Source organism: Comamonas kerstersii (genome assembly GCF_008801935.1).
In the GTDB taxonomy this organism is placed as follows: domain Bacteria; phylum Pseudomonadota; class Gammaproteobacteria; order Burkholderiales; family Burkholderiaceae_C; genus Comamonas; species Comamonas kerstersii.
In genome coordinates this window covers 1-112129 of sequence record NZ_VZOT01000010.1, presented here as the reverse complement: position 1 = coordinate 112129, position 112129 = coordinate 1, and the positions used below count along the sequence as shown (strand labels likewise).

Here is a 112129-nt window from a genome sequence, read left to right as displayed (position 1 = left end):
GCCCTGCCGAAGCCAGCCCATTTACGCTGGAAGCCAACAGCAGCAGCACCTCGGCGACTTACACCGTGCGCTACTACTCTGAATCGACTGCACCTACCGTTGGTCCTGTTTCCGGCGCTGTGATGTATGCAGTGCGCTACGAATAAGCTCGTAAAAGTTATCGTCTTTCGATAAGAGGCGAAAAAGTACCACAGCCGGACCTCAGGTTCGGCTGCATAATTTTTTTCATTTTAGGGGGTGTGAAATGTCAGTATTAGCTTTAAACCACTGTGCACGCGGCTTGTCATATGCTTGTTTCAAGATGTACAGGCTGCTGTCTCTGCTGCTACTCCCTTTGCTGTTGCTATTTTTAGTGCTCCCTGCTCAGGCCAGTCTTGTGATCAAGGGGACGCGTGTGATCTATAACGCGGATAGCAAAGGTGCTACCGTAGAAATCTCTAATACCGACGATTTTCCCAATATTATGCAGGCCTGGATTGACACAGATCCCGAGAACAAAAGTCCAGAAAATGCAAAAGCTCCGTTTATTATTACTCCTGCGGTTGCAAGATTAGACCCTAAGTCCAGTCAGACACTGCGCATTATTTATACCGGCGATGAACTGCCTAAAGATCGGGAAAGCGTTTTTTATCTGAATGTTCTGCAGATTCCTGCTCAAAACAGTGCGAATGCATCGGCGAATCAGTTGCAGTTTATGCTGCTTAGTCAGATCAAGCTTTTCTATCGGCCATCCATCTCAAATAGCAGTGCTATTGATACAAAGAATAAACTCAGCTTTTCTGTGAAATCACCCGAAGGGACTGATTGGTCGATTGAAGCCAAAAATGCAGGGGCCTATTATGCATCCCTTAGCAACGCGCAGCTGATTGCTGGCGGCAAGGAAATTCCACTACAAGCAGAAATGCTGGCTCCTTACAGTGAGCAGGTATGGCATCCTGTGAAATCTTCTCCACTTCCTGCAGGCAAGTTGATGCTGAAAACATGGCTGATCAACGATTATGGTGGGCGTGAAGAAGTAACTTATGAAATTTCCCGCTAGCATAATGATGAAAAATAAAACAGTATTTTTTCTGGTGCCGCTTTGTTTTTGGATTGGTTCTGCGTATGCACAAGAAGAATATTTTTTTGATGACTCCTTGCTGAAGGGATGGGGGCTTCGTCAAGATCAAATCGCGCGCTACACCCAAAGCGGGCATTTTGAGCCTGGAACCTATGAAGTAGAAGTCTTTGTCAATGGGAAGCATCGCTCCCGCATTCCTGTTCAATTTTTGGACGACCCAAAGACTGGACGTCTGGAGCCATGTTTTACACCTGAGCAACTGGTCAAGACGCTGAAAAGCAAGTGGGAAGATGAATCCGCTCAAGAGGGTGCTACGCAATGTCTATTGCTGGAACAAGCACTACCAGGTGCCAGCTATGACGCTCAGCTTAACAAGCTTCAGCTGCACTTGAGCATTCCCATGGCATTGCTGTTAACAGAAAGGCTTGATCACGTTGATCCATCCGAATGGGATCCTGGAGAGACAGCTTTTTTTGCTAACTATGATCTGAACTGGTATCAGTCCAAGTACCGCAATGGTTTTGATGGAAGCTCAGACTATGGATTTGCCGGTCTTAACTCTGGCTTCAATATCGGTCTCTGGCGCTTCAGACATCAATCCACCTATAGCTATTCACAATTTGGCGGGCGCTCTAACAACAGATGGAATAATTTGAGGACCTATGTGCAGCGTTCTATTCCAAGACTGCGCAGTGAACTGACGGTTGGTGAAAGCTTCACGACAGGGCAGCTTTTTGGCGGCATGAGCTACCGAGGGGTGAACATTAAGTCAGATCAGCGGATGTTGCCACCCAGTCAGCAATACTACGCTCCAGAAGTGCGAGGAACAGCAACTACGACTGCACGGGTGCTTATTCGGCAGCGTGGTCAGATTATTCGTGAACTTACCGTTCCGCCTGGCCCTTTTATTGTTGATGATCTGCAAAGTACTTCATACAGCGGTGACTTGGACGTTGAAATTATTGAAGCAGACGGCAATGTGACACGTTACACCGTGCCCTTCGCGGCCGTCCCGCAGTCTATCCGGCCAGGCCTGTCTCAGTACAGCCTCACACTGGCGCAAGCTTCTCAATATGATGAACCATGGTTTGCTGAAGCAACGTATCAGCGCGGCTTGACCAATAACTTGACGGTCAATCTCGGCAGCAGATTGGCCAAAGACTATGTGTCATTGCTGGCTGGAGGCGTGGTCGCTGGGCGCATGGGGGCTCTGGGTGTGAATTTCACATCCTCCCACGCACGTGTGGAAAATGGAACCCGCAAGAATGGCTGGCGACTGGGTGCTGATTACAGTCAGACATTTGATGGGTCCAATACGACGCTGACGCTGGCCGGTTACCGTTACTCTTCGGCTGGTTATCGTGAGCTAAGCGATGTTCTGGGCATTCGTTACGCTGAAGGTCGTTATGGGAGCTGGAATTCTTATAGTTATCAGCAACGTGCTCAATATTCGCTCATGCTGAACCAGAACCTGGGGCGGTACGGATCGCTGTATTTTTCAGGATCAACCAGTGATTATTATCAGGGGAAGCAGAAAAATACGCAATTCCAGCTGGGTTATACCAATAGCTGGAAGAGTATGAGCTATACGCTTTCATGGTCTTATCACAAGAATGCTTATTACCAGTCTTATTATGAGTTTGCAGGAGCGCCTCAGATTTCCAATGTGCAAAAAGGCAATGTCATCTCTTTGACGGTGTCTTTCCCATTGGGTTTGAGTCCGCGTGCGCCATCTTTGACCAGTACTTACACCTCGAGCTCAGGTGAAAACAGAGGCAATACGCTGCAGACTGGAATTACAGGTGCTTTTGGTGAAAACAATGCATATAGCTATGCAATTTCCACTAGCAAGGATAGTGAGCTGGATGGCCTGAACTGGAGTGGTAACCTGCAACGTCAAGGCCCGTATGCATCCATGACACTGGGCTATGGCCAAGCGCAGGACTACCGTCAGTACAACGTCGGGATACGTGGTGGCCTGGTGCTGCACAAAGGGGGGCTGACACTGGGCCCATCGCTGGGTGACACATTTGCGCTGGTGCATGCTGCCGGCGCTGAAGGCGCGCAGATTCACAATGGCCAGATCACCCGCATTAACAGCCGTGGTTATGCCGTCGTTCCTGCATTAAGCCCTTACCGCTATAACACCATTCGAATTGATCCTCAGGATCTTCCTGCATCTACAGAGTTGCTCGAAACTGAAAAACGTGTCGTGCCTTATGCGGGCGCGATTGTGGCCATGTCTTTTGCAACCCGGTTTGGACAGGCGCTTCTGATCGAGGCAACTCAGGAATCTGGTCAACCCATCCCCATGGGGGCAGCAGTATCCGCAGCAGACGATCCAGAAATTGGTGTGGTTGGACAAGGCGGTCAAATTTATGCACGTGTTTCTGAAAAAAGCGGCAATCTGACAGTGCGCTGGGGTTCTTCGGATGAAGATAGCTGCGTGCTTTCATATGACATCTCTAATGCAGACTGGAATCAGGATCTGGTGCGCCGCAAGGATATTTGCCGACGTGCAGATGCCAAAGTGCAGTAATTCTGAATCATCAATTATTGAACGCATTAAAAGTAAAAAATATGAGAATCACAAAATCATTTTTATGGCCTGTGCTCGCTTTGGTGCTTTGTAGCGCGGCACCTCATGCTTTTGCAAGATGCCACAAGGTCATTGGTACTAATAATAATCCAGGGGTCACTTCCGGCTATATCAAGCCAAGTGAAGGCGTCGCAGCAAGTTGGGCAGGTGCATGTGACACTTGTAATGGAAATTTGGGAATTCCATCGGTGATTAACTTGAGCAGTGGAGATTTTATTCCGCCCGGAACAATGCTAGCCAGCAGTGTGGCTCCATTTGTTCAATATGGAACGACTGGTGGTTATGACCCAGAGAGGGTTTTTTTTCGCTGTGCACCGGAAGATCCTGTTTATGAAATGTATTCGACGAATGGTGATAACTATTACAGTGGTCACCCAACGCGGGATAAGACAGGGCTGGCACTTGGCCTTGAAGCTGCCTATGAGACAGCATGGGAGCAATATTCTGCTCAGGCTCACTAATGTGACAACGGGTGAGTATTTTACGGACATCTGGAAAGAAAGACTTTTAACGGATCTTGATACTGATAGCCATGGCTACCGCTTGGTAAAGGCTAAAAATCTATCAACAGTGCGTGCAGAAGTCTATAGTTCTGGTGGAAATCAAAGTCATTATTATGCAAACACAAGATTAAGCCAGATCTATGCCTATACGCAGCCAAGTGCGTACATTGCGATAAAAGGACCAGGCCTGGCCGCTCCTACAACCGGCAATTCACACGTGAATGACTTTAACGGATGGGCTGGCAACTGGCCAGGTGCGATTGGCATGTACAGGAATGTTACGCTCAAGCGTTATCCAACGTGTGTGGTGCTCAATGCCACTCCTTATGTCTTTCTTCCGTCAGTGAGTCGTAACGACATAGAAAATGGTACGGCGACCAGTGAGGTGCCATTTCAGATCAGCTTTAAATGCCAGAACGCCATGGTCTCTGGAACGGGTAATAATCAAACTGCTTTAGGTATTCTTGCTTCGCCGGGGGCATATGCTGCGGCCCAAAAACTGGGACTGGTTAATGCACAATCAGGTATTTCGCATCTGGTTTCAGACAACTACGGCAGTTATGGCTATGCGGAAGGGGTAGGGATAAGAATTCTGAGAGACAACAACCCTATCAACCTGCTTTCCAGTGAAAACTCCGCACTTGGAGGTGCCAATGCCAACCAAATGGGCTGGTATCCCATAATTGGAAACAATACGGTGCTGACCGGAAATCGCAATGGCGTTGATTTCTATACTGAAAACTTTCGGGCCAGACTGGAAAAATTACCCCAGGCTGCTGCTGTGACACCAGGACGTGTCCGAGCGACAGCTACGGTCGTCATTCGTGTTCAATAGCAGTTTTCACATGAAAAAAAGCAGCTTTATCTCTTTGCTTCCTCTGGCTTGCATGGCGCTGATGTCTACGGCATTTGCCGGAGTAACGGCAGAGCGCACCAGAGTCATCTTCCCTCAGGACAAGAGAGAAGTATCTTTAATGCTCGCCAACCTGAACACGTACCCAGTTATCACTCAGGTCTGGGTCAATGACGGACAACCAGGAAATACGCCTGAATCTGCCAAGGCACCGGTCATGCCTCTGCCACCTATTTTCCATATGGACCCGCAGCAGACGCAGACATTGCGCCTGCTGCAGCTCGGTGACAAATTGCCCAGTGACCGCGAGTCGCTGTACTGGCTGAACATTCATGAGGTTCCGCCTACGCAGCAGGGGCCTGAAGGAGAGGACAGCACGCAAGTGACAGTCACCATGCAAACCCAGATGAAGCTGATATTGCGGCCCCAAAAGCTACCCCAGTCTCTGGAACGCACGGCTACATCTCTGCAATTTCGCATGGATGGCGATCGCATCACTGTCACGAATGAAGGGCCGCACTATATCTCGCTGGCTTATCTGCAGATTGATGCAGGTCTGGCGCCCCTTGATCTTGAAGACGGCACCTTGGCACCTTTTTCGACCAATGAACTTCGCTTGCCTCAACCAGGTTCAGGAGCACAACCTGTTCGTGTACGTTATGGCTGGATAGATGACGATGGTGTTGTGCACGATGCATCACGGACGCTGGAGAGCTCAGAGCAAGCACGCTGAAAACTTCGCTTGCAGATGCGTCAGAAAGCTTGGCGCCTGACATACGAAGAAAGCCTGCAATGCAGGCTTTCTTTTTGTGAGCTGGGATGAATTTACATGCCCGAGTAGTTGGGCCCGCCGCCGCCTTCAGGGGTCACCCAGACGATGTTCTGTGTGGGATCCTTGATGTCGCAGGTCTTGCAGTGCACGCAGTTCTGCGCATTGATCTGCAGACGCTTACCGCCCTGAACTTCATCATCCACAAATTCGTACACGCCAGCAGGGCAGTAGCGCTGCTCAGGGCCAGCGTATTTAGCCAAGTTGACATTCACAGGCACAGACGCATCCTTGAGTGTCAGGTGTGCAGGCTGGTCTTCGCTGTGGTTCGTATTGCTGATGAACACGCTGGACAGGCGATCGAAGGTGATCTTGCCGTCAGGCTTGGGATATTCAATGGGCTGGCACTCTGCAGCAGGCTTCAGATATGCGTGATCTGGCTTATCGCGGTGCAGCGTCCATGGGATATTGCCCTTGAGCAGAAACTGCTCAATGCCATTCATGATGGTGGCAGTAGACAGCCCCTTCTTGAACCAGGTCTTGAAGTTGCGAGCCTTCCACAGCTCGTCGTACAGCCAGCTTTGTTCGAATGAGGTTTCGTAGGCTGTCAGCACGTCGCTCTGACGGCCTGCAACGATGGCGTCATAGGCAGCTTCTGCAGCCAGCATGCCGGTCTTGATGGCGGCGTGGCTGCCCTTGATGCGGGAGGCATTCAGGAAACCTGCATCACAGCCCACCAGTGCGCCACCGGGGAACACAAACTTGGGCAGGCTCAGGATGCCGCCAGCGGTGATGGCACGTGCACCATAGGAAATGCGCTTGGCAGGCTTGATGCCCTGAGATTCATCTCCTTCGAGGTAGTAGCGAATGTTGGGGTGGGTCTTCCAACGCTGCATTTCCTCAAAGGGAGACAGATAGGGGTTGGCGTAATCCAGGCCCGTCACAAAGCCCAGCGTGACCAGATTGTCTTCGAGGTGGTAGAGGAAACCGCCGCCATAGGTCTTGCTGTCCATGGGCCAGCCACCGGTGTGGATCACCATGCCGGGCTTATGGCGGGCAGGGTCAATCTCCCACAGTTCCTTGATACCGATGCCGTAGGCCTGAGGGTCCTTGCCATCGTCAAGCTTGTACTTGGCAATCAGCTGCTTGCCCAGATGGCCGCGTGCGCCTTCGGCAAAGATGGTGTACTTGCCGTGCAACTCCATGCCCAGCTGGAAGTCACCTGTGGGCTCACCATCCTTGCCCACGCCCATGTTGCCGGTAGCAATGCCTTTGACGGAGCCATCTTCGTTGTACAGCACTTCAGCGGCTGCAAAGCCCGGGAAGATTTCTACGCCCAGTGCCTCGGCCTGTTCCGCCAGCCACTTGGTGACAAAGCCCAGACGTACGATGTAGTTGCCTTCGTTGTGGAAACACTGTGGCAGCAACCAGTTCGGGGTGCGCATAGAGCCTTTTTCGCTCAGGAACACCATGGCGTCTTCTGTCACAGGCTGGTTCAGCGGCGCGCCTTTTTCCTTCCAGTCAGGAATCAGCTCGGTCAGTGCGCGAGGATCCATGATGGCGCCAGACAGCGTATGCGCTCCGGGCTCACCGCCTTTTTCCAGTACGACCACCGAGACGTCCTGACCCTTTTCCGCAGCCTGCTGCTTCAGGCGAATGGCTGTGGCCAGGCCGCCGGGGCCACCACCGACGATTACGACGTCGTATTCCATGGCCTCTCGAGGGCCGTATTGCGCCAAGATTTCTTCGTTTGTCATCGGGGATGTCTCTCTGGGGAATATAAAAATCGAAATGAGGTGCTCACGCGCGTCAAATTGCGGCTGATTCTATGCGGGCTTGTATCAACTCCCAAAGAAAACTGGGGTGGCATGCTCTGATTGGGCGAGCAATGCATGTTTTTAGAGACATTGTTGGCAAGGCGACAATGCATCAGCATGGCTTGAATCCAGCTATTAAAGTCTCGCATGGCACGGTGCTTTGGCTTCCTTGTAACTCAGCAAGTGCTCTTGCTGGAGCAGGCGGCGATCAGCTGCATCGTTTTTTGCGAGGAGCAAGACAAGGGCTTATGGCCTCTTTGACGCTGATTCCTCTCCCCACTGCTGCAAAGCGCGGCGCAAGCTGGCGACCAGCTCCTGATGCCATGCCACATGGCTGCAAGATGCGCACATGGGGCAGCCAGTAGCGCACCACGGGCAGCAGCTGGTACATATGGTTCACATGGGTGCTGACCAGCAGGGAGCCATCACGGTCCTGTCTCTGCTGCTGGTGAGGCAGCAGCGCACGCCGCAGAAAGTAGTGCGCAACTTCCGGAGCAATACGCAGCAGCACTTCTGTGGTGTCTTCAGTGAACCATACATCCTCTTTGCCATTGATGTATTCCGTGTGTTCACGCTTGGGGCAAATTGCTGCGTTCTGTCCAGTTGCAACGCCTGGATCAGTGAGATGCTGAAGTTCTTCAGCCGACCGTCCTCTTCGGCAGCCAGATACCAGACACCATTTTGATGAATCAGCTTGTAGGGGTAGACCAGGCGTGCCTTGCTCTTGTAAGCAAAGTGGCAAGGGTGCTTGTGCGTGATCGCAGCCTGCAGTAATGCAAACTCTTGCGCGTAAGCTTGCATGTCCTCATGAGAGACAGGGTGTACCTGTGTCGTTCGCTGTGGCTCGGGCGTGTGCAGCTGTTCCAGCAGATAGGGCAGGCTCCCATCCGGGAAAAGATGCTCTGTGCCTGACAGCCGTGCGTAGGCATAGAGGTACTTGGCCGGAATATTGCTGCGCACCGCATGCTTGATCTGCCACTGACCATTGGTTGCGCGTTCGATGATGCCCCCCAGACGTTCACTGAGGTCTCGTTCAAACACGACGGCAGCATTTGTATTGCCCGCTGCACCAGCGGGGATGCATTCAGCATGGTCACGCGTTGCAGGATGTCGTTCCTGAATTGCTCGATGCGCCAGATGGCCAGGTGGCCATACACCTCCAGAAACTGCATTTCCAGCGGGTCTTGCAGCTGCAGCGCCTGTATTTGCGAACCCAAGTGGGCGAGTGCCTCGGTGATGTGGAGGCGCAGATCTTGATGTGTACGGCACTCGCGCGCATACAGGGCCTTCAGTTGTGCGATGAGGATGGGTACGACAGTCTCACACATAGTCATGGCGTTGAAACAGAACGCACCAGACTGTAGAAACTGCAGGCGACAGGCTATGTCGCCTTACTCTTGCCTCATTCTTTGTAGGCCTGCACTTTTCCGGCCTGCAGCAAATAGCCGCTCACGCCCATCTCGGAATGCTTGCGGTTCAGACCTAGCCTGCCGCTGACCCACACGGCACTCATGCTCTCAAAACCACGTACCGGCTTGCTGGTCGTGACGTGGATGATCTGGTTGGCAGGCGGTGGCGGCGAATGGATGCAGGCTCCGAAATAGGGCACAAGCAAAAATTCCGACATCCCTTGCCTGTCGCCTTCCAAAGGTACGACATAGCCGGGAATCCGGATGTTTTTGCCTTCCAGCGCTGCCACGGTGGGGGCTTCGTCCCAGACCTTGCGCATTTGCTCGTAGAGCTTGGCTACGCGCGGATCCGTATCAGGCAAATTGGCCAGATCCTGGAGATTGCTGAAGGACTGCATAGGGTCCCAGTCAGCAGGGACCAGTGCTTCCCAGTCCAGCTTTTCGAACGACGCGGCATGCAGCCATGAGGCATTCATGCCCATCAGGGCAGCCGTGGAGCACTGAAGCCATCGGCGGCGTGTCAGCAAAGAAGCAGAAGCAGGCATAAGAATCAGACTTTGGGGGACAGGCCATCTGCCAGAGAAAGCCGGTAGGCACGCAAGCCAGGCAGCAGGCTGGCCAGCCATCCTGTCAGTACCAGCCCAGCGAGCAGCAGCATCTGCATGGAGTTCAGCTGACTCCATTGCAGGCGGAGGCCAAAACTCGATTGCAACCAGGGTGCGAATGCCCAGCCGCAGAGGGTGAATGTCAGCAGCCCCAGGGCGCAGCCCAGCACGGTCAGCAACAGGCCTTCGAGTGTCAGCAGTATCAGAATATGGCGCAAGCTGGCGCCAACGGCACGCAGCACGGCCAGCTCCCTGCGGCGTTCATTGAGGCCAGCCAGAATGACCGACATCAGTCCGGCCATGCTGACCAGCGCAACGACACCTGACATCAGCAGCAGAGCCTGTTCGCCCATACCCACAATGCCCCAGAGCTCATCCAGCGCCACACCGGGCAGGATAGACATCAGCGGCTCTGCGGCAAACTGGTTGACCTGACGCTGCACGGAAAACACCGCGGCACGGTTGTGCAAACCTACCAAAGCCGCCGTCACAGACTTGGGCTGCAGGTCGTGCTCACGCGCCGCCTGTGCATTGACCCGCATCTGGGGGAGCGGCGCTCCCGCCACCCAGTCCAAGTGCAGCGCTTCCATCGCCTCCAGACTGATGTGCACGGTACGGTCTACAGGTGTTCCTGTCCGCGCCAGAATGCCGGTGATGGTGAATGGCTTGTCGCTATGGTCGTTGCCCAGTCTGACTTCGCTATTGCCATGCGTCAGTGTGATGCGCTGGCCCAGCTGGTAGCCCAGTCGCTCCGCTACCTCTGCACCAATGACTGCGTCATACAAATCTTCAAAGCGCTGGCCCTGCTGCAGTTGCAGAGACTGCTTATTGCCATAGCGCATGTGGTCGAAGTACGCGGCCGATGTTCCAAGCACGGGAAATCCACGGTGCGAATCTCCCAGAGACAGCGGTACCACCCATGCGACGCCACGCATGGACTGCAGTGCCTGCACACTGCTCCAGCGGATATTGTTAGTAGGGCTGCCTACCCGAAAGACAGCGTACAGCAGAAGCTGTACCGAACCAGTGCGTGCACCCACAATCAGATCGGTGCCTGAAACCGCCGAGCTGAAGCTGCTGCGCAAGTCTGTGCGCATGCGCTCTACACCCATCAGCATGAAGGTGGAGAGGGCGATGGAGCAGATGGTCAGCAGCAGGGTCGAGCGGCGGTTCCAGGCGCTCAGGGCGGCCAGCTGCATCAGATAGCGAAGCTTCATGCCACCCCCTCGCTGCTGCGCTGTGCTCGGTTCAGTGTGGGTAGTGAGATCTGGCGCGAAAAGCGGCTGGCCATGCGTGGGTCATGGCTGACCATGACGAGGGCCGAACCCGCCTGTGTACATGCCTGCAGCAATACATCCAGAAAAGCATTGCGCCGCTCTTCATCCAGTGCAGAGGTTGGCTCATCGGCAATCACCAGGTCCGGGGTGCCAATCAGGGCTCGGGCAGCCGCCACACGCTGCTGCTGACCAACGGAAAGCTGGTGTGCGGGCTTGTTCCACAGGCTGCTGTCCAGATCCATGTTGCTAAGCCAGATCTGGGCCGCAGCCTCTACCGAACCTGCCTGCTGCAGGGCAGCCTGCAGGCGCTGCTGTGAAAAGCGGCAAGGCAGTATGGCGTTGTCCAGCGCAGACAGATAGGGCAGCAGGTTGAACTGCTGGAAGATATAGCCTACGTGGTCTACGCGCCACTGGTCTCGTGCCGTAGCGCGCAACTGGTTCCAGGGCGTACCCAGCAGTGCAACATGCCCGGACTGTGGCAGCAGTACCCCTGCCAGCAATGACAGCAAAGTGCTTTTGCCACAGCCACTGGGTCCGTGCAGAAATACGGTGTCGCCACGATCCACGCTCAGTGCAGGAATATCTATGCAGTCTTGTGTTGCACCAGGCCAGGCAAACCGCAGCTGGTCAACTTGGAGTACAGCTTCAGCCATGTGGACCTTCATCGAACCAGACGAAGCCGTGTCTCGCCGCCGTGCAGCTGGCGCTTGAACTGCCCCTGCGGTGCAGCCACTTGCACCGCTACATGCTCCAGGCGTGGAAACGCACGGAACAGCTGCTGTACATCCAGAAATTGCGCTTTATGGGCATGCGCACAGGAGAAAACCACATACACATCCATGTCCGCATGTTCGTCATGCGCGTGGTCGTGCGCATGGTCTGCATGGTGGTGATCATGCGTGTGATCAGACAGGATGGGGGATTCCACATCCACGCTGTCCAGCGCGCATTGCGCTGCAGGGTCAGGCTGTATCAGCTGCTGCGCTGACTGCAGCGTAGCGAGCAGCTGTTCAAGCTGTTGCTGCTCTGCTTCTGTGCGTGGAGCACGTTCAAAACCCAGAAAAGTGTCCAGTGGGCTGGAAAGTGTGACGGTGATAGCCCGGGCATCTACTGCCACATCCATGTGCATGCGGCCATGCGTATGTGCATGCTGCTGGGCAAGGCTTTCTGAAGGGGAGAGTAACAAGACAGCCAGCATGGCGCTGGCGGGGATGGCAGCTTTCAGATTTCCCAACATAGGCAGTCCGGTTGCAAGTTCCTCGTGGCGCAGGCTGCTTGCTGTTCAGTGCTATACAGAAAGTGAACCGGCCAGCACCATGTTGTGGAGCATAGTGCTGGCCGTGGAGTGCACCTCAGTGTACACAAGGTGCGGGCTGCTGCTGCCGTTCAGCGACTGGCGCCAGACGGCATCTGAAAGACATTAAAAGTCCCAGTCTTCGTCCTCAGTAGCCACTGCCTTGCCAATCACATAGGAAGAGCCCGAGCCAGAGAAGAAGTCATGGTTCTCGTTCGCGCTGGGGCTCAGCGCCGCCATGATGGCGGGGTTCACCTGGCACATGTCCTCGGGGAACATGGGCTCAAAGCCCATATTGCTCAGCGCCTTGTTGGCGTTGTAGTGCATGAAGCGCTTGACGTCTTCGGTCAGGCCCACGGGGTCATACAGCTCGGCGGCGTAGTGGCATTCCAGGTCGTACAGGTCGTACAGCATGGCGTAGGCCTCGCCCTTGATGGCTTCCTGCTGGTCTGCAGGCAGCTTGGCAAAGGCCTGTTGGAACTTGTAGCCAATGTAGTAGCCGTGCACCGCCTCGTCACGGATGATCAGCCGAATCAGGTCGGCCGTGTTGGTCAGCTTGCCGCGGCTGCTCCAGTACAGGGGCAGGTAAAAGCCGCTGTAGAACAGGAAGCTTTCCAGACACACCGAGGCAATCTTCTTCTTGAAGGGGTTCTCTTCGGCCTTGTACTCTTCGAGGATCAGCAATGCCTTCTTCTGCAGCCAGGGGTTCTCTTCCGACCAGCGGAAAGCTTCGTCGATTTCCGTGGTTGAGCACAGTGTCGAGAAAATCGACGAATAGCTGCGCGCATGCACCGCTTCCATGAAGGTGAAGTTCGACAGCACGGATTCTTCGTGCGGTGTCACTGCGTCCTGCATCAGCGAAGGTGCGCCCACCTGGTTTTGCACGGTGTCCAGCAGCGTCAGGCCGGTGAACACGCGGATCGTCAGCTGCTGCTCGTTGGGGCGCAGCGTGGCCCACGAGGGGATGTCGTTGGACAGTGGCACCTTCTCAGGCAGCCAGAAGTTGGCCGTGACGCGGTTCCAGATCTCCAGATCCTTGTCGTCTTCAATACGGTTCCAGTTGATGGCTTGGGTCAGCTTGGTCATGACTAATCTTTCTTACAGAGTGCAGGACACGCAGGTCGCATTGACTTCCGTGCCTTCCAGCGCCAGCTGACGCAGGCGGATGTAGTAGATGGTCTTGATGCCCTTCTTCCAGGCATAGATCTGGGCCTTGTTGATGTCGCGCGTGGTGACGGTGTCGGGGAAGAACAGCGTCAGCGACAGGCCCTGGTCCACGTGCTCGGTGGCTGCGGCGTACACGTCGATGATGGCGTTGGGGCCGATCTCATACGCATCGCGGTAATACTCCACGTTGTCGTTCGACAGGAAAGGCGCGGGGTAGTACACGCGGCCAATCTTGCCTTCCTTGCGAATTTCAATGCGCGAGGCGATAGGGTGGATCGACGAGGTGGAGTTGTTGATGTAGCTGATCGAACCTGTGGGCGGAATCGCCTGCAGATTGCGGTTGTACAGGCCGTGCGCCATCACGTCCTTTTTCAGCTGTTCCCAGTCTGCACGGGTAGGCAGCTGCACGCCGGTCTTGGCAAACAGGGCTTTCACCGTTTCAGAGGTGGGCAGCCAGTCGCGGGACACGTACTTGTCAAAGTACTCGCCCGTGGCGTACTTGCTGTCTTCAAAGCCCACAAAGCGCTTTTGCTTTTCCTGGGCCAGCAGGCAGGAGGCACGCAGGCAGTGGAAAGTCACGGCAGCAAAGTAGACACTCGTGAATTCCACCGCCTCAGGGCTGTCGTAGTGAATGCGTTCACGTGCCAGATAGCCGTGCAGGTTCATCTGGCCCAGGCCAATGGCGTGGCTGTCCTCATTGCCCTGGCGCACCGAAGGCACGGAGTTGATGGAGCTCATCTCCGACACGGCAGTCAGCGCTCGGATGGCGGTTTCCACGGCCGCGCCCAGATTGCCGCCGTCCATGGTCGTGGCAATGTTCAGCGAACCCAGGTTGCACGAAATATCGTTGCCAATGTGCTCGTAGTTCAGGTCTTCGCCCAGCACGGACGGTGTATTGACCTGCAGAATCTCCGAGCACAGGTTGGACATGTTGATGCGGCCCGCAATCGGGTTGGCGCGGTTGGCCGTGTCCTCGAACAGAATGTAAGGGTAGCCCGACTCAAACTGGATCTCGGCAATGGTCTGGAAGAACTCACGTGCCTTGATCTTGGTTTTCTTGATGCGGGGGTCGTCCACCATCTCCTTGTAGTGTTCGGTCACGGAGATGTCGGCAAAAGGCTTGCCGTAGACGCGCTCGACGTCATAGGGCGAGAACAGGTACATGTCCTCGTTCTTCTTGGCCAGCTCGAACGTAATGTCCGGAATCACCACGCCCAGCGACAGCGTCTTGATGCGGATCTTCTCGTCCGCGTTTTCACGCTTGGTGTCCAGGAATCGCATGATGTCAGGGTGGTGGGCGTTCAGATACACCGCACCTGCGCCCTGGCGTGCGCCCAGCTGGTTGGCATAGGAGAAGCCGTCTTCCAGCAGCTTCATCACGGGAATCACGCCCGAAGACTGGTTCTGGATGCCCTTGATGGGCGCGCCTTGCTCGCGCAGATTGCTCAGCAGCAGGGCCACGCCGCCACCGCGCTTGGACAGCTGCAGGGCAGAGTTGATGCCGCGGCCAATGCTCTCCATGTTGTCTTCCAGACGCAGCAGGAAGCACGACACCAGCTCGCCACGCTGTTTCTTGCCAGCGTTCAGGAAGGTAGGCGTTGCAGGCTGAAAGCGCCCGGCAATGATCTCTTCCATCATGCGCATGGCCAGCTTTGCATCGCCACGGGCCAGCGCCAGTGCCGTCATGACGACACGGTCTTCAAAGCGCTCCAGATAGCGCTTGCCGTCACGGGTCTTCAGGGTGTAGGCCGTGTAGTACTTGTAGGCACCCAGGAAGGTAGGGAAGCGGAACTTCTTGGCAAACGCGGCCTTGAAGATCTGTTCAATAAATTTCGGCGAGTACGCATCCAGCACTTCGCCTTCGTAATAGTTTTCAGTGCGCAGATAGTCCAGCTTCTCCTGCAGGCTGTGAAAGAACACCGTGTTCTGGTTCACGTGCTGCAGAAAGTACTGGCGCGCGGCCATGCGGTCAGCATCAAACTGGATCTTGCCCTCGGCATCTGGCAAGTTCAGCATGGCGTTCAGGGCGTGATAGTCCAGTTCAGTAGGGGTTTGGAAGGTCATGGCGATGCTTGGAAAGCAGAAAATTCAAAGTGTTCAGAAAAATGCTGGTCAATGGCCTGCAGGCGCAGCCAGTCTCTGGCCGTGCCGCTCATCTCGATGCGCAGCAGCAGGGGCACGCCACATTTGCGTGCCACAACTTCTGATGCCTGCGCAAACAGGGCCCCAAAGTTGCGGTCGCCACAGCCAACGACTGCGCGCAGCCACTGGCGGCGCTGCGGGTCATTCAGAAAGCGAATCACAGGCTTGGGCACGGCACCTTTGCCGGTGCTGTCGCCAAACGAGGGGGTGACCAGCACGAACGGACCATCTACCGCTGGCATGGGCGCGTCTACCTCCTGCGGAATGCGCAGTGCGGGCAAACCGGCCTGGCGCAGCAGCTTCTCGGTATTGCCAGAGCGGGAGGAGTAGTACACCCAGCGGGTCATGGCTCAGGCGATAGCGCCCAAGGCAGCCAGACGGTCGGGGCGAAAGCCGCTCCAGTGCTCATCACCCGTGAACACCACGGGCACCTGGCGGTAGCCCCAGGCTTGCACTTGTGCGGCCGCTTCCGGGGTTTGCGAGACGTCGATGACCTCATAGGCCACGCCCTGGCGATCCAGAGTGCGTGCAGTCATCGAGCACTGGGGGCAATTGGGTTTGGAGTAAAGCGTAATCATGAAGCCGACAAGTCCAGCAAACACAGGCAGGACGTCGGGCTTGCATATCACAAAAGAAAAGTGAGCACGCAAGCCATGCAGGCATGCGCGACAACCACAAAATCTTCAAAAACATATGCATACCACCCAGGCGTCCCCGCCTGTACGGTTGAGGAAATACATGGAGGAACCAGGTCGTTCCATGTGGTTAGTTGGCCGGTATCCAGACTGGTGGGCCTGGGCAGCACGCCTTCCCAAAGGCTTTCAGGCTTCAGTGGCTGTGTGTGCTACCTTGCACCGCGGTTTGACGCAGCGCGCCTCACTTACTGTTGCGGGGGCAGTTCAGGTTGGCACTGTGAAAAAGTGCGCCCTGATTCCCGTTTAACCTTGCTCAAAGCACTCGAGCAAGTGCACCAACGGGCTCAATTCTACGGCCGTTAACCGAGCGAAATATTGCGCTGCATGCCGTGCTTGAATGGCAAAAAAATGCTAGGCACTGAGCACCCCGGAGGGTGGCCTTGTGATCTGAGGATGTGCCGCCCAAGAAATCAAAGACTTAGGCCTTCGACCTTGTCGCATGCCGGCATGCAGGTAGTGCGGCTAAAACACCACACACACTGTATGTATGGGCCAAGAACCATGGCAGACCCTAGGGGTATGGGGCGAAGCGCTTTAATTGCAACGCCATGTAACAGCGTCATAATGCAGCAGACAAGAAAAACACACGGAGCAATGCGGGTGAGCAATTTCGAGTTTTTGCAGGCACATTCCAACGCCTTGGCCACACTGGGCGCCACGGCGGAAAAAATCTTCCCTCACGACCCGGTCAGCTGCGTGGCCAAGCTGCGCCTGCTGGCCGAGGCCATTGCCAAAGACATGGCCAACCGGCTCGGCATCCAGTTGCTGCAGCCCACCCAGGCCGAGTTGCTGCGCGCCATCGATGCCCGCCTGGGGCTGGATGCACAGGTGCGGCAAATGTTTCACTTGTTGCGCACCCGTGGCAATGAAGCCGCGCATGAAGTCGATCACCGCATTGGCTACCGCGAAGCGCTGGAAAGCCTCAAAGTCGCGCGTGAAGTGGCCCTGTGGTTTCACCGCACCTTTGGCAAGGACCCGCACTTCAAGCCCGGCCCCTTTCAGCTGCCCGATGACCCCAGCCAGAAGCTCTACGCCCTGCAAAAGCAGATAGAAGATCTGCAGCGCAAGCTCAGCAGCACCGAGGCTGCCAGCAGTGACACTGCCGCGATGGCCGAGCTGCTGCGCCAGCAGGCGGAGCAGGAAAAAGCGCTGGCCGAGCAGGCCCAGCAGGAGCGCGATATTTACGAACAGCTGGCCGAAGAAGCCAGCCAGACCATTGCAGCCCTGAAGGCCGAGCTGCACAAAGCCCAGGCACAGGCCGCGCAGCAACAAGCACCAAGCAGCCAGTCCATGCGCAGCTGGAGCGAGCGCTCCCGCAAGGCGGCCAGCCTGGTGCACATGGACGAAGCCAGCACGCGCCTGCTCATCGACCAGATGCTGCGCGACGCAGGCTGGGAGGCCGACACCGTCCACCTGACCCACGCCAAAGGCGCACGCCCGCAGCGCGGCAAAAACCAGGCCATTGCCGAGTGGCCCATGCAAGGCATGCAAAGCGCAGACTATGTGCTCTTTGCCGGGCTGGTGCCTGTGGCCGTGGTGGAGGCAAAGCGCCTGAACCAGAACGTGGCGGGCAAGATCAGCCAGGCAGAGCGCTATGCCCGTGCCTTTTTACCGGCCGATGGCGTGCAGGCCGCGTGGCAGCTGGCCCAGCGCGTGCAGCCCTGGGAAGACGGGCAGGGCGCGCACTTCACCATTCCCTTTGCTTATTCTTGCAATGGCCGCCCCTTTGTGAAGCAGCATGAAGAAGCCAGCGGCACCTGGTTTCGCGACCTGCGCCACAGCTCCAACCTCGCCAAGCCGCTGCAGAACTTCCACTCGCCCGAAGGGCTGCTGGACCTGCTGCAGCGTGACATTGCCAAGGCGCAGGAAATGCTTGCCGCCGAAGGCCACGCCTACCTGGGCCTGCGTGACTACCAGGTCAAAGCCATCAGCGCCGTAGAAAGCGCGCTGGCGCAGGGGCAATCCAACTGCCTGCTGGCCATGGCGACTGGCACGGGCAAGACGCGCACCATCATTGGCTTGATCTACCGCCTGCTCAAGGCGGAGCGCTTCAAGCGCATTCTGTTTCTGGTGGACCGCACGGCGCTGGGTGACCAGGCGCTGGAAGCCTTTGACGACGTGCTGCTGGAGCAAAACCTGCCGCTGTCCAAGCTCTACAACGTGGCCGATCTGGGCGACATGGCGGCGCAGGCCGAAGACCGCGTGCAAGTCGCCACCGTGCAGGCCATGGTCAAGCGCATCTTTGCCAGCGACAACCCGCCGCCCGTGGACCAGTTTGACTGCATCATCGTGGACGAAGCCCACCGTGGCTACACGCTGGACCAGGAAATGACCGAGGGCGAGCTGGAACTGCGTGACCAGGCCCAGTACCTGTCCACCTACCGCCGGGTGCTGGACTACTTTGATGCGGCCAAGGTGGGGCTGACCGCCACCCCTGCCAAGCACACCAGTGATATTTTTGGCAAACCTGTGTATACGTACAGCTACCGCGAAGCCGTGGCCGATGACTGGCTGATCGACCACGAGCCACCCATTCGCTACACCACGCTGCTCACGCAAAACGGCATCCACTTTGACAAGGGCGAAGCCGTGGAAAGCATCAACCTGCACACAGGCGAGGTGGACCAGGCCGAGCTGGAAGACGAGCTGCACTTTGACGTGGCCAGCTTTAACAAAGGCGTGCTCAACGACAACTTCAACCGCGTGATCTGCAACCAGCTGGCCATGGAGCTGGACCCCTTCAGCGACGAAAAGGCCATGATCTTCTGTGCCACCGACACCCATGCCGACAAGGTGGTGCGCATGCTGGGCGAGGCGTTCAAGGAGCTGCATGGCGATGCCTACAACCAGGCCACCGTGGTCAAGATCACCGGCAAGAGCGACAAGGTGGACCAGCTGATCCGCCGCTACAAGAACGAGCCATTTCCCAAAGTGGCCGTCACCGTGGACTTGCTCACCACCGGCATTGATGTGCCCGCCATCTGCAATCTGGTGTTCATGCGCCGCGTGCGCTCGCGCATCCTGTACGAGCAGATGATTGGCCGCGCCACGCGCCGGTGTGATGGCATTGGCAAAACCGTGTTCCGCATCTACGACCCCGTGGACTTGTACGCCACGCTGCAGGATGTGAACACCATGCAACCGCTGGTCAAAGACCCCAAAGTCAGCATCGAACAGCTGGTGGCTGAGCTGGACAACCCCGCCGCTTACACAGCCGCAGGCAGCAGCCCTGAGCGCCGCCATGCCGACGATGTGCTGGACCAGTTGAACCAGAAGCTCATGCGCGTGCTGCGCAAGGCCGAGCACATGGCGCAAAAGAAACCCGCCCTGAAAGCGCAGCTGCAGCAGCTGGAACAAAGCTGGGGCGTGCCACCGGCCCAGCTGCACCAGCACCTGCACACCATGGCCAAAAAAGAGGGCACACAGGCTGCAGCCAGCTTCCTGCGCGAAAACACCCGCCTGCTGGCCCAGCTGGGCGAAGTGCAGCAGCTCATGGGCACGGCCTACCAGCCCGTCATTTCCACCCACCATGACGAGTTGGTGGCCCGCGAACAAAGCTGGGGCCAGTACGCCAAACCGGCAGATTATCTGGACAGCTTTGCCCGCTTTGTGCGCGAGCAGGTCAACCAGTCCGTGGCGCTGTCCGTCGTGGTCAACCGCCCCAAGGACCTCACGCGCGAGCAGCTGCGTGAAGTGCGCCTGCTGCTCGATGGTGCAGGCTACTCGGAAGCCGCGCTCAAGGCCGCGTGGCGCAACCAGAGCAACCAGGACATTGCCGCAGGCATCGTCGCCTACATCCGCCAGGCTGCGCTGGGCGAGGCGCTGCTGCCGTTTGAAGAACGCGTCAACCGCGCCATGCAGCGCATCTACGCCATGCACGCCTGGATGCCTGCGCAGCGCAGCTGGCTGGAGCGCATTGCCAAACAGCTCAAGCACGAAACCGTGGTGGACCAGAACTTTCTGAACGAAGCCTTCCGCCAGCAAGGCGGCATCAAGCAGGTCAACAAGGTGCTGGACGGCAAGCTGGACAGTGTGGTTGCCACACTCTCCGAAGCCCTGTGGCAGAAAGCCGCCTGAATGCCTGCGGTCGCTTGACCCCTTGCCATCCCTTGCTATGCTGCATGGCAAAACTTTTCATATTTCAGAAAAAAGAGCGGCTAGCGCTGGATTTATAAGCATTTCAGGCATAAAACATGCTCAAACCCATATAAATCCAGCGCTGGCAGCTATCAAAACTACAACACACCCTCTATGACCACCTCTGACATCGTCCAGAAACTCTGGAACCTTTGCGACGTGCTGCGTGACGACGGCATCAACTACAGCGATTACGTCACCGAGCTGGTGCTGCTGCTCTTTATCAAGATGGAGCACGAGAATGTGGAGTCCGGCGTCATCACCGCACCGCTGCTGCCCGAATACGCACGCTGGGAGCAGCTGCGCAGCAAGTCCGGCCTGAACCTGCTGAACTACTACAAGGAAACGCTGCTCAAGCTCTCGCAATCCACCGATGTGCGCATTGCCGCCATCTATGCCGATGCGCAGACGCGCCTGAAGGAACCGCGCCATCTGGAGCAGCTCATCCGCAGCCTGGACCAGATTGACTGGTTTGACACTGACAAGGATGGCCTGGGCGACCTGTACGAAGGCCTGCTGGAAAAGAACGCCTCCGAAACCAAAAGCGGCGCAGGCCAGTACTTCACACCACGCCCGCTGATTGACGCCATGATCACCGTCATGCGCCCGCAGGTGGGCGAGACCGTGCAGGACCCGGCCGCAGGCACCGCCGGTTTCCTGATTGCCGCAGACCGCGCCATCCGCGCCCAGACGGACGATTTGCTGGAACTGACCGAAGCCCAGCGCGCCTTTCAGATTGTGGATGCCTATGTGGGCATGGAGCTGGTGCCCAACACCCGGCGTCTCGCGCTCATGAACTGCCTGCTGCACGGCATTGAAGGCCGTGGCGAAGGCGCGATTCGTCTGGGCAACACGCTGGGCAGCGCAGGCAGCCAATTGCCCAAGAGCGACATCATCCTCAGCAACCCGCCGTTTGGCACGGCCAAGGGCGGCGGCGGCCCCACACGCGATGACCTGACTTTTGCCACCAGCAACAAGCAGCTGGCCTTTGTGCAGCACATCGTGCGCCACTTGAAGGACGGTGGCCGCGCCGCCGTGGTGCTGCCCGACAATGTGCTGTTTGAAGCCGGCGTGGGCACGGACATTCGCCGCATGCTCATGGACAAATGCCGCCTGCATACCATCCTGCGCCTGCCCACCGGCATCTTTTACGCGCAGGGTGTCAAGACCAATGTGCTGTTCTTTGAAAAAGTGAGCGAATCTGCCACCGGCAGCACCGACAGCGTCTGGGTGTACGACATGCGCGCCAACGCCCCCAAGTTTGGCAAGCGCACCCCGCTGACCGAGGCGCACTTTGCGGACTTCATCACAGCCTATGGCCAAGACCCGAACGGCCGCAGCCCCCGCCAAGACCAAGGCGAGCAGGGCCGCTGGCGCTGCTTTACACGCGAATGGATTGCCACGGAAAAGCAGGACAGCCTGGATATTGCCTGGCTCAAGGACGATAGCGTGGAGGACGCGGCCGATTTGCCTGAGCCTGCGGTGCTGGCGCGTGAGATTACGGATGAACTCAATGCTGCGCTGGAAGAGTTAGAGGGGATTTTGGCGGAGTTGGGGGAGGAATTTTAAATGTATTCTTCTGAAGAAATACCTCCAACGTGGCTAAAAATAAGTTTAGGCGATGTTGTTAATTATGGTTGGGCTTTAAAGTCTGAACCTACTGAAATTGCAGATGATACTTGGGTGCTAGAGCTGGAAGATATTGAGAAAAATTCTTCTCGAGTGCTGCAAAAAGTCAGGTTTTCAGAACGTCAATCAAAAAGCACAAAAAATAAATTTGAAGCTGGTGATGTACTTTATGGCAAATTGCGCCCTTATCTGAATAAAGTTGTTTATGCAGATGAAGCTGGCGTATGCACTACAGAAATAGTTCCTATTAAAGGTAATCAAGCAATTAATTCAAAATATCTATTTTATTGGCTTAAGCATCCAGTTTTTATTAATTACGTCACTGAGGTAAGTCATGGTGTAAACATGCCCCGCCTTGGTACAGATGCAGGCAAGCAAGCTCCCTTGGTTTTAGCGCCACTGGGAGAACAACGCCGCATCGCCGACAAACTTGACACCACACTGGCGCGCGTCGATACCCTGAATGACCGACTGGCGCGCATCACCCCCTTGCTCAAGCGCTTTCGCCAGTCTGTGCTGGCTGCTGCGACTTCGGGGAGGTTGACGAAGGATTGGCGGCTATTAAGTAGCGTGAGTTCAGAACTTTCTTCTGGCTGGTCTATCGCTAAATTGGGTAATGCTGCTTTTAACAAAGATAGCTTGCGCATCCCAATTTCTGAGGCTCTTAGAAATGAACGTAGAGGGGATTACCCCTACTATGGTGCATCAGGTGTAATTGATAGAATTAATGGCTATACGCATGATGGCGAATTTTTATTGATAGGTGAGGATGGTGCTAATTTGCTAGCCAGATCAAAGCCTATAGCATTTCGTGCATCAGGGAAAATATGGGTTAATAATCACGCCCATGTTTTAACCTCGGATTGTAAAAATAGACTTAATTATCTTTCTTATGCAATTAATTCTCTTGATCTAACGCCTTGGATTACTGGCTCGGCTCAGCCAAAACTTACGCGAAAGGCACTGGATTCAATTCCAATAAATTTACCACCAGATGATGAACAAGCCGAAATCGTCCGCCGCGTTGAAATCCTGCTTGCCTTTGCCGACCGCCTGGAAGCCCGTCTGCAATCCGCCCAGACCGCGGCCGAGCACCTGACCCCTGCGCTGCTGGCCAAGGCCTTTCGCGGCGAGCTGGTGCCGCAGGACCCCAACGACGAACCGGCGGCCGAACTCCTGCGCCGCCTGCGCGCGGCGCGTGTGGCGCAGACACCTCCCAAGCCTAAGCGAGGTCGTAAGGCGGCAGCTACTGAGTCGGCCCTGCAAAACTCAAAAACCCGCACCAGCATTGGCTTTGCACTGTTTCCTAGTTGACTGAATCCCGCAAAAAACCACTGCAAAATATTCAAAAACTGAGGGATTTGAAGACATCTGCTGACCTTAACAGTTGCAGGTGTTGCAGTTCAGATTTGAATCCGCCCTGGCTTTGCATGCTGCAATGGCTTTGAGGTGCCCAAAGGCATCACGGAACCAGTCCTGCGCTACGGCTTCCCGGGCCAGTTTTTCGCCGGACTCCATGGGCATCACAGAGGCTACGGCATCAACCATGGCAGAGGATAAGTTCGGCCATAAGGACGCACTTTTCTAGAACTCCAGATTGTCAATCAGCCGTGTGTTGCCTAAACGCGCAGCGCCCAATGCGACCAGGCTGGAAGCTTGAATGTCTGCTGGCGCAGGCGGCACAAGATCATTGCGACGGCGAACGGTCAGATAATCAGGCTCCCAGCCCAGGGCCGATAGCTGTGCCATGGCCTGCGCTTCCAGCTCGGCCAGCGCAGAAGTGCCCTGCAGAGCCTGTTCGGCGAGCCACTGCAGCTGTGCATACAGTGCACGGGCCTGGTTGCGTTGCTCCGGTTCCAGATAGCCATTGCGTGAGCTCAGCGCCAGTCCGTCTTCAGCGCGCTGGGTATCAACGCCAACAATCTCTATCGGCATGGCAAACTGCTGCACCATGTGGCGGATGACCAATAGTTGCTGGTAGTCCTTTTTGCCAAATACGGCAACGCCCCCCACCGAATGACCAAAAACGCAGTGAAACAGCTTCATGACGACAGTGCTCACGCCGGTAAAGAAGCCTGGACGGAACTGTCCTTCGAGGATGTCGGCCAGTGCAGGATCTGGGTGGACCTTGAATGTCTGGGGTTGAGGGTAGAGGTCAACCTCCTTAGGGGCGAACAGCACATCACAGCCCAGTGAAGCGAGCTTGGCACAATCAGATTCAAACGTGCGTGGATAGCTGTCGAAGTCTTCGTGCGGCAGAAACTGCAGACGATTGACGAAGATGCTGGCAACCGTCACGTCTGCAAGTGTTTGCGCATGGCGCACCAAGGAAAGGTGCCCCTCATGCAGATTACCCATGGTCGGGACAAAGCCGGGGCGGCCGCGGCCGGCCAAAGCCTGGCGCAAAGCATCAGTGGTGTGAACGATTTGCATAGGTGAAATATCTCGAAGATGCTGAGCCTGTGTTTACCAAGCGTGCAGAGCGTTGTCGGGAAAGCTGCCTGCTTTGACCGCCTGGACATAGGCTTGCATGGCTCCCTTGATGCTGTCTGTGCCTTCCATGAAGTTGCGCACAAATTTAGGCATCTTGCCCAGATTCATGCCAAGCATGTCATGCAGCACCAGCACCTGGCCTGCAGTTCCATTGCCTGCGCCAATCCCTATGGTGTGGCAATGTACCAATTCCTGGGTAATGCTGGCTGCCAAGCTTGCAGGAACCATCTCCAGCACCAACATGCTTGCACCAGCCTCCTGCAGCTGTAGTGACTGCTCGCGCAGCAATTGCGCGGCCGACTCGTCTCTGCCTTGAACACGATAGCCGCCCAGAGCGTAAACGGTCTGGGGCGTCAGGCCAAGATGGGCGCAGACGGGCACGCCTCGAGCGACCAGGAACTCAACGGTTTTGACAGTCCAGCCGCCACCTTCAAGCTTCACCATGTGAGCGCCAGCCTGCATCAAACTGCACGCGTTGCGCATCGCCTGCTCGGGACTTTCTGCATAACTGCCGTAGGGCAGGTCGGCTACCAGCCAGGCGCTACCCTGGCTGCGATGAATGCCTCGAGCGACGCTAGCCGTGTGATAGACCATGTCTTCCATGGTGACACCCACCGTGCTGTGGCGTCCCTGACATACCATGCCCAGAGAGTCTCCGATCAAGATGCAATCTACGCCTGCGGCATCGGCGACTGCTGCAAACGTTGCATCGTAGGCTGTGAGCATGGCGATTTTTTCACCCTGTGCACGCATCTGTGCCAAGCGAGGCAGGCTGACCGGCTTACGCCCAGGCATGGGTGAGGCTGGGGGAATGGTGCCGTAAGGTGTCCCAGAAGAAACGCTGGCCTTGGAGTCCGTCGTATTGCTCATGTCCGTACACTTTCATTCAGAAGTTAACGGCCGCTAACCAATCCCTTGATCCAGCACTGCTCAGTCAGCGCCTTGAGGGTTTGGCTTATTTCTTGAACTGTCAGCGGCTTTCAAGTGCGGAGCCTGCCGTGCTGGCAGGCAAGATCCACAGGGCGCTTATGCCCTGTGCGTAGCTGTCAGGTGTGGGCGACAAAGTCTTAAAGAGACTGTGTAGGAACTTTATGGCGCAGCTCTGTCTGGCGGTTGTTGTCATCCACAAAAACCAGTTGCGGCTGGTGATTGGCGACATCTTTTTCATGAACCTGGGCAAAAGCGGCAATGATGAGCAAATCACCCACCGCAGCACGGCGAGCGGCCGAGCCATTGACCGAAATCATGCCGCTGCCACGTTGCCCCTTGATTGCGTACGTGACAAAACGCTCACCGTTGTCAATGTTCCAGATGTGAATCTGCTCGTTTTCTGCAATATTTGCGGCATCGAGCAAATCCTCATCAATGGCACACGAACCCTCATAGTGCAGCTCGCACTGCGTAGTTTTGACGCGATGAATCTTTGACTTCAAAAGTGTACGAAACATATATCTCCCTGCTTATTTATTTTGGGTAGTCACCAGGCAAGGCTAAATTGAAATGCCGGTGATTTTGAGCGTTTGCGCACAAGGCGCGGATTATGCGGAGTCTGCCCAATGAACTCGGCATCTGGAATGGCGAGTAGCCCATTCGTGTATTGGAACTGCTTTGCCGTGCACCAAATACCAGCTCCTGTCTTTTACAAATCAGGGGCGGGAGCAAGTGAAAAAAGCCAGGATCAGGCCCAAGGTTGAACATGCCCTCAGGGTGATCAAATGCCAATTCGGACACCGCAAGGTCCGCTATTGAGGTTTGCAGAAGAACACCCCGCAGCTACACACCTTATTAGCCTTAGCCAACTTGTGGATGGTTCCTGGAGCGTGTCATCAATTGAGCCATATGGCGATTGCTGCCAGATGGATGCTTCCCAAGAACGCATCTGCAGTTTTGTCGTAGCGTGGTGCAATACAGCGGTACTGCTTCAAGCGTGCAAAGAAGTTCTCGATCAGGTGAGGTGCTTTGTATAAGTGTTTGTCGTACGGGCGTTTTTCTTTGCAGCACCTGCGACTGGAAATAACCACTTGTTTGCCTTGTCGCAAGTGCGGTTCAACGACTCGCTCTTGTGCGTCATAGCCCTTATCGGCTAAGACGGCTGCAGCAGGAATGGATGCGATTAGATGACACACCCTAAGCGCTTGCTGAAAACACCAGAAAACAGGGCTTAAATGCATGGCCTCAAAGGCCAATGCCCGCCAAAAGGCGGGCATTGAAGCTGGCTTGAAGATGAAAACCACCTCTGTTTGGACACATCGGGGGCTACAAGCACACCCGAGCACTATTTGTGCAGAGCTTGCTTAGGGTGTTGTTGGCTCATGTCAGGGAGCTGTCTCATCCGGCACATAGATGATCTCGCCACTTTCCAGCCGGTAGGCCGTACCCACGCGCTGGCCCTGGCGGGCGCTGTTGCCTTCGGCCTGGGCGTCACCGGCCACGTAGCGTGAGACTTTACCGCCTTCGCGGGTGATGATTTCCATGTCTGGCTGGCCGGGGTTTTTCACCACGGTGAAGTCCTTGGCGGTGAGCATGTCGGCAATGCGCAGGTTGGACACCAGCGCAATCATCAGCGCCAGCGCAAATACCAGGGCCACATCGAACAGGTTGATCAAAAAGCCCATGGGGTCCATGTCGTCGCTGTCGCCACCGCGCAGCAGGGAGCGGCGGCGCTTCATGCCTTGTCTCCGCGCAGGCGGGCGCTGACCAGATCCAGCAGCGACAAATCGTCCATGGCCCAGCGCTGGGTGGTCTGGTGCAGCATGAAGCCAATGGCACCAATCACCAGCCCGACCACGGTCGTGGCAAAGGCGACTTCCATCTTGCGCGCCAGCACAGCAATGTCGCCGCCTGCCAGGGCTACCAGTGCGGGGCCCAGCGGAATCAGCGTGCCCATCAGCCCCAGCAGGGGGCCAATGCGTGTCATGGTGCGAAACAGCGCCAGGCGCTGGTCAACAGCCAGTTCAAACTCGGTGACTACGCGCTCATGCCAGACCGGGTCAGCAGGTGCTTTCCGCAGTGCCTGCAGGGCCTGACGCAAGGCATCTTTGGGGCGAACGCAGGCTTGCTCCAGTGTGTCGAGCAGCTGCGTTGCGGGAATGTCTGCCAGCGTGCCCATGTGATGTCTGCGGCGCAGGCGGTCGCTCCATTGGCCATAAAAGCCGCCCAGTGCCAGCAGGCCGCGCGCCAGCAGGTAGAGGATGGCGACCACCACCGGCACTTGCAGCGCGGTGGAGATCCAGGACAGGGTGTAAATCAACGATTCCATAAAACTTGTGTGTCAGAGAGAGTTGTGTATTCAGAGAGAAAAGCCGCATCAGCGGCGGCGCTGCCACCACCAGCCCACAGCGGCCAGTGCCAGCACCACGCAGGCCGTTGCGGCCAGCCGTTCGCCCCACAGCGGCACCGGATCAACGCTGGGGGGCAGCGCCGGACGCGCCAGCCACAAGGCAGCCAGCACCTGCACACCATGCAGACCCACGCGCAGCACATGGCGCACGCTCATCTCCGGCAAGGCCCAGTGCAGCAGCGCGCTGATGGCAGCCAGCACCAGTGCAAAGCTGAGGGCGCACAGCCAGCCCAGCTGCTGGTAGTCCCAGCCATCGACCAGCAGCATCACGCCCACCTGCGCAAAAAACAGCATCAGCACGGCCGAGGGCAGGGGCAGCCAGCTGAGCAAGCGCCACCACCAGTTACTTTGGCCCTGCGCGCCGCATATGGCCTGGCAGCCGTAGAGCAGGGCTTCGGCCAGCATGAGGGCGGCCAGATCCTGGCGACGCTGCGGGTTGGCCGCCCATTGCAGGATGCTGGCCATGCTGGTGTGGCTGGCCAGATCGCCCGTAGCCAGCAGCAGGGCTACGAGTGCCAGCGGCGCAGCCAGCTGCAGCCAGCGCGGCCACTGACTGGCCTGTAAGGAGAGCAGCACCCAGCAGCAGACGGCCAGCAGGAGCAGCAAGGTGGCATCGACACTCATGCGCCAACCCCTGCATGGCGGCGGCGCAGCCACCACACCAGTGCGCCCAGTGCCAGCACCACGCCCGTCAGCACAGCCAGCAGAGCACCGCTGGGGCGCAGGCTCAGCGTGGTTTGCTCATCCTTATTGGGCTGCTGCGCCTTATTGGTGGGCTGTGCCTGCGCTGCATCGCTGCTGGCAGCAGGCTGGGCGGGATTGCCCAGGGGGCCATCGTTGGTTTTTTGCAGGACCAGTGCCTTGTCGGTGTTCACGCTGACCCCGGTGTTGGCGGTCTGCAGCGCGTCCTGATAGGCCTGCCGCACATCCTCATCGCCCAGCTGCTGCGCAATAAAGGTGCGCAGCGCCCGGTTGTCGTTCACAAAGCCGGTGCCACTGGCGCCAAAGCGGCCTACCAGGTCGGCGTGCAGCATGCTCAGCTCCTGCAGGCGTTCATCGCCAGGCAGCCAGTAGCCTTTGCGCGCGGTTTCGAGCATGACGGCGGTCATCTCCTGCAAGGCGTAGGGGTTCACGCGCTCAAAAAATGCCTGCACGCCCAGCTGGTGGCGGTCACGCACATAGGTGTCGTGCAGCGCATCCCACATCTCGGGGGCAAAGGCATCGGTTTTCATGACGTTCCAGCCGTAGAGGTTGCGGGTGATTTCCGCCAGGTTTTCTGCTGCAGAAGCGCCGCCTTGGGTCAGCGACTGGATGTAGGACGGGTTGAGCACCGTGGCGCGTGCCTCCACCGCAATGGCGGCCTTGGCCTCGCGCATGGTGGGGCGACTGGGGCTGCGGTAGTCGCTGAAGTAGGCGTCCGGCTCCTCGCCGGTGACTTCACGCACAGCCAGATTCAGGCCGCCCATGAACTCATAGACGTGGTCCAGCGAGATCGGCCCCCAGGTGTTGGACTCCAGCGGTTGCACCACCAGCTGCGTGCCCGCCAGTGCGGCTTCAAAGGCACCGGCCTGGAAGTCGCCCCAGATTTCGCCTTCGCCATAGCTTGCGCCCATGTTGGCGATATAGGTCTGGGCCACTTCAGAGCGGTCTTGCCAGCGGTCACCGGCTTCCACCATGTCCATGATGCCGCTGCCGTAGCCGCCATTGACGCCACCGAACACGCGCACATGGGCCAGTTTGCGCGCCTGCGCCGGGGCTGCACCGCGCTCTTTCAGGGTGCGCTCCACCGCCTGCACGCCCTGAGCGACGGCATTGTCCGCTTCACGCGCCTGTGCCGCCATGGCCACGGCCTGGTTGATCAGGTACAGGCGTGAGGCGGCCAGATCGCGCAGCTGGCCCGAGGTCTGCACCACCACATCAATGCGGGGGCGGCCCAGCACTTCACGGTCGATCAGGCGCAAACTGGAGACACGGCCAAAGGCATCGCGCACCGGTTCCACCCCCAGCAGGTAGAGGATTTGCGCCACGCTGGTGCCTTCGGTGTGGATGAAGTCACCCGCCCACAGCGTGAACGCCACTTTGCTGGGCCACTGGCCCTCATGGGCAGCGCGGTGCTGGGCCAGCATCTGGTCCACCATCTGGCGTGCCACACGCCAGGCCTGCTCGGATGGGGCCTTTTCCGCATCAATGCTGTAGAGGTTGCGGCCCGTAGGCAGCGCCTGCGGGTTGACCAGGGCATCGCCCCCCGAAGACGGCTCGGTAAAACCGCCAGAGAGCGCATTGCTCAGCGCCGCCAGTTCACGCGCAGGGCTGTGGGCCAGCTGCTCGCGGTAGTCGGGGATGGCCTGCAGGCGTGCGCGCAGCGACAGCACGGCCTGGGCAAAGCGGCGCTCGCTGTCCTGCTGCTGATCTTCTGCTTTTTGTAGCGCTTTGCGCAGATGCTCTAAGCCTTTCAAAGCATTTTGTATTTGAAATGCTGATGTATCAAGCGCTGGCTGCTCTGTTTTTTGCCAGAACGCCAAGGCAGCGTGCAATTGCGCACGGGCCGCTGGATTGAGTTGCTGCACGTGCTGTTGCGCCTGTTCTGCACTGGTGATGGCAGCTGCCGTATCCAGCGTGCCTTCATACTGCTGGGCCTGTGCCAGCCATGCCTGCTGCGCGCGCTGCCTGGCCTGCAGTAGTTCAGCTTCTACGCTGGCCTGCAACGTGGGGTCGGCCAGCCAGTCGAACACTTTCTGGCGGCCTGCCGCGCTTTGCATGACTTGCAGCAGGGGCAGCACATCGGCATCAGTGGCGATGTCCAGCGCCTTGCCCATGACCGGAATGGCCTTGGCGATGCTGCGTGCGGTTTGCAGCGCCTGAGGGTCCAGCGCCCGCAGTGCGTGCTTGAGCTTTTGCTCAGAGCGCAGGCTGTGCAGAAATTCCTGTTTGTCAGGGTCGGCCAGTGCGCGGGCGAGGTGCTGGCGCAGCACGGCATCATCCACAGCCGGGGCTGCGGCAGGTGCTGCAGATGCGCGCTGGCTGCCCAGTGCGATAAAGCCGCGCACCAGGTCGTCATCGCTGGGGCGGTGCTGGCTGTGCTCCCAGTCCAGCGCGCGTTGCAGCTCGCCGGGCTGCAGCACTTGCTCCAGCAGTTTTTGTGCAGGCTCGCCTTGCTGGGCCAGCTCGATCAGCGCCTGCACACGCGGGCGGTAGGTCTGTGCCAGCCATGCGCTGTGCTCCAGCTGGGCCCGTGCAACGCTGCCGCGTGCTACGTCCAGCTCTGCCAGTGCGTGCAGGATGGCGTCTTCCCCCATCAGCTGGGCCATGCTGTCCAGCGCGCGGTCCGAATAGGGCGTGCCCAGTGTGTAAAGCCCATCGGTGATGTTCGCGCTGGTCACGGTTTCCATGTGGTCGGCCAGCTGCTGCAGCTGTGCTTCGCTCCACGGGGCATCGGCGGTCAGGGACAAGTCCTGGTGCAGGCCCAGTGCCACCGCCTGCTGCTGGATGTCCTGGGCGTACTGGTGCTTGAGCGCGCCACTGTCTGCGCTGCTCCATGCCAGCAGCAGATCAGCCAGCTGCTTATGTGCAGATTGGGCACCTGCAGCACGCAGTGGCGGCGTCAGGTGCGAAACAGTGGTGGCATAGCTGCGCCGTTTGGCAATCATGGCTTCACCCACATTGGCCATGGTGTACAGGTACAGATGCGGCACATTGCCAATCAGGGCATCGGGCCAGTCGTGGTCTGACAGGGCCATCTGCTTGCCGGGTGTGAATTCCAGGCTGCCGTGGGTGCCAAAGTGCATGACCACATCGGCGCCAAAGACTTCGTGCGTCCACAGATACGAAGCCACATACGGCCAGGGCGGAGCCTGCTTGGTGCCGTGCACGATTTTGAAGCTGTCGTCACCCACGCCAGACAGGGGCTGCGGCAGCAAGACCACATTGCCCAGCGGCACACGGGCCACGGCGACGTGGTTCTGGTGGCTCAGGTAGTTACCGGGCGCAGGGCCAAACTGCTGGCTGACTTGCTCACACAGTGTTGATGCAATGCGTGCGCCGCACCATTGCTGCAATTGCGTGGCAGACACCAGTGCAGGGTCTGCATGCTGCAGAAACTGGGCAAAGTCGCCCTTGGCGTAGGGCCCAATATTGGGGCCGCGCTGTTGCAGCAGGCGGGCAAACTCCGCTTCAGTGGCAGGCAGGCCATCCACTCGGTAGCCCTGTGCACGCAGGTGCTGGAGCAGGGCGTACAAAGAGGGCACGACCTCCAGATCACCTGCCGTCAGCGCACTCTGGCCGGGGCCTTTGTAGTAGTAAATGGCCATTTTTTTCTCGGCATTGGGCATGGTTTTGAGGGCCACGCTGCGCTGCACCAGATCGGCAAAGCGCTCCAGTCGCTGGGGCAGGGCGCGGAAAACACGCAAACCCGTGCTGTCGCGAAACTGTGCGGCAATCGCCATGGGGGTGGTGGCGCCGTCCAGCTCTGGCAAGGTGATGGACATGGTCAGCAGGCTGCCGTCAAAGCTGCGCGGCTCATCCAGCCATGCTTGCTCTTCCGCAAAGATGCTCACGGGAGCAAACAGCGGAATATTGCGCTGCGCCAGCCACTGGCGGGCCTCATCGGCCTGGCCCAGCGTCAGCCGCCCATGGGGCATGTAGACCACGGCGTCGGGCTGGACCTGCTGTAAAAAAGCCAGGCGCTGGCGCACCGCTGCCATGGGAATGACTTCAAAGCCACGCGATTCAAATGCGCGGATGGTGGCATCCACATGGTCACGATTGGCATTGAAAGGTCCGGGCACGCTGGTCAGCAATGCCAGACGTGGGCGCTGTGGCTGCCAGCCGGGCTGCTGTTGCAGGTGTTGCTCCAGGCTGGGTAAATCAGCGAAGACAGCTTCATCGCCCAGGTGAAAAAACACATCCTGCGGCATTTCCTGCGCAGGCTGTACGGCCTGCGTAAAAAAGCGCTTGCCATCGATCATGCTGCGTACGTAGGCCTGCAGGCGTTCGTAATTGGCAGGGCCACCGCTGTGCAGGTAGCTGGAGACGGCGTCCAGATCCTCACCCTGCAAGTTGGTGAGGGTGTCGTGCTGCGGGTTGCTGGCCCCATCCACAAACAAAGGGGTGCCTGCCTGCGCAGCTTCGCGCAAATGCTGCAGCTGCGTGTCATCCAGCTTGAGGCCACGGCCAAAAACCAGCACCAGGTCATAGTCCTTGACCTGCTGCAGGCGCTGCAGTGGCAACACGCTGATGCGATGAAAAGCATCAGGGCTGGCCTTGACCAGGCGTGCTGCCTGGAACTCCGGGTAGTTCACCAGCGCGATGCGTGTGGGTGCCAGCCATGTGCGCCAGCCTATCCACAGCCACACAGCACATGTCAGCAACAGTAAAGCGCCCAGCGCAATGCGCTGCCAGCGCCGGGCAGTAAAGCGTGAGCGAAAAGCTCCTGTCATTTTTCTTGACCTGTTCAGAAAATCAATTTGTGATGTTATAACATTCTTTGTTTCGCATTTGGTTCAAGGTGAAGTGAGATGTTTCGTATGACTGCGCTGCAAGCAGCGATCTGGGGGGTATGTGCCAGCATGGGAGTGGCCTGGGCACAGCAAGCACAGGGGCAGATGCATACGCACCCCGGCGCACAAGACAAGGCCAGTGCCAGCCTGGAAGCCGTCACCATTACGGCAACCCGCAGGCCCTCCGCAGCGTTAACGGCGCCTGCGACGGTGACCGTGATTGACAGCCAGCAGCTGCAGGAAGACCTGGTGAGCGATCTGCGCACCATGTTTCGCCACGAGCCCGGCGTGGCTGTGGGGCGCGATCCACGTGGCCGAGGTGGAGAGGCGCATATCGAAGTGCGTGGCATTGGCAGCCAGCGACTGGGCTTGATGGTTGATGGCGTGCGCCAGCCAGGCGGTTATGTGGCCGCAGGCGCCAACCATGGGCAGTTAAAGCTGGATGTACGGTCGCTTTCGCGTGTGGAAGTGCTCAAAGGGCCGGCATCCAGCCTGTATGGCAGCGATGCGCTGGCGGGTGTCGTGCTGTTTCGCACGCTGGAGCCACAGGATTTTCTGGACGATGGTCAGCACCTGGCAGGCTCTGCATCTGCAGGCTTTGATGGTGCTGATGACAGCCGCTGGGCCAATGCCAATCTGGCATTTCGCGCGGGTGCCGCGCAAAACCTGGTGTCGGTTTCATCCAGCCGTGGGCATGAGCTGCAAAACCACCCTGACAGTGCACTGCAGCCAGACCCACAGGATTGGCGCATGCACAACGTGTTGCTCAAGTCTGTGCTGGGCATAGATAGCAGCCAGAGCATGACGCTTACGGCAGAACACTTTCGCAAGGAAAACAGCGCCTATCTGCAATCGCTGCTAGGCCCTATCGCAGGTGGTACACGCATTACGCGCAGTGCGGCCGATGACAGCAGCCAGCGCGATCGCCTGGGGCTGGCTTATCGCTACACACCCGGAGGGGCATGGTTTGAAAACCTGTCTGCGCAAATTGATGTGCAGCACAGCCGCAGCAACGAATTCACCGACGAGGCACGCCAGCCGCCGGGCGCACAGCCTGCCCAGCTGCGCGAAAGCACACTGGCACACAGCGAAAAGCAATGGTCTGGCAGCCTGCAACTGGATGGCCAGCACCAGCAGGGCGCACTGACCCACCGCTGGGTACTGGGCGCAGACATGCTGTACAAAAAGCTGGAGGTGCGCAATGACGCACTGCAGCGCACTGTGGGCAGTCAAGTGGTGAGCAAGATCGTGGATGGTGACTTGTACCCGCGCAAAATCGCACCAGACACCACGGTGCAAAACCTTGGCGTTTTTGTGCAGGATGAAATTGCGCTGCTGCATGACCGCCTGCGCATCACGCCCAGCCTGCGCTTTGACACTTACCGGATTACGCCACACCCCGATGCGCTGTTTGCCAATGCCAATGTGGCTGGCAGCAAACCCGTGGGGCAATCCAAAACCGCATGGACGCCGCGCCTGGGCCTGAGCTACAGTTGGCTGCCCCAGCAGGTGATCTATGCCAACTTCGTCACGGGCTTTCGCATGCCCACCTATGACCAGCTCAACCGCATAGGGCGCGTGCCTGTCGCCAGCTTTATTCACGACTTTATCCCCAACCCCAACCTCAAACCTGAGCGCAGCAGGGGATTGGAGCTGGGCATGCGTGGGCAGTTTGAGCGCGGCTCCTATGAGGTTGCGGCTTTCTACAACCGCTATACCGACTTTATCCAGACGCAGATGATTGCCTTCATTCCACCAGGGCAAAGCGGCGATGCGCGGGCCATCCGCACGTTTCAGTCACGCAACATTGGCGAAGTAGAAATCTACGGCATTGAAGCCAAGGGGCATTTGTCAATCGGGCAGTGGCTGCACGCCAAGGACCACTGGAAGTTGCTGGGCGCGCTGCAGTTTTCTGTGGGTAACGACAAAGTCACCAACCAGCCACTCAACAGCATTCAGCCCGCACGGCTGGTCGCTGGTCTGCGCTGGGATGAGCGCAGCCGCCGCTGGGGCGCAGAACTTACCGCCAACCTGGTTGCCGGTAAGCGCCGTGTCAATGAAGCTTTGGCGCAGACTGGCCCCACCGCACCTGTGCCGCTGAAAACCAGCGGCTATGCCACCGCAGATATCACGGCCTACTGGAGGCTGGGCAAGCAGGTGACGCTTCATCTGGCGATCCACAATATGTTCAACCGCTCGTATTACGACTGGTCCACCGTGAGCCACCTGACAGGGAATGATCCACGCCTGGCTGCCTACAGCGCACCGGGGCGTACAGCCGCAATGAGCCTGCGGCTGGATTTTTAAGGGCGAAAGAGGCAAGCCGAGGGCTCAGGCCCCGGCTGTCGGTTCAGGTTCAGGCTCTGCCGCAGCCGTTTGGTGGCACTGGTCACAGGTGCCATGCATTTCTACCGTCGCCGTGTGCATGTGAAACGCATTGCTCTTGGACCAGTTTTTCAGACGGCGCTCCACCGTCTGGTCGGGAAACTCATTGACATGCCCACACTGGTCACAAATCGCAAAGACGACCAGGCCATGCTGATGATCATGGGGGTGGGCACATGCCACATAGGAGTTCAGACTCTCTACACGGTGCACCAGGCCGTATTCGATCAACTTGTCCAGCGCTCTGTAAATCTGCTGTGGAGCACGCAGACCTTCACCACGCAGCTGATCCAGCAGCGTATAGGCGCTCGCCGGAGCTTCCTCACGCGCAAGCGCGTTGAGCACGAGTGACTGGTGCTTGGTCAGCTCATGGTGGTGCGTCTTTGCTGTGGATGACATTGCTTGCATAAGTGATGTTGTAACGCCAGAGAGTTTAGCCTTTATCGCAAGCACGCATGACTGACCCCAAGTGCAGGAGCGTGTGCGTCCAGCAAGGGCAGGGGAAAGCTGCAGATGTGCAGAACGAGGGCATGAACGGGTAGCCCATGAAAAATACAGTGCACCTGGCTACACCAGCCACTAATGCAAAAAGCCTGCTACTTTTCCAGTAGCAGGCTTTTCTTTATTTCATGGTGCCGGTGACATGAGTCGAACACGCGACCTTCTCATTACGAATGAGCTGCTCTACCAACTGAGCTACACCGGCAACGAGGAAAAATTATAGCGCTTTTTGATCCGCTTCGAGGTGATATTGCGTCACGCGTTCCACTTCGTTCTTGGAGCCAAGGATGACGCTCACGCGCTGGTGCAGCTCGGTGGGCTCGATTTCCAGAATGCGCTGGCGGCCGTTGGTGGCCATGCCGCCAGCTTGCTCAATCAGCCAGCTCATGGGGTTGGCTTCGTACATCAGACGCAGCTTGCCGGGCTTGTGGGGCTCACGCTTGTCCCATGGGTACATGAAGATGCCGCCACGGCACAGGATGCGGTGTACGTCTGCCACCATGGCTGCCACCCAGCGCATGTTGAAGTTCTTGCCTCGGGGGCCTTCTTCGCCTGCCAGGCACTCGTCCACATAGCGCTTTACGGGGGCATCCCAGTGGCGCATGTTGGACATGTTGATGGCAAATTCCTTGGTGTCTTCAGGAATCTTGACGTTTTCTTCAATCAGAATGAAGGAGCCTTGCTCGCGGTCCAGCGTAAACATGGCCACGCCATCGCCCACGGTCAGCACCAGTGTGGTCTGGGGGCCGTAGATGCAGTAACCTGCCGCGACTTGCTCGGTGCCAGGCTGCATGAAGTCGTTGTCGTGCACGCCGGGGTGGTTATCAGGTTTTTTGAGCACGCTGAAGATGGTGCCAATCGACATGTTGATGTCGATGTTGGAGGAGCCATCCAGTGGGTCAAACATCAGCAGGTATTCGCCCTGGGGGTAGCGGTTAGGCACCACATAGATGCCTTCCATTTCTTCCGAAGCCATGGCTGCCAGGTGGCCACCCCATTCGTTGGCTTCGATCAGGGTTTCGTTGGCGATGATGTCCAGCTTCTTCTGCACTTCACCCTGAACGTTTTCACTGCCAGCGGTGCCCATGACATCGCCCAGTTCACCCTTGTTCACGGCAAAGCTGATGCGCTTGCAGGCGCGTGCCACCACTTCCAGCAGCAGGCGCAGCTGGGGGGGGATGCGTCCGTCAACGCGTTGTTGTTCGACCAGATAGCGGGTCAGGCTGACACGACGTGTCATGGGGTCTCCTTCGGGTAGAAGTGAAAAATAAATATCAAAAATGCTAGCTACTAGCGCTTGCTGCACAAGCGCTAGAGGCCAATTTCTTATTTAATCGCCAATCGCGCGGGTGATGACTTCACGCACATCGTTGCTGAGGTCGGGCTTGGCAGCCACGCGGCCCAGTGCTTCACGTGCGGCAGTGCGGTAGGGCTCGGCCAGCTTGCTCCAGCGGTCCATGGCACGCGCAAGGCGGGCGGCAACCTGTGGGTTGATGGCATCCAGCTCCAGCACACGCTCGCTCCAGAACACATAGCCTGCAGCATCGGGACGGTGGAAGGCGCCGGGGTTGGCTGCGCAGTAGCTGAAGATCAGGCTGCGTGCGCGGTTGGGGTTCTTGAGGCTGAAATCAGGGTGCTGCATCAGCTGCTTGACCGCAGGCAGCACCTGGCCACCACGGTCGCAGGCAGCAGCCTGCAGGCTGAACCACTTGTCAATCACCAGCGGCTCGTTCTTGAACATGGCGTGGAAGCGCTCCAGCGCAGGCTGGGCCAGCGCCGCGCCGCTGTGCACCAGGGCAGACAGGGCATTGAAGCGGTCGGTCATATTGCCTGCCACCTTGAAGCGCTGGTAGGCCTTGCCGGGCCAGACCGTGTCGCCCGTGCTGCGAGCCGCCAGGCACAGCATCAGCAGGGCCAGACCAGTCAGCGAGCGGCGACCTGCAGACACAGGGTCTGGCCGGTATGCGCCGGTGTCCTGATGGGTCTCATAAGCCCATTCCCAATCCGCTTGCAAGGCCAGTGCCAGCTGCTGGCGCATGGATTCGCGCACGGCATGGATACGCTGTGGGTCCACCACGTCCAGCTGTTCGGCAATGTAGGCTTCAGAAGGCAGCTGCAGCACGAGTTCCTTGTAGGCCGCGTCCAGTTCAGGGTGACGCAGCACATCGCGCAGGGCGCTGACAAAAGCTGCGGGCAGGATGTCGGCAGCCACTTCACCTTCAGTACGGATGGCTTGCAGCGCGTAGCGCAGGGCCAGGCGCTGGCCCGCTTCCCAGCGGTTGAAGGCATCGCTGTCGTGCGCCAGCTGGGTCAGCAGCTCTGCATCGCTGAAGTCGTAGTGCAGCACCACAGGGGCGCTGAAGCCACGCAGCAGCGAGGGCACGGGCGCTTGTGTCACACCGTTAAAGACCCAGGTCTGCTGGTTTTCTGTCAGCACCAGCGTCTTGCTCAGGCTGCTGTCTGCTTCGCCTTGCAGCTGCAAGGGCAGGGCGGTGCCGTCCTGACCCAGCAGCCCCATTTGCACAGGAATCACAAAAGGCAGCTTCTCGCTCTGACCTGCAGTAGCAGGGCAGCTTTGCGACAGGGTCAGGGTATAGGTCTGTGCAGCGGCATCGTACTGGCCCACAGCCTTGACCGCAGGAGTGCCAGACTGGCTGTACCAGCGCTTGAACTGCTCCAGATGCTGAGCCAGTGGGCTGTCGGGGTTGGCGTCTGCCATGGCCTGCACAAAGTCGTCACAGGTCACGGCGTTGCCGTCATGGCGCTCAAAGTACAGCTTCATGCCCTTGGCAAAGCCTTCGCGGCCGACCAGGTTGTGCTGCATGCGCACCACTTCGGCACCTTTTTCGTAAATCGTGACGGTGTAGAAGTTGTTGATTTCGATATAGCTGTCCGGGCGCACGGGGTGGGCCATGGGGCCTGCGTCCTCAGGGAACTGCACGGTGCGCAGCACGCGCACGTCTTCAATGCGCTTGACGGCGCGGGCCGAAGGTGTACCCGCCATGTCCATGCTGAATTCCTGGTCGCGGAAGACCGTCAGGCCTTCCTTGAGGCTGAGCTGAAACCAGTCACGGCAGGTGATGCGGTTGCCGGTCCAGTTATGGAAGTACTCGTGCCCCACCACGCTTTCGACGTTGGCAAAGTCCACGTCGGTCGCTGTGGACTGGCTGGCCAGGACGTACTTGGTGTTGAAGATGTTCAGGCCCTTGTTTTCCATGGCGCCCATGTTGAAGTCGCTGGTGGCGACGATCATGAAGCGGTCCAGGTCCAGGCTCAGGCCAAAACGTGCCTCGTCCCATGCCACAGAGTGCATAAGCGAGTTCATGGCATGCTCGGTTTTTTCCAGATCGCCGGGGCGCACAAACACCTGCAGCAGGTGGTCACGGCCTGCACGGCTCTTGATCAGCTGCTCGCGAGCCACCAGCTTGCCAGCCACCAGTGCAAACAGGTAGCTGGGCTTTTTGTGGGGGTCTACCCACTTGGCAAAGTGGCGGCCATCCTCCAGATCACCGGCTTCCACCAGGTTGCCGTTGGACAGCAGCACGGGGAAGGCTTCCTTGTTGGCGCGCAGTGTCACGGTATACATGGCCATGACATCGGGGCGGTCCAGGAAGTAGGTGATACGGCGAAAGCCTTCTGCTTCACACTGCGTAAAGAACGTGCCCTCGCTCACATACAAGCCCATGAGCTTGGTGTTCTTCTCAGGCGCGCAGGTGGTGAAGATTTCCAGCTCGATAGGGTCATCCCCTTCTGGGAGGTTCTCCAGCACCAGCTGGCTGCCATCCATCCTGAACGAGGTGCCGCCACCGTTGACCAGCACGCGTGCCAGATTCAGCTCGTCGCCATCCAGACGCAGTGCCTGTGCAGGCACGTCGGGGTTGCGACGGATGCGCATCTTGTTGAGCACACGGGTCTTGGCAGGGTCCAGGTCGAACGTCAGATCGACGGTCTCAATCCACCATGCAGGCGCCTGGTAGTCGGCGCGGTAAATGGCAGTGGCTTGTCCTTCACGCAGCATGAAAGCTCCTTACAGGCCTTGCTTGAGCGAGGCTTCAATAAACATGTCCAGATCGCCGTCCAGCACCTTCTGGGTGGCCGAGACTTCAACGTTGGTGCGCAGGTCCTTGATACGGCTGTTATCCAGCACGTACGAGCGGATCTGGTGGCCCCAGCCCACATCGGTCTTGGTGTCTTCCAGCTTTTGCTGCTCTTCCTGGCGCTTGCGCATTTCGTAGTCGTACAGGCGCGAGCGCAGGCGTTGCCATGCCACGTCACGGTTGCTGTGCTGCGAGCGGCCGTCCTGGCACTGCACCACAATACCCGTAGGAATGTGGGTCAGACGCACGGCAGAGTCGGTCTTGTTGATGTGCTGACCACCAGCGCCGGAGGCACGGTAGGTGTCGGTGCGCACGTCAGCAGGATTGATGTTGATCTCGATGGAGTCATCAATCTCTGGGTAGACAAACAGCGAAGAGAAGCTGGTGTGGCGGCCGCCCGAGGAGTCAAAAGGCGACTTGCGCACCAGACGGTGCACGCCGGTTTCCGTGCGCAGCAGACCGTAGGCGTATTCGCCTTCAATCTTGATGGTGGCGCTCTTGATGCCAGCCACGTCGCCGGGAGTTTCTTCTTCCACGGTAGCCTTGAAGCCCTTGCGCTCCGCGTACTTCAGGTACTGGCGCAGCAGCATGCTGGCCCAGTCGCAGGCTTCGGTGCCGCCGGCACCCGCCTGGATGTCGATAAAGCAGTTCAGAGGGTCTGCTTCATGACGGAACATGCGGCGGAACTCCAGCTCCTCGATCAGGGGCTGGAGCTTGGCGGTTTCTTCTTCGATGGTCTCCAGACCAGCGTCGTCGCCTTCTTCCTTGCTCATCTCGAACAGCTCGGCATTGTCAGCCAGTTCTGTGGTGAGCTTTTGCAGGGTCAGGACGACGGAGTCCAGCGACTTCTTTTCCTTGCCCAGTTCCTGAGCCTTCTTTGGGTCGTTCCAGACGGCAGGGTCTTCCAGTGCCGCGTTTACGGTGCGCAGACGTTCGTACTTTGCATCGTAGTCAAAGATACCTCCGTAACTCTTGGGTCCGGGTGGACAGGTCTTCAAGAGTTGCTTCGATTTGATTGATGCGTTCGGCTTCCATGTCTGATTCCTGTTGTTTGGGGTTTGTATAGCCGAGTGCAGTCCGCATAGGAGCTGTAGGCTAGTCAAAACGGGGATTTTCGCATGTCCTGACCGCTCATGGCTTGAATGCTGTCCAGCAAAAGCAGTGAATGGCTGCTATTGCCTGTGGCGCACACCAGCGAGCCATCCAACAAAAACGCCACCAGCAGTGTGGTGGCGTACAGATGCCGGCAATGGCGTGCCGTAAATTAGCGATTCTTGGTTGCAGGTGGCAGATCACGCTCATCCATGATGAACGCCTGCAGCTCCAGGTCCATCGCCTGGGCTTCAGGGTCGCGCAAAGGCTTGACCGTCGCTGCGGCAGGCACAGCTGGCGGGCTAGCTGCTTCACTCAGATCCAGAGAGAGCACTGCGACCAGCGCCTCGTCAGGTGCAAAGTGCTGCACAGGCTGGAAGTGCGACTGGCCCGATTGCTGTTCCAGCGGTTCATGCACGGGCATGGTGCTGAGCAGGTCCAGATGCGCTTCATCAAGCGACAGTACAGGGGGAGCTTCAGCGGCAGGCGCTGCCGCAGTCTGCACAGGAGATGCTGCACCAGGCACTTCCGGAAGAGGGGGAACGGCTTGCCCCGGCGTCACCTCAGGTGCAATCTCCGGCAAGGGCGCTTCGCTGGGAGCGGTGCGCCTGCGACCAGGCATGGCACCGCGGCTGGCGGCTGGCGTGCTCTTGGCCACGTTGTAGAGCAGCAGCAGCTCATCAAACGCGGCCAGGTCAAAGCGCTGCGCTGCTTCGTTCTTGCGCAGAATCAGATTGCGCAGCAGCTCCTGCACTTCATCTGTGGGCCACAGCGCTTCAATCTGCGCCAGTACGTCAGGGTGGGCGCTCCACAGATCACGCCCCTTGCGTGAAAAGCCCAGAAAGTCAGGGATGTGCACATTGAAGTGCTTCTGGAACTGCTGGCGCACTTCTTCATAGGCGTCCATGCGGCCAAGGCGGAAAAGCAGCTGCAGCAATTCCACATAAGCCAGCGGGGAAGAGTTCTCATGCTCCGCAATATGGGCCTGCAGAATTTCAATGGCCTGATCGTTTTCGCCAATAGAGGCATAAAACTCAGCCTGCTCCTGCACATCGAACAAGGCCTGGGCAGTCAGCACCTCGGTGAGCGGGAACATGGTCGCAGGAGCGAGCGAAGGCGGCTGAATGCTGGATTCAGCAAACGCCGTATCCGGGAACTGCGTGAGTGCCTGCGCCTGCGGCACGCTGTCGCGCGTGTGCAGGGAAGCTGTGGCCACGGAAGCCACAGGCTTTGCCACTGGTTCCGCCTTCGCCGCAGCCACTGGGGACGTAACTGGTGCAGAAGGCAACGGGCCCTTGCCGGTATGGACTGCGGCGCTGTCAGTATCAACGCGCGTAAGGCTTGCAGAGTTTTCCACTGCCAGCACGGTGTTGGCCCAGTCGTTCTGCGTTTTCAGGCGCTCCTGGCGCAGGCATTGCAGCAGCCAGGCAATACAGGCCAGCGCCAATGCCAGCAGGCCCAGTGCTGCATGGACCCAGACTGGCAAGCCTGCGTTCTGCGCTTCGACCAGTTGCCGCTGGAGGGTAGAAATTTCTGTGAGATTGCTGGTCAGCTGCTTTTTAAGCGCCAGCAACTGGCCTTCCAGCGCATCAATGCGTTCCGTATTGGCCTGCAGCAGTACCTGTGTTGCTTCAGCAATGGGCGACTCTGCCTCTGATGCTGTATCCGGCAATGGCGCGGCAGCAGCAGCTCCAGTTCCAACTGCAGCAGCATCTGCGACTGCGTCTGTAGCGGGGGGCGTGCTTGCATCAGCAGGTTTTGCATGCAAGCCTTCCAGGCCGTCGAGTGGCTCCATGCGCTGGCGAGAGCGGCCGATATCAGCGGCCTGTGCATCTGCTGTACCTGAGGGCACCGCAGCTGGCTGCGAAGCAGACTTGGCGGGTGTTTCTTCAGGCGCAGGAATATCTACCGTATCGGCAGACGCAACCATGGAGGGCACAAAGTACGCTGGCAGGCTGTTGTCCTGCACCGCCCGTGGGTTGACGGCGTGTTTGGCAGGGCGACGAGGTGTTGCCGCAGCGCGTGTTGCAGTGCTGGCGCCTGCGCTGCCTGCCACAAGCGCAGCGGGCAGAGGGGCAGCCGCCTGAAATTTGCTCAGATCAATGGGCTGCACCGACGCTGCCATAGAGCCTGGCGGGTCCGCAAAGAAGGTGTAACTGCGCGTCATGGTGGCGGAACAGCCAGCACTGAGCTTGACGGTAAGCAAAGGCTCGTTCACCGGAATGGTGGTTTGCACACGCACAGAATTGCCTTGCGGCACGAGTGTGAAGTCTCCGCGCGCGAGCGGGACGTCGCCCATCAGAATGTCAGCAGCAACGCAGCTGGTTTCTGCCGTATGGCCAGCATCCGGCTTGAGCTGAAAGACCAGATCCATGGGCGAGCCAAGCTGCACATTGCCCTGGCTGTTGCCAAGCGATAAGGCGCTGACTTGCGAAGCAGCAGCCACACCGCTGAGCAAAACGAGTAGATCACGAAGTTTCACGGTCATTCTTTGCCGTCAGAAGTTGACAAGCGCACTGTGCGCTGCGAATGCATCTCCCCCCCCCTATGCGATCGCTGCCGTGCGAGAGCTGAAAATGTATCAAATCGTGAAGCACAAATGCCTTGCCTCAAAGCAGTCCAGTGCGAAAAACTCCGAATGTGGTGCAATGAGAACTAAATGTTAATTAATGCCAACTATCTAGAAGGCGTCTGAATAGCTTGCATCGACAGAGCCTGCAAGTGTTCTGCCAGACGCTGGATAGAGCGTGGCGCACAGCCTTCCGCATCGTTACTGATAGTGACAAAGGCCGATTGACCGGCACCTGTGATGCCTTTCACGGTGCGCGCCAACACCGCCAAGGTGTGCGGGTCTGGCGTGCGGATTTCGTGAAACGGCTGGTGCTTTTCCTGTGCAGCAGGGTAGCCAAAGGGACCAAATGCCGTATTCAGATTCCACCTGCAGACCAATGGCGTGGGCCAGAGGCGGCGCAGCATGGGGAGTTGCTGCTCAATGGGAGGCATCTTGCCGTGCAGGCCCAGGCACAGCGCAGCTCCATGCTGCTTGAGCACCTGCACCAGCGCCTCTTCCAGCAGCAGCGGATCTCGCACCTCGACAGCCACGATCACATCCGGGGCCTGTGTCAGTGCTTCACGCGTGGCTTGCAACAGGCTGGCGAGCAGGTCATAAAGTGGCGCTGTGTGCGAGAGCATGTCCCACGGCAGGGGACTGAGTTGGTAGACCAAGACCCCCAGCTTGCTACCCAGCCCCTGCAGGGCAGGCTCTACAAACTGCTGCACAGCCAGCCCCGCGTCCAGAAAAACCGGATTGCGCTGCTGGCCCTTGCCGTCCTCGCCGCGCACCAGCGCATCGGTCACTACGTTCGGACATTTGACGACGAAGCGAAAGTCCTCAGGCACCTGCGCCGCCATCTGCGCGTACTGCTCCACGCTCAAGGGCCGCCAGAAGCTGCGGTCTACACAGACCGTGCGCATCAGCGGGTGCTGGCTCAGTGCCGTCAGCCCCTTGCGAGAGAGCACGCTGGGGTCGTATGCACCGTCCCACACCAGCCCATCCCAGCCAGGATAGGACCAGGTCGACACACCCATGCGCAGCTGGGGCGGCATGGCCTGCGCCAGTGCCAGCAGGGCTTCGGACGGCACAACCGCCTGCACGCCCCTGGACTTGCGCACAGACTGCGCGGCAGGCGTGGTGGAGGGCGGTGGCGCATCTGCGCCAAACAGATCGTCTTGCATAGATGATGAAATTTTGAGCGATTTTGGCCTCCAGGGCAGATCCTGCCTGCGCGAACAGCTATCAAATGTGAGGATATGTTTTTGTCTATGGGCACGGCTGCGGTCTATGGCAAACTTGCGCGCTTTCGGAGCTACAGCGCCAAGGGGCGCGCAACGCATGCAAAAAATCATTGGGCAGATTGCCGCAGAGATCAAAGTCAGTGCGCAGCAGGTGACAGCTGCCGTGGAATTGCTGGACGGCGGAGCCACCGTCCCTTTCATCGCCCGTTACCGCAAGGAAGTCACAGGCGGGCTGGACGACGTGCAGCTGCGCGAGCTGGAAGCGCGTCTTGCCTATCTGCGCGAGCTGGAAGACCGCCGTGGTGCCGTGCTCAAGGCCATTGACGAGCAAGGCAAGCTCACGGACGCGCTGCGTCTGGCCATTGCCAATGCGCCCACCAAGCAGGAGCTGGAAGACATCTACCTGCCATTCAAGCAAAAGCGTCGCACCAAAGGGCAGATTGCCAAAGAGTTCGGCATTGAGCCCCTGGCCGACAAGCTGTTTGCCGACCCAACGCTGGACCCGCACGAAGAGGCGAAGGCTTTCTGCAAGCCTGCCACTACGCTGGATGACGGCAAGCCCGGCCCAGACTTTTCCACCACTTTTGCCGTGCTGGACGGTGTGCGCGACATCCTTTCTGAACGCTGGGCAGAAGATGCCACCCTGGTGCAGAAGCTGCGTGAATGGCTGTGGCAGGAAGGCCTGCTGCGCTCACGCAAGGTGGACGGCAAGGACGAAAACGACGCTGAAGTCTCAAAGTTCCGCGACTATTTTGATTACGAAGAACCCATCTGCCGCGTGCCATCGCACCGGGCGCTGGCTGTGTTCCGTGGCCGTGCGCAGGAGATTCTGGAAGTCAAGCTGGCGCAACCTGAAGAACCGGTGGTGGGTCAACCCAGCCTGGCCGAAGGCCGTATTGCCCTGCATCTGGGCTGGAGCCACGCCAAGCGCCCCGCAGACGATCTGATTCGCAAATGCATTGCCTGGACCTGGCGCGTCAAGCTCAGCCTCTCGACGGAGCGTGACCTGTTCAGCCGCCTGCGTGAAGATGCCGAGCAGGTGGCCATCAAGGTGTTTGGCGACAACCTGCGCGACCTGCTGCTGGCCGCACCTGCAGGTGCCCGTACCGTGATGGGTCTGGACCCCGGAATCCGCACCGGCGTGAAAGTGGCCGTGGTAGACAGCACCGGCAAGCTGGTGGATACCGCCACGGTCTACCCCCACGAGCCCCGCAAGGACTGGGATGGCTCGCTGGCGGTGCTGGCCCGTCTGGTGGAAAAGCATGGCGTGAACCTGATTGCCATTGGCAACGGCACGGCCAGTCGCGAAACCGACAAGCTGGCCGCTGACCTGATCAAGCTGGCTGCCAAGGTCGACAAGCAGTTGGAAAAAGTGGTGGTCAGCGAAGCCGGGGCATCGGTCTACTCGGCCAGCGAATTTGCCTCGCAGGAGCTGCCGGATGTGGATGTGAGCCTGCGAGGTGCGGTCTCCATTGCCCGCCGCCTGCAGGACCCACTGGCAGAGCTGGTCAAGATTGACCCCAAGAGCATTGGCGTGGGTCAGTACCAGCACGATGTCAACCAGAGCGAGCTGGCACGCAAGCTGGATGCGGTGGTGGAAGACTGCGTGAACTCCGTGGGCGTAGACCTGAACACGGCTTCTGTGCCGCTGCTCACCCGCGTGTCGGGCCTGAGCGGCTCGGTAGCCAAGTCGGTGGTGCGCTGGCGTGATGCGAACGGTTCGTTCCGCAACCGCAAGCAACTCATGGAAGTCTCAGGACTGGGCGCCAAGACGTTTGAGCAGGCTGCAGGCTTTTTGCGCATTCGCGGGGGGGACAACCCACTGGATATGACCGGCGTTCACCCTGAAACCTACCCCGTGGTGGAGCAGATCATTGTGGCCACCGGCAAGCCTGTGGACCAGATCATGGGCCGTCCCGAAGTGCTCAAGCCCCTGACGCCAGAGCTGTTTGCCAACGAGCAGTTCGGCCCCATCACGGTCAAGGACATTCTGAGTGAGCTGGAAAAGCCCGGACGTGACCCACGCCCTGACTTTGTTGTGGCCCGCTTTAACGATGGCGTGGAAGACATCAAGGACCTCAAGGAAGGCATGATTCTGGAAGGCACCGTGAGCAACGTGGCGCAGTTTGGCGCCTTTGTGGACCTCGGTGTGCACCAAGACGGTCTGGTGCACGTGAGCCAGATGAGCCACAAGTTTGTGGAAGACGCGCGCGAAGTGGTCAAGACCGGCCAGATTGTGAAAGTGAAGGTGCTGGAAGTGGACGTGGCCCGCAACCGCATCAGCCTGACCATGAAGCTGGACGCTGCCCCCGCACGCCGCGATGGCCCACGCGACAACCGCTTTGAAGCTGCAGGCCGCAACCAGCAGGGCCGTGGCGGCTACGCCCAGCCCCAGCGCAGAAACGATGCCCAGCCACAAAGTGCCATGGCATCGGCCTTTGCCAAGTTGCAAGGGCTGAAGAAATAAGGCTTGGGCCTTGGCTGCAAAGAGCTGCTTCGGCAGCTCTTTTTTATTGCTGCAGAGGCGGTAAAAGCGATGGTTTACGGCCTGGATTTGCTCAAAATTCATAGCTGCCAGCGCTTGATTGACGGACGCCACATTCTGAAAACACTCATAAATCAGGCAAGGGATGACGTATAAGCCTGACAGCCTGCAGCTGCATGGCATCTACGCGACCTGTGCCAGCCATGCACTGACGGCGACAGTGGCGCAGGAAGCAACCCAGGGCTGGGGCGATGTGCAGTGGCTGGTGGTTTCCGTCTTTCATGCCCAGCCACAGACCATGGTGCGCCAGCTGCGCTGCCAGACAGCGATGCCGAACGCGTGCAAGCCCTGCAGCGCAGCGGGTTGCGCTCTCCCAGTCTGCTGCCTGCGTACAAGGAAGCGGTGCTCAAGGCCGCCAATGCCTTTCATGTGAAAGATGCACAGGTGTCGTTGGTCGATCACGAATGGGTGCATACCCCCGGCAGTCTGCTGGCGCATGACCATGCGCCCGATGAACTGCCCGGCCTGGCACGCGATATATCCATTTGTTCCTATGTGGTTCACGATGGCGAAGCGCTGGTTGTGGAAGACGTGGCACGCAATCCACGCTTTGCCGATAACCCGGCCCTGCAGGAGGCCGAGGTCAAGTTCTATGCCGGTGTACCGCTGCGCAACAGGCAGGGCCATGTACTGGGCACGCTGTGCATCATGGATGAAGCCCCTCGGCAAATGGCTGAAGGGGAAATGGATGTCCTGCAGGAAATGGCCAAGGAGCTGGAGGAGGCATTGCGCATAGCCTCGCAGGACAAAGGCAGCACGGCCAACCCATGAAACCACGGCACTGCAGCTCGTGCATCAAGCACTTGTTGCCATATTTTTGATTCCCCGCTTTTCGCGGATGCCGAGCTTGCACCCAGCAGAGTGCGCATGCCACGAAAGTGCCAGCGAAAACTCACTTGTAAACATCTACTCACTCGCATTTCGATAGCTTCAAAGCCATATAGCATCAACGCTTTCTCGTGAGTGTGGCGCTGCATCAGGAAAAACCACACTGCTTACAGTGTGTAACAATGAGCGCATCTTTATCGAAGCCACTGGCGTATTGCCTGTGGCTTTTTTTCATTAGACCTTATGCAATTTCAAAATATTTCAGTTGCCAAAAAAGTTTGGGCATTGGTCATCGCCATTCTGGTGTTACTCGTTGCAGCCAGCCTTGGGCTGGCCCGCCACATCAGCAATCTGGAGCAGGAGGTACGTGAAAACACCAGCCTGATGGAGCATCGCATCTTGCTGGCTTCCAAGCTGAGAACAGGTATGGATCTGGGCGGTGCAGAAAATGCGGCCTCCAACCTGGGCAAGGACCTTGCCACGCAGGACTTTTTCGACGCACGCTTTGCGCGGACCAAGCAGCGCAATGCGTCCATGATGCAGGAGTTTCTGAAAGTGGCCACTACGCCTGAATCGGAAGCACTGATGGGCAGTCTGATGGCCCAGCTCAAGAAGTGCGACGCCTTGATTGATGAGTCCGACAACCTGCGCAAGCGTGGTGTGGACGTGGACGACCGCGTGCGTGGCGTGAACATGGTCTGTACTGACGAGTTCACGGCCAAGTTCGACGAAATGGTGGATCTGCAAAACCAGATGAAGCAGGCCTATCTTGCCAAGGCAGACGAGCAGCGCCGCACCGCATGGCTGGTAGCCAGCCTGTGCTTTGCCGTGGTCATCATTGTGTCCTTGCTGGTCGCTTCCTGGCTGGTGCGTCAGCTGACCGAGCCTTTAGGCCATGCCGTGGTGCTGGCGCAGGAAATTGCCAAAGGCAATCTCACCCATGAACTGAACGACAGCCGCCAGGATGAACTGGGCGTGCTGCTGCGTGCGCTGAACACCATGACACAAAAGCTGCGTGCCCTGGTGGGTGAAGTGCGCCATGGCGTGGACTCCGTACAGACGGCAGCAGCACAGATTGCGGAAGGCAACCAGGACTTGTCGGTGCGCACAGAGCAGACCGCCGCCAACCTGGAGGAAACTGCTTCCAGTCTGGAAGAGCTGAATGCGCATGTGTCACAGGCTTCGGACACTGCACGCCAGGCCAGCCAGCTGGCAGCTACCGCCGCCAAGGCGGCCGAGCATGGCGGAGACGTGGTCAGCCAGGTGGTGCACAGCATGGAGCAGATCAATACCTCCAGCCGCAAGATCAGCGACATCATTGGTGTGATTGACGGCATTGCCTTCCAGACCAATATTCTGGCGCTCAATGCAGCGGTGGAAGCCGCACGCGCTGGCGAGCAGGGTCGTGGCTTTGCCGTGGTGGCCGCAGAGGTGCGCTCTCTGGCCGGGCGCAGTGCCGAGGCTGCCAAGGAAATCAAGGAGCTGATCACCAGCAGCGTGGCCAATGTAGACACGGGTACCCAGCAGGTGGCCGAAGCCGGCAAGAGCATGCAGGACATTGTGGACAGCGTGCGCCGCGTGACCGATCTGATCAGCGAAATTGCTGCTGCCGCCACCGAGCAGCGCGATGGTTTTGGCCAGGTGAACCAGGCCGTCAACAATCTGGACCAGATGACGCAGCAAAACGCGGCCTTGGTGGAAGAGTCCAGCGCTGCTGCACTGGCCATGAAGGAGCAGACGCAGCGTTTGGCAGAGCAGGTGGCACAGTTCAACCTGGGAGCACGCCAGAACGTGATGTAAGACGGCTATAGCGCTGCGGCATACGCGGCGCTTCTAAAAGCAGAGCTGCCTGCGCTTATGTATTCTTGATTTCAAAGTTTTAATGCTTTGAAATCCAGCAAATACAAGCGCAGGCAGCTCTTTTTTATGTAGCTTCAGAAGAAAAAATGCGCTGTTTCCAGCGCATTTTTTAGGTGCTTTGTGCTTTGTGCTTTGTGCTTTGTGCTTTCAGCCCATTAATTTCCGCTGGAGAAAGCATCACTATTGCTCGGCCTGCGCATGCAGCCTGCAATATTGTTGTTCCAGTTGTAGCCATCCGGCGCGCACTTCCAGAAGGTGGCAGGTCCTTCCAGCATGCAGACCGGGCGCGACAGGAAGTGCGCCTCGCTGCAGCTGCGCACCTGAACGGCAGGCTGTGGAGCAGGGGCTGGCGCAGCTGGAGGAGGGCTACTGCGTTGCGCCGCCTCACGTTCCCGGCGCTCTCTGGCTTCTGCTTCACGTTTGGCCTTTTCAGCCTCACGCTTGGCGCGCAGCTCTGCATCGCGCTTGGCCTTGGCTTGCGCCTCTGCCTTGGCTTTGGCTTCATCCTCTGGCGATGTGCTGGGGACGCCTGCAGCTGGGGGAAGTCCAGCTGTGTCAGGCTGGGGTGCTGGCTCAGATGCAGGAGCAGGCGCTGGCAAAGACTGCGGAGGAACGGAACCTGTAGAGGAGGTGGCCTTGTCTGCCTTGTCAGACTTGCCATCAGCACTACCCATCAGGTAATACGCAGCACCACCAGCTGCCAGCAGCAGCACCAGAACGCCTGCAATGATGTAGCGCCACATCTTGCCCGGAGGAGGCGGAGGTGGTGTAGTGCCAGACTGGCCACCACCCGTCGCGGGCTGGGTCTTCAAGCTGGTATCCAGAGGCGCTGAGTGGGGCGTGAAGGGCGGGACACTTTGCGGCTGCCCCACACCTGCTGGTGATGGCTGCGACTGGCTCGCTGCTGCAGCGCCTGCACCTGCAGTAATGGCAGTCACTGCTGCGCCGGTGCCGAACAGATCGTCAGCATCAACACCTGCTGCATCAGCAGGCTGGCTTGTGTTTGCGGTGCTTTCAGCAGTAGCTGCCTGCGCAGCTGTGGGCTGTGCGGCAGCCGCACCAGTATTCACAACCACGGGAGCAGGTGTGGATTCGCCAGTGCCAAACAGCTCATCCACTTCAGCAGGGGCTGGTGTGACAGCAGCAGGTGCAGAAGCTGCAGATGGTGCTGCCGGCTGTGTCACCTCAGGCTGAGAGCCTGCAGCATCCGTGCCGAACAGCTCATCCACATGGGTCACAGCGGCTTCGGCTGCCACTGCAGCAGTGGTTGTGGCAGTAACAACAGCCGCCGCGACCAGCGCATCATCGGTCTTGGAAGCTGTGTCTGCTTCTGCTGGGGGTGTATCGGAGCCAAACAGCTCATCCACATCCAGCGGCTTTGCTGGCTCAGCGTTGACTGGGGCAGGCGTCACAACGGGGTCAGTAGCAGGTGCGCTCTCAGGCTGGGGCTGCTTGCTGCCGCAATGGCTGCAGAAGCTGGCATTGCCTCTGAGGGGGCTATGACATTCCCAGCAGGTGGGTGCCGTCGATGCTGCGCTGGGCGCAGGCGTGGTTTTCTGTCCGCATCCGGAGCAGAACGCCGCGCCGTCCGGTAGTTCTTTATTACAGTGTGGGCAATGCATGGCTCAAGCTCAACGAAGTTTGTGACCGCAGGAAGTGTAGAAGGCATCGCCTGCGCCTACCACCTGGTGGCATGCAGGGCAGCTGATTGTTGCAGCTGCTGCAGGCTGGGCCACGGGCGCAGGGGGCGTACTGGTGCCTGTGCAGCAGGAGTTGGCACGGGGGCAGGTGCCGCAGCTGGAGCCGCTGAAGGAACCGGCGCGGCAGGGGTTTGCACAGGTGCTGGCGCAGTGGCAGCAGCATAGGGCTGACGGTTAGCTGTGTTGATTGTCTTGACCGCAGCCTTCAGCGCTTGCAGCTGACCGCCTTCCGTGGTTGCCACATAGACACGCATGCCTGCTGCAGGAGGAACTTCAGACATCCATTCCTTTTCCAGCGTGAACAGGTATTTTTTGCCTGCGCAGATCACCAGCCCGGGACCGTTCTGCGCATCACGCAGCACAGTGCCTACGGTCAAGGCGCTGTCTGGATCGCCGGAATACACCCGGAACAATTGACCCGCGCCATTGAGCTCAAAGCTCACACGCATGCCCGCAGCTGGCACTTCCTCAGACGACCAGTGATCTTCGAGCCTGAACTCATATTTATTGCCATTGGAATTAATCAAGCCTGTGCCGTGCTGACAGTCGCGCAGGATAGTGCCTTGGTGCATGTTTGTTTGCATGGTGTAGTTAGTGGTTATAAACAAAGCTTTATTGCACAAAAGCACAGCAATGCATCTAAACCGGGCAATATATCGCGATGAATGATCTGCAATGTGCTTAAAGCACAGTATTTACTTGGCTGAATGTTTTATTTTTTCTTCTCAAGACAGCACATCACAACTTCTGGAATCACCGCTTTGGCGACTGATTTTGTGAATGATGCTGATCTACGCACCTGCATTCGTGCGAATACTTGGCCAAAAGATAAAGAAAACTGCGGTCAGCAAAGCTGAAACCGCAGTTGACAAAAGCTGGCTTACGCATCAGAGGCTTGCATGAAGCAGGCCAACAGCCTGCGCATCAGGCATAGACATGGTCAAAAAACTGTCGCTCCAGTTGTACGGCACGCTGAAAGTAGCTGGCAGCTTCAGTGCGCTCTGCCTCGCTCAGATCTGTTGCAATGCGATCCAGCTCACTGCGCAGCCAGCCGACAAAGCCACGGAAAAAGTCATTCGCGTGCAGCGTGATCCATTCTGCATGCTCAAATCGTGCAGGCAGGGGCAGATGCTTTTTGGCGGGCTGATCAGCCCAGTCCAGGTACAGGCCTTCAGCCACGGCCAGCACCGCAATGCAGTTGGCGTACTTCTGGCTTTGCGCCGCTTCATGCATGAGCTGCTGAAATGCCTGGGTAGGTGCCGTCAGCGCAGGCTGCAGGCGTTCTGACGCGGGAACACCCAGCGCATCGAAGCAGCGCAGAAAATAAGTGTTCTCATCGCTGGTAATCATGGCTGCAAATTGCGACAGCGTAACGCGAGGTGCAAACACATCGGCACTGGCAACATAGCTTCCACCGCTTGATGAATCTTGATTTCGAAGATGCTTCACCTTGAAACCAAGATGAATCAAGCGCTGGCCGCTCTCTTTCTAATAGAAGTCGCAAACACTGCCAGCGCTACTCCTCATCCATCAGATTCGCGGCCTGGTTGTGGATCACGGATTCCGCGCGGAAGTAGCCCAGCACGGTCGCCACGCTCTGGTGCCCCGTCAGTGCCATGGTCTCCGCCAGCGGCACATTGCGCTTGCCAGCTTCCGTCACAAAACCCGAGCGCAGGGAGTGCGCTGAAAAATCACCTTCCACTCCCGCCAGAGCGCAGCGTTCCTTGACGATAGCGCGTACTGCGGGTGCCTGCAGGGGCTCGCCCACATGGCCACCTTTGCGGATACGGCGAAAGATGGCGCCTTCCGTGATCCCGCTGGCCTGCAGCCAGTCACTCAGCGCTTTGCCTGCCGCTCCCAGCACCGGCTTGGTGTTCTCTGGCAGGTCTGCACCGCTCTGGTTGGTTTTGGAGACAGCCAGTTCATACAGATATTGATCCGGGCCAATTTGCCGCAGGTACTGCATGTCTGCTGCACTGACTTCAGAGCGGCGACGGCCGCCGCTGCTCCAGGCAAACAGGAGCAGGGCGCGATCGCGCTTGCCGCGCAGGCTGTCGTCACAGGTGGCCAGCAGCTTTTGCAGCACATCTTTGGTGATCGCCGCTTTTTTCTGTGCACGCTCGCCACGTTTGGCGTAGGCCTTGCGCGTGCGTGAGAGCAGTTCGCGCACGCGCTCGTCATGACAGGGGTTGGGCAGCCCGCGGTTCTGGTGCGCCTTGGACATGACAGCCACACGGTGCACCAGGGTGTTGTGTGAGGGCGGACCTAGCCTGGCCTTGCAGCCGGACTGCACCAGCGCAGCGTCAATCGATGCAGGTAGCTCACAACGCAAGCCATAGGGCGTGCTGCGCAGGGCGTGGTCCGCAATAAACAGCAGCACAGTTTCCACGGGCAAAGGCAGGGCAATGGCTTGCCCCATGCGGAACTGGTGCCAGCCTGCCCAGTAGCGCATGGCGCTCTGGTAGCTGCGCACTGTGTTTTCTGCTTCACCTTCTCTGAGCAGTTCACGCAGGGCATTCAGCGTGCTCTGGCTGAGCTGCGTGAGGCTTTGCGCCCCAGATCCGGCGAGCAGTTGGTTTTTACCTGACATATGTTGTATTTTTTCTATGTTGCGTATTAAATATTACATGTTATGTATGTTGTTATATAATAATATTTAACAACTCACGATAACAATCTCTTATCGATGGTAATCTACTTCCTATGCAACCAGTAGCACCAAAAACATCGCGTGGCATTCAAGAGGCAGACGTCTGGGCTGCCGCAGACGCCTTGCTGGCCGATGGCCAGAAACCCACGATTGAAAAAGTCCGCCAGCGCATGGGGCGCGGCTCCCCCAATACCGTGGCCCCCATGCTGGACGCCTGGTTCGCCACACTGGGCGCACGCCTGGGGCTGAATCAGCAGACGCAGGAGCTGCGCAATTCCGTGCCCAACGAAGTGCTGGAAGCCGCACAAACCCTGTGGAGCAGTGCACTGGAGCAAGCGCAAGAAATTGCGGTGCAGGCATTGCAGTTGCGCGAAGAGGCCGCGCAGGCCGCGCAAAAACAGCTGGAAGCGCAGCAAGCCAAGCTGCAGCAGCGCGAAGAGGCCATGCAGCAACAGAAAATGGTCATGGATTCGGCGCTGAAGTTGGCGCAAGACCAGCGCGAGGATTTATCGCGTCGCCTTAATGAAATGCAGCAGCAGCTGAACGAGCGTGATGTGTTGCTGGAAAAGCAGCGCTTGGAGCAAGCTGCTTTGCGCACAGCGCAAGAGCATCTGCGTGAGCAGCATTCCAAAGAGCTGGAAACCGCCGCCCAAGAGCGCCAGCGCCTGGCCGAGCAGTTCGCAGGCAATGAGCGCCGCATGCTCTCTGACGTGGATCGCAGCCGCCAGGAAGCGGAAAAGCTCAAGAAACAAATACAGGATGCAGAGCGCGCCGCCGCTGCACGCTATGAAGAGCTGCAAAACCGCCATCTGCAGACCGAGGAAGAATTGCTGACCACCCGTGCTGCTCACATCAATCTGCAGCAGGCCCTGGACATGGCCAATGAGCGCGTAGCTGAACTCAAGCTGCTGCTGCAGGCTCGTACTGCTGCCCCTGCAGAGTTCGCAGCAGCCGCCGAAGCACCAGCCGACAAGCAGCGCAATAGCCGTTCGTTGCAGCGCCGTGCACTGTCGCAGCGCTCGCTACGACTGGGGCGCAAATCCATCTGATGGCCGTACCGTGGGTGGCTGCAGCGGCACAGCCATCCACTTTTGAGCTTTGTCCTACAAACAAGGCCCTGCACAGCGCCGCAACTGCTGGACAATAGTTCTTTGAAGGTGAGCACCGTGGCCTCACCTGCAAGGATTCGCTCTTTCCCCATGACTGCTGCAGCAGCACATCCCCATCCATCTCTGTCATCACTGAAAGTTCTGGTACTTGCGGCCGGGCAGGGCCAGCGCTTTACAGCCAGTGGTGGGCGCACGCACAAGCTGCAAGCTTCTTTATTCGATAAACCAGTGCTGCAGCATGTGCTGGATACGGTGGCCGATGCAGGCTTGCAGGCCTTTGTGGTTCGCCCTGACGGCGCAGCCACCGCGGGCATGGGTGACTCGATTGCCAGCGGGGTACGCGCAACCTCTGATGCCTCAGGTTGGCTCATCCTGCCTGGCGATATGCCTCTGGTACACGCGGCCACACTGCGCACCATTGCGCAGCAACTTCTGAGTACTGACCGCTTTGACGCTGTGCAGCCCGTCTGCAATGGCCAGCCTGGCCACCCCGTAGGTTTTAGCGCCCCATGTGCTGCGGCGCTGCAGCAGCTCACTGGCGACCAGGGCGCGCGCTCGGTACTGCAACAGCTGCGCTGCCAGGGCAGGGTGGTGCAACTGCCCGTCGAAGACCCAGGCATCCTGCAAGACATAGACACGCTGGACGATTTGCAGCGCGCGCAAGCCGTGCTGGAGCAAGGTGCTTTGGTGCGCCCGCTGTCAACCCCATAGAAAGACTCCCCGATGGACGCTGTAGATATCACCGTATTGCGCGCACTCAAGGCCTGGCGAGAAGCGGGTGAAGACGCCTTGCTTGTCACCGTCGTCAAAACCTGGGGCTCCTCACCGCGCCCTGTTGGGGCCATGCTGGCGGTCAGAGTGGGAGTGGAAATGGTGGGCTCTGTCTCGGGTGGCTGCATCGAAGACGATGTGTTCCAGCGTTTTGCCGATATACGCGACATGCCCGCCACCACATTGCTGCGTTATGGCGTAAGCGCCGAGGAAGCACATCGCTTTGGCCTACCATGCGGTGGCACGATTGAACTGATGGTGGAGTGCAATCCCAGCCTGCAGTCCATCGATGCCTTGCTGACACAGCTGGATGCAGGGCTGCTGGTGCAGCGCAGGGTAGACCGGGCTTCCGGCAGTGTTGAACTGGAGCCTGTGAAAGCCTATGTGCCTTTGCAGTTGACGGAGCAGGCCATGTCCTTGTGCATTGGCCCACGCTGGCGCATGCTGCTCATTGGCGCAGGGGTGCTGGCCCAGTATCTGACCACCATTGCACACAGCACAGGCTTTGCCGTGACGGTGTGCGACCCACGCTCCGAGCACAGCTTCAGCTGGGATGAAAGCCTGGCACCGCTGATGCGCTGCATGCCAGACGACGCCGTACAGGCCTTCAAGCCTGATTACAGCAGCTGCATCGTCACCCTGAGCCATGACCCCAAGCTCGATGACCTGGCTATTCTGGAAGCATTAGGCAGCCCGGCCTTTTATGTCGGAGCCATTGGCTCCCGCCGCAATAACGAGGCCCGACGCGCCCGGCTGATGGAGCATTTCGATGTCTCGCCTGCAGTCATGCAGCGCCTCAGAGGCCCGATTGGTCTTTTTATTGACAGCAAAACCCCGGCAGAGATTGCGGTGAGCATCATGGCCGAAATCATTGCCGTGAAAAACGGGGTGCCCTTGCTGCCGGAAATGCAGGTCTGCGCTGGCAAAGCGCTGCACGAACTGCGTGCCAGGGCCGATGCCTAACAGCGAAAGAAACCGCTGCAGCACAAACCTGAGGGCAAGATTCAGGTATGCCGACCTCAAGGTGTTGGATTTTTTACGCCCACCTCAATAATCCAAGACTATTGGCGTAGGAATTTTCCTTCATGCACGTAGGAATTCAAGAAATTCAGGACACAACTTCAATCAATAAAAACAATAAGACATTGTTTTTATTGAGTTTATTTTGTTTGAAAAATGTTTGATTCATCTAGCACTGACAAGACTTGCTGAATTGAAAAGTGCCATTTCTTTGGCACACTCATCACAGCACACAGATATTCATGCTCCACGAATCACCCAATACATCAGCCCATGTGCTTGAGTATGTCTTGCGGTGAGGTCCAGACAGGAAAAACAAATAATGGCTGCAGGTTTTAGTCGCCGCGACTTTATCAAGTTAGGCACATTTGGCAGCATCACCGTCATGCTGGGGCGCCTGCCCGTGACGCAGGCGACGGAGGTGCATTCTGGTCCCCAGACCAGTGAGTGGATGGCGCCCAACGGGGATGTCAAATACCGCTGGGATGCCATTCGCAAGGTGACGGGGGAGAAAGTGTTCGCACGCGACTTCCGCGCCAAGGATCTTGCGGGCTGGCCCCAGGAACAGGCCCATGCCTTTTTCCTGAAAGCCACTGATATCGAACACAGCTTTGAGGACATTGATCTTTCCGTACTTGGGCAAGATCTGCAGCCAGACCAGCTGGTACGTCACGAAGACATGGCGCGTGACGGCATCGCCGTGCCAGAACTGCAGGATCTGGGCATTGGCTTTTACGGCTACAACTTCCTGCTGCCCAAAGGTGAAACATCGCCCATGTATGGCCATCCTGTGGCTTTGCTGGTCTACAAGGATTTTGATCGCTTTGAGGCAGCCAAACGCCTGCTGCGCTTTGACAAGAACGTTGTCAAATATGGCAAGCACACAGGCCCCAAGCCACCACCCAACTATGGTGCAGCCCGCTATGTGCGCATTGGCGGTGAGACGCCATCTGCAACGCCCGCCTTTTCGCCCATGCAGGATGCAGTGATCTGGGGCAATTTTGACGGCGACACGCCCGTGTGGCCCAGCCCGGATGCAGAAGGCTTTCTGGTGCCGCGCTCCGTCATGCTGCGGCATCGCGGGGGTGGGGCAGTGCGTGATCCAGAGCAGGTGGCCCACGAAACCTATGAACCCATGCGCCGGGGCATGGCAGCAGCCAAGGCCCTGGAAGCAGAAATCGAGGCAGCACGCCAGAACCCGAACAAGCTGGTGCTGCAGCGCCAGGGTTTTTCGCAGTCTATTGACCCCAGTGCCATGGAGCCGGACAACGGCAATGCCTGGTACGACGCGGCCAGCAAAACGCTGCACATCATGATTGCAGCGCAGTCGCCCTACGAGGTGGCGCGGGTGGCAGCCTTCATGATGAAGGACAACAAGCGCTTCCCCGTAGAGAACATCGTGCTGCTGTCTGGCTCGACGGTGGGCTATGGCTCCAAGGACCACTCCATCTTTCCGTTCTACGTGATTGCTGCCTGCTTCTACGGCAATGGTTTGCCCGTGCGGCTGGCCAATGACCGCTATGAACAGTTCCAGATGGGCATGAAACGCCACAGTATTGAGGCAGACCTGACACTGGTGGCAGATCGTGCAACCGGCAAGTTTGAATTGCTCAAGGCTTTCTACAACTGCAACGGAGGAGGGCGGGCCAACTTCTCTTTCTCTGTGGCACAGGTAGCGGCTACTGCCGGGCAGTCTATTTATTACTTCCCCAAGTCCGACATGTCCAGCGCCGCTATTGCAAGTGCAGCAGTGGAAGCAGGTTCCATGCGCGGTTACGGCACGATTCAGGCCATGTCCCTGACGGAGCTGCTGGTCGATGAGGCGGCTGCCGAGCTGAAGATCGACCCGATTGAACTGCGCCGCCGCAACGCACTGCGTGCAGGCGATGCCAACACCCAGGGTGCAGTGCAGCTGGGTGATCCACGCAATGTGGAAATGCTGGAACTCGCGGCCAAGCATCCGCTGTGGACCAACCGTGACAAGGCCAAGGCAGCCTACGAGGCACAGCACCCTGGCAAGCGCTACGGTGTGGGCTTTGCCCAGGTCCAGAAGGACTACGGCACAGGCGCTGATACCTCGGCACTGGTGCTGGAGTTTGATGCCCAGGGCCAGATCACCATGCGCCATTGCGTGCAGGAAATTGGCACAGGCGCCACCACAGCGCAGCAAGTCATGGTGCAGCGCATGCTGGGCAAAGCACCAGACGTGACGATCTGGGGCGAAACCGACTTCCCGCAGCTGCCGCTCAAGAGCAATTTCGAGCCTTTTACCATTACCCAGGAGCAGCAGGACGAGCTCTCACGCGACCCGCACTGGGTACCGTGCATTCTGCCGGCCATGAGTGCCTCCAACAGCGCTTACTTTCTGGGCTTTGGCACACGTCAGGCTGCACAGTTTCTGCTGGAGAACACCATCTGGCCTGCCGCCAAGGCCATCTGGAGCAGTGGCCCAGCAGGCGGGCAGATCGCCAGTGGCAATGTGACCCTGCAGGATTTGCGTGCCGTGCCCGGCGGCATTGGCGGTGGCGGCATGGCCACCATTGCTTTTGCGGACATTGCCCGCAAGGCACATGAGATGGGCCTGGTCACCGGTGTGGCCGTGCACTGCTTCAGCCGCTGGGAATGGGCAAGGGCGGACTTTGACATCCCCGGTGTTGGTAAGCGCCATCTGGCAGTCGATGCGCTTGCCGTGCGCTACGGCGATGGTGCACCGCAAGCCCTCAAGTCGCGCATGACGACTGGCGGCTATGACTTTATTGCACGCAGTCAGGTGCATTTCCCCTCTGCCCAGCGCAACAACGCAGGTGTGACGACCTACACGCCTGCTGCCTGTCTGGTGGAGCTGAACGTCAACACCTTTACCGGTGAAGTGCAGATCATGAGCCACCACAGTCTGCTGGACCCCGGCAGCGTCATCGTTCCCGCGCTGGTCTCCGGCCAGCAGCAGGGTGGGGTGGCAATGGGCATTGGCCACGCGCTGATGGAGGAACTGCCGCTGTACGCCGATGGCCCCGGCAATGGCACCTGGAATTTCAACCGCTACACCTTGCCCCGTGCACGGGATGTAGCGGTCTGGACCCAGACTGCAGACTATCTGCAGCCCTTGACCGAAACCTCCCCACCCAAAGGCATGGCTGAGGTGGTGATGATCCCCGTCGTCGCTGCAACCGTGAATGCGGTGACGCACGCGACCGGCACACGTTTTTATCGTCTGCCCGTGACCCCTACCAAAATCAAAAAGGCGCTGATGCTATGAGTCTGGAAAAACGCCCCCTTGCACTGACGATCAATGGTCAAAGCATTGGCCCTGTGGACGTACCCGTCGGTATGCCCATGATCGACTTTCTGCATGACTATCTGAACCTGACAGGCACACGTTTTGGCTGCGGCCAAGGCATATGCCATGCCTGCACGGTCATGGAGCTGCGCGAAGGCAATACACCCATAGAGACGCGTACCTGCGTGTTTGATGCCCATTTCTTCAATGGCAAGAAGATCATCACCATTGAAGGCCAGGCCAAGCGTGACGAAAAAGGGCAGGTGCAGGAACTCACACCCGTGCAGCAAGCCTTTATCGAGCACTTTTCCTTCCAGTGCGGCTACTGCACACCGGGCTTTGTGACGGCTGCCACCGTCTTCATTGAGTCCCTCAAGCAAAAGCCGGTAGCGCGCGCTGAGCTGCGCAGCCGTATTGAGGCATCGTTGAACGACCACATCTGCCGCTGCACGGGCTATGTCCGTTACTACCAGGCGGTAGAGGAAGTGGCGCTGAAGACACCAGGCTGCGTAATCGGCTGAAGGAGATGACGATGAAAAGCCATACCTTGCGCAACAGCCTGCTGGGCATTCTGATTCTGCTGATCGTCTTGTCCATTGCCGTGCTGGTTGGCGTGTTTCGTAGCAGCAGCGTCGCCCCGCAGGCCAAACAGCCGCTCAGTGATGCCCAGATGCATGACCTGATCCCCACAGGCCGGGAACTGGCGCTGGCAGGTAACTGCATGGGCTGCCACTCGCAGGCCCAGGGTCCCATGGGAGCAGGGGGCGTGCCCATTGACACACCTTTTGGCACGTTGCACTCCACCAACATCACGCCAGACCCCACCTACGGTATTGGCAAGTACACGCGTGAAGACTTTCACCGCGTGATGCGTGATGGCATTGCACCCGGCAATCGCAATCTGTATCCCGGCATGCCGTTTGTGTTCACGCACATTACGCGGCCTGACGATATCGACGCCCTGTATGCCTACATCATGAGCGTGCCGCCCATTGCACAGCCCAATGTGAACAACACCGGCGTGTTCACCTTGCCCGTGCGTCCGTTCATGAACTTCTGGGCGCTGATCAACTTCCCGGACCGTGAACCACCCACACGCCAGGGCGCTTCCGAGCAATGGCTGCGCGGTGCCTATCTGGTGGAAGGCCTGGGCCACTGCGGTGCCTGCCATACGCCACGCAATATCACCATGGGGGTGTCGTTCTCGCGCTCCTTGCAGGGCGGTGATGCGATTGACGGCTTGACGGTGCCCAACATCACGGCTGAAACGCTGGCACAGCGCGGCTTTGATGCGGCATCGCTGAGCCAGTATCTGCGCACAGGCACTTCGGCGCAGGGCACATCGTTTGGCAGCATGTACACAGTGACGCATTTCTCCACCAGCGCCATGCAGCGCGAAGATGTAGATGCGATTGCTACCTATCTGATGACCGACAAGCAAGGCAAGCTGCTGACTGCAGCACCTGCTCCCGAAGCATTGCCGATAGCTTCTGATCCACTGCTGCAGCCAGGCCGCCTGAGCTATATGTCTGCCTGCGCGGCATGCCACGGCGTAAGTGGTGAGGGCATTCCCAATGTCGCGCCGCCCATGCGTGGCAATACTGCCGTCATGATGGAAGACCCGAACAATCTGGTCACAGTCATCCTCCATGGCGTACAGACGCAGACCTTTGCTGGCAACGAGCGCATGTATGCCATGCCTGGTTTTGCCGACCGCATGAGTGCAGAAGACGTTGCAGGACTGGCCACCTGGATGCGTGCGCAATGGGGCGCTCAGGCGCAACCCGTGACGGCAGAGCAGGTGCAAAAGCTCATCCCCAAGACATACGACTGACGCGCTTTGCACCTTCGAACCATCCAGCCGTGCTGAGAGCAATCTCAGCACGGCTTTTTCATGCATGTGGCACACACGCCAACGCACAAGCACTTCACAAAAAATAGCTGCTAGCGCTTGCAAAATCTTGTTTTCAAAGTCATATGCCATTAAAAACCATATGAATTCAACGCAAGCAGCTCTGTTTTCAATAGTGCAGTACCCAAGCTATGCTGCGATGACTGGATAGCTTCATACATTAGTTATTTAACATAATATACATTGTATATCTATGACTTCTACAAAAAAATAGCTCGTAAGCTATTGATTTATAGAGAACTTCGTCAAAGCAACGCCGCAAAACCTCGTTGATGCACGGTTCGAACTGTATGTTGTTCCCTTGCAACTGTCAACTGTCAATCTGACCAGCATCCACGTAGATGATTGAAATGAATCAGCTTTTACGTGCAGATCTAGGCCGGCAAGTGTTAGGTTTTGGTGAGAAAAAGTTAACATAACCACAATCTCGATGCCCGAACATAGCCTAGCTCTTAGCCAGAGCTGGATTGTTCGGAGGCACCGGCTGGACCCAGCGGAACGGTTCAAGCAAGACAACGCACGACAAATTGCCCACGACATCTCCACCGCGCCCCTGGATGGCGTACTTGACGATGTTGGTCCGATTGGGCCCAGGCAAATGCCAGCCACACTTGATCAGCTCGCGCTGGGCCTTGCTGGCCAGCTCGGTCAAGTTCGCATCACCATCGACAGCAGCTGCGTAGTCCTTGAAGATCCTCGGCGACACCAGCGCCATACCCTCCGGCACAAAATGCACCACGGCTCCAGCTTCGTTGTATTTGAGTTCACGGCTGACCAGGCCTTGCTGAACCCACTGCATAAAGTCCACCACCAGATCACTGGGTTCTTGCGCCGCTGCAGCTTCCTCTTGGCCAGGCAGATCCGGCAGCTGCTGCACCAGCAGCACGGGCTCATTGGGATGCGCGGCGGCCGCCGGCTTGACCGCTGTGCGCGGAAGAATCGCCGGGATGTCGTCCAGCTCCATGAGGTCACGGAACTCTTGACTCACCCGCCTGACGGGTGTGGGAATCTGTTCCACCGGCTTGGGCTTGCTCTGAATTGCTGCAGTTTGATGTGATTGGATGGAAGGCTGCTGGTGCGTTTGCTGCCGTGGCGAAGCCGGAACAGTGCTTGCGCCAGTTTGGTGTGATTGCACGGTTGGCGCCGCAGCTCCTGCGGCCTTCTTGATTGGGCGTTGTGGAGCTCGCGTTGCTGGCCGGTTGTTCGCGGCCGCGCTTTCTGCCATGTCCAGGTAGAGGTTGTCGTCCAGCAAATACGCATCATCGCCTGCCTCATGTGCATTGCTGTTGGTGGAAACTGGCCCAGCATTAGAGCCGCTGCGTTCAGTTGAATCAGCCAACGTGCTTGTAGCGGCAGCAGGCCGCTGCTTGGCTTCAGGCCTTGGTTCTAGCTTGGCTTCAGGCTTTGGCTCAGGTGATTTGCCGTTGGACTTCGCAGCTGCAGCAGCTTGAGGCGGTTTGCTGAAGGCCGGCTCACGCATGACAAGTGCAAGCTTCCTGTCTTGCGCTGTCGCAGCTTCTTGCCGGTTGGCTTGCTTGACTGGCGCAGCTTCTGGCGGGTTGGTGGAATCTGGCGCAACCTCATGCAGATTGCTTTGTGTTGCAGCATCCTGATGACTGTTGCCCTCCGCTGCAGCAGTTTGGTGCTCATCTGGCACCGTCAGTGCTGGCGCCAGGTCCTGCTGGTCATCGGCACGAGCTTTGCGCTTGTCCTTGATCACCAGGTGCCCGCGCATAGGGGCTGGGTACATGCCTTCTTGGGCATACAGCTTGGACAGCGGAAAGCGCAGCATCGCAAACTCATGCGTGTAGCCCCCCTGCTCTGCCTCATTGCCGTGGACCTCGACGTACCAAATCGCCTGACCTGTCGCAGGATTGAGATCGATGACGCCGTATTCCTGCCAGGTGTCAAACAAACGGTCGTTCTTGGCCTGGCCAGGAATCGCCTCCTCCGGCTCATGGGTCTTGACCCACTCGCGCACGCTGTCTGCCAAGCGCTTAGCAACAAACCAGACTGACCCTTCAAACACCCATCCTGCAGCACCATTGCGATTGAGCGGCAACACCGTTCCAGCTTGCAGCATGCTGGTCATGGCCTGCATCAGCAGATCCACCAGCGGAACCGCCTTGGCTGTGGCAAACCTGGCTTTGCTGCCGATTTGCAAAGCTCGCTTGGTCGAGGCCTGGTCGGCCTTCTTGACGATGGTGGCCACCAGGCTGTCTTTGTCCTGGCCACACAGGTATGCCTCCAGCACTCCCAGGGCCTTCGGCTCTCTGGCCAGGAACGACAAAGCTGAAGCAGGTGCAACGCGAGAGATCAAGGTCTGCGCCAGTCTGGTGTGCGCGCTGTAATCGCGCTGGCTCTTGGGGGCAAAGTCCACCAGGTACTCCCCCGCCCTGCGCTGGTCCATGATCTGCAGCAGGCTGCCGCCACTGGGCATCCAGCGCACCGAGTCGGCCATGCCATCGCAGCGCCATTGAATCCGTAGATCCGTCATCGGCTTGGCGATGTCGTGCAGCAAGGCCGCAAAGAACACCACATAGGTCCACTGGTCGCGCTGGCTGTCGATCACCTCAATCGCAGACCCTTCGGGCAGCAGATGCGCGTTGCGCCAGGTCATTGCCGCCAACAGCATCTCGATGGTGTGGGACAGCAATCCCCCAGCATGCGCGTGGTGGTGGGCTTCAGAGGCCGGCATCAGTTGCACAAACTCCGCGTACCGATGGATTGCCGGCAGCAGATCACGCTGCCAGGTGGCTTCAGATTGCCTGGACTGACGCCAGATTTCAGCGAGCGCTTTGTCGGCCTTTACGCACTGCAGCAGTTGTGAGGCGGTGAGCACGCGCAGCCAACCTGGCTCTGTGCCTGCAACGACCACGGGCTCTGCAGCAGCAGTCTGCGGCGCAGCATCCGCCGGCGGCGGCCGCTTACCCAGCCATCGCGTTTGCACCTGCTGCAGCAAGCTGTTGATTCGACCAAGGAGTTGCATCAGAAATAGCCCGTCAGCAAGGCTGCAGCACTTCGCCTGGCCAGGTCCGGGTTGCCAGAGCCAGGCAGCCAGGTGGTCAGGCTTTCCCCAGGCATGCCCTCCTCCAGGAACTCCAGCCAGGTCTGGCCCATCGGGTCCCACTTGATGCGCGACTTCGTATGGATGCCCCAGCTGCTGTGGGTGTGGACGAAGTCAAGCCGCATGATGGACGAAACCATGCGCTCCCATGCATCGTCGGGTGACTCGTTGGCCGTGGATCTGCTGACCCGTGCTGCCACAGCTGCCATCAGTAATGCGCGCACGCACAGCAGAGGATCTTGGTCCTCTTCAAGGTGCGCTTCCATGCCATCAAAACGCCCCAGCCACCGCAGCAATGTGCTGGTGCGCGAGGCCTGGCCCAGCTGATTGAGTGTGTCCGTGATGGTGAAGATCGCACGCTGACGATCCAGCGTGTCCCGGCCAAGGTATGGGAAATGCTGCTGTGCCCGATGCTCTTGGAGGGCGCTTTGCTTGATAGGGGGAAACGGGCCGTTTTGCATAGCAGCACACCATAGGTATGCTGTAACAGGCTGTCATTGGAAAAACGTTTGGTGTATACCAACCGTTTTCCGCTTGACAAAAAACACATAATGAGTTAACTCATTCTAAGTTGGTGGAATTTCAATGCAATTTTTCGTCCTACAAAATAACCAATCAACGCCGTCAATTTACACGAATACAGCGTTTCTTACTATAGATAGATGGAACGATTATTCATTTGTCACACAGTTTTATCTTGAGGTTTTTGATAACCATGGAGTGAAGCATTCTATAGGTCAAGTAAAAATTGGTTTTAAAGGTCAAACTACTTCGGTACCAACGCATACTCATTTAACTCACCATTTTAGTAATTTGGATTCAAATTTTGTTTCTTTGGGTCAAGATGTCGATTATTACAAAAAAATATACGATCTTCCACAAGATTTGAGAGAGCAACTATTAATAGGTTTAAATGATATCGTTTATAACATTAACAGAATTGTCGAATTTGAGAGTGAGGATTTTTTTACTACATCGCTTCTTCGATATGTTAGCCTAACTACTATCCATGGGCAGTTCAGTAATGTATTAAATGGCAGGGCAGTTCTTACAAACTATAATTTTAAATTTGTTAGAGATGAGGGAGGTAATCTATCCCCTGTAGATATCGTTTTTAATGTGATTGTTGGATCAACTCCAAGTACTAATGTTCATGCGATTATTGGTAGAAATGGTGTTGGAAAAACAAAGATACTAAATGGAATGGTTGAAATTATTAGTTCTACTTCCGCTCAATGTAGATTTGAAACAGCTTTATTTCCAGGTGCCTATTCTCAAATAGATTCTAATTTTTTTAGTAGCTTGATCTCAGTTTCTTTTAGTGCCTTTGATCCATTTGTACCTCCTGCTGATCAACCTGATCCAGCTAAAGGTCCATGCTATTTTTATGTTGGACTTAAAGAATTAGATGGTAGAGGTAAAGATATAAAAACAATTCGATCAGAAATAATTAAATCCTTTCACGAGTGCCTGTCTTTAGACACTAAGAAAATAAGACTTATCAATGCAATTAAAACTTTAAGTTCTGATGTAAATTTTGCGCAAATGGGTTTTGATAAACTAATAGTCGATAATAAGAATGATTTTTTAAGGCATTTGGAAAATAAAGTTGAGAAAATGAGTTCTGGTCATGCTGTCGTATTTCTGACTATAGCAAAATTGATTGAAAAAGTAGAAGAAAAAACATTGATCATTATTGATGAGCCAGAAGGTCATTTGCATCCTCCTTTGCTATCTGCTTTTCTGAGAGCCTTGTCAGAATTAACGCTTGATCGCAACGCTGTAGCGATAATTGCAACTCATTCTCCGGTAGTGCTCCAAGAAATACCTAAATCCTGTGTCTGGAAAATATCTAGAAGTGGGCTATCCCTAAGAGCAACAAGACCTGAAATAGAAACATTTGGTGAGAATGTTGGTATTTTGACAAGAGAAGTTTTTGGTCTTGAAGTAATAAATTCTGGCTTCCATGACTTGTTGGTTAAAGAGGTGGATGCTGGAGGGACATATGAATCTATAGTTAATAAATATAACCATCAACTTGGGTTGGAGGCTAGATCTTTACTTGCGACCCTTTTGGCGAACAAAAGGTGATTAAATGCTTCGATTAGATATACCTAAGTACAATTATTCGTATTCATTTAACGAATCTGTTGTAGGGATAACTGGAGATGAATGTTTAAAACAAAAAATTTTAAAAATTCAGCAGGCTATTCCAGTCTATGAAAATGCATATTTAAACCTTGGTAAATCTGGGTCCTTATACAATCTTGCTCAAAACTTGATTCCATTAAATTTTAGTTATTTGGCTGAGTTGGGTGCTAATGATTTAATTAAGTTATACACTAATTATTTTGCAAAATCTGGTAAGCCTGCTAGAGCCATTTATGATTCATTACTCACGGCAGCTAATGAAAAATGTCCATATTGTGGTGGTATAGGTCGTCCACGAAACTTGGACCATTTTTTAGCTAAAACTCACTATCCTTATTTATCAGTTCTTCCTCTTAATTTAGTCCCAGCATGTAGAGACTGTAATATGGATGGTAAAGGTGACTCAATAAGCCTTAAAGAAGAAGATCAAATTATTCATCCATATCTTGATAGTGACATATTTTTTTCAGAACAATGGATACATGCAAATTGCTTATTTTCTCATACGACAAAATGTTTTGAGATTGAATATTTCGTACAACAGCCAAGCAATTGGACATTAGTAAATAAGAAACGCGTTCAAAAGCATTTTGATGATTTCGATTTGAAAATTAGGTATGCTAAAGAGGCAGCAGTTAGAATTGATATTTATGTTGGTCAGATTAAGAATCTGATTAGATCGTCAAGTATTGATTTGAATACAGCCAAATTGATAATTTTAGAGCCAGTTATTAAGCAAAATCCTTTCCCGAATCATTGGGAACGAGTTATGTGTTTGGCTTTGATGAATATGCTTGACAGCAACCTTTTAAAAGCCATTTCCCAGTCCCCGTAAATCCTTTGCGCCTCCGACGAATGTTGAGGAGGAGGCGCGCCCTTTGGGTTGGGCCTGTAGCCGGTAAGCCCCCCTTTTCCAGTTGCAAGACGCCCCGGCTTGCTTCCCTTTTACACCTGCTAACCAACAGACACATATCGCAACGCTTGTCAAGCGGAAACCGTGCGGTGCATACCTACCGATTTCCGGTTGAGGGTTTAAGCCCACAAAACGAACATGCGACCCGGCGACGCTTTTGCGTCAACTTCCCGGGTCGCATGTTTTGTTTTCGTTCTCCTCCTTGGTGCGGCCCGGGTCTTTTTGACCAACAGGAAATTCATGTACCGCACCTTTGCTTGCCTATGTCTGGCATCCGTTGCAGCGACAGCCCATGGCACTACGCTGGTGGACGGCAATACACGGGTCATGCTGGGCCGCTACACCACGGCAGAAGCAGAACCCGCCAAAGTCATGTTTGAGCCACTCGATTTGGTGGCACAGATCACGTTTCCCCGTGAGCACGTAGTCAACGTGGGTGATGCCATCGAGCACACCTTGCTGCGTACCGGCTACGTCCTGGTCGAACGCAGCGCCTTGAGCGCGGATGCAGCTCGTTTCTTGCAACTGCCCCTGCCGGAGGCGCAGAGATCACTAGGCCCCTTCTCGGTGCAAGGCATTCTTGACGTGCTGGTGGGCCCCGCGTGGAACTGGCATCGGGACAACGTGCGACGCAAGGTCTGGTTCACCCTGGCCAAGGAGTACGGCCCCCGCACCTTGACACCCATTGTGTCGACAACCAAGGAGTGACCGATGAACACCGTCGCTCCTGATACCGCATCGCATACACCAGAGCAGTCTCCCGCTGATGCTGGGTTGTTGTCTCCCGCCCCCCCCTGGCCACAGGAGCCAGACTTGGATGTTGCAGGTCTTCATGCCGCAGCTGCAGGCCAAGCAGCTGGCCAAGCAGCGAAGCCCATTCCTCGGGTGAAAGACCAACGCAAACGGCAGCTGGGCAACAGGCTTGTTCGCCGCTGCGTCCTGGGAGGAGCAAGCCTGGGCATTTGTGTGCTGGCATACCTCAATTTTTGGCCCAAAACGACTGTTCCTGACCTGCTGGGCACCAGCCTGCCCAGTGTGCCTGCTGAGGTGATTGCGTCAGCACTGCCCAAGGTTGAGCCAGTTGATCCGCGTTTGTCCGATGCATCAGCCGACATGCTGGGTGACTTCTCTGGGTTTGTTCCAGCTCCTGAACCCGCCAGTGCTGGAACTGACTTGGTTTCATCGCTGGATGGACAGCCAGTGCTGCATACGCCGGCAGCTGGGGCGGAGCCCGCGGCTTCGGCAATGACTGTTGCTGCTGCAGTACCAGCACCTGAATCCACACCTCCCGCTGAAGCGCACCGCCCTCCTGCAGGCCCTGACAACACGGAATTGCTGCAGCGTCTGCAGCGCATGGAACTGCTGCTCGCCCAACTGCAAAAGCAGCTGGAACAGCAAGCAGCGGCTACTGTATTGTCGGCTCCTGCTGAGGCTGGCGTCGTTGGACCAGTGCCAGCGGCACGCCCTAAACCTGCGCCAGTGCAAAAGGTGGCCAAGGCCACCACGCCAAAGGCACCAGCCGCGTCCAAGGCTTCCCAGCCTGTGAAAGCTGCTCCTGTGCAGGTTGCCAAGCAGCCAACTGCTCCAGCACAAAAACTGTCGGGTCAGCTGGTTTCTGTGGACATGTGGAATGGCCAGCCTTCGGTCGTGGTCGCCTCTGGAATCGCTGGTGACCGGCGGGTGCGTGTGTTGCGCCCTGGTGATGTGATCAACGGGTTGGCGTTGCGCTCTGCAGATCCAGTCACGCAGTCGGCCACTTTTGCAGTGCCTGGCAGCGCTGGGCTGACTCTCTACGTGAGCCAAGGGGGCTGAGCATGCGTGTTGCACTCCAGCTCGCCGCATTCGTGCTCCTCTCCTCTGCTGCACATGCCCAAGTTCGTACCGGCAGCACGACGGAGGCCAGCACACAGACTGCAGCCTCCAGCAAAGGCCTGACCGAGCTGGACGCTGCTGATCGCGTGGCCCAGGAAGTATGGGGGCTGACGGCCGACGAAATGCGCCGCGCCAAGGTCTTGGCGCAGGGCCCCCGCAAGAACTTTTCGGTGGCCAACCTCTCACCCCTGGAAATTTTGGGCATCCATGCCCGCAACGACGCAGAGCGCCGCCAGTATGCAGAGCGCTTTGCACGCATCTTCCGCGCCGATGTGGAGCGCTCCATCGCCTGGGACAGGGCCTACCAGGAAGCCATGGCCAAGCTCTACCCCAATGACCCAATGATCAGCTACGAAGGCATGCCCAAGGTGCAGTCGCCTGTTGGTGCTGCGGACATGCTGAACGTGCCACGCACCCAGATCGTGGAAAAGCCCGCCCCCTCCTCACAAATCCCAGCCCGGAGGAGCAAGTGATGGTGCGGATGATCGCTGCGCTGCTGACAAGCATGCTGCTGGTGCATCAGGTGCAGGCGCAGGGTGCTGCGCCCACAGTGCTGCATGACAGCGGTCGCAGCGTGCCGTTTTCCCCTTTGGTGGCCCTACTGGTGGCCGGAGACGAGGCCGAATCGGTGCTCCAGGGTCTGTCCTTTCCCTTTGGCACCAGCCTGCAGCCCAAAGTGCTTGCACGCGATGGTGTGCAAGTCCTTGACCCCACCTGGCTGACCCAACCTCTGGCGATTGTGGCCGCCGAGGATCTGTCCATGCGCTGGCTGCAATTCAACCGCAACACGCTTCTCCAGCTTGGTGCTGTGGTGTTGGTGGTGCAAGCACAGCACGCACAGGGGTTCAAGCAGCTGCAGGAGCTGGTGCAGCCCATAGGGATTGCACCCGAAGTCAGCCCTTGGCTGGCTGAGCGCTTGCACGCTGCAGGCGCAGGTGTCTACCCGGTGCTGGTGCATACCGATGGCCGTGCCTACCAGGTGATGTTCCAAATTTCTGCAGGAGAAGTGCAATGACGACAAGCACTTGCAATGCAATTGGACGACTTGGAACATTTGTGCACAGGATTCGTCCACTTTCTGTTCCAGCGGAGCTGCAATGAGCGATGCTGTGATGGAAGGGCTGCTGCGCCCACCTGTGGAGGCATACAGCGCTGCTACAGCCTTCGGTATTGCTGGCGTGGCCGCAGCTGCTCCATGGGCGCTGATGATGCCGCACTCGCTGGGCCTGGTCGCCGCGGCGATTTCCGCCGGCTTCGGAGCCAAGCGTTGTGGTCAGGCGTTTGGTGTGTACCGCTACCAACGTGGCCTGAAGTTCACCAAGATGACCCGGGTGCCGCCCCACCGTCTGCCCGTGACCAAGGAGCATCTGTACCTGGGTGAAGGCTTTGAATGGACCCAGGTGCACACCCAGCGCAAGCTGGATACCCGAGATAAGCGGGTACAGGAATATGTTCGCCCTTCACTGCGGGAGTTGCGCCTGGCCCGCCTTGGCGAATCCTTGCGTAATTGGACCGATGAGCGCAGCGATTTGACCAGCCGCCTTGTGCGCACAGCCATTGATGCCGGTGGTCCTGCCAATCCATTTGCGTCAGGCGTGGACTTGGGAGGCTCCCCCATCTTGCACGGCGTTGGGGTACTGGAAGAAAAGCCCGTCAAGCTACGCCAAAGCGCCCGCTCCGGCCACATGCTGGTGATGGGCACCACCCGAGTGGGCAAGACCCGGCTGCTGGAGCTGCTGTGTACGCAGGACATCCATGCCGGCCACGTGACCATCGTCATCGACCCCAAGGGGGATGCCGATCTGATGCTGCGCATGCAGGCTGAAGCGCGCCGCGCTGGCCGTGAGAGCAGCTTTTACCTGTTCCACCTGGGTTACCCCGAGATTTCTGCCCGGTACAACGGCATCGGCAGTTTTGCGCGGATCACCGAGGTTGCAGGACGTGCCACGAACGCACTGCCCTCCTCTGGCAACAGCGCTGCTTTCAAGGAATTCTCCTGGCGTTTCACGAACATCGTGGCCCAGGCCCAGGTCGCCCTGGGGCGGATTCCAACCTACGAGACCTTGCTCAAGGACGTGACCGGCATCGATCCGCTGTTCATGGACTACGCCAACATGGTGTTTCGCCGCCATGCGGCCGAAGGCCGGTTCGTGGATTACGAAGCGCGCATCGAGCGCATCATCAGCCAGATCGCAGCCAAGAAAGCCCCCGTTCCTCGCAGCTTGGCAGACCGTGCACCTGAATTGGTGGCCATGTTCCTGTGGATCAAGGAGTCGCGCCTGGATGACAAGGTGCTGCTGGGCCTGGCGGCAGCGTTCAGCTACGAGCGCTCCTTCTACGAAAAGATCGTGGCCAGCTTGGGGCCCTTCTTAGAAAAGCTCACCTCTGGCGCGGTGGGCAAGCTCATCAGCCCGGACTACTTCGACCCTGAAGACACCCGCCCGATCTTCGACTGGATGACGGTGTTCCGCCAGGGCGGCATTGTGTATGCAGGCCTTGATGCACTGTCCGACGCGGTTGTGTCGTCTGCAGTCGGCAATTCGATGCTGGCCGACCTGGTCTCGGTGGGCGGCAAGCTCTACAAGACAGGCCTGGACCCGCACAACCAGGATGGAAAGCTCAAGCTGCCCAACGTCTGCTGCCACTTTGACGAGGTCAACGAGATCGCAGGCCCTGAGTTCGTGCCCATGGTCAACAAGCTGGGTGGCTCGGGTTTCAAGATCACGGCCTATACCCAGTCGATGTTCGACATCGAGGCCAAGGTGGGCGACAAGGCCAAGGCCGGCCAGATCATGGACAACTTCAACCACCTGGTCATGCTGCGTGTGCGGTCCGTGGCCACAGCCAACTTGCTGGCCGAGCAGGTGCCCCAGGTCAACGTGGTGCAGCTGACCCCCATGTCCGGGGTCACGGACACGGCCGCACAGGGCAACGGTGTGGACTTCGTCTCGCGCAATGACGACATCGCCACGCAGATCAAGGTGCCACTGATTGAGGCCTCCGACATTCTTGAGCTGCCCCAGGGGCAGGCGTTTGCGCTGCTGGAGGGCAACAGGCGCTACAAGATCCGCATACCTTTGGCCGACACCACCGGCGATCCGTTCGTGCCGCACTCCCTCAAAGCTGTGGCCGAGGACATGAAGCGCCGCTACCGAACCAGCGAACGCTGGGCCGCCGAAACGGACTGGCTGGGCAGCCAGCCCCTGGGCCGCGACCTCATCGATACCACCCTGGCCGCCGACGAGGAAGACGGCGCTTCAACGCTTGCAGGCGCTGGCCAGACGCCTCTGGGCCACGGCGCTGTGATTGGAAGTGTGATGGGAGGCCGAGGATGAGCGCAGCGAAAAGTGCTCCAGCCAAGGCCAGGACCATCGGCCCGGTGGAGCTGGTGTTTGGCGCAGTCTTTGGCCTCATCGGCGCAACGCTCAGTGCATGGGTGATTGGCTGTCTGATTGAGATCGGCGGTGGCTATGTGCTCTGGAAGGGGCAAGGCATTCACCATGCCCAAAGCATCGTGCTACAGGACCTGGGGTACATCTCAGCCGCACCGCGCAGCCTGCTGGTCAGCGACACCGTCAAGTTCTCCCGTGAGGTGGCCACCTGGGTGCGTTGGCCTTATGAGCGCCTGGGCATCCTGCGTTGGTACCAGCACCTGCGCAGCAACACAAGCTTGCCGCAAGCACAGGCCGCTGACCCAGTTTTTAGGAGCGTCAAGGACTCCAGCAAGGGGCTGATGCTCATCGTCAGTGAATGGCTGGTGATCAGCATGTTTGTGGCCCAGGACGTGGTTCTGCGCCTTTGCATCGCCGCTTTTGCAGTTCCCGCCTTCGCGCTGGCATGCCTGCTGGGAGTGATCGATGGCCTGGTGCGCAGAGACATTCGCCGCTGGACTGGCGGGCGCGAATCCTCCTTTGTCTACCACCACGCCAAACGCTACACCTCCTGGGCTTTGACAGGCGGGTTTGGCATCTACCTAGCCTGGCCCTTCGGTGGCTTCAACCCGGCCTACATGGTCCTGATCTTCACTGTCCTGGTCGCTGCGGCACTGTCGACCACCGTGGGCAGCTTCAAGAAATACGCCTGATTCAAGAAAGCACGATATGCGCACACAACCTTCCCCCCTCTCCCGCCCCTGGGTGGCCCTGCTGGCTGCCGTGATCCTGGCCACGACCGCCTCGGCCTGGGCCGATGTGACCGACGACGAGCTGGAGCGCGAAAAGCTCGCCCGCATCGCCCATGAGCTGGACAGCGTCAAAGCGCTGGTCAGCGATGCCGAACGCACGGCCCCCACTGGCCAGCGCGTGAAGTTCCGCTACGACTGGCTGCTGCGTGACTTGGAGCTGCTGCGCCAAGGCGTGGTCTCGCATGCCGATGCTCCTCGCCAGCCGCGCCCTGTTGCCCCACTGCGCGGCGACTACCGCCAGTAAAGGCCTCGGATGAAAGGCGCAATGGCCGTTGGCTTTGTCAGTGGCTCAGGCATTGAACCAAGCCAGCTTCGGACCGTGATGCTTTCGATTGCTCTGGGGTTCGTTTTTGTATTCGGCGCCTGGGTTTTGACAAAAGTGATTGAGGCACTGAATGACGACCATACAGACAGCACCAAGATTTTCCGTTCAACGATTTCTCTTGGAATCATTATTTCTTTTCTGACCTACCTTCTATTGAAGAATTGATATTGGAGCCAAAACATGATTATTACCCCAAAAAATACCACCCGCTGCTTGCAAATCATTATTTTGGGTGTCATGGCATACATGACTATGTCTTCTGCTTTCGCAGCCTTGCCTGTAATTAATCCGCCCTCTGGCGGTGGCATCGGTGGTGCTCAAGTTGCGAATAACGATATTCTCGCCATTATTGGTGCATATTTTAAGCAAGGGATAACCATCTTTGCTTATATCCTGGTGGCTATCTCTGGCCTGGTGGTTATTATCGGCTCGATGGTACGCTGGAGAAAGTATTCGGCAGGCCAAATGGAGCTGGGCGATGTGAAAGAGTATTTGATCAGTGGTGTGATTCTGGTCATCTTTATCGCACTGTTGGCCAAATGGGGCCTTGATGCAATGGCCTAAAGCTTGTGAAGAAAAACGAATCGCCCCCTATTCAAGAAGGTGTGCGCACGCCATTGACTGACCGAGTCAATGTAGAGCCCCCCATCTTGCACGGCATGGCTGCCAGCGAAGCCAAGTACATCGGAATTGCTGCTGGCTGCCTTGGCTTGCTGGTCGCAGGGCTGCTCCAAGTAATGACAGGACTGGGCACCTTGCTGCTCATCGTTGTCGTCGTCATTCCGCTGGTCGTTTTGTGGTTCAGCTCTCTCTTTCTGATGAAGATTAAGCGGGGTCGTCCTGACGGCTTTTACATCCAGAACATCCATCTTTATCTTGTAGAGAGAAATCTTATGGCACCGAAATTCATCAATCATTTTGATTTTTGGGATTTGGGCCGTTAAAACGGTTGTGCTTGATTACGCTGAGATTTAAAACCAATGAGCAGTCAAAAATTTACGAATGCTTTGGCATCCAGTCATGCGCACAACAAACAGTTGTTGCTTGTGATTTTGGCAATTGTGTTTCTCGCCAGTTTTGGCATTTACTTTGCTTGGTGCCAACCTAAGGCAGTTGATATCCATATTGCTACAGATTTGCGTTCTGGCGATACGATCCGTGTTGTTGATGGTGTTGCTCCAATCAATAAATCCAATGTCTACAGCTTTGGTTACTACATCTGGCAGCAAATCAATCGTTGGCAGGCTGATGGAGAAAAAGATTACGGCCAACAGATTTATGCCATGCAGTATTTCCTGACACCCTCCTGCCAGGCACAGCTCAAGGCAGATTTGAGCAAACGCCATCTGCGCGGTGAATTGCGCAGGCGTACCCGGCACATTACTGAAATCCCCGGATTCCCCTATTCAGAAAACCGTGTGGTTAGCGAAGGCCGTGATGCATGGACAGTGCTGCTGGATATGCAGGTGATGGAAACCTTCGGCGGCTCTGCCGTCAAGGATGTGTTCATTCGCTACCCACTGCGGGTTGTGCGATTTGACGTGGACCGTGAGCGCAACCCCTGGCTGCTGGCATTGGACTGCTTTGGCAGCAATGCACCTGCACGCCTCAATCCTGCAGACCTGAATCCAGCAGCTGCAGCCGCCAACTTGAAGGCCCCGCGCCTGCCAGGCACTGTGGCTCCGTCGAGCTTGCCTTCTGACACATCGGTGGATTGATATGCACCCGCAACGATTGATTTGGCTGCTTGCTGCAAGCTTTTGCATGAGCCAGGCCAGCCTGGCGCAACAGGTCCAGCCTCTTGCGGCCACAGACGATGCTCCCGAGCTGATCGGTGGCCAGCCACAAGCATCCCCATCGGTGGACTTGGGACAAACAAACTCGACCGTGCGCCGCTCCACTGCAGCTACTGGCGCCCCAGGCACCACCGTGGCCGGCATGAGCCTGCCAGCGCCCTTGGCCACCGCAGGTACAGCACGCGCTGCAGCTGCACGGGCCCAGCTGCGCCCTGTTCCAGCAGCTCCGGTATCCGGTCCGATCGAGCGCGCTGTTTTTGAACGTGAACCCGTGCGCGTGAGCCTGGAGGTCGATCAAGAGCGCCTGATCACATTGCCCGCCGATGCACTGCTCCATGTTCCCAACGACATGGATGCCGTGGCACGGATTGAGTCCATTGGCGGCACCATCTATGTGACAGCACTGGTCGCGTTCGAACCCATCCGCATCATTGCCGAGCTGGTGGACAGTGGGCAGCAGATCCCGATTGACCTGGTGGCACAAGCACCAGCCAAAGGTGCGAAGCGCAGCAGCGCTCGCGAGCTGCAGGTTGCGGTGATGGAGCCTGCATCCGTGCCCAACCCCACGGTCTCTCCCGCCACTGAACCACCTCCCGTCGACATGGTGGAGTTGACCCGGCATGCAGCGCGTCAGCTCTATGCGCCGCGCCGTCTGGCTGTGGCCACTGCGGGCGTGACCCAGGTTGCGGTTCAAACCAATCCCATCCCGGGCCTGCTGCGCGGCACCAGCGTTGAAGCGGTCCCGCTGGGCCAATGGCGCTCCGCGAACCTGTCGGTGACAGCAGTGCGCATCACCAACCTGTCCCGTTTCGCTCTGGAAATCCCCCTGGAGCAAGTGCGCGGCCGCTGGATTGCAGCGACTGCCCAGCACGGCCGGATCGGGCCTGCAGGATCTGATACCGACACCACGGCGATCTACCTGGTGTGCGAGCGCTCTTTTGAGTCTTGCTTGTAGGAGTGACCGATGGCTGTTAAATCCAACAAGCTTTTGCCAGTGGCAGGTGGCGCAGTTGTGCTGCTCATCGTCGCCATTTTTATGCAAAGCGGCGCTAAGCAAGATGGTGCTGCGCCGATGGAGCAAGTGCCCTTGCCCACCACCGTCGGGGCTGACCAGGACACACCCGACGAGACCTTGGCCACCGTGGTGCAAACCAACCGTGAGTTGCGCCAGGACGTTCAGGAGGTCTTGCGGATCAACCAAGAGCTGCGCGAAAAGCTGGGCACTGGTGGCAAAGCCAGCAGCAACGTCGACGTGGTGGATGTGGGAGGCCACCAGCCTGCAGCACCAGCTGCTGACCAGCCAGGGCTGACGGACGTGTTCAACAGCGCGTTCAGTACCTTTTCCAGCCTCAACCCTCAATCCAGGACGCACAACCCCGATGCTCAGCACCATGAGCAGTTGCCCCAGGCCTCTGGCGTTGTGGGCTACAAGGTGCTGCCCCCTATGGGCTATGTGAAGCACACCGAGCGAAATGGCAACCAGGAGGTGACCCAGTACGTGCGACGCACTGGTGCAGCGCCTGCTGAAGGGACGGGTCGAGGCGCTGCGACCCAGGCGGCGGCAGCAGCTGCTCAAGCGCCGCAACCCCCAGCGGCCGAGGCCTACTTCACGCTGCCCGAGAACGCGACGTTGGCTGGTGTGACCACCATGACCAGTCTGATTGGGCGCGTGCCTGTCAATGGCCGTGTCACGGACCCCATGCAGTTCAAAGCCTTGATCGGGCGTGACAACCTGGCTGCCAATGGCTGGGAGCTACCCGAGGACCTAGCCGGCATGGTGGTCACGGGGGTGGCGATTGGTGACATGGCGCTGTCCTGCACCGAGGGCAAGGTCCGCAGCATGACTTTCGTTTTCAACGATGGCGCAATTCGGACCGTGTCAAACCGACGCAGCGGATCGAGCAGCAGCGCAGGCGCAGCTGGTGGCGACCTGGGCTTTATCTCGGATCTGCACGGCAATCCCTGTATCCAGGGCACCTTCGTGACGAATGCGCCCCGTTACCTCGCGGACATCGTCGGCATCAAGGGGCTTGGCATCGCGGCCGAGGCTCTGGCCCAGGCACAAACCACGGTCACCAGCAGTGGCGAGTACAGCCAATCCACGGTTACAGGCAATGCTGGCAATTACGCTATGGGTCGCATGGGCGCGGCCGCAACCGAGGAGTTGGCCAAATGGCTGACCGAGCGCCTTAAAAGCAGCTTCGACGCGGTCGTGACCCCCAGCGGCCAACAAGTGGTCGTGCATCTGGATCAGGAGATCCACATCGACAAGCCAGCTTCGCCGCGCAAGCTGGTGCACCGCACGCAAACCCCCAACGTCCTGTCTGGAGCACGTTATGGCCTGCAGTAACAGACCACTGATTCAATCCTTCCCTGCCAAGCTCTCTGCCTGCCTGGTGGCTCTGACCTTGACTGGCTGTTCAGTCGTTGGCTCCCGTGAGTCGCCCCTCAAAGAGGTGACCGCCGGCAGCCCGACCGTGCTGGACGTGTACCGGGGCAAAGCCCCTGCATCTCAGCCCGCTGCCAAAGAAACGGCCCGTGACCGTTTGGCCCGCGAAGCCGTGGTTCGACCCGTGGGCCAGGGCGATGAGCTGACTCAGCGCTACTGGTCTGCACTGGAGCCTTTGCAGCAGCGCTTTGCCCGCGTGCCCAATCCAGACTTGGTGATGGTGGTCTATCCGCACCTGGCCAAGGGCAAGTATCCCGTGCCAGGCTATGTGACCGTCTTCCCGATGTATGAGCGAGCCGAGTACGCCATGCCTGGCGAGGTGGCCGAGGATCTGCGCAGCAGCCGTATTGCCCGGGAGGCACGCCAATGAGCATGATGGACAAGTTCATGGCCATGCTGGGCCTGCAAGACCCTGTGCCCAAGGAGCATCTGCTGACCGTGGCAGATCGCCGGCGCATGGCATGGCGTCCGCCTTCTTTTACGGCCTTGCTGCCTTACGCCAGCTACGCGCCTGACGAGCAAGTGTTCGTGATGGAGGACGGGGTGACTTTTGGGGCTCTGTTTGAGCTGGCGGCCGTAGCCACCGAGGCCCAGCCGATGAGCTACCTGGCTGAGCGCTGCTCCAAAGTGCAGGAGGCCCTGCAGGCCTTGCCTGAAATCGAAGGTGCGCCCTGGATCGTGCAGTGTTTCTTGCATGACGACCGCAACATCAGCGGTCTCAACAAGATGCTGGCCGACTACGTGCTGGATCAGCACAAGCAAAACCCTGGACGTGGCCAGGCAGTCTTGCAGTCGGAATTCACCCAGTCGGTACTCAAAGAGTTTGAAGCCCACTTTGAGCAGGTCTCACGTCCCGAGGGCCTGTTTACTGACGAATTGGTCACCGGCCAGGTGTGGCGTGGTCAGCATCGGCGTGTGTACTGCTGCATTTACCGCAGCTTCACCGATTTCAAGACAGGCGATGCCCCTGCGGCGCAGCAAATTGAGTCGGTGGCGAACACGCTGATGGCGACATTGACGGAATCCGGTGTTGGGGTTCGCCGCTGCAATGGCAAGGACTTCTACGACTGGATGCTGCCGTTCTTCAACAGGAACGTGCCATGGGCACCAAGCACCGCAGAGTTGCTCAAAACAGCGCCCTACCCTGGTGACACCATGCCGGCAGGCATGTGTGACTGGGACTTGGCCACCTCGTTGACCTTGTCACAGCCGCGCAGCGACAAGAAAGGCGGCTACTGGGAGTTCGATGGGGTGCCTGTGCGCTTCATGACGCTCCAGTCTCTGCGCTTGAATCCCTCGATTGGTCACTTCAGTGCTGAGTTGAAGTCTGGCGATGAAGCGTTTGCGCGGTTCGATCGCATGCCGCCAGGCTCCATGCTGTCCATGACGATTGTGATCGAGGCACAGCACACAGTGGAGCGCCACATCCAGCGCATACGCGACGCTTCGCGTGCGCAAACAGCGGTGGCCATGGAAACCCACCACGAATGTGAGCAGGTGCTCAGGCACATGGTCTCAGGAGACAAGCTGTTCCCGATGTTCATGGGGATCTATCTGACTGGCAAGGATGAGACCGAGCTGGAAAGTGCCATCACCAAAATGAATGCGCTGCTGACAAACACGGGCATGCGCTTCATCGATCCCAAGCATGACCTGGTCCCACTGGATGCCTTTGTGCGCGGGTTGCCCTTTGCCTTCGATCCAGCGTTTGACACCAAGCACATGCGCCGCCAGCGTTTGACCTTCGCGTCACAGGCGGCGGCGATCATGCCAGTCTATGGGCGCGCCCGAGGAACGCCACATCCTGGCATGTTCTTCTGGAACCGTGGCGGAGAGCCTTTGCTCATCGATCCGCTGAACAAGCGTGACCGCAAGAAGAACGCGCACATGATCATCATGGGCCCGACGGGCGCAGGTAAGTCGGCCACGCTGAACTACCAGGCTATGTTGACCATGGCCATCCACCGTCCCCGACTGGTGATTGTGGACGCGGGCAAATCGTTCGACCTGCTGGTCAAGGACATGGCAGCCAAGGGCTTGTCGGTGCATCGGGTCATTCTCAGCATGGAGTGCGAAGAGTCATTGCCTCCCTTTGTGCATGCACACAAGCTGCTGCAGGACAAGGAGATCATGGAGTCATTCCATGCGGCAGAACACCAGGCCAAGGTCAATGCTGGGATGGCTCCAGAAGAAGCAGCCGAAGGCAGCAAGCTGATGGAGGTCGTGGACCAGGTCACGGACAAGTCGCAGGATGCTGGCGAGGAAGAGGAAGACGACGAGACCACAGAAAAGCGCGACCTGCTGGGTGAGATGCTGATCGCGGCCATCATGATGATCACCGGCGGCGAGAAGTCTGAGACTGAGCAGCTGCGCCGTGCTGACCGCTACCTCATCAGCCGAGCGATCATCCGCGCCACCATCAAGTCTGCCGAGCGCCAGGCGTTGCACCCGCTGACCCAAGATGTGGCCTTGGAGCTGATGGCCATGCACGAAGACCGCACCCTCTCCCCACACCGTGCGGCGCGGGCCGAGGAGATGGGGCAGTCCATGATGCTGTTCACCCAAGGCCTGCGCGGGCGGCTGTTCAACCGTTACGGCAACGATTGGCCAGATACAGATGTGACCTTGGTCGAAATGGGCACGCTGGTCAACGATGGGTATGGCGATGCGATGGCCGTGGCCTACACCAGCCTGATTGACTCGGTGCAGTCCCGTGGCGAGGCATTCCAGGCCCAGGATCGGCCTTTGATCATGCTGACCGACGAAGGTCACTTGGTCACGACCAACGAGCTGCTGGGGCCCAAGATTGCCAAAGGCACCAAGATGTGGCGAAAGCTCAACCTCTGGTTCTGGCTGGCCACGCAAAACATGAAGGACTTGCCTGGCAGCATGGACCGCGTGCTGTCCATGTGCGAGTTCTGGATGCTGCTGACCATGGACAAGTCGGAGATAGCTGAGGTCGAACGCTTCCGATCTTTGACGCCGGAGCAGCGCGCAATGATGGAGTCCGCGGTCAAAGAGCCTCCCAAGTACACCGAGGGCGTGCTCATCAGTGCAACAGGCCAATGGCTGTTTCGCAACGTGCCCCCTCCTTTGCCGATTGCGCTGGCCATGACAGAAGGCCATGAGAAAGCGCAGCGTCGTCGCCTTATGGAGCAACACAGTTGCTCCGAGGTTGAAGCGGCCTACATGGTGGCCGCAGAGTTGGCAAAGGCTCGGGCATGAGGGCAATCACCGCGATCTGCGCAGTCCTGGCCGCCGGCGTTGTCCAGGCGGCCCAGCCCATGACCGTGGAGGTCTTTGCCAACATGGCCACCATGGTTCCGGTGCCCAGCGCTCCTGCCTACCAGCTGCGGGTGTATCGGCTGGATGCCATGACGCTCATCGAGGAGCAGCTCAGCCAGGGCCTACCAGCGGTCGAGGCTGAGGCCTTGGCCGTGCTGCAGCGCATGGAAGGCGAGATCCGCCGCAAGTACCAGGCGCAGATCATCAATGCCTCCAACGGCATGACCTTGGCCATCCATTACCGGTTGGACCGGCTGCCTGCCGTAGTGATTGACCGCAAGGCCGTGATCTACGGCGTGCCCGATGTGGAGCGTGCCTTGGCAATTTATCAGCAGTCTGCAGGAGGCCGCCCATGATCATCCGTTGGCTCAGCCATTGCTTCGTCACTGCGGCCGCAGCTGCCCTACTGTGCGCTCCGGCCGCAGCCAGCATCACGACCCCAGGGGTGATCAGCAAGACCGTGGCTGCTGCGCCCTCTTGCTTGAGCTACAGGGTTGAAGGCGTGTGCTTCTTCTTGTACTGCAGCTTTGGCTGTCGCATCCGTACATCCATCAAGATCAGCCACTACGTGCCTGATGTGGTGGTCAGCACCTTCAACGCGCCAACACAGCATCCCTGGAAGGATGTGGGCGCGCCTGTCGCTTCCGCCTTGACCGGAGCAGGATCTACCATTACCGGCCGGCTGCTGGATTCATCTGCTGGAAGCTTGGACGCCGGCAGTGGCCTGGCGACGTTCAAGAGTGCCGACGCGATTGGCAATCCAGCCGGTCAGTTCGCTGCCTTGCTGGCCAGTGGCGGGTCGATGACGCTGCCCACCACCATTGCTGTGCCTTCGGTGTCGGAGCTGTCCAAGTTTGCCAGCCAGGGTCTACCTGCTATCGCTCGTAGCTGGGCAAATGTGCCCAGCAGTGTCGCAGACACTGTGGGCAAGGACGCCAAGGCGATGGTGAATGCGCCACAGGCGCTGATGAACAGCGTGTCCTCCGTCATGAAGTCTGTCGAGGGCGTGCGGCAGGCCTTGGACATCGTGGACAGCGTCCAGCAGGTCCAAGGTGCCATCGATAGCGTTCAACAGATCTCCGGCATTGCTTCCAGCATCTCTGGGAGTGGCAGCCTGTTTTGCCCTGGTGGAGCCACAAATTTCGGGCTGCACTTTCAGTCGGAGCTGGACGCTCCGTTTTGGCGAGGCATTTTGCCTGTGGAAATGCTCTACGCCCAATCCTGGGTGCCAGGCCTGGGCGAGGTCGGCAATGGCTACACACAGACTTGGGGCAATGTCTATCCACGCACAGGCGAGCTGTACCAGCCCCATCCGGTCAAAGCTTCGGCTGTGCTGGCCGAACGTGTCGCATCGATCATCTACAAGTCAGCACAGCCCCACATCTACACGAAAGTCACGCCCACCAGCAGCGGCTATCGCTATTTCAACGCTGGTGAAAAACGCAAGTGGCAGATGTTGTCCCCCATCGCGGCCACCAAATGCGTGAATTTCGGTACCAACGATTCACTGGCTCTGACCTCCTGGGGCGATGGCCAGACCGACAGCGCAGACGGCTACGCCTGGAACCTCTGGCAGCAGTACACGTGCTGCCGCCGGCGTGGCGCTTACCTCTACTCGATCCCCTGATTCAAAGGCAAACCATGAAAGCACCCACAACTCGCTTGCTGCCTGCTGCTGCCCTGGCCGCGCTGCTGCTCATGCAGCTGAGCGCAGCGTCTTCTGCCCACGCTCAGGCTGTGACCTCATCCGGTCTCTACTACCGCATGGGTGGCGGGGCTCCCACAGGCGGTGCCCCTCACAAAAATGCCCTGGCCACACAGCTGAGCGCTGGAATTCGCACCAACTATTCCTGCGGCAAGTTCGATGTGGGCGCGTCCTGGTCCACCTTGATGAACGGCATCAAAAACCTGGGTGCGACGGTGACAGGCGCCGTACAGGCAGGCATAGCTGCTCTGCCGCTGTATGCGCTGCAGCGCGCCCAACCTGGTCTGTACCAACTGTTCCAAAACTTCAGCCAAAAGGCCGATGTGCTGGTCTCCGCATCTCTCAAAAGCTGCGAAGACATGGAGGCCATGATCAAGACCGGCAAGGACCCTTACGAGGAGTACGTTGCCATGGCCAAGGGTGAAATGTGGAAGGTCAAGGCCTCGACGAATGGCGACGTGGTCCAGGCCAAGTACGACATCAACAAGAACGAGGAAGCTCAGCGCCGCGGCGTTGACTGGGTTTTCGGTGCCAAAGCTGGCGGTGCTGGCACTGCCCCTATCCAGCCGATCCGCGACCTGGCCGTGGCCGGCTACAACGTGACACTCAACAAGTCGGCCAGCACGCTGTCGACCGCCAACTATGGCAGCTCATCGTTGGCTTCGACTCGCCTGGTGCAAGCCTTCCAAACCCCTGAGACCTTGGCCAAGTGGACCACCGAGGTGGTGGGCGATCAGAAGATCTACCTTTGCACGCAAGACGCTAGCTGCCCCAACCCCACATCCACGGTTACTGCCACAGGCTTGGCGCCAAAGTTTGAGCAGGAGCTCGAAGGCGTGCTGCCCTCTATGCGCCGCATGGCCGAAGCCTCATCGAGCAACCACGCCGACTTGGCCAAGATCAGTGCACCAGGCATGGCCGTGAGCCCTCAGCTGATGGATGCGGTGCGTCAACTACCCACAGATGTGCGCGCCGTCGCAGTCAATCGCTTGTCCCAGGAGCTGGCCATGCACAAGGTCATCGACAAGGCCCTGATTGCGCGCAACACGCTGATTTCGGGCATGAGCTTGCCCCAGGCAACAGCCTCGACCGAAGTCAACCGGCAAGCCCAGGAGAAGGTGGACCGGCTCACCCAGTACATCAACGATTTGATGTTTGAGTTCCGCATCCGCAAGGAAATGACCGGGGATACGGCCCTGGCCATCATGAACGGCGCGCTGGGGGCTAACAGCGGCTCCATGGGCACTACTGGCAGCCCTCGCGTTGACCATGCACCACTGTTCGATGGACGTGCCACACCATGAATATCAAGGTCCTGATTCGCTGGAGTGGATGGATTGGACTGGGGATCGTCCTTTTCCTGATCAGCGTTCTGCTGATGAACTGGCTCTTGCAAGTACCAGCCGAACGCTTGCCGCAAGCTTATAGGCAAATGAGTGCCACCTTATCAGTGGGAGCATGGATTCAATCAATCCTCGCCCTAGTGATCGTGATTTATTGGCGAACTATTTTGAATTACGGCCGCGTCAAATCAATCGTTAGAAAGCATGAACATCGCAGATTGATTGCAGCAAGGAAAAAGGTGTCAATGATATTGGCAGCATATTTAATTGTTTTCCCGATTGGTCCAGTTCGAACTTTGAATTTCATTTCAAGCCTCTACTAAAATGAAATTAGATAGCTATCTTGAAATCTTTACCACCCTATACGGTTGGGCATTCGCCAATTTGCTTGGTGAGATTATTACTGGAACGGGCTTGGCCGCACTACCCTTCGCGTTGATTGTGTTCAACGCCTGGCGTGAAGCCAAAGAACGCGGTATGGGATTTGATGGTGTCACCGGCCTACTGGAGTCCGTGCAAACCAAACTCATCACAGCTGTGATGGTCATGATGCTCTGCTTTATGAGCTCCCCATGGACATCGCTGAGCAACATTCGTTTGAGCTACGTTCCAACACGCTCTTATGACGGTGAACCACCCAAAGAAGCATCCCTGAATGGTGGCACTGGCTCTGGCTACGATGCCGCGATGGCGAATGCTAAAAATGCCGCATTCAGCTCAGAAGGAAATTTGACATTTGTCCCAATATGGTGGTACTCCATCATGACAATCTCTTCTGGTGTGAACAGCTCGTTCAAGGCTGGTTTCAATAGCTCAGGAGAAGACCTAAGAATGATTCAAGATATGGCTCGTATGGCCACTATCGAGGATTCTCAACTTCTGCATGATATTCAAAGGTTTTACAGCGAATGCTTTGTACCTGCTCGCAGTAAATACTTCAGAACCCCACGAAACGAATTATCTGCAAACGCTCTGCAAATTCTGGATCGCAATAATAAGCCTTATGGCCCAGGTGATGTAGATTGGATTGGTAGCCAGCTCTTTAGAACAGAGCCAGGTTTCTACACAATGATGCGCTCTTACAACCCTGTGCCTGGTTGGGCCATCGACTTCAGCCGGGACACAGATTACATCCAAACGCCAGCAACAGAAGGCCCAGAAGCTGGCTACGTGAATCCTGATTGGGGCCGCCCGACCTGCAAGCAATGGTGGGAGACAGGCACCACGGGCCTGCGCGACCGAATGGTAAACCACACCAGCATGTGGCAAAGGATGACGAATTTTGCATCTTCTGGCACCACCGAAGATCAGGGCAAAGATTCAGTGGCCAAGCTGGCATTCCAAAAAGCGAATCCAACTTTTATTAGTCCTGACACGATGCTGGGCAACGACCGTGCGACAAGCACCAAGATATATCAAGCAACCACAGGTTTTGTTAGTTCTATTGGCGTTGGTGTGCAAACCTTGCAAGCATCGCTGAGCCTAACTGCTTTGCTTAATGCACTACCTATGGCACAAGCGCTTATTTTGATGGCGCTCTATATGCTATTGCCGCTAATCACATTTATGAGTGGCTACAGCTTAAGCGTCATGTGGCATGGCGCTATAGCGATTTTTACCATCAAATTCTGGACTGTGCTTTGGTTTGTTGCACGCTGGATCGATTCAAACCTTGTGAAATCTATGTACCCCGGTGCTGGAAATAACATGATTTTTCAAGAGCTTGCACAGGTGGCTACAGAGGGCGAGTCTCAGCTATACAAGCGAATGATATTGGAAGGGCTGCTGATGATGATGTTTGTTGGCTTTCCACTTATTTGGACTACGCTAGTTGGCTGGATTGGCTTCAACATAGTTAATCTAAATGGAATGATGGATCAATCATCGCATCAAGCGCAAAACGCAGGCAAAACAAGCCTTAGTGCTGCCAAAAAATTTGTGCCTCTAAAATAGCGATAATTACTTATTAATTCGGGTTTTTTCTACATACTCTGCATAAGAGATATGACCGTTGGAGTAAGCGTTCCATGGGTCCATGTAGGAGTCATCATTAGCATTCTGTACTTCTTCTGAAGCATCACTAGCTAAGCGAATGAAGAAGAAAAATGCATTAACACCGAACTTGAAAGTTACAACAACAAGAGACCAAAGAAGACTGAATATGGTTTCCATTTTCCCACCAAGATGAGGCTTGTTTCTGGAGGATTACCTTGATCTCAGCAACACTGGGCGGTCGTGAAGACCCAAACCGAATTGCTACGCAGACAGCTGTGTTCTGCGCGTCAGGCTGATCTACGAGCCTGACCATCCAAAAAGTGCCGTTGTTGGCTACTCATGATTTCATCGTAACGCAAAGCTACAAATTTTCAAGAGCTATGTCCAATTTTGGTGCTCTTGTTGTTTGTATTGCACAATACAAAGCATGATCGAACATCCACCTGCAATCGGTACGTCAACTCTAGCAAGTACCCCGACGAAAGAGACTTACGCGGAGTTGCAGCTTGCCTACGCCCACTTCAACGATCACTTGTTTGATGGAAAGCTACCCCACTGTCTCATCACCCTGCAACGTGAGAAACGGACGGTGGGCTACTTCTCAGCAGCGCGCTTTGCCACCCTAGATGGCCGTACCACGGATGAGATCGCGCTCAATCCCTCGTATTTCGCCGTGGTGCCGATCATCGAGACCCTGCAGACCTTGGTTCATGAGATGGCACACCTGTGGCAGGAGCATTTCGGCAAGCCTGGTCGTGGCCGGTACCACAATGAAGAGTGGGCTTCCAAGATGGAGAGCATCGGACTGATGCCCTCCTCCACTGGCCAGCCAGGTGGAATGCGGACGGGCGATAGGATGGCCGACTACGCCATCGAAAACGGTCGCTTTCTTCAAGCCTGCGATGCGCTGTTGACTCAGCACTTTCAGTTGAGCTGGTATGACCGCTTCCCGTCTGAGGAGCATGTGCGACTCGGCGCACAAAGCATGGCCACGCAGATTGACGCAAGGCATGGCACCACGGCTCCAATCGCTACCAATGAGGCGCTGGCGAATGCTGTTCGTCCAGGTGGAGGTGTTCGAACTGCTTCACAGGCAACCGCGAATGGCGACGTGCCTACGCCAGTTAATAAATCCAATCGCGTCAAATACACATGTAGCGGATGTGCCAAATTCAGTGCTTGGGGAAAACCTGAGATTGAATTGATCTGTGGAAATTGTAAAGCTAACTTTATTCCAGTTTGAGTATTCGAAGCAAATCCACTAGGCGTGCGCCAAACAAAACCTCTGCTGCGTCACATGCCATAGTCTTCAGCAATTCGTATCAAATACCACCACATCTAGCGTGTAGAAGCCTCGCAGACCTTGTCTGGCAAATCAAAGGCAGTCGTGAATCGAACAATTGCTGTCGCCCGAACCTGCTCGGCCGATGTCTGCTGTGCAGCGGTTGCTGTCCTTCAAATTGCTGAACTCAGTGCCCCGAAGTAGTCGTTCAAGCCCAACCGCTAAACCTACATGAACAATCGATAGGGATAGACGCTACCAGGTAGTTCCGGCACGTTGGCAATAGTCCGCGCCAAACGTTGGGAGTATCGAATGCTCACTGGCACGGGGTCATATAAAGCATCGTTGTTCCAGTCCATCTTTGTCATGGCCAGCGCTTCGTGGGCAATGAGTTCCAGTGGCCCACTTCCGGCATGCCGAATCAGTTGAAGTGGCTTGGGAATACTCTTGCTTCCCTGAAAGTAGTTCCCTTTCGGAGAAGCTTCTGGAGCGTTGCCTGCCACCCAGACAAGCGCTGAATTTGATGAGCGGACAACAACGGTTCCACGAGGGACCGGATAGCCAGAGGGCACGCTCAACGAATCGTTCGTTCCATAGCGGCGCCGGTTGTTCTCAATAAGCCAAACCCCTCTGCAACAGGAGGCAGCACCCACCTCGATACACTCAATTTCAGGCACTCCCGAAAGCGCATCAAATGCACCTTCAACTTCCTGTTGCTTAAACGCCGTGGTTTTGTGAATGACCAATCTCTTAGGCAGATTGCCGCCGTTGCGGGCTTGGTAGAGCCCCAGACTGCGTGCGATGACGGCACGCATATCGTCACGGCTCAGAAACGGGTTCCTGCGCGCTTCGGCAACATCAACAACAGGGTCGCGCGCCTCGAATGCGACGAACTGCATTCCTCCGCCGTCCATGTCGAAAACCTGGGAGCAACAGGTCACATAGTGAGCATCACGTTGGTCACCCCGAAGTGCATAAGCAAGACCAATGTAGGCCGTGTCTTGGGGAACTCCTTTCAATGGCACCAGCTTCCACGGGGTGCCCGCAGCCTTAACGTACAACGCAATTGCGAGACGCCAGGCCAGTTGCGCCTTCAAGCTGAACGTAAAGGCTCGGTCATTCAGCACTTGCGTCGGTATGTTGTACTTCGCCCCAAGCGCCTTCAGTACATCGTGAGCATCAAAGTCCTTGGTACGCGTGGCTTGAGCCCAAGACTCAGGGAAGTGAATCAGAACAACGTCGAACTCATGTCGGACTGCGTCTAGTCGTCGCAGAGCTGACTCCATCGCTTGATAGAGCCTCTCTTGCAGGCTGCCATTGCCTGGGAACTGACTGATCGAGTCTGGCCATTTGACGTGCGCGCCACGTGCGGACTCAAGCCTTACACCGAACAGCGCTTCAAAGCCCGGATACGGAGGTACGTATTCAGCCTTGTCTTGTGATTGGTAGCTCTGACGCAGAGACGCCATAAGCTCTCCCCTACGTTTGAATGCGCTCTCTGGGCCTACTGTCGCGATGCGAATCTCCGTTGCGTAGCCACTGAAGGAATCCAGAGAGTATGGCCCGAACTTTGCCAATCCCCGCAGAGGATGAATGTCGACCTGTTGACGATCAGACGGGTGAAAGGAAAGCAGCGGCTCTTCCAGCAGAGTAAGCGACGCCAACTGAGATGCTTGAGGGCGAATCGCCATTACTTGTTCCTATCGAAGTAAGCATGGTGGTGACCTGGTCGACTCCAGGCAGTGAACTCGGAGAGAACGAAGACTGCGTCTACGCCATCCTCTGGCCTGAGTGCGAACGCCCGCACGGAGCCATCTCTGGATTGGGTAAGCAGCTTTGTCCAAGCATCAAGGATCCGAGCCCAGTTCCGGTTGTACTTTGTTGCCCAACGTTCGCGACGCCAGTCGCCTGCTGGGTCGCCACCTCGACGCTCAAAGGCGCGCCCCAGCACATCCCGCTCAGTGTCGAGTTGTGGGCTAGAGGAGTGCACATCCTCTGTTTGCCTCGGGACGTCCACAAAGGTATATGGCTCAAAACCGCACCACCAACGCTGCTCAATGAATTCGAGCTTCAGGAAAACACCCTCTTGAAATGGGAACTCCATCCCTTGAACAATGCCCGTCAGTGGCGCCTCATAGGCCTCCCGCATTCGCGAAAGGTCCTGCTCTCGCGCCTTAACGCGCTCTTCGTCGTCATCCTCACGAGGAGGGGCTACAACTAACGAGTGACCTGCTCGCTTGAACCGCGGAATCAGAGGCCGATACCGTGCCAAGGCCTTTGTCAACGCCTCATAGAGAAGGCCAAGTGCCCAGCTATCCCTGGTTGCATCTATGTCTACCGTGCCAGCCAACTGGGCCCCCAATGGAGCCAGAATCCTAAGTACCTCTTCATCCCGACCAAAGACAGCCAACTCATGGCCGTTCGCGGCCACGATTGCCTTGCAACCCTCTGACCTCAGCAACGCCCTAACCACTGGAGTCGTCGTGGGCTGAGAAAGAGTGACCTTACGAGCCACCCGAGGAAGGCTGTCGATCAATAGGGCCGACAACCGCAGCACGGGAAAACGACGCACTTCTTTCGTCTGCAACGTGACAGGCAACAATCGAGGGGCCGGATGAGCCTGCATCACGTGATCCATAAGGACCTTTGGCAGGTCGATCCGCTTGATGACATCGGCAGCAAGTTCGTCGAATGTCTTGCATTCGACGACGGCGACGTCCACGCCTGCAATGTGCGCAGCCTCTAAAAACTGAGTGACTGCAGGTAGTAGCTTTGAAACAGAAGACGTAACCCAATACAAGCCGTTGGGGAAAGCATCGGGCGCCCTAAGTACAGACGTCAGGGCCTCCATCACTGAAGCATCTCGGCCACTGTATCCAACGAATACCATGCCGAAGCGTTGACTAGCTTCCACCAAGACATGTCTCATTCGGTCATCTTGCTGTTCAAGCTCCAACCCTGTGTTCTTGATGGCGATGGACTGATAGTCACCGTGCAATTTGGCGACAAGAGGCCAGTCTGACTCCCTCAAGCATCGTGATGCTCGCTCTCCAGAGTCAATGCCAGCGACGGTCGGCCGCGCTCGTTCCTCGACAGGCAAAAGGGAATTCGCAGTCCCCGCGGCATCCTCAACCAATGGGTCGAAATTGGTGGTGAACACGCAGTCGAGCTTCCGGGCTGCTATCAGGCTTCCAAGAACACGATGTCCAAAGCATGGTGTGCCCTTTGAGATGGCGTCGTAAATGTACTGGCGCCGGTGTCTAGCCTGGGGGTACACCGCCTCGAACGCCGCAGCATACTCATTGGGATCACCATCAGGCGGAAGGAGGGAGGTCTGGCGAAAGTATCGGTCAATTCGGTCGAGCCAGACTTGGTCGCCCGTGTCAATTTCTCTAGGAGAAAGACTGTTCTCACGGCAGAAAATTTCTGCTTTGAAGTACCGGATCATGTCATAGCCGGTGGGGATTCCTGAAGCTGCTGAGGCTCCTGCACCGAGGAACCAAGCTACGAGATTGGGCCGCAAAGCGAGAGCAGTGGAGAACTGCGCGGCTGAAATGCACGAGAACGACTGCGTCACAACACCCCTTCTTCTGGAATGAAACCGCACCTTCCGCAATACGGTTTGCCGATTTGATGAACTTTCAATATTGGGTAGATACAGCCTCTTCTATCGTCTTCACGATTCGCTTGGTCATCTGACCCTAAACGAGTTCGTCATGACGAGGTCAGTGTAACCAAAAGAAGCGATCCACCCGCAGCTCTTAATTAAGGTTCCAAGAACGCTTCATATCGCTTTGTAGCGAGTGATCGCCTGAATCCGCGATGTGAAACTGCTTGCTATCCGATGAGTCGATGGATATGGAAAATCTCATGCGCAATTTCGCTTAGCTGCTCCTACTGCTTGCAAAGCAGTCGCCTGATGAACCGCGACTGTCAGCCTACAACGCAGCAGGTGCGATCGATCATCACGTCAATCTCTTTACTAGAAATCAGGCGCTCACTGTATTTTTTGCGTAGTGCTCATCTCATGAAGAGACTTTCGATTTCCATCACGATTTCCAATGTACGCCTTGACGGGTGGATAGGTCAGATGGCAACACCAAGAACCCGTTCTGCAGCGGTCGAAACCGCTTTGGTCGTATGGCTTGGTGGTGACAAGTCTCGTCGAAGGCCAGAAGCGTGTCCGGCGGACTCTCGGGTGCAAGCCACGTTACGTAAACATACTCCAGTAACTTCCCCTCAGGGTCAAAGTCCTTCAGGGATTGCAGAACCTTGGCATATCGCCTTCGCTCAACGTCGTCGCCATCAATAGCCTCGAAGCCGATGTGGACGATTGCGGGTCGCCCGTCAGGGAGCTGTCGGCATCCTTCTGCGACGCGCTTGAACACATCCCGTGCGCGCTTATCTATGGCGGCTTCACTCTTGCTGTTCCAATCAAAGACGCATCCGGCATTACACTCTTTGACATATATGGGGTTGTCGGCATGCCGGACATGCAAGGTGGTGATAATGTGAGCATTGCGCTTGTAGCGACCGGTGAGTAGCTCGTGCATACGGGAGCTGTTCATAGCGACATCATCGGTCTGGAGCACCTTTTGCAGAGGCTTCAAGTTGAGGCGCTCGACTCGACCAACGGAGATGGAGTCGCTCCAAGAATGGGCAAATAGCCCCCCGTTACGCATCCATTCAACTGCCTTCTGAGCCACGTACGCCTGCGGAACCGCGCTTAGTTCCACCGAGAACTCGATGGTGAACAGTACGCTCAGCCCCCGTTCGTGGAGTTCATGGGCAACCGGAAGCCAAAGATCCCGCGCTCGCGCCCGCTCAGATTCTGCGTATTCTCCTCCTTCCAATCGCTTGCATTCCACAGCCCAATTGGTTCCGCTCAATGCCACATCCATGTCGTGGGTCTTGGCCACCCCGGGCCGTTCTTCGAGAAATGTGACCTGAGCGCCCTCGCGACAATAAGCCGCGGCAACCAGCAACTCGAACAGGCATGCGTTGGGCTGGCCCTTCTCCGGGCCAACCATCCGACGCACGCGAGCTTCGATCCCCCTCACGCCTTTGAGCAGTTCAAGGTTGCGCCCGATTGCAGTAAGGACCGGAACAACCCGGCTCCCGTACATGTAGTCGTAAATAATCGGGTGGTCGAGGACCGCCTGGCCGAGGAAGAGATACCAAGCAAAGCGGTCGCGATCATTGAAGAACCGGCCCTTGCCTGTGGGATCGGCGGAGTCACCTGAGACTGCGTCCACGAAATAGCGCAATGCGGCAAACCGTCTTCGCTTCCACTCATCTGCCGGCACGAACGACAGCAGCCAATCAACCCCTGCCCGGAGCTCGGGATCGTCCTTCCAACCCTTGGGCTTCAGGTCGGCTTCGAAGATGTCGGGAGAAATCCACACCCCCTCCTTCACGTAGTCCTTGGCCTGATTCTCTGTCTTTGACATCCAATTTTCCTCTTGCCTTTTCTTCTTCATGTATTCAGAGTCTAGAGGCAAACACAGGATTCGACGTCTAAGGCCGAGGGACCGCAAAGCAGCCACAGTTGAACGACAGCAATCAGCCTAGACCTGCCCTTCGTTTCCTTGGGCAGGACAATCGCTGATTGCCGATAGTAGCCATCTTTGGGGCACCAGTGCAGTAGCTCAATTGCACCGCAACTAGCTATTGGCTGCGTCAACGCTAATCGGTCGTGGTACTGCGCGATTAGGTTGCGGATTTGTTGCTAATACTCACCTGTTTGAATCTAGCTATGCTTTTATAGCTTTTCCCTCTTGGGTGGTGATTGACTAATATATTATTAAGATTTTTAGTATTGTTTGAAATATAGATTGTTGATGTTTGAAGGTGGCTGTGGCCAAGCAATTTTTGAATGAATTGCAGAGATGCACCTGCCTCATACATGTGGGTTGCAAATGCATGCCTGATAGTGTGTGGTGTCAGGTTCAAGCCACAGCGCCGGCTGTAACGCTGGATCATCCTTCGAAGTTGGTAGTACCTGTAATCCGCGTGGACACCTGAACTCACGAACAACTTATCTGTTGCAAATACATGGTGCCCTCCATCTAAGAGTATTGTTTTCCTGACTGCAATGTATTGTGCAATCCAATACTGTGCATGCTCCCCGTAGACAACCAATCGCTCTTTTCTGCACTTCCCCCAAACCCTTAAACACTTTTCTTTAGTGATCTCATGTATTTTTATCGACAAAATTTCAGATGCCCGCATGCCTGTGGCATATATAAGTTCTAGCACAGCGCGATCTCTAATACCCTCTGCACAACTCAGATCCGGCATGTTTAGCAGTAATTCAATTTGCCTTTGAGTTGGTGGTTTAGTTTGTTTTTTTACCTTATTGTCTTTGATTGGTAAGACAAAGGTGTTTGGATGTATGGAAACTATTGATTCTTCAAGTGCCCATCGGTACAAGCGTTTAAGACTCCAGCGTCTAGCTTGCAAGGTGGAGCTGACCAGATTTAAACCTGTCGCATACAGGTACTCGCGTAAATCTTGTGGCTGAGCGCGGTCCCAGGGTCTGTCGTGTGTGTCCTGAAGCCACCGGTTGAATGCGATCAGGTGGTTTTTCAAGACAAGCAGCGTTGAATCTGCCAAACCTTCTTCAAAAAATAAGTTGGTGAGGAAATCACCAAACCTGTCATCCCACCCTCGATCCTGCTCTCTACTTTTATCTTCAAACCCACTGTGCATCCATACCTCGGCGCAGTCAAACCGGCGGATGCCAATGAGCGTCTGCCGGGCTGATGCACACCCCAAAACGGCGGCAATGTAACACCTTATAAAAAACCATTTGTCAAGCGGAAATCGTTAGGTATGTAACGAACGATTTCCGCTGGCGGCGCGGAGTTGCGTTTTCTAGAGTGCGCGCATGCTCAAGAAACCACTCCTTTGCCTGCTGCTTGCAGCTGCGGCCCCCATCTCAAGCCATGCTGACGATGTGCCTGCCAAGCTGGCCGCCCTGCTCAAGTCCGCTGTAGCCACGAACACTGGTGGCCAGGTTCAAGTCAAGCAGGTGTCCACGACCCCTTGGCCTGGTGTCTACGAGGCGATGGCCGATGGCGAAGTGTTCTATGTCGATGCGACTGGGCGCTTTGGATTTGTGGGTGGGTCACTGATGGACCTGAAGGCGCGCCAGGATCTGACTGCAAAGAAACTGGACACGGCCATGGCCATCCCATTTGATCGCTTGCCACTGCAGCATGCGATCAAGGAAGTGCACGGAGATGGCAGCAAGGTGTTCGCGGTATTTGAAGACCCAAACTGCCCTATCTGCCGCTCCTTCACCAAGTTCCTGGACCAGCTCGATGACGTGACCATTTATCGGTTCATGTTCCCGGTGATCAGTCCAGAGAGCCAGGGACTGGCCCGCGGAGCATGGTGCTCGCCCGACCGCGCCGGCGTCTGGAAAGCCATGATGGCCGGTGCGCGGCCGCAGTTGAACCAGCGTTGCGACCTGGACGGCCTGGTCGAGATCCTGGCCCTTGGTGAGCGCTTTCAGATCAACAACACCCCCACCGTGGTTCTGTCCACAGGCAAACGCCTGGTAGGTGCAACACCGCCAGAGCAGTTTTTGCAGGAGCTGGAGGCAGCGCGGCATCTCGTTGCACGGGGGCAGCAACGATGAAGCGCGCCCACCATTTCATCGTTGCTGCTCTTGCATCAACTTTGTGCAGTGCTGCATTGGCTCAGTGGAAACCGATGCGCGAAGTGGTGTTTGACAGCGCCGCCTACGGCACCAGGGGCAACGCTTCAGACCGCAAGCTCATGGAGCAGCTGTGGGCTAAAGAGCTTGCACAGCAACGCAGTGCGACCCAAGGCAAACCCCTGCCCGCTTTCACGCTGGTGGGTGAGGTAAAGGTTGCAGGTCGCCAGCTGGTCTTCAGCATGTTCAACGCCTCCAGCAGCCCACGCTGCGAGGATGCGCCCAACGGTGCCAACGAAAGCGACGTGTTCACTGTCTGCCAGATGCGTGTGACAGCCTGGCCTGTGTCAGCTGCGCGCCCAGCAGAGCTGCCAGGCTACTGCATGTTCTTTGGTAGCGCGGCCGACGATGGTCGCAACCGTATCGAATACCAGCTGTTGGGCACGCAAATCCACTTTCGCGCCATCCAGTACGGCCAGATCGTAGAGGCCTGCAACAAGACGCTGAGGCTGCAATGACCAAGTCCAAGCGTCTGATCGCCCTGCTCTGGCTCATTCCTGTACTTGTGATGGCTGCTGTTGTGACTTCGGCTCAAATACAGCAGGCCATCCAGAACTCGCCGTATGCCAGCGCTTGGCTCAAGGCCAATGCTCAGGCTGTGGCCAACCTGGCAATTCGTGTCGAGAGTGGGGGTAACACCACCGCCTACAACGGCTCATGCTGCTATGGGGTGCTGCAGATGAACCGGGCGAACATCGACAAGTACGCCGGTGTCACGCCTAGCCAATACCAGCAGTGGTCCTTGCAGCAGCAGATCGATGCTTGGTCCCAGCTGACTGTCGATGCGCTCAAAGCTGGTTCGGTGCGACAGCTGATCGACATGGGCACGTTCGACGGGCGCACGGTCGACGGCAACATGGTGCTCGCCTGCGTGCAGCTGGGTATCGGCAACTGCCAGAAGATGCTCAATTCAGGCAGCTGCACTGGTTTTGCTGACCGCAACGGCACAACCATCTGCTCCATGGCCGACAAGATGGCTGGAGTGCCTGCAGGCGGCTCTGGTGTTGGCACAGGAGGGACTGGTACGGGTGGCAACGGCCAGGCTGGTGCTTCGCCTGGAGGTAGCACGCCTGGCTCTGGTTGGCAGCCATCGGAGAGTTGCCCAGGAGGCTGCTTACCCACCTCGTCGTCAATGAGGCAAACCTTCGCGCAAGGCTCTGGTGTGGAAATGTCCGCCCTCAAGGACCAATCCAACCGCCTGGGTGCTGCTGCCGTGTTCTTGATCATGGCTGCAAGCTTTGCCGCCATCTGGTCGAGCTACTCAGATGGTCGCATAACCACGGCTCAGCTCAAGAAGTACGTGATCCACGGGGGCATCACGCTCAGCATCGTGCTGGGCGTGATGCGGATGCTGTGACAGTACGCATGCGCGCATTCCTCCTCGCTGCCAGCCTGGTTCTGACGCCGGCGTTTGCCGTGGCTGGGCCAGAGCAGTGCTTGCGCGGGCACAGCGCCTCGCGTGGATGTGCGCAGATCCTGCGCAACTACTGGGAGCACGAGGCAGCCATCACGGCCGTGGCGCACCACTACGGCCTGGAGCCTGCACTGCTGAAGGCGCTGGTCGCAGTGGAAAGTGGCTTCAATCCCAAAGCACGCTCACCCGCCAATGCACTGGGCCTGACCCAGGTGCTGCCATCGACCGCCCGTGACGTGGGCTTGCACGACCCCGAAACCAACCTGCTGCGCGCTGAACTGGCCCTGGCCACTGGCGCGGCATACCTGCGCCAGATGTGGTTTGAGTTTCGTGATTGGCGGCTTGCATTGGCTGCCTACAACGCCGGCCCAGGGGCTGTACGCAAACACAAGGGCATTCCGCCCTACCGCGAGACACAGGCCTATGTGCCCAAGGTGCTTGCGCTCTACCAGGAATTTGCCATCGCCGATGCGGTGGCGCGCTGACTAGGAACCCCATGACACTCCAACCCAAACGATTGACCTGTGCCCTGCCCCTCATTGCTTTGATTGCTGGTTGCTCGGCATCTGTGCCGCTAGAGCGAGCCTCCACGACAACGCCCGGGGTCGCAGCAGAACCTACCGTGGGTGCAGCCATCACCAAACTTGTGGCCATGCCACCAGTCGCACCAGATGCAACGCCTGGAACGGGGCTGCGCACGCTGCTCGATGCACGGATCGCGGTGACATGGACTGGCAGCGTTGATGGCCTGGCCAAGCTGCTTGCAGCACGCCTGGAAGTCCCCTACGCACCAGCACCAGGTGCGGCCGCACAGCAGGTGCATGTTCAGCAACCCTCCAGCCACACGGTGGCTGATGCCCTGGCCAGCGTCAATGGCCAGCTGCAGCAGCACGGACAGCTGAACCTGGTGCAGCTCAATTCGGGCATCCAGCTGGAGTACCAGGAGCAATCCCAAGCTCTGGCTGCTCCTGTGCCGGCGCAAACCTACCCGGTCGCTGAAGGTCTGCAAGCTGGTACCCAGGTGCCCACGGCCGCAGCGGTGGAGCCAACTGCTGAGCCTCCTAAGCAGGCCTGGACAGTGTCACCGGCTGATGGGACTTTGCTGGACGCCTTGACTCGCTGGGCCGACCAGGCTGGCTGGCAAGTGGTGTGGGAGGCGGCGGACGACCTGCTGATCCCTGCACAGGCGAGCTACCAAGGGGATTTTCGTGACGCGGTGCGCGGCCTCTTCCGCTCCTTCGCCACCTCACTGAACCCCACCTTCTACACCCGCAACAACGTGGTTCGCGTCACGGATGTTGGTAGCCGCACAGGCGGCGCGCAGCAATGAAAGGCATCACCAGCATGAAGTCGACGATTCCCTTGCGTAAAACCATCCTGGCCTGCCTGGCTGCATCTGGCCTGCTGGGCTGCAACACCATCATGGAGCAGCAAGCCATATCCACGGAGGCACAAACTGACGTGGCCACGGTACGCGGCAAGCTGGACGAAGTGCGTGCCAATGACATTCGCAATGCCGAGATTGGACGCGAAATTGATGCAGCCTGGCTCGGTGGCCAGACCGTCAAGGTCGCTCGCAAGTCCCAACTACCGGCGGTGTTGCGCAAGCAGATCCGGTACTCGTTTCCTGACAGCCCTTCATTGCAAGTGCATGCAGACCGAATCAGCAAGATCGTCGGAATTCCAGTGCGCGTCACTGCAGACGCCCTGGTCCCATTGAGCGCACTGATCGGTACTGGTGAGGTGTCCACCACGCCAAACGCACCTGCAGCGCCCCGCCCAGTGAATATGTCGGGGCCAATGCCGGCCCCCTTGGCACCACTTGCAGCGTCGAGTGGCGGCCGCCAACGTGGATTCATCATCGACCACATGAGCATGGTCGGCGGCACCTATGAACCTGTTGAGTTACTGGACAGGATCTCTGCTGCGTTTGGCGTGGGCTGGGACTATAACCACCGGGACAACACCGTCACCATCTCTCGACTGGTCACGCGCTCGTACAACGTGGCCACGGTCCTCAACACACAGACCATCAGCAACACGATCACCAAGCGTGCAAGTTCTGGTGAAGGTGCCACTTCCTCGACCAGCGGGACCAACACGCAGGCTGGCAATGGGACTTCATCGTCTGACGTGACGGCCAAGTCTGAGGCGACGATCGATGTCATCAAGAGCATCAAGGATGCGCTGGAAAGCACCTTGACGAAAGGTGTGGGCAAGTACGCCGTGTCCACCTCCGGCATCGTCACCGTCACCGACACGCGTGAAGTTCAAGACCAGGTTCGGGCGCTCATCGATGCCGAGAACAAGGCCCTGGGTCGGCAGATCCGAGTGCGCATGCAGGTAGTGGAGATCACAGTCAACGACACGAACAACCTGGGCGTGGACTGGAGCTGGGCCATCACGAATGCTGCTGCCAAATGGGGTGGCGGCGCGTTTTCGCCGTCGGGACAAACCACGGCCACAGGCATGGGGCAGTTGGGGGTCATCCGCACGGGCGACCAAACGACGACGCGCAGCTTCATCCAGGCCTTGGCCACAGTTGGCAAGGTCATCATTCGCAAGGACGAAACCTACTCCTTGCTGAACAACCGCCCCTCCAGCATCACGTCCACAGAATCCTACGTGTATCCAGCGCGTTCTGGCGCGGCCAGCAGCACGACGAACAACCCGTCGACCGTGGTGCCCAGCGTGGAGCCTGGCCAGCTGACCACAGGCACGTTCCTGACCATGCTCGCCTCCGTTCAGCCCAACGGAAGCGTGGTGATGGATTTCTCCCTGGATGCATCGACACGGGGTGAATCCAAGACTTTCGTCTCCAACGGCGTCACGCTGGAGTACCCACCATCTTCGGCCAATCAATACAAGCTCTACGGCAGCGCCCCCAGTGGCCAGACCGCCTTGCTGGCAGGAATTGACAGCTCGCAGCGTACTTCCTCCGACAGATCCTTGGATGGCGCTCTGTCACCGCTGCTGGGCGGCAGCATCAGCAACAACACCTCGCGCCGGGCCGTGCTGGTGTTGCTGACGCCTCAGATCATTGAGGGAGTGCTTTGATGCTCAAGCACCTGGACGTGCCTGGCTATGGCCAGGCTATTGCAGGGCTGGACTGGCTGACCCTTGACGGCCTGGAAAGCCAGGGCACGGAGATTCGTCAGCTTGCCCGCAGCTCCAACGCTGCCTGGCAGATCCTGTGGCCAGCCCCGGTCGATGAGCACGAGAAGCGCATCGCCTTCGTGACCAAGGCTGAGAGCAAGGCAAAGCCACGCTCTGCAGCTGTTTTACTCACTGCTGCCATCCCCGACAGCACTTTTTTGTCGCTGATCACGCTGGACGATCCAGATTCATTCTGGGTCTTCGCCTTGGCCAAGGGCATGCCTGCCAAACGCATGGATTTCGTGGGCACTGTCCACGACGCCATGAACCTGGTGCGCGACTTTCTGACCTCCCAACCGTCCTCCCAGGATCTGCCGGTCTACACGGACCAACCAGAACTCTTTCTGGAGCTGCCCAACCGCATGGACTTGCGCTCCATGTCAGTGGAGATACTGAGTCACTCCATCGAGAGCCAGGACTACGTTAAGGCAGCTTTCAAACGCTATTCGCCTGTTTCATTGCCGTTGGTGGCCACACTCAGCTTGCTGGCGGCCGCTGTCGTTGGCTATCTCGTCAATGACGCCCATGTGCAAGTGCAGCGAAAGCGCGATGCAGCACAAGCCAGGGCCCAGGAACAAGCGCAAAACCTGGTCAGATTGCAGCAAGCGATTGATGCCGGCATCAACCTGGCCATGCCCATCGATGTGCTCAAGGAGTACACCGACTCGCTGTACAAGCTGCCAGTGGCCATCGGTGGTTGGAGGCTCGCAGGCGTTGTCTGCCAAGCATCCCAGTGCATGGCACGGTACAGCGCCCAGCCACTTGCGACATGGCTTTCATATTCCCAGCTCAAGCCCGCGCAATGGCCTGAACCTGAACTCGGCAGTGATATTGACCAGATTGAGCAGCCAATTCCTGTTGCTCTCGCCCACACCACTCCACGAAAGCTGGAGCAGTTGCAGCTGCGCAGTCGCCTGAACTTTGAAATCGGCAACCTGGCCCAGGTGGCGCGACTGGTGGGGGTCAGTCTTGAAACCCCAAGCACATGGGAGAACGTCACTCCCGCAACTGGACCAGGCGCAGAAACAGTCCAAGTGCCTGTGCGCGCCAGTTTCACAGCAACTGGTCCAGCTTATTTACTTCGGGATTTCGCTCGGCGTCTTCCGCCGACCATCGGAATTACAGAAGTTAGTTTTTTCCTCAAAGACACAACCACTTTCGCACTGAAAGGTGAGGCATATGCGCGTCCTTAATCTTGTTTTTATTCTGCTTGCACTTCCTGGAAGTGCATATTCAGCCGATGCAATCCAAGTGAATCCTTCCTCTAGCAGCGATACCTTTGGCTTGCTTTTGGAAAAGCAAGTTCAACTCATCGACTCTGAACTCGATGCAAAGATTCGTGCCAACAACAATCAAGGTCGTTTGCCTAATAGTGCGCTTGGAAGCATGCCGCCGAATGCCACTCCACTCTTGGAAGCCAAGCAAGATTTTTCGGACCAGGAGCCAGTGTTAGAAGCTATTTGGGGCGTCGTTGGCGAAGAAGTCGCAGAACTCAATTACCAAGGCCGGCATATTCCAGTTTCCATGCAAGAGCCGTATATCTCAAAGATCGACGGGTGGAAGCTAGAAAGCATCACTCCATACAGCATTACCTTGCTGAAAATGGATGGAAAGCGTATCCAGCAACGCAAGTCAATTACCTTGGATTGGCGTAACCAATCGGTTGATGCAGCAGTTCGACCTGTAGCTCACACCATCGAAAATCAATAAGAGGCTTGAAATGCATAGTGCTACCAAAGACCTCGATGCACAGAACTCGCCAGCTGCACTGTTGGGAAGAATGCGGCGTTTTGGTCGAATTCAAAAACGTATCGAATTACCCACGCACCGCTCGGTAATCACAAAGACATTGGGCGTTCTAGGGAATGATTTGTCTGCTGTTGCAGTGCTCGACCTTGGAAACCGTGAAATTGTTATCCTGGTTAGTGACAGTTTTGCTGTCAAACCGTCGCATTTGACTTTGCGAGATAAAGCTACGCAATACGGCTTCAAGGTAGTTGAGGATCGACTAGCAGATACAGCTTTGATTGCTGAAATCAATTCAGCCATTTCAGCAGGCGCGCAAGTAACTGCGGATTCCAGCGATGTGAAACCCATCGTTGAAGAATTGCTCAGTATCGCCATCAAGAAAGACACCACAGACTTGCATATATGCTGCCGTGAAAACTCCGGCATGACGCTTTTCCGCGTGCATAGTCGTCTTTATCGACACCGCAATTTTGACGTTGAAACTTGCAAGCAAATCGCTTCGTATATGTTCACCCATATGGCGGAAGCTCGTACACGAAGCATTGGCACGTTTTCTCTGGAACAAAAGTCCATGAGTTGCACGATTCGGCACAGTGCGCATGGAAGGCAATTCAAGCTGCGCTATAAATTTATTCGTGTGGCTGATGGTTGGGATGTGATTGTTCGGATTCTTCCTATGGAAGTTGGAACAGACACTAAAACATTTACTGACTTGGGGTATGAGCAATCACAAGTCGATTCGCTTGAATTAGCCGTAAGTCGTTCGATTGGCTTGGTGATTATTACAGGGCCAACAGGCTCGGGTAAATCCACTACCCTCAAAACGATGATGGAGTTTGATCCCAAGCGTAAATTTAAGAAACGCTACTCTGTTGAAGACCCGGTTGAGTACAAGATTTTTGGGGTTTCTCAAATCTCGGTGCAGCGCAGCGATCACGAAGGCGATGACGAGAACAAAGAATTCCAAGGAATCTTGCGCGACATATTGCGTGGTGATCCCGACGACATCATGGTCGGTGAAACGCGTGATCCAGTGGTAGCCAAGATGGTGGCCGACTTTGTGCTGACAGGGCACAAGATGTACACCACATCACACACAGCTTCGGCCATGACTACGCCCATGCGACTCTTTCGCCTTGGGATTGACCGATCCATCCTGGGCGACCGACAGTTCTTTTCTGTCTTGATGTTTCAGCGCTTGCTACCCGTGCTTTGCGATAAATGCAAATTGCCGGCTGCCAATGTTTTGCCACAAAAGAAGCAGAACCTGCTGAAAGCCAAGTTTGGCTTGAATATTGATCACATTTGTTGCAGCAATGAAGATGGATGTGATCATTGCCACAACCTTGGGATTATTAAGTCGACGATTGTTGCAGAAATTGTGGTCCCTGACCGTGTCATTCGCCAGCATATTGCAGATGGGCATGACGACAAAGCTGAGCTTTACTGGCGTCAAAGCCGTAAAGCAGCATTTGATGAGCCTGATATGCAAGGGAAAACAGCATTTGAGCATGGCTTATACAAAGTCTCTCAAGGGCTGATTGACCCTAGAGATTTAGAGCTGGAATTTGAGCAACTTGAGACCTACGAAGTTGTCAACGCGGAGCCACAAGAATGACTTGGGGCCTGAAGTTCGCAAAGTTCAGATTCAAGGCCTTCGCTGCTAATCGCAAAGACTTCTACGAAGATTTTGCGATGGCTCTGCGCGATGGTGCTGCAACGATTGACCTTTTGAAAACCAGAGCACAGCGCGCAAGACGCCGCCGTACTGGTTTAGCACCTCTTTATGAGCATTGGCTTCATAAGATGCGACGCATGTCCTTCGGATATGCCTTGCAGCACACGGTGCCGGCGTTTGAGACCATGGTGCTTACAGCAGCTGAAGAGGATGGCCGTATTGACGAAGCCATGGACTACCTAGGCCGCAGCATTGAAATCAAAGGAAAAACACAGAGCATTTACTTTGTGTCTTTAGCATCCCCAATCATTTCCGCTGTGGTGCTACTAGGTTTTCTGATCTCCTATGCACTGGTGATCGCGCCGGAATACTTGCAAATCCTGCCGCTTGAAAAATGGCCTGCCCTCACCAAAAGCATTTACTTCCTGTCTAGCGTCTTGGTGAATAACGGAGTGTTTTTCATGGCTCTGTGTGCCGCATCATTTGCAGCCGTCATGTGGAGCCGTCCGAATTGGTATGGCCGCATAAGAAAACGTATTGAGCGTTTGCCTTTCAATCCGTGGTCGTCATATAGAGATAACGAAAGCAATAATTTTTTGATTGCCTTGTCGATTCTTCTGCAATCGAACAACCACGGTATCAAAGAAGCGCTGGAGATGATGCGGCGTTTTGCATCTCCCTGGCTGGCATGGCACATCACCGTCATGCTGCATCGCTTGAAATTAACACCTGACCGCCCCGCCCTTGCGCTGGACACTGGCCTGTTCAATCAAGCGACCATGGATCGCATTGAAGATTATGCAGACAGAACCGAATTCAACCAGGCAATCTATAAGTTGGCATTTGATAGTGGTGAGCGATTCATTAAGGAGGCACAAAGAAAGGCAATCATCGTCAGCCTGCTCGCAATGCTGCTAGTAGCGGCGGCAATTCTTCTCATCACCATGAGCAATATGCAATTCGCCCAAGTTACGGAGGCCTCCATGAAATCCTTGTAACTGCTTCAAACACTCACCACTAGTTTCAATAATCTCTCATTTTCTAGAATGGATAACTAAATGTCCCGTGAATCTCACAAAAAAAGCCTCTCCAAAATCAAAAAGCAACGTGGCTACGGCCTCATTGAATTGTCGATTGCTGCCGGCTTGGCGGCGATTGTTGTGCTGCTGGCTTGGGCTTACGTGCCAGGTATTTTGGCAAGCTACAACGCTTCCAAGGTCACCAACGAATTGCAATCGGCCATCCCGAAAATTCAAGCCAGTTACAACAACCGGACTTCCTATGCCGGTTTGACTACGGCTGAAGTGGCCAAGCGCCGTTGGTTTTCGGATGGCATGACCGAAATGACTGGCAATGTGCCTACCGGCAAGATTCTCACCAAATGGGGAGAAATCACATTTGGCCCTGCCTCTGGCAACAACCTGGCCGTGGGAACCATCAACAACGTGCCATCGCGTGAGTGCAACAACATCACGGACGCCCTCAGCAGCAACCTCTATGTCAGCGCCACAGTGAACTCCACGTCGATCAAGACGGCCACAACCGCTCTGGCTTCGGAGACGGCTGCAGACCAATGCAATTCGTCTGAAGCAAACACGATCACTTTCAACTTCCGCCGTTAATTCATGTCTGTGCCAGAAATCACTGATCTCCACATTTCTGTGGCTGCTGACGCACCCACGATTGTTTTTCCCGGACAGACAGTGGCTGAAGCGGTTCATGAAAGCACCGTGGGCCCTGTTCGAGCTGCTGTCAAAGAGCACCCGGACAAGAAGATGCTGCAGCTGCCTGATGGCAGCCGTTGGCGCAATCAACGCATGCGCGAGGATCGCTATGCATTGCGCCGAATGCCCGTTGCGTGCCCCAACCTTGATGAGCTGATGCTGCCCAGCTGGATCAAGCAATTGCTGCTCAGCAGCAAGCTCAAGACCCACGGGGGCCTGGTCGTGATCTTTGGCCAAACAGGCGCTGGCAAAACCACCACCTTGTCAGCCACGATTGCTGGGCGCTTGGCGTTGCACGGTGGTTACTGCTTGACCCTGGAAGATCCTCCCGAGCATCCATTGGAGGGCCGGCATGGCAAGTCTGGTTACTGCGAGCAGCTCGATGTCGATGAGCTGGGTGGCTACGAGAAAGCCATTCACACAGCACTGCGGTGTTTTCCAGCCAAGGATTCCAGCATGCTGGGCTACGGCGAGGTGCGTGAGAACCTCACGGCCGCAGAGCTTGTGCGCGTGGCCGTCGATGGCCACCTGGTGCTGGCCACCATGCACGCCAAAAGCATTCCTGAAGGCTTGCAGCGATTGGCAGCCATGGCCAAGGCAGCTGGTGAAGAGAACGCCAACGCGTTACTGGCTACGGCCATCCAGCTGGCCGTCCACCAGAAGTTTGATCCTGGTGGACGCCTGGAGGTCAACGCACTTCCACGCGATAACAAGGCAACAGCACACATCAAGGCTGGCGAATTCGCGGCACTCAGTGAAGAGGTGCAAAGGCAGCTCCTCAAAAACATGTCCTGATTGAAATGTCCATGGCACACACCACACTCTTCCCGCTTTCACCATGCAAGCAAGCACAGCGCGGCATGTTCTTGCCTTCTCTTGCCGTTGCGGTCATGTTGGCCATGCTCATCTTGGGCGGCTTTTTGTCGCTGTACGCTGAGCGCCAGGCCAGCTCCATGGCTGACAAACGGGCAGAGATGGTGGGTGCCAGGCTCTCAGCGCTTGATGACGCCGTCAAGACGTATGCAACCACGTTCTTCACGCAGATCCAAAGACACCAGCAGGTCCAGCGAAATGGGCATACCGTCCCCTCTTCGCGTGTACGTGCTCCAACCCCCGACGATCTTTACCGCATGGATCTGTTGCGCGAGGATCTGGCCAGTCCACTGGTCTACAACGGCCTGAGCATCGACTTCAGCATTCAGTTGAACGTGCCCACCAGTGGCTGCTTCATCCCCAACTGCAATGTCACCTCACTGGTTTCGTCTACGCAACCCATGGTCGAGTTGCACGACCAAAGCTTGGTGGATGTGCGCCGAGCATCGATCGCTGCCGCCGTTGCGAGCAGCGGCCGTGCCGGCGTCGCACTTCCTGAAGCGCCTGGCGTGTTCGTATCCAAGGATGGCGTGCAGGTCGCACCCAACCCCTCCTCCTCAGCCGGCCTGATTGCCATCACCAACGGCTACGACAGCCGCGGCTTCCTGGAATTTGACCGCCGCGACGGCAGCTTGCCCAGAACAGGCAGCATCAACATGCAAGACGACTCTGGCGTGCGTCACAGCATCCGAAATGCTGACGACGTAGCCACACAGACCGTATCAGCGTCAGGACGCCTCAAGACTGGAGAGTTTTTGGAGTTCGATGGCCCGAATGTCGTAGAAGGGGCTGCATGCCTCAAGGACGGCCTGGTGGCATCCGGTGCTGGTGGCTTGATACTCTCTTGTCAATCCGGTAGCTGGAAGAAGGCACAAGGTAGCTCTGGCGGCACCGGAATTCAAGGGTTTCTCGCGCCTTACAAAGGCATGTCTATCAGCTGCATGACAAGAGGCACAGCCATCACAAGAAGAGGTGTCAGTGCAACCGTAAATGACAGCGGACTTGTCATCAACCTTCTTAATCGATCAGGCTCGGTTGTAGGTACATGCGTCAATACCCACGTTTGTGGGAATGCAACTTTTACTGGCCTAGGAGTCTTCTATTACGCCAGTAGCACCAGCGATGATGGGGGCGGAACCACTGAGTACACATGCAGCGCACTGTTTCCGAACATCTGATCTTTACAAGCAAAATAAAGCGACAGTTTGTCGCTTTTTTTATGCTTCAGCTTCAAGTCGCAGGGAAATTCTGCGAGCAAGTGTCTGATAGGCAATCACCACAACTTTGTTACGGAGTTGACAGGAATTTCAAGCACGCCAGCTACTGCGCCACCGTAGTAGCCATATGCATTGTCAAAAACATAGTTTGCCGCACACGAGGTGTTCGTGCCGCACCAGTAAAAACCACCAGCTCCACATTTTGAGTTTGTCGTGCACTGGATGTTGCCGGAGAACTTGTCTCCATCAAGCTTGCCATAACCGAAGTAAGTGGATGAGTAGCCGTTGATTTTCAAGTAGTACTGACCTATGCCGCCAGAGCTACCTTGTGCCTTCTTCCAGCTACCGGATTGACAAGAAGCTACATATTTTCTGGCAGGCACTGGTACAAATAAATATTTGTATCACCAGGATTTCTATTCCACCAAAGCCCACTCAAAGTAGCGTGTTCAGTAAACCCATTTGGGCATGAGCAACTATTGGTTAACGGGTTAGGCCCTGCGCACCCAGCTGACGACCCTTCATAGCGCGTATATATTCCACCAAATCCTGTGTTTGAGTTCTTCTTCCAGCTACCGGATTGACAATTAGATGAGCGGGAATATTGCTGTACATCGAGAAACGCCTCCAGCACCTTCGCCACCATTATCAACGCCGAATTCAACGCTTATCCCATAGCCTAAAAATGAAATTTCACCGCATTGATATGTATTTTTGCAAGTATAACTTGTCCCCCAATATGTACGTGTCAAATACAAATCGCCATTCAAATCGACACGGGCTGAGTATGTGTTGGTGCCATTGCCATGTCCGGCATACGCGCTGCAAGATGTGGCCTTGCCTTTAAACGGGGTAAGAAAACCACGTAAGCCTGTACCGCCTGAACCTTGAGCATTTTTCCAGCTACCGGATTGACAATTTACTGCCTAAATTGGGCGTTGTTGCATAAATCCAGTTTGAGGCGAGTTACCCCCAACCCCGGCCGTGGCTATGCCACGGCTGCCGTCTGAGGACGGCCCAGTTCAGTAAATCGATTCAATATGGCCGCTCGGATATGCAGCTCGTTAACTTGGCGCTCAAAGGTACGGGACATCACCCGCTCGCCCAGACGTTTGATGCAGTTCATCTTGGTTTCCACCAAGCTTCGGCGGTGGTAGCCAATCCAGCGTTTCCAGATACTGCGGCCCAAACGCCTACACGCAGCAAGCGCTGCGTTGCGGTGCTCGAACACAGTACCTCTGCGCACTCGTGCATTTTTACGGGGAGGAATGATAGGGATTGCACCGTGCTTGATGACTGCTTCGTAGGCGGGCTGTGTATCGTAGGCACCATCACCGATAAGACTTTGAAGCGTTTCATCGGGCGGTAGTTGCTCCAGCAAGTCTGGTAGCACCGAGGCATCACTGACGTTATTACTCGTCACACAAATGGCCCGAATCTGCAAGGTATCCGCATCGATACCAATGTGCAGCTTGCGCCATTGACGGCGGTATTCAGCGCCGTGCTTTTTGCATTTCCACTCGCCTTCACCCAGGAACTTGATGCCTGTCGAATCAACCAGAAAGTGCAAGCCTGCTTGACTGCGGGTGTACGGAATTTGGACATTCAAACCTCGCTGCCGCCTGCACAGGGTGCTGAAGTCTGGAGCCGGCCAGGCAAGGCCACACAGTTGCAGCACAGACTCCACCAAGCCTGTAGTTTGTCTCAGCGCCAAGCCAAACAGGTTCTTGAGCGTCAAACAAAATTGAATCGCCGCATCCGAGAACTTCGGGCTGCGCCCGCGTTTGCCGCTTCCAGCGGCAAACCATGTCATGCGCTTATCCAGCCAAATTGACAAAGAGCCTCGAGCCTTGAGGGCAGCGTTGTACTGTTTCCAGTTGGTGGTGCGGTAGCGAGGTTTATTGGGGGAGCTCATGTCGCAAGCCTACGGCCTGCAGCACAGCGATTTATGCAACAACGCCCCTAAATTGTTGATTTAAATGATTGTTTTCCAAGCGTCGTTGATACTTTACTCAAAATAAAGTCTCAAAGTGGGTTTCTGCCAGAGGATCAATCATCGTTATTCTATCTTGCGGTACAGGCTCCAGGTACTGATCTGGCGCTGTCACGCTTTTCTCGTATTTCATCTCAAGGATAATTTTCCGCAATAATTTATCTTGCGCATATTCAACTGCTTTTTCATAGTTATCACATTCAATCTCAAATTGCTCGAAATCTAAAATTCGTATTACGAATTTTCCATTCCTAACGAAAATCTCAGCAGGGTATGGAACCAAGTTGTTGAGTATTGCTGCACGCCCCTTCTGCTTGGGTGCTTCAAGCTTTCTAACTAATTTCTGAGCTCGTAAATGCGTGTAGCGCTTTAGCATTGATAGTGATTTATGTCCGCTAATAGCAGCTATCTCCATCATGTCTAATGTGCCTTTTTCGAAAAGTAGCGATATGGCTTCATGCCGTAAATCGTGAAAGTGCAAATCTTCAATTTCTAGACGCTCCAGCATAAGTCTCCATGTGCTTTTTATGCCGCTACTTGTATACGTGAACACCTTTCCTGTTTGTTTTTGTCCAAGCCGTAGCAGCATGTCTCTTGCTCTAAGCGAAAGTGGAACATCCCGCCTAGTACCATTCTTTGTGTCTGGCAAGCACGCAACCCGTTGATTCAAATTGATATTTTCCCACTTCAGACTCAGAATTTCCCCTTGTCTCATGGCTGTCTCAAGTGCAAACACAATAATGCTTTGCAACTCTGAATTTCTGTGGTTGTGGCAATATCTAAGGATCAGCTTTAGTTCTCTTGAAGTAAGCCTTCTATCTCGACCTGGTGCAGCTTTAGGTTTTCTAACATTTTTAACTGGATTGCCTTCGCAATAACCCCATTCAATTCTTGCGACATCAAAGAAGTTTGACAAAAGACTCAGTTCCAGTCTGACTGTGGCTGCAGAAATTTTTTATTGGTTTTTATATTTGTACTTTCAAGTCTTTGATCTCGATATGTTGCAATATCTACACTTGTTATTTCATCAACGAATAAATCACCTAGAAAAGTGCTTATTAAATAATGCAACCGGAAGCGCTCTTGAGCATAGCCCTTCTTTAGAATTGAAACTTTTTCACGGTAAATTTTTAATGCGTCTTTTAGCTTTATCTTCGTCATAGCTTTAAGGAACCTCTGCATAACTCGATTTCAAGCGTGATAGTGCTTGAACGAGTGTGATGTTCCATTGCCCCTGGCACTCAAGATGCCCGCGTTTCGCGGGCATCTTGCTTTTTATGCACCCACACCAGGCTTGGATTGGCTGTTTTTCAGCAAACGGCCACGGGCCATCCACAAGTTCGCCAAGGCAAACAGGGTATGCAATTGCTGCGTGTTCTTTCTCAAGCCTCGGTAGCGAACTTTGACGTG

At 56.8% G+C, this 112129-nt stretch carries 95 protein-coding genes, 1 tRNA gene, 2 pseudogenes and 1 riboswitch; of the genes and pseudogenes, 55 read left to right on the top strand and 43 right to left on the bottom strand.

Annotated features, from left to right (window positions below; translation table 11 throughout):
- Positions 1-244 precede the first annotated feature (244 nt).
- Genes F7P80_RS13115 through F7P80_RS13100 form a run of 5 tightly spaced genes read left to right on the top strand, consistent with a single transcriptional unit; the run spans position 245 to position 5748 of the window.
- A complete protein-coding gene (locus F7P80_RS13115) occupies positions 245-1039 on the top strand; it encodes a fimbrial biogenesis chaperone (RefSeq protein ID WP_151045365.1) in 795 nt (264 codons plus the stop codon).
- Entirely contained in the window at positions 1023-3599 is a 2577-nt protein-coding gene (locus F7P80_RS13110) for a fimbria/pilus outer membrane usher protein (protein ID WP_151045363.1), read from the top strand. The genes F7P80_RS13115 and F7P80_RS13110 overlap by 17 nt, the downstream gene beginning before the upstream one ends.
- Positions 3600-3616: 17 nt before the next feature.
- Positions 3617-4120 carry a fimbrial protein gene (locus F7P80_RS16960; protein WP_211372040.1) on the top strand — a complete coding sequence of 168 codons (504 nt, stop codon included), beginning with the start codon at positions 3617-3619 and terminating at the stop codon, positions 4118-4120.
- A gap of 1 nt (position 4121) precedes the next feature.
- Positions 4122-4997, top strand: coding sequence for a fimbrial protein (locus F7P80_RS16955; protein WP_211372039.1), 876 nt, complete (start codon positions 4122-4124; stop codon positions 4995-4997).
- 10 nt (positions 4998-5007) lie between these two features.
- A complete protein-coding gene (locus tag F7P80_RS13100) occupies positions 5008-5748 on the top strand; it encodes a fimbrial biogenesis chaperone (RefSeq protein ID WP_151045360.1) in 741 nt (246 codons plus the stop codon).
- Between the two features lie 92 nt (positions 5749-5840).
- Here F7P80_RS13100 and F7P80_RS13095 read toward each other — a convergent pair whose 3' ends face one another.
- The 11 genes from F7P80_RS13095 to nrdH all read right to left on the bottom strand — a co-directional run bounded on the left by F7P80_RS13095 (position 5841) and on the right by nrdH (position 16073).
- On the bottom strand, positions 5841-7541 hold the full coding sequence (locus F7P80_RS13095; protein ID WP_054066601.1) for an electron transfer flavoprotein-ubiquinone oxidoreductase: 1701 nt from the start codon (positions 7539-7541) through the stop codon (positions 5841-5843).
- 268 nt (positions 7542-7809) lie between these two features.
- On the bottom strand, positions 7810-8112 hold the full coding sequence (locus F7P80_RS17440) for a WCX domain-containing protein (RefSeq protein WP_367619963.1): 303 nt from the start codon (positions 8110-8112) through the stop codon (positions 7810-7812).
- Entirely contained in the window at positions 7998-8561 is a 564-nt protein-coding gene (locus tag F7P80_RS13085; protein WP_151045356.1) for a WYL domain-containing protein, read from the bottom strand. The genes F7P80_RS17440 and F7P80_RS13085 overlap by 115 nt, the downstream gene beginning before the upstream one ends.
- Positions 8562-9003: 442 nt before the next feature.
- Positions 9004-9555: a DUF3299 domain-containing protein gene (locus F7P80_RS13080; RefSeq protein ID WP_151045353.1), complete on the bottom strand. Its 552-nt coding sequence runs from the start codon at positions 9553-9555 to the stop codon at positions 9004-9006.
- Positions 9556-9560: 5 nt separating this feature from the next.
- Positions 9561-10832, bottom strand: coding sequence for an ABC transporter permease (locus tag F7P80_RS13075; protein WP_054066597.1), 1272 nt, complete (start codon positions 10830-10832; stop codon positions 9561-9563).
- A complete protein-coding gene (locus F7P80_RS13070) occupies positions 10829-11545 on the bottom strand; it encodes an ATP-binding cassette domain-containing protein (protein WP_151045350.1) in 717 nt (238 codons plus the stop codon). The genes F7P80_RS13075 and F7P80_RS13070 overlap by 4 nt, the downstream gene beginning before the upstream one ends.
- 8 nt (positions 11546-11553) lie before the next feature.
- Positions 11554-12129 carry a ZrgA family zinc uptake protein gene (locus F7P80_RS13065; RefSeq protein ID WP_249041472.1) on the bottom strand — a complete coding sequence of 192 codons (576 nt, stop codon included), beginning with the start codon at positions 12127-12129 and terminating at the stop codon, positions 11554-11556.
- 183 nt (positions 12130-12312) lie between these two features.
- Positions 12313-13272, bottom strand: coding sequence for a class 1b ribonucleoside-diphosphate reductase subunit beta (gene nrdF / locus F7P80_RS13060; RefSeq protein ID WP_054066596.1), 960 nt, complete (start codon positions 13270-13272; stop codon positions 12313-12315).
- 12 nt (positions 13273-13284) lie between these two features.
- Positions 13285-15417: a class 1b ribonucleoside-diphosphate reductase subunit alpha gene (nrdE, locus tag F7P80_RS13055; RefSeq protein ID WP_151045347.1), complete on the bottom strand. Its 2133-nt coding sequence runs from the start codon at positions 15415-15417 to the stop codon at positions 13285-13287.
- On the bottom strand, positions 15414-15842 hold the full coding sequence (gene nrdI / locus F7P80_RS13050) for a class Ib ribonucleoside-diphosphate reductase assembly flavoprotein NrdI (RefSeq protein WP_151045344.1): 429 nt from the start codon (positions 15840-15842) through the stop codon (positions 15414-15416). Before nrdI ends, nrdE begins: the two co-directional genes overlap by 4 nt.
- Before the next feature lie 3 nt (positions 15843-15845).
- Positions 15846-16073, bottom strand: coding sequence for a glutaredoxin-like protein NrdH (gene nrdH / locus F7P80_RS13045; protein ID WP_054066607.1), 228 nt, complete (start codon positions 16071-16073; stop codon positions 15846-15848).
- A 176-nt stretch (positions 16074-16249) separates the two neighbouring features.
- A riboswitch (cobalamin riboswitch) is annotated at positions 16250-16485 on the bottom strand.
- A 299-nt stretch (positions 16486-16784) separates the two neighbouring features.
- Here nrdH and hsdR point away from each other — a divergent pair.
- The 3 genes from hsdR to F7P80_RS13030 all read left to right on the top strand — a co-directional run bounded on the left by hsdR (position 16785) and on the right by F7P80_RS13030 (position 23270).
- Positions 16785-20267 carry a type I restriction-modification system endonuclease gene (gene hsdR / locus F7P80_RS13040; protein WP_151045341.1) on the top strand — a complete coding sequence of 1161 codons (3483 nt, stop codon included), beginning with the start codon at positions 16785-16787 and terminating at the stop codon, positions 20265-20267.
- A gap of 174 nt (positions 20268-20441) precedes the next feature.
- Positions 20442-21896, top strand: coding sequence for a class I SAM-dependent DNA methyltransferase (locus F7P80_RS13035; protein WP_151045337.1), 1455 nt, complete (start codon positions 20442-20444; stop codon positions 21894-21896).
- Entirely contained in the window at positions 21897-23270 is a 1374-nt protein-coding gene (locus tag F7P80_RS13030; protein WP_151045334.1) for a restriction endonuclease subunit S, read from the top strand.
- Positions 23271-23336: 66 nt separating this feature from the next.
- Here F7P80_RS13030 and F7P80_RS16820 read toward each other — a convergent pair whose 3' ends face one another.
- From F7P80_RS16820 to panD, 4 genes are all read right to left on the bottom strand, one after another.
- Positions 23337-23504 carry a type 1 glutamine amidotransferase family protein gene (locus tag F7P80_RS16820; protein ID WP_170265387.1) on the bottom strand — a complete coding sequence of 56 codons (168 nt, stop codon included), beginning with the start codon at positions 23502-23504 and terminating at the stop codon, positions 23337-23339.
- Positions 23505-23540: 36 nt separating this feature from the next.
- Positions 23541-24389 carry a pantoate--beta-alanine ligase gene (gene panC, locus F7P80_RS13025; RefSeq protein ID WP_151045331.1) on the bottom strand — a complete coding sequence of 283 codons (849 nt, stop codon included), beginning with the start codon at positions 24387-24389 and terminating at the stop codon, positions 23541-23543.
- A gap of 33 nt (positions 24390-24422) precedes the next feature.
- The gene (panB, locus tag F7P80_RS13020) at positions 24423-25319 is read right to left on the bottom strand and encodes a 3-methyl-2-oxobutanoate hydroxymethyltransferase (RefSeq protein WP_151045328.1); all 897 of its coding nucleotides are present in this window, start codon (positions 25317-25319) and stop codon (positions 24423-24425) included.
- 197 nt (positions 25320-25516) lie between these two features.
- Positions 25517-25897 (bottom strand): aspartate 1-decarboxylase, encoded by a 381-nt coding sequence (gene panD / locus F7P80_RS13015; RefSeq protein WP_054065324.1) that lies wholly within the window; start codon positions 25895-25897, stop codon positions 25517-25519.
- Positions 25898-26117: 220 nt separating this feature from the next.
- On the opposite strand from panD, the pseudogene F7P80_RS13010 reads away from it, so the two are divergent.
- Positions 26118-26345 (top strand): annotated as a pseudogene (locus F7P80_RS13010) (hypothetical protein); the annotation flags it as partial.
- Here the strand turns inward: F7P80_RS13010 and F7P80_RS13005 are convergent.
- From F7P80_RS13005 to F7P80_RS12985, 5 genes are all read right to left on the bottom strand, one after another.
- Positions 26276-26683: a transposase gene (locus F7P80_RS13005; protein WP_151045325.1), complete on the bottom strand. Its 408-nt coding sequence runs from the start codon at positions 26681-26683 to the stop codon at positions 26276-26278. The pseudogene F7P80_RS13010 and the gene F7P80_RS13005 overlap by 70 nt on opposite strands.
- Before the next feature lie 81 nt (positions 26684-26764).
- Positions 26765-27118: a DUF2149 domain-containing protein gene (locus F7P80_RS13000; RefSeq protein ID WP_054065323.1), complete on the bottom strand. Its 354-nt coding sequence runs from the start codon at positions 27116-27118 to the stop codon at positions 26765-26767.
- Positions 27115-27708 (bottom strand): MotA/TolQ/ExbB proton channel family protein, encoded by a 594-nt coding sequence (locus tag F7P80_RS12995; protein WP_054065322.1) that lies wholly within the window; start codon positions 27706-27708, stop codon positions 27115-27117. Before F7P80_RS12995 ends, F7P80_RS13000 begins: the two co-directional genes overlap by 4 nt.
- A 48-nt stretch (positions 27709-27756) precedes the next feature.
- Complete coding sequence (locus tag F7P80_RS12990) at positions 27757-28413, bottom strand: hypothetical protein (protein ID WP_151045322.1); 657 nt, start codon at positions 28411-28413, stop codon at positions 27757-27759.
- Positions 28410-33224: a cobaltochelatase subunit CobN gene (locus F7P80_RS12985; protein ID WP_151045320.1), complete on the bottom strand. Its 4815-nt coding sequence runs from the start codon at positions 33222-33224 to the stop codon at positions 28410-28412. Before F7P80_RS12985 ends, F7P80_RS12990 begins: the two co-directional genes overlap by 4 nt.
- An 87-nt stretch (positions 33225-33311) precedes the next feature.
- Between F7P80_RS12985 and F7P80_RS12980 the strand changes: the two genes are divergently transcribed.
- Positions 33312-35591: a TonB-dependent hemoglobin/transferrin/lactoferrin family receptor gene (locus F7P80_RS12980; RefSeq protein ID WP_170265386.1), complete on the top strand. Its 2280-nt coding sequence runs from the start codon at positions 33312-33314 to the stop codon at positions 35589-35591.
- A 24-nt stretch (positions 35592-35615) separates the two neighbouring features.
- On the opposite strand, the gene F7P80_RS12975 is transcribed toward F7P80_RS12980, so the two are convergent.
- From F7P80_RS12975 to F7P80_RS12945, 7 genes are all read right to left on the bottom strand, one after another.
- The gene (locus F7P80_RS12975; protein ID WP_077393557.1) at positions 35616-36068 is read right to left on the bottom strand and encodes a Fur family transcriptional regulator; all 453 of its coding nucleotides are present in this window, start codon (positions 36066-36068) and stop codon (positions 35616-35618) included.
- A 231-nt stretch (positions 36069-36299) separates the two neighbouring features.
- Positions 36300-36375: transfer RNA gene (locus tag F7P80_RS12970), tRNA-Thr, on the bottom strand.
- A gap of 12 nt (positions 36376-36387) precedes the next feature.
- Positions 36388-37410, bottom strand: a complete 1023-nt coding sequence (locus F7P80_RS12965; protein ID WP_151045314.1) for a class 1 fructose-bisphosphatase — start codon at positions 37408-37410, stop codon at positions 36388-36390.
- 90 nt (positions 37411-37500) lie between these two features.
- Positions 37501-40188 (bottom strand): aminopeptidase N, encoded by a 2688-nt coding sequence (gene pepN / locus F7P80_RS12960; RefSeq protein ID WP_151045311.1) that lies wholly within the window; start codon positions 40186-40188, stop codon positions 37501-37503.
- A 9-nt stretch (positions 40189-40197) separates the two neighbouring features.
- Positions 40198-41302 (bottom strand): peptide chain release factor 2 gene (gene prfB, locus F7P80_RS12955; RefSeq protein ID WP_114070878.1). Its coding sequence is split into 2 segments (ribosomal slippage): positions 40198-41220 and positions 41222-41302, totalling 1104 coding nucleotides; the frame shifts between segments, so codons are not numbered across the junction.
- Positions 41303-41531: 229 nt separating this feature from the next.
- Entirely contained in the window at positions 41532-43841 is a 2310-nt protein-coding gene (locus tag F7P80_RS12950) for a type IV pilus assembly protein FimV (RefSeq protein ID WP_151045308.1), read from the bottom strand.
- 194 nt (positions 43842-44035) lie between these two features.
- Positions 44036-45094 (bottom strand): DUF72 domain-containing protein, encoded by a 1059-nt coding sequence (locus tag F7P80_RS12945; protein ID WP_151045305.1) that lies wholly within the window; start codon positions 45092-45094, stop codon positions 44036-44038.
- Positions 45095-45251: 157 nt separating this feature from the next.
- On the opposite strand from F7P80_RS12945, the gene F7P80_RS12940 reads away from it, so the two are divergent.
- The 3 genes from F7P80_RS12940 to F7P80_RS17320 all read left to right on the top strand — a co-directional run bounded on the left by F7P80_RS12940 (position 45252) and on the right by F7P80_RS17320 (position 50327).
- The gene (locus F7P80_RS12940) at positions 45252-47621 is read left to right on the top strand and encodes a Tex family protein (RefSeq protein ID WP_151045302.1); all 2370 of its coding nucleotides are present in this window, start codon (positions 45252-45254) and stop codon (positions 47619-47621) included.
- A 276-nt stretch (positions 47622-47897) separates the two neighbouring features.
- Positions 47898-48470 (top strand): GAF domain-containing protein, encoded by a 573-nt coding sequence (locus F7P80_RS12935; RefSeq protein ID WP_170265385.1) that lies wholly within the window; start codon positions 47898-47900, stop codon positions 48468-48470.
- Between the two features lie 360 nt (positions 48471-48830).
- Complete coding sequence (locus tag F7P80_RS17320) at positions 48831-50327, top strand: methyl-accepting chemotaxis protein (RefSeq protein WP_170265384.1); 1497 nt, start codon at positions 48831-48833, stop codon at positions 50325-50327.
- Positions 50328-50542: 215 nt separating this feature from the next.
- Here the strand turns inward: F7P80_RS17320 and F7P80_RS12925 are convergent, their stop codons facing one another.
- The 5 genes and pseudogenes from F7P80_RS12925 to F7P80_RS12910 all read right to left on the bottom strand — a co-directional run bounded on the left by F7P80_RS12925 (position 50543) and on the right by F7P80_RS12910 (position 54677).
- On the bottom strand, positions 50543-51799 hold the full coding sequence (locus F7P80_RS12925) for a flagellar basal body-associated FliL family protein (RefSeq protein WP_249041470.1): 1257 nt from the start codon (positions 51797-51799) through the stop codon (positions 50543-50545).
- A 57-nt stretch (positions 51800-51856) separates the two neighbouring features.
- A pseudogene (locus tag F7P80_RS17435) lies at positions 51857-52009 on the bottom strand (zinc-ribbon domain-containing protein); the annotation flags it as partial.
- A gap of 56 nt (positions 52010-52065) precedes the next feature.
- A complete protein-coding gene (locus F7P80_RS16950; RefSeq protein ID WP_211372038.1) occupies positions 52066-52671 on the bottom strand; it encodes a hypothetical protein in 606 nt (201 codons plus the stop codon).
- Positions 52672-53011: 340 nt separating this feature from the next.
- Positions 53012-53476 (bottom strand): TenA family protein, encoded by a 465-nt coding sequence (locus F7P80_RS12915; protein ID WP_282959036.1) that lies wholly within the window; start codon positions 53474-53476, stop codon positions 53012-53014.
- Between the two features lie 127 nt (positions 53477-53603).
- A complete protein-coding gene (locus F7P80_RS12910; protein WP_151045293.1) occupies positions 53604-54677 on the bottom strand; it encodes a site-specific integrase in 1074 nt (357 codons plus the stop codon).
- 113 nt (positions 54678-54790) lie between these two features.
- On the opposite strand from F7P80_RS12910, the gene F7P80_RS12905 reads away from it, so the two are divergent.
- The 6 genes from F7P80_RS12905 to F7P80_RS12880 all read left to right on the top strand — a co-directional run bounded on the left by F7P80_RS12905 (position 54791) and on the right by F7P80_RS12880 (position 62748).
- Positions 54791-55786 (top strand): DNA-binding protein, encoded by a 996-nt coding sequence (locus tag F7P80_RS12905; protein ID WP_151045290.1) that lies wholly within the window; start codon positions 54791-54793, stop codon positions 55784-55786.
- A gap of 150 nt (positions 55787-55936) precedes the next feature.
- Positions 55937-56557, top strand: coding sequence for a nucleotidyltransferase family protein (locus F7P80_RS12900; RefSeq protein ID WP_151045287.1), 621 nt, complete (start codon positions 55937-55939; stop codon positions 56555-56557).
- Positions 56558-56569: 12 nt separating this feature from the next.
- Positions 56570-57580: an XdhC family protein gene (locus tag F7P80_RS12895; protein WP_058880458.1), complete on the top strand. Its 1011-nt coding sequence runs from the start codon at positions 56570-56572 to the stop codon at positions 57578-57580.
- A gap of 379 nt (positions 57581-57959) precedes the next feature.
- Entirely contained in the window at positions 57960-60893 is a 2934-nt protein-coding gene (locus F7P80_RS12890) for a xanthine dehydrogenase family protein molybdopterin-binding subunit (protein ID WP_151045284.1), read from the top strand.
- Positions 60890-61435, top strand: a complete 546-nt coding sequence (locus F7P80_RS12885) for a (2Fe-2S)-binding protein (protein ID WP_054065302.1) — start codon at positions 60890-60892, stop codon at positions 61433-61435. Before F7P80_RS12890 ends, F7P80_RS12885 begins: the two co-directional genes overlap by 4 nt.
- An 11-nt stretch (positions 61436-61446) precedes the next feature.
- Entirely contained in the window at positions 61447-62748 is a 1302-nt protein-coding gene (locus tag F7P80_RS12880) for a cytochrome c (protein WP_151045280.1), read from the top strand.
- 523 nt (positions 62749-63271) lie between these two features.
- On the opposite strand, the gene mobH is transcribed toward F7P80_RS12880, so the two are convergent.
- A complete protein-coding gene (gene mobH, locus F7P80_RS12875) occupies positions 63272-65815 on the bottom strand; it encodes a MobH family relaxase (RefSeq protein ID WP_151045277.1) in 2544 nt (847 codons plus the stop codon).
- Entirely contained in the window at positions 65815-66354 is a 540-nt protein-coding gene (locus F7P80_RS12870) for a hypothetical protein (protein WP_151045274.1), read from the bottom strand. Before F7P80_RS12870 ends, mobH begins: the two co-directional genes overlap by 1 nt.
- Positions 66355-66478: 124 nt before the next feature.
- Between F7P80_RS12870 and F7P80_RS12865 the strand changes: the two genes are divergently transcribed.
- The 22 genes from F7P80_RS12865 (at position 66479) to F7P80_RS12760 (ending at position 87868) form a co-directional block, all read left to right on the top strand.
- Entirely contained in the window at positions 66479-67984 is a 1506-nt protein-coding gene (locus tag F7P80_RS12865; protein WP_151045271.1) for an AAA family ATPase, read from the top strand.
- Between the two features lie 4 nt (positions 67985-67988).
- Positions 67989-68879, top strand: a complete 891-nt coding sequence (locus F7P80_RS12860) for an HNH endonuclease (protein WP_151045268.1) — start codon at positions 67989-67991, stop codon at positions 68877-68879.
- Positions 68880-69197: 318 nt separating this feature from the next.
- The gene (pilL2, locus tag F7P80_RS12855) at positions 69198-69665 is read left to right on the top strand and encodes a PFGI-1 class ICE element type IV pilus protein PilL2 (RefSeq protein WP_151045266.1); all 468 of its coding nucleotides are present in this window, start codon (positions 69198-69200) and stop codon (positions 69663-69665) included.
- Positions 69666-70202: 537 nt separating this feature from the next.
- On the top strand, positions 70203-70769 hold the full coding sequence (locus F7P80_RS12850; protein ID WP_249041469.1) for a hypothetical protein: 567 nt from the start codon (positions 70203-70205) through the stop codon (positions 70767-70769).
- A 2-nt stretch (positions 70770-70771) separates the two neighbouring features.
- Positions 70772-71302, top strand: coding sequence for an integrating conjugative element protein (locus F7P80_RS12845; protein ID WP_151045263.1), 531 nt, complete (start codon positions 70772-70774; stop codon positions 71300-71302).
- A complete protein-coding gene (locus F7P80_RS12840; RefSeq protein WP_249041468.1) occupies positions 71302-71844 on the top strand; it encodes a PFL_4695 family integrating conjugative element protein in 543 nt (180 codons plus the stop codon). The genes F7P80_RS12845 and F7P80_RS12840 overlap by 1 nt, the downstream gene beginning before the upstream one ends.
- Before the next feature lie 82 nt (positions 71845-71926).
- Entirely contained in the window at positions 71927-74164 is a 2238-nt protein-coding gene (gene traD, locus F7P80_RS12835) for a type IV conjugative transfer system coupling protein TraD (RefSeq protein WP_151045257.1), read from the top strand.
- Positions 74161-74913, top strand: coding sequence for a TIGR03747 family integrating conjugative element membrane protein (locus tag F7P80_RS12830; RefSeq protein WP_043741107.1), 753 nt, complete (start codon positions 74161-74163; stop codon positions 74911-74913). Before traD ends, F7P80_RS12830 begins: the two co-directional genes overlap by 4 nt.
- Before the next feature lie 16 nt (positions 74914-74929).
- Complete coding sequence (locus F7P80_RS12825) at positions 74930-75256, top strand: integrative conjugative element protein, RAQPRD family (RefSeq protein WP_151045254.1); 327 nt, start codon at positions 74930-74932, stop codon at positions 75254-75256.
- Between the two features lie 9 nt (positions 75257-75265).
- The gene (locus F7P80_RS12820) at positions 75266-75502 is read left to right on the top strand and encodes a TIGR03758 family integrating conjugative element protein (protein WP_151045251.1); all 237 of its coding nucleotides are present in this window, start codon (positions 75266-75268) and stop codon (positions 75500-75502) included.
- Between the two features lie 15 nt (positions 75503-75517).
- Positions 75518-75901 (top strand): DUF2976 domain-containing protein, encoded by a 384-nt coding sequence (locus F7P80_RS12815; protein WP_151045248.1) that lies wholly within the window; start codon positions 75518-75520, stop codon positions 75899-75901.
- Between the two features lie 5 nt (positions 75902-75906).
- Entirely contained in the window at positions 75907-76281 is a 375-nt protein-coding gene (locus F7P80_RS12810) for a TIGR03750 family conjugal transfer protein (protein WP_043741165.1), read from the top strand.
- Between the two features lie 36 nt (positions 76282-76317).
- Positions 76318-77055 (top strand): PFL_4703 family integrating conjugative element protein, encoded by a 738-nt coding sequence (locus tag F7P80_RS12805; RefSeq protein WP_151045246.1) that lies wholly within the window; start codon positions 76318-76320, stop codon positions 77053-77055.
- A gap of 46 nt (positions 77056-77101) precedes the next feature.
- On the top strand, positions 77102-78088 hold the full coding sequence (locus F7P80_RS12800; RefSeq protein ID WP_249041467.1) for a TIGR03749 family integrating conjugative element protein: 987 nt from the start codon (positions 77102-77104) through the stop codon (positions 78086-78088).
- 9 nt (positions 78089-78097) lie between these two features.
- Positions 78098-79483, top strand: coding sequence for a TIGR03752 family integrating conjugative element protein (locus F7P80_RS12795; RefSeq protein ID WP_151045241.1), 1386 nt, complete (start codon positions 78098-78100; stop codon positions 79481-79483).
- Positions 79470-79952 carry a TIGR03751 family conjugal transfer lipoprotein gene (locus F7P80_RS12790; RefSeq protein ID WP_151045238.1) on the top strand — a complete coding sequence of 161 codons (483 nt, stop codon included), beginning with the start codon at positions 79470-79472 and terminating at the stop codon, positions 79950-79952. The genes F7P80_RS12795 and F7P80_RS12790 overlap by 14 nt, the downstream gene beginning before the upstream one ends.
- A 5-nt stretch (positions 79953-79957) precedes the next feature.
- A complete protein-coding gene (locus F7P80_RS12785) occupies positions 79958-82807 on the top strand; it encodes a conjugative transfer ATPase (RefSeq protein WP_249041473.1) in 2850 nt (949 codons plus the stop codon).
- Complete coding sequence (locus F7P80_RS12780) at positions 82804-83223, top strand: TIGR03757 family integrating conjugative element protein (protein WP_151045232.1); 420 nt, start codon at positions 82804-82806, stop codon at positions 83221-83223. The genes F7P80_RS12785 and F7P80_RS12780 overlap by 4 nt, the downstream gene beginning before the upstream one ends.
- Complete coding sequence (locus tag F7P80_RS12775) at positions 83220-84494, top strand: TraU family protein (RefSeq protein ID WP_151045230.1); 1275 nt, start codon at positions 83220-83222, stop codon at positions 84492-84494. Before F7P80_RS12780 ends, F7P80_RS12775 begins: the two co-directional genes overlap by 4 nt.
- Before the next feature lie 14 nt (positions 84495-84508).
- A complete protein-coding gene (locus F7P80_RS12770) occupies positions 84509-85876 on the top strand; it encodes an integrating conjugative element protein (protein WP_151045227.1) in 1368 nt (455 codons plus the stop codon).
- Entirely contained in the window at positions 85873-86238 is a 366-nt protein-coding gene (locus F7P80_RS12765) for a hypothetical protein (RefSeq protein WP_151045224.1), read from the top strand. The genes F7P80_RS12770 and F7P80_RS12765 overlap by 4 nt, the downstream gene beginning before the upstream one ends.
- Before the next feature lies 1 nt (position 86239).
- Positions 86240-87868, top strand: a complete 1629-nt coding sequence (locus tag F7P80_RS12760; RefSeq protein WP_151045222.1) for a conjugal transfer protein TraG N-terminal domain-containing protein — start codon at positions 86240-86242, stop codon at positions 87866-87868.
- Positions 87869-87874: 6 nt separating this feature from the next.
- Here F7P80_RS12760 and F7P80_RS16945 read toward each other — a convergent pair whose 3' ends face one another.
- The gene (locus tag F7P80_RS16945) at positions 87875-88087 is read right to left on the bottom strand and encodes a hypothetical protein (RefSeq protein ID WP_151045219.1); all 213 of its coding nucleotides are present in this window, start codon (positions 88085-88087) and stop codon (positions 87875-87877) included.
- A 250-nt stretch (positions 88088-88337) separates the two neighbouring features.
- On the opposite strand from F7P80_RS16945, the gene F7P80_RS12750 reads away from it, so the two are divergent.
- The gene (locus tag F7P80_RS12750; protein ID WP_211372037.1) at positions 88338-89153 is read left to right on the top strand and encodes a SprT-like domain-containing protein; all 816 of its coding nucleotides are present in this window, start codon (positions 88338-88340) and stop codon (positions 89151-89153) included.
- A gap of 266 nt (positions 89154-89419) precedes the next feature.
- Here the strand turns inward: F7P80_RS12750 and F7P80_RS12745 are convergent, their stop codons facing one another.
- The 4 genes from F7P80_RS12745 to F7P80_RS12730 all read right to left on the bottom strand — a co-directional run bounded on the left by F7P80_RS12745 (position 89420) and on the right by F7P80_RS12730 (position 95903).
- Entirely contained in the window at positions 89420-90883 is a 1464-nt protein-coding gene (locus F7P80_RS12745) for an argonaute/piwi family protein (RefSeq protein ID WP_151045216.1), read from the bottom strand.
- Positions 90883-92769: an SIR2 family protein gene (locus F7P80_RS12740; RefSeq protein WP_249041466.1), complete on the bottom strand. Its 1887-nt coding sequence runs from the start codon at positions 92767-92769 to the stop codon at positions 90883-90885. The genes F7P80_RS12745 and F7P80_RS12740 overlap by 1 nt, the downstream gene beginning before the upstream one ends.
- 472 nt (positions 92770-93241) lie before the next feature.
- Complete coding sequence (locus tag F7P80_RS12735; RefSeq protein WP_151045214.1) at positions 93242-94642, bottom strand: hypothetical protein; 1401 nt, start codon at positions 94640-94642, stop codon at positions 93242-93244.
- 259 nt (positions 94643-94901) lie between these two features.
- On the bottom strand, positions 94902-95903 hold the full coding sequence (locus F7P80_RS12730) for a tyrosine-type recombinase/integrase (RefSeq protein WP_151045212.1): 1002 nt from the start codon (positions 95901-95903) through the stop codon (positions 94902-94904).
- Positions 95904-96081: 178 nt separating this feature from the next.
- Between F7P80_RS12730 and F7P80_RS12725 the strand changes: the two genes are divergently transcribed.
- The 13 genes from F7P80_RS12725 (at position 96082) to pilV (ending at position 108687) form a co-directional block, all read left to right on the top strand.
- Positions 96082-96837 carry a DsbC family protein gene (locus tag F7P80_RS12725; protein ID WP_151045209.1) on the top strand — a complete coding sequence of 252 codons (756 nt, stop codon included), beginning with the start codon at positions 96082-96084 and terminating at the stop codon, positions 96835-96837.
- A 56-nt stretch (positions 96838-96893) separates the two neighbouring features.
- Positions 96894-97373 carry a hypothetical protein gene (locus F7P80_RS12720; protein WP_151045206.1) on the top strand — a complete coding sequence of 160 codons (480 nt, stop codon included), beginning with the start codon at positions 96894-96896 and terminating at the stop codon, positions 97371-97373.
- Entirely contained in the window at positions 97370-98272 is a 903-nt protein-coding gene (locus F7P80_RS12715; protein ID WP_151045203.1) for a hypothetical protein, read from the top strand. Before F7P80_RS12720 ends, F7P80_RS12715 begins: the two co-directional genes overlap by 4 nt.
- Before the next feature lie 8 nt (positions 98273-98280).
- Positions 98281-98814: a lytic transglycosylase domain-containing protein gene (locus tag F7P80_RS12710; RefSeq protein WP_151045201.1), complete on the top strand. Its 534-nt coding sequence runs from the start codon at positions 98281-98283 to the stop codon at positions 98812-98814.
- A gap of 11 nt (positions 98815-98825) precedes the next feature.
- Positions 98826-99659, top strand: coding sequence for a toxin co-regulated pilus biosynthesis Q family protein (locus F7P80_RS12705; protein ID WP_151045199.1), 834 nt, complete (start codon positions 98826-98828; stop codon positions 99657-99659).
- Positions 99660-99673: 14 nt separating this feature from the next.
- Positions 99674-101386, top strand: a complete 1713-nt coding sequence (locus F7P80_RS12700; protein WP_170265383.1) for a hypothetical protein — start codon at positions 99674-99676, stop codon at positions 101384-101386.
- On the top strand, positions 101386-102678 hold the full coding sequence (gene pilO2, locus F7P80_RS12695) for a type 4b pilus protein PilO2 (protein ID WP_151045194.1): 1293 nt from the start codon (positions 101386-101388) through the stop codon (positions 102676-102678). Before F7P80_RS12700 ends, pilO2 begins: the two co-directional genes overlap by 1 nt.
- On the top strand, positions 102665-103195 hold the full coding sequence (locus tag F7P80_RS12690) for a hypothetical protein (protein ID WP_151045191.1): 531 nt from the start codon (positions 102665-102667) through the stop codon (positions 103193-103195). Before pilO2 ends, F7P80_RS12690 begins: the two co-directional genes overlap by 14 nt.
- Before the next feature lie 10 nt (positions 103196-103205).
- Entirely contained in the window at positions 103206-104852 is a 1647-nt protein-coding gene (locus F7P80_RS12685; RefSeq protein ID WP_151045188.1) for a GspE/PulE family protein, read from the top strand.
- Positions 104849-105910: a type II secretion system F family protein gene (locus tag F7P80_RS12680; protein ID WP_151045185.1), complete on the top strand. Its 1062-nt coding sequence runs from the start codon at positions 104849-104851 to the stop codon at positions 105908-105910. Before F7P80_RS12685 ends, F7P80_RS12680 begins: the two co-directional genes overlap by 4 nt.
- Positions 105911-105970: 60 nt before the next feature.
- The gene (locus F7P80_RS12675) at positions 105971-106534 is read left to right on the top strand and encodes a type 4 pilus major pilin (RefSeq protein WP_151045182.1); all 564 of its coding nucleotides are present in this window, start codon (positions 105971-105973) and stop codon (positions 106532-106534) included.
- A gap of 81 nt (positions 106535-106615) precedes the next feature.
- Complete coding sequence (locus F7P80_RS12670; RefSeq protein WP_170265382.1) at positions 106616-107431, top strand: ATPase, T2SS/T4P/T4SS family; 816 nt, start codon at positions 106616-106618, stop codon at positions 107429-107431.
- Between the two features lie 11 nt (positions 107432-107442).
- Positions 107443-108687: a shufflon system plasmid conjugative transfer pilus tip adhesin PilV gene (pilV, locus tag F7P80_RS12665; protein WP_170265381.1), complete on the top strand. Its 1245-nt coding sequence runs from the start codon at positions 107443-107445 to the stop codon at positions 108685-108687.
- Between the two features lie 95 nt (positions 108688-108782).
- Here the strand turns inward: pilV and F7P80_RS12660 are convergent, their stop codons facing one another.
- The 4 genes from F7P80_RS12660 to F7P80_RS16940 all read right to left on the bottom strand — a co-directional run bounded on the left by F7P80_RS12660 (position 108783) and on the right by F7P80_RS16940 (position 111880).
- Positions 108783-109022 carry a hypothetical protein gene (locus F7P80_RS12660; protein WP_151045173.1) on the bottom strand — a complete coding sequence of 80 codons (240 nt, stop codon included), beginning with the start codon at positions 109020-109022 and terminating at the stop codon, positions 108783-108785.
- A gap of 692 nt (positions 109023-109714) precedes the next feature.
- Positions 109715-110641 carry an IS5 family transposase gene (locus tag F7P80_RS12655; protein ID WP_151045170.1) on the bottom strand — a complete coding sequence of 309 codons (927 nt, stop codon included), beginning with the start codon at positions 110639-110641 and terminating at the stop codon, positions 109715-109717.
- 97 nt (positions 110642-110738) lie between these two features.
- Positions 110739-111635, bottom strand: coding sequence for a site-specific integrase (locus F7P80_RS12650; RefSeq protein WP_211372036.1), 897 nt, complete (start codon positions 111633-111635; stop codon positions 110739-110741).
- 5 nt (positions 111636-111640) lie between these two features.
- Positions 111641-111880: a hypothetical protein gene (locus F7P80_RS16940; RefSeq protein WP_211372035.1), complete on the bottom strand. Its 240-nt coding sequence runs from the start codon at positions 111878-111880 to the stop codon at positions 111641-111643.
- Positions 111881-112129: the final 249 nt, after the last annotated feature.

Excerpts from the sequence above, each read along its gene's own strand:
- F7P80_RS12850 (WP_249041469.1), top strand. The coding sequence starts at position 70,203 with ATGACTGTTGCTGCTGCAGTACCAGCACCTGAATCCACACCTCCCGCT.
- F7P80_RS13075 (WP_054066597.1), bottom strand. The coding sequence starts at position 10,832 with ATGAAGCTTCGCTATCTGATGCAGCTGGCCGCCCTGAGCGCCTGGAAC.
- F7P80_RS12965 (WP_151045314.1), bottom strand. The coding sequence starts at position 37,410 with ATGACACGTCGTGTCAGCCTGACCCGCTATCTGGTCGAACAACAACGC.
- F7P80_RS12900 (WP_151045287.1), top strand. The coding sequence starts at position 55,937 with ATGACTGCTGCAGCAGCACATCCCCATCCATCTCTGTCATCACTGAAA.
- F7P80_RS12860 (WP_151045268.1), top strand. The coding sequence starts at position 67,989 with ATGCTTCGATTAGATATACCTAAGTACAATTATTCGTATTCATTTAAC.
- F7P80_RS13110 (WP_151045363.1), top strand. The coding sequence starts at position 1,023 with ATGAAATTTCCCGCTAGCATAATGATGAAAAATAAAACAGTATTTTTT.
- F7P80_RS12885 (WP_054065302.1), top strand. The coding sequence starts at position 60,890 with ATGAGTCTGGAAAAACGCCCCCTTGCACTGACGATCAATGGTCAAAGC.
- F7P80_RS12820 (WP_151045251.1), top strand. The coding sequence starts at position 75,266 with ATGAAAGGCGCAATGGCCGTTGGCTTTGTCAGTGGCTCAGGCATTGAA.
- F7P80_RS12745 (WP_151045216.1), bottom strand. The coding sequence starts at position 90,883 with ATGGCGATTCGCCCTCAAGCATCTCAGTTGGCGTCGCTTACTCTGCTG.
- F7P80_RS12750 (WP_211372037.1), top strand. The coding sequence starts at position 88,338 with ATGATCGAACATCCACCTGCAATCGGTACGTCAACTCTAGCAAGTACC.
- F7P80_RS12785 (WP_249041473.1), top strand. The coding sequence starts at position 79,958 with ATGGACAAGTTCATGGCCATGCTGGGCCTGCAAGACCCTGTGCCCAAG.
- F7P80_RS12840 (WP_249041468.1), top strand. The coding sequence starts at position 71,302 with ATGGTGCGGATGATCGCTGCGCTGCTGACAAGCATGCTGCTGGTGCAT.
- F7P80_RS12735 (WP_151045214.1), bottom strand. The coding sequence starts at position 94,642 with ATGTCAAAGACAGAGAATCAGGCCAAGGACTACGTGAAGGAGGGGGTG.
- F7P80_RS12940 (WP_151045302.1), top strand. The coding sequence starts at position 45,252 with ATGCAAAAAATCATTGGGCAGATTGCCGCAGAGATCAAAGTCAGTGCG.
- F7P80_RS12865 (WP_151045271.1), top strand. The coding sequence starts at position 66,479 with ATGCAATTTTTCGTCCTACAAAATAACCAATCAACGCCGTCAATTTAC.
- F7P80_RS12775 (WP_151045230.1), top strand. The coding sequence starts at position 83,220 with ATGATCATCCGTTGGCTCAGCCATTGCTTCGTCACTGCGGCCGCAGCT.
- F7P80_RS12685 (WP_151045188.1), top strand. The coding sequence starts at position 103,206 with ATGCATAGTGCTACCAAAGACCTCGATGCACAGAACTCGCCAGCTGCA.
- F7P80_RS13115 (WP_151045365.1), top strand. The coding sequence starts at position 245 with ATGTCAGTATTAGCTTTAAACCACTGTGCACGCGGCTTGTCATATGCT.
- F7P80_RS16940 (WP_211372035.1), bottom strand. The coding sequence starts at position 111,880 with ATGACGAAGATAAAGCTAAAAGACGCATTAAAAATTTACCGTGAAAAA.
- F7P80_RS12990 (WP_151045322.1), bottom strand. The coding sequence starts at position 28,413 with ATGAGTGTCGATGCCACCTTGCTGCTCCTGCTGGCCGTCTGCTGCTGG.
- F7P80_RS16945 (WP_151045219.1), bottom strand. The coding sequence starts at position 88,087 with ATGGAAACCATATTCAGTCTTCTTTGGTCTCTTGTTGTTGTAACTTTC.
- F7P80_RS12870 (WP_151045274.1), bottom strand. The coding sequence starts at position 66,354 with ATGCAAAACGGCCCGTTTCCCCCTATCAAGCAAAGCGCCCTCCAAGAG.
- F7P80_RS12805 (WP_151045246.1), top strand. The coding sequence starts at position 76,318 with ATGAGCAGTCAAAAATTTACGAATGCTTTGGCATCCAGTCATGCGCAC.
- F7P80_RS12845 (WP_151045263.1), top strand. The coding sequence starts at position 70,772 with ATGCGTGTTGCACTCCAGCTCGCCGCATTCGTGCTCCTCTCCTCTGCT.
- F7P80_RS12725 (WP_151045209.1), top strand. The coding sequence starts at position 96,082 with ATGCTCAAGAAACCACTCCTTTGCCTGCTGCTTGCAGCTGCGGCCCCC.
- F7P80_RS13030 (WP_151045334.1), top strand. The coding sequence starts at position 21,897 with ATGTATTCTTCTGAAGAAATACCTCCAACGTGGCTAAAAATAAGTTTA.
- F7P80_RS12995 (WP_054065322.1), bottom strand. The coding sequence starts at position 27,708 with ATGGAATCGTTGATTTACACCCTGTCCTGGATCTCCACCGCGCTGCAA.
- hsdR (WP_151045341.1), top strand. The coding sequence starts at position 16,785 with ATGCGGGTGAGCAATTTCGAGTTTTTGCAGGCACATTCCAACGCCTTG.
- F7P80_RS12700 (WP_170265383.1), top strand. The coding sequence starts at position 99,674 with ATGAAGTCGACGATTCCCTTGCGTAAAACCATCCTGGCCTGCCTGGCT.
- F7P80_RS12715 (WP_151045203.1), top strand. The coding sequence starts at position 97,370 with ATGACCAAGTCCAAGCGTCTGATCGCCCTGCTCTGGCTCATTCCTGTA.
- F7P80_RS16950 (WP_211372038.1), bottom strand. The coding sequence starts at position 52,671 with ATGCAAACAAACATGCACCAAGGCACTATCCTGCGCGACTGTCAGCAC.
- F7P80_RS12890 (WP_151045284.1), top strand. The coding sequence starts at position 57,960 with ATGGCTGCAGGTTTTAGTCGCCGCGACTTTATCAAGTTAGGCACATTT.
- nrdI (WP_151045344.1), bottom strand. The coding sequence starts at position 15,842 with ATGACCCGCTGGGTGTACTACTCCTCCCGCTCTGGCAATACCGAGAAG.
- F7P80_RS12710 (WP_151045201.1), top strand. The coding sequence starts at position 98,281 with ATGCGCGCATTCCTCCTCGCTGCCAGCCTGGTTCTGACGCCGGCGTTT.
- nrdH (WP_054066607.1), bottom strand. The coding sequence starts at position 16,073 with ATGATTACGCTTTACTCCAAACCCAATTGCCCCCAGTGCTCGATGACT.
- F7P80_RS12655 (WP_151045170.1), bottom strand. The coding sequence starts at position 110,641 with ATGAGCTCCCCCAATAAACCTCGCTACCGCACCACCAACTGGAAACAG.
- panD (WP_054065324.1), bottom strand. The coding sequence starts at position 25,897 with ATGTTTCGTACACTTTTGAAGTCAAAGATTCATCGCGTCAAAACTACG.
- nrdE (WP_151045347.1), bottom strand. The coding sequence starts at position 15,417 with ATGACCTTCCAAACCCCTACTGAACTGGACTATCACGCCCTGAACGCC.
- F7P80_RS12945 (WP_151045305.1), bottom strand. The coding sequence starts at position 45,094 with ATGCAAGACGATCTGTTTGGCGCAGATGCGCCACCGCCCTCCACCACG.
- pepN (WP_151045311.1), bottom strand. The coding sequence starts at position 40,188 with ATGCTGCGTGAAGGACAAGCCACTGCCATTTACCGCGCCGACTACCAG.
- F7P80_RS12800 (WP_249041467.1), top strand. The coding sequence starts at position 77,102 with ATGAGCCAGGCCAGCCTGGCGCAACAGGTCCAGCCTCTTGCGGCCACA.
- F7P80_RS13080 (WP_151045353.1), bottom strand. The coding sequence starts at position 9,555 with ATGCCTGCTTCTGCTTCTTTGCTGACACGCCGCCGATGGCTTCAGTGC.
- panC (WP_151045331.1), bottom strand. The coding sequence starts at position 24,389 with ATGCAAATCGTTCACACCACTGATGCTTTGCGCCAGGCTTTGGCCGGC.
- F7P80_RS12980 (WP_170265386.1), top strand. The coding sequence starts at position 33,312 with ATGACTGCGCTGCAAGCAGCGATCTGGGGGGTATGTGCCAGCATGGGA.
- F7P80_RS12730 (WP_151045212.1), bottom strand. The coding sequence starts at position 95,903 with ATGCACAGTGGGTTTGAAGATAAAAGTAGAGAGCAGGATCGAGGGTGG.
- pilV (WP_170265381.1), top strand. The coding sequence starts at position 107,443 with ATGGCACACACCACACTCTTCCCGCTTTCACCATGCAAGCAAGCACAG.
- F7P80_RS12675 (WP_151045182.1), top strand. The coding sequence starts at position 105,971 with ATGTCCCGTGAATCTCACAAAAAAAGCCTCTCCAAAATCAAAAAGCAA.
- F7P80_RS12680 (WP_151045185.1), top strand. The coding sequence starts at position 104,849 with ATGACTTGGGGCCTGAAGTTCGCAAAGTTCAGATTCAAGGCCTTCGCT.
- pilL2 (WP_151045266.1), top strand. The coding sequence starts at position 69,198 with ATGTACCGCACCTTTGCTTGCCTATGTCTGGCATCCGTTGCAGCGACA.
- mobH (WP_151045277.1), bottom strand. The coding sequence starts at position 65,815 with ATGCAACTCCTTGGTCGAATCAACAGCTTGCTGCAGCAGGTGCAAACG.
- F7P80_RS12975 (WP_077393557.1), bottom strand. The coding sequence starts at position 36,068 with ATGTCATCCACAGCAAAGACGCACCACCATGAGCTGACCAAGCACCAG.
- F7P80_RS12705 (WP_151045199.1), top strand. The coding sequence starts at position 98,826 with ATGACACTCCAACCCAAACGATTGACCTGTGCCCTGCCCCTCATTGCT.
- F7P80_RS13000 (WP_054065323.1), bottom strand. The coding sequence starts at position 27,118 with ATGAAGCGCCGCCGCTCCCTGCTGCGCGGTGGCGACAGCGACGACATG.
- F7P80_RS13065 (WP_249041472.1), bottom strand. The coding sequence starts at position 12,129 with ATGTTGGGAAATCTGAAAGCTGCCATCCCCGCCAGCGCCATGCTGGCT.
- F7P80_RS12795 (WP_151045241.1), top strand. The coding sequence starts at position 78,098 with ATGGCTGTTAAATCCAACAAGCTTTTGCCAGTGGCAGGTGGCGCAGTT.
- traD (WP_151045257.1), top strand. The coding sequence starts at position 71,927 with ATGAGCGATGCTGTGATGGAAGGGCTGCTGCGCCCACCTGTGGAGGCA.
- F7P80_RS12815 (WP_151045248.1), top strand. The coding sequence starts at position 75,518 with ATGATTATTACCCCAAAAAATACCACCCGCTGCTTGCAAATCATTATT.
- F7P80_RS13035 (WP_151045337.1), top strand. The coding sequence starts at position 20,442 with ATGACCACCTCTGACATCGTCCAGAAACTCTGGAACCTTTGCGACGTG.
- F7P80_RS12830 (WP_043741107.1), top strand. The coding sequence starts at position 74,161 with ATGAGCGCAGCGAAAAGTGCTCCAGCCAAGGCCAGGACCATCGGCCCG.
- pilO2 (WP_151045194.1), top strand. The coding sequence starts at position 101,386 with ATGCTCAAGCACCTGGACGTGCCTGGCTATGGCCAGGCTATTGCAGGG.
- F7P80_RS12760 (WP_151045222.1), top strand. The coding sequence starts at position 86,240 with ATGAAATTAGATAGCTATCTTGAAATCTTTACCACCCTATACGGTTGG.
- F7P80_RS12765 (WP_151045224.1), top strand. The coding sequence starts at position 85,873 with ATGAATATCAAGGTCCTGATTCGCTGGAGTGGATGGATTGGACTGGGG.
- panB (WP_151045328.1), bottom strand. The coding sequence starts at position 25,319 with ATGAGCAATACGACGGACTCCAAGGCCAGCGTTTCTTCTGGGACACCT.
- F7P80_RS13100 (WP_151045360.1), top strand. The coding sequence starts at position 5,008 with ATGAAAAAAAGCAGCTTTATCTCTTTGCTTCCTCTGGCTTGCATGGCG.
- F7P80_RS13095 (WP_054066601.1), bottom strand. The coding sequence starts at position 7,541 with ATGACAAACGAAGAAATCTTGGCGCAATACGGCCCTCGAGAGGCCATG.
- F7P80_RS12905 (WP_151045290.1), top strand. The coding sequence starts at position 54,791 with ATGCAACCAGTAGCACCAAAAACATCGCGTGGCATTCAAGAGGCAGAC.
- F7P80_RS12790 (WP_151045238.1), top strand. The coding sequence starts at position 79,470 with ATGGCCTGCAGTAACAGACCACTGATTCAATCCTTCCCTGCCAAGCTC.
- F7P80_RS13070 (WP_151045350.1), bottom strand. The coding sequence starts at position 11,545 with ATGGCTGAAGCTGTACTCCAAGTTGACCAGCTGCGGTTTGCCTGGCCT.
- F7P80_RS12770 (WP_151045227.1), top strand. The coding sequence starts at position 84,509 with ATGAAAGCACCCACAACTCGCTTGCTGCCTGCTGCTGCCCTGGCCGCG.
- F7P80_RS12825 (WP_151045254.1), top strand. The coding sequence starts at position 74,930 with ATGCGCACACAACCTTCCCCCCTCTCCCGCCCCTGGGTGGCCCTGCTG.
- F7P80_RS12985 (WP_151045320.1), bottom strand. The coding sequence starts at position 33,224 with ATGACAGGAGCTTTTCGCTCACGCTTTACTGCCCGGCGCTGGCAGCGC.
- F7P80_RS12780 (WP_151045232.1), top strand. The coding sequence starts at position 82,804 with ATGAGGGCAATCACCGCGATCTGCGCAGTCCTGGCCGCCGGCGTTGTC.
- F7P80_RS12880 (WP_151045280.1), top strand. The coding sequence starts at position 61,447 with ATGAAAAGCCATACCTTGCGCAACAGCCTGCTGGGCATTCTGATTCTG.
- F7P80_RS12895 (WP_058880458.1), top strand. The coding sequence starts at position 56,570 with ATGGACGCTGTAGATATCACCGTATTGCGCGCACTCAAGGCCTGGCGA.
- F7P80_RS12910 (WP_151045293.1), bottom strand. The coding sequence starts at position 54,677 with ATGTCAGGTAAAAACCAACTGCTCGCCGGATCTGGGGCGCAAAGCCTC.
- nrdF (WP_054066596.1), bottom strand. The coding sequence starts at position 13,272 with ATGACCAAGCTGACCCAAGCCATCAACTGGAACCGTATTGAAGACGAC.
- F7P80_RS16820 (WP_170265387.1), bottom strand. The coding sequence starts at position 23,504 with ATGGTTGATGCCGTAGCCTCTGTGATGCCCATGGAGTCCGGCGAAAAA.
- F7P80_RS12690 (WP_151045191.1), top strand. The coding sequence starts at position 102,665 with ATGCGCGTCCTTAATCTTGTTTTTATTCTGCTTGCACTTCCTGGAAGT.